At 36.9% G+C, this 115,343-nt stretch carries 118 protein-coding genes, 1 riboswitch and 1 other annotated feature (2 of these 120 only partly in view); of the genes, 79 read left to right on the top strand and 39 right to left on the bottom strand.

Annotation, left to right across the window (positions count from 1 at the left end):
• Window positions 1–1,142, bottom strand: partial view of an MFS transporter gene (locus tag QA584_RS17900; protein ID WP_278270455.1) — the 5' portion only. 49 nt of this gene lie to the left of the window's left edge; only the first 1,142 of its 1,191 coding nucleotides appear in the window; it begins with the start codon at window positions 1,140–1,142; its stop codon lies beyond the left edge, outside the window.
• A gap of 110 nt (window positions 1,143–1,252) precedes the next feature.
• Window positions 1,253–1,837 carry a class I SAM-dependent methyltransferase gene (locus QA584_RS17895; protein WP_278270454.1) on the bottom strand — a complete coding sequence of 195 codons (585 nt, stop codon included), beginning with the start codon at window positions 1,835–1,837 and terminating at the stop codon, window positions 1,253–1,255.
• Window positions 1,838–1,986: 149 nt separating this feature from the next.
• On the opposite strand from QA584_RS17895, the gene QA584_RS17890 reads away from it, so the two are divergent.
• The 5 genes from QA584_RS17890 to QA584_RS17870 all read left to right on the top strand — a co-directional run bounded on the left by QA584_RS17890 (window position 1,987) and on the right by QA584_RS17870 (window position 8,415).
• On the top strand, window positions 1,987–2,574 hold the full coding sequence (locus tag QA584_RS17890) for a manganese efflux pump (RefSeq protein WP_278270453.1): 588 nt from the start codon (window positions 1,987–1,989) through the stop codon (window positions 2,572–2,574).
• A gap of 410 nt (window positions 2,575–2,984) precedes the next feature.
• Window positions 2,985–3,170 (top strand): hypothetical protein, encoded by a 186-nt coding sequence (locus QA584_RS17885; RefSeq protein ID WP_278270452.1) that lies wholly within the window; start codon window positions 2,985–2,987, stop codon window positions 3,168–3,170.
• 215 nt (window positions 3,171–3,385) lie between these two features.
• Window positions 3,386–3,955, top strand: coding sequence for a TetR/AcrR family transcriptional regulator (locus QA584_RS17880; RefSeq protein ID WP_278270451.1), 570 nt, complete (start codon window positions 3,386–3,388; stop codon window positions 3,953–3,955).
• Window positions 3,956–4,195: 240 nt separating this feature from the next.
• Window positions 4,196–6,379 (top strand): methyl-accepting chemotaxis protein, encoded by a 2,184-nt coding sequence (locus QA584_RS17875; RefSeq protein ID WP_278270450.1) that lies wholly within the window; start codon window positions 4,196–4,198, stop codon window positions 6,377–6,379.
• A 50-nt stretch (window positions 6,380–6,429) separates the two neighbouring features.
• Window positions 6,430–8,415 carry an EAL domain-containing protein gene (locus QA584_RS17870; RefSeq protein ID WP_278270449.1) on the top strand — a complete coding sequence of 662 codons (1,986 nt, stop codon included), beginning with the start codon at window positions 6,430–6,432 and terminating at the stop codon, window positions 8,413–8,415.
• A gap of 23 nt (window positions 8,416–8,438) precedes the next feature.
• Here QA584_RS17870 and QA584_RS17865 read toward each other — a convergent pair whose 3' ends face one another.
• The gene (locus QA584_RS17865; protein ID WP_278270448.1) at window positions 8,439–10,280 is read right to left on the bottom strand and encodes a right-handed parallel beta-helix repeat-containing protein; all 1,842 of its coding nucleotides are present in this window, start codon (window positions 10,278–10,280) and stop codon (window positions 8,439–8,441) included.
• Between the two features lie 248 nt (window positions 10,281–10,528).
• Window positions 10,529–10,921: a hypothetical protein gene (locus tag QA584_RS17860; protein WP_278270447.1), complete on the bottom strand. Its 393-nt coding sequence runs from the start codon at window positions 10,919–10,921 to the stop codon at window positions 10,529–10,531.
• A gap of 340 nt (window positions 10,922–11,261) precedes the next feature.
• Here QA584_RS17860 and QA584_RS17855 point away from each other — a divergent pair, with 340 nt between their 5' ends.
• From QA584_RS17855 to QA584_RS17810, 10 genes are all read left to right on the top strand, one after another.
• Entirely contained in the window at window positions 11,262–12,440 is a 1,179-nt protein-coding gene (locus QA584_RS17855) for a helix-turn-helix domain-containing protein (RefSeq protein WP_278270446.1), read from the top strand.
• A gap of 131 nt (window positions 12,441–12,571) precedes the next feature.
• Window positions 12,572–14,371 carry an ABC transporter ATP-binding protein gene (locus QA584_RS17850; protein WP_278270445.1) on the top strand — a complete coding sequence of 600 codons (1,800 nt, stop codon included), beginning with the start codon at window positions 12,572–12,574 and terminating at the stop codon, window positions 14,369–14,371.
• Entirely contained in the window at window positions 14,361–16,133 is a 1,773-nt protein-coding gene (locus QA584_RS17845) for an ABC transporter ATP-binding protein (RefSeq protein ID WP_278270444.1), read from the top strand. Before QA584_RS17850 ends, QA584_RS17845 begins: the two co-directional genes overlap by 11 nt.
• Window positions 16,134–16,276: 143 nt before the next feature.
• Complete coding sequence (locus tag QA584_RS17840; RefSeq protein ID WP_278270443.1) at window positions 16,277–16,903, top strand: hypothetical protein; 627 nt, start codon at window positions 16,277–16,279, stop codon at window positions 16,901–16,903.
• Between the two features lie 217 nt (window positions 16,904–17,120).
• A complete protein-coding gene (locus tag QA584_RS17835; RefSeq protein WP_278270442.1) occupies window positions 17,121–18,248 on the top strand; it encodes an ROK family transcriptional regulator in 1,128 nt (375 codons plus the stop codon).
• 198 nt (window positions 18,249–18,446) lie between these two features.
• Window positions 18,447–19,073: a DUF4867 family protein gene (locus QA584_RS17830; protein ID WP_331487669.1), complete on the top strand. Its 627-nt coding sequence runs from the start codon at window positions 18,447–18,449 to the stop codon at window positions 19,071–19,073.
• 27 nt (window positions 19,074–19,100) lie between these two features.
• The gene (locus tag QA584_RS17825) at window positions 19,101–20,576 is read left to right on the top strand and encodes an L-fucose/L-arabinose isomerase family protein (protein WP_278270441.1); all 1,476 of its coding nucleotides are present in this window, start codon (window positions 19,101–19,103) and stop codon (window positions 20,574–20,576) included.
• 123 nt (window positions 20,577–20,699) lie between these two features.
• Window positions 20,700–21,506, top strand: coding sequence for a polysaccharide deacetylase family protein (locus QA584_RS17820; protein WP_278270440.1), 807 nt, complete (start codon window positions 20,700–20,702; stop codon window positions 21,504–21,506).
• A complete protein-coding gene (locus QA584_RS17815; protein WP_278270439.1) occupies window positions 21,503–22,264 on the top strand; it encodes a TIM barrel protein in 762 nt (253 codons plus the stop codon). The genes QA584_RS17820 and QA584_RS17815 overlap by 4 nt, the downstream gene beginning before the upstream one ends.
• Before the next feature lie 399 nt (window positions 22,265–22,663).
• Window positions 22,664–22,891, top strand: coding sequence for a hypothetical protein (locus QA584_RS17810; protein WP_278270438.1), 228 nt, complete (start codon window positions 22,664–22,666; stop codon window positions 22,889–22,891).
• A 281-nt stretch (window positions 22,892–23,172) separates the two neighbouring features.
• Here the strand turns inward: QA584_RS17810 and QA584_RS17805 are convergent, their stop codons facing one another.
• From QA584_RS17805 to QA584_RS17770, 8 genes are all read right to left on the bottom strand, one after another.
• Window positions 23,173–24,138 carry a DMT family transporter gene (locus QA584_RS17805; protein WP_278270437.1) on the bottom strand — a complete coding sequence of 322 codons (966 nt, stop codon included), beginning with the start codon at window positions 24,136–24,138 and terminating at the stop codon, window positions 23,173–23,175.
• Complete coding sequence (locus tag QA584_RS17800) at window positions 24,116–24,961, bottom strand: AraC family transcriptional regulator (protein ID WP_278270436.1); 846 nt, start codon at window positions 24,959–24,961, stop codon at window positions 24,116–24,118. Before QA584_RS17800 ends, QA584_RS17805 begins: the two co-directional genes overlap by 23 nt.
• A 241-nt stretch (window positions 24,962–25,202) precedes the next feature.
• Entirely contained in the window at window positions 25,203–26,480 is a 1,278-nt protein-coding gene (serS, locus tag QA584_RS17795; RefSeq protein ID WP_278270435.1) for a serine--tRNA ligase, read from the bottom strand.
• 68 nt (window positions 26,481–26,548) lie between these two features.
• Window positions 26,549–26,757: a binding site (T-box leader), on the bottom strand.
• A gap of 102 nt (window positions 26,758–26,859) precedes the next feature.
• A complete protein-coding gene (locus tag QA584_RS17790; protein WP_331487668.1) occupies window positions 26,860–27,843 on the bottom strand; it encodes a P1 family peptidase in 984 nt (327 codons plus the stop codon).
• Between the two features lie 74 nt (window positions 27,844–27,917).
• Entirely contained in the window at window positions 27,918–28,460 is a 543-nt protein-coding gene (locus QA584_RS17785; protein WP_278270434.1) for a flavoprotein, read from the bottom strand.
• Window positions 28,457–29,230 carry a phosphopantothenoylcysteine decarboxylase domain-containing protein gene (locus QA584_RS17780; RefSeq protein WP_278270433.1) on the bottom strand — a complete coding sequence of 258 codons (774 nt, stop codon included), beginning with the start codon at window positions 29,228–29,230 and terminating at the stop codon, window positions 28,457–28,459. Before QA584_RS17780 ends, QA584_RS17785 begins: the two co-directional genes overlap by 4 nt.
• A gap of 341 nt (window positions 29,231–29,571) precedes the next feature.
• Entirely contained in the window at window positions 29,572–30,381 is an 810-nt protein-coding gene (gene larE, locus QA584_RS17775; protein ID WP_278270432.1) for an ATP-dependent sacrificial sulfur transferase LarE, read from the bottom strand.
• 299 nt (window positions 30,382–30,680) lie between these two features.
• Window positions 30,681–31,106 (bottom strand): CBS domain-containing protein, encoded by a 426-nt coding sequence (locus QA584_RS17770; protein WP_278270431.1) that lies wholly within the window; start codon window positions 31,104–31,106, stop codon window positions 30,681–30,683.
• Between the two features lie 256 nt (window positions 31,107–31,362).
• Here QA584_RS17770 and QA584_RS17765 point away from each other — a divergent pair, with 256 nt between their 5' ends.
• The 3 genes from QA584_RS17765 (at window position 31,363) to QA584_RS17755 (ending at window position 34,783) form a co-directional block, all read left to right on the top strand.
• Entirely contained in the window at window positions 31,363–32,190 is an 828-nt protein-coding gene (locus tag QA584_RS17765; protein WP_278270430.1) for a sugar phosphate isomerase/epimerase family protein, read from the top strand.
• Between the two features lie 27 nt (window positions 32,191–32,217).
• Window positions 32,218–33,570: an MATE family efflux transporter gene (locus QA584_RS17760; RefSeq protein ID WP_278270429.1), complete on the top strand. Its 1,353-nt coding sequence runs from the start codon at window positions 32,218–32,220 to the stop codon at window positions 33,568–33,570.
• Between the two features lie 205 nt (window positions 33,571–33,775).
• The gene (locus QA584_RS17755) at window positions 33,776–34,783 is read left to right on the top strand and encodes an aldo/keto reductase (protein WP_278270428.1); all 1,008 of its coding nucleotides are present in this window, start codon (window positions 33,776–33,778) and stop codon (window positions 34,781–34,783) included.
• 163 nt (window positions 34,784–34,946) lie between these two features.
• Here QA584_RS17755 and QA584_RS17750 read toward each other — a convergent pair whose 3' ends face one another.
• The gene (locus QA584_RS17750) at window positions 34,947–35,852 is read right to left on the bottom strand and encodes a metallophosphoesterase (RefSeq protein ID WP_278270427.1); all 906 of its coding nucleotides are present in this window, start codon (window positions 35,850–35,852) and stop codon (window positions 34,947–34,949) included.
• Between the two features lie 278 nt (window positions 35,853–36,130).
• Here QA584_RS17750 and QA584_RS17745 point away from each other — a divergent pair, with 278 nt between their 5' ends.
• The gene (locus QA584_RS17745) at window positions 36,131–37,012 is read left to right on the top strand and encodes a radical SAM/SPASM domain-containing protein (RefSeq protein WP_278270426.1); all 882 of its coding nucleotides are present in this window, start codon (window positions 36,131–36,133) and stop codon (window positions 37,010–37,012) included.
• Window positions 37,013–37,114: 102 nt separating this feature from the next.
• Here QA584_RS17745 and QA584_RS17740 read toward each other — a convergent pair whose 3' ends face one another.
• Window positions 37,115–38,032, bottom strand: a complete 918-nt coding sequence (locus QA584_RS17740) for an aldo/keto reductase (RefSeq protein WP_278270425.1) — start codon at window positions 38,030–38,032, stop codon at window positions 37,115–37,117.
• Window positions 38,033–38,570: 538 nt separating this feature from the next.
• Between QA584_RS17740 and QA584_RS17735 the strand changes: the two genes are divergently transcribed.
• The 5 genes from QA584_RS17735 (at window position 38,571) to QA584_RS17715 (ending at window position 42,525) form a co-directional block, all read left to right on the top strand.
• Complete coding sequence (locus tag QA584_RS17735; RefSeq protein WP_278270424.1) at window positions 38,571–39,380, top strand: DUF2935 domain-containing protein; 810 nt, start codon at window positions 38,571–38,573, stop codon at window positions 39,378–39,380.
• A 266-nt stretch (window positions 39,381–39,646) separates the two neighbouring features.
• Window positions 39,647–40,240, top strand: coding sequence for a TetR/AcrR family transcriptional regulator (locus QA584_RS17730; RefSeq protein ID WP_278270423.1), 594 nt, complete (start codon window positions 39,647–39,649; stop codon window positions 40,238–40,240).
• Window positions 40,241–40,274: 34 nt separating this feature from the next.
• Window positions 40,275–41,120 (top strand): ABC transporter ATP-binding protein, encoded by an 846-nt coding sequence (locus QA584_RS17725; protein WP_278270422.1) that lies wholly within the window; start codon window positions 40,275–40,277, stop codon window positions 41,118–41,120.
• Window positions 41,117–41,800, top strand: a complete 684-nt coding sequence (locus QA584_RS17720) for a fluoroquinolone export ABC transporter permease subunit (protein WP_278270421.1) — start codon at window positions 41,117–41,119, stop codon at window positions 41,798–41,800. Before QA584_RS17725 ends, QA584_RS17720 begins: the two co-directional genes overlap by 4 nt.
• Complete coding sequence (locus tag QA584_RS17715) at window positions 41,797–42,525, top strand: ABC transporter permease (protein WP_278270420.1); 729 nt, start codon at window positions 41,797–41,799, stop codon at window positions 42,523–42,525. Before QA584_RS17720 ends, QA584_RS17715 begins: the two co-directional genes overlap by 4 nt.
• Before the next feature lie 15 nt (window positions 42,526–42,540).
• Here the strand turns inward: QA584_RS17715 and QA584_RS17710 are convergent, their stop codons facing one another.
• The 6 genes from QA584_RS17710 to QA584_RS17685 form a co-directional block, all read right to left on the bottom strand.
• Entirely contained in the window at window positions 42,541–43,455 is a 915-nt protein-coding gene (locus QA584_RS17710; RefSeq protein WP_278270419.1) for a potassium channel family protein, read from the bottom strand.
• 174 nt (window positions 43,456–43,629) lie between these two features.
• Window positions 43,630–44,868 (bottom strand): radical SAM protein, encoded by a 1,239-nt coding sequence (locus QA584_RS17705; protein WP_278270418.1) that lies wholly within the window; start codon window positions 44,866–44,868, stop codon window positions 43,630–43,632.
• A 9-nt stretch (window positions 44,869–44,877) separates the two neighbouring features.
• A complete protein-coding gene (locus tag QA584_RS17700; RefSeq protein ID WP_278270417.1) occupies window positions 44,878–46,020 on the bottom strand; it encodes a glycosyltransferase family 4 protein in 1,143 nt (380 codons plus the stop codon).
• A complete protein-coding gene (locus tag QA584_RS17695) occupies window positions 46,017–46,622 on the bottom strand; it encodes a zinc dependent phospholipase C family protein (protein ID WP_278270416.1) in 606 nt (201 codons plus the stop codon). The genes QA584_RS17700 and QA584_RS17695 overlap by 4 nt, the downstream gene beginning before the upstream one ends.
• A 303-nt stretch (window positions 46,623–46,925) precedes the next feature.
• Window positions 46,926–48,653, bottom strand: a complete 1,728-nt coding sequence (locus tag QA584_RS17690; RefSeq protein WP_278270415.1) for a WG repeat-containing protein — start codon at window positions 48,651–48,653, stop codon at window positions 46,926–46,928.
• 115 nt (window positions 48,654–48,768) lie between these two features.
• On the bottom strand, window positions 48,769–49,572 hold the full coding sequence (locus tag QA584_RS17685) for an AraC family transcriptional regulator (RefSeq protein ID WP_278270414.1): 804 nt from the start codon (window positions 49,570–49,572) through the stop codon (window positions 48,769–48,771).
• Between the two features lie 125 nt (window positions 49,573–49,697).
• Here QA584_RS17685 and QA584_RS17680 point away from each other — a divergent pair, with 125 nt between their 5' ends.
• Both QA584_RS17680 and QA584_RS17675 read left to right on the top strand, forming a co-directional pair.
• Entirely contained in the window at window positions 49,698–50,777 is a 1,080-nt protein-coding gene (locus QA584_RS17680; protein WP_278270413.1) for a Gfo/Idh/MocA family protein, read from the top strand.
• Between the two features lie 164 nt (window positions 50,778–50,941).
• Complete coding sequence (locus QA584_RS17675) at window positions 50,942–51,658, top strand: sugar phosphate isomerase/epimerase family protein (RefSeq protein ID WP_278270412.1); 717 nt, start codon at window positions 50,942–50,944, stop codon at window positions 51,656–51,658.
• Window positions 51,659–51,956: 298 nt separating this feature from the next.
• On the opposite strand, the gene QA584_RS17670 is transcribed toward QA584_RS17675, so the two are convergent.
• Window positions 51,957–52,484: a cysteine hydrolase family protein gene (locus tag QA584_RS17670; RefSeq protein ID WP_278270411.1), complete on the bottom strand. Its 528-nt coding sequence runs from the start codon at window positions 52,482–52,484 to the stop codon at window positions 51,957–51,959.
• An 829-nt stretch (window positions 52,485–53,313) separates the two neighbouring features.
• Between QA584_RS17670 and QA584_RS17665 the strand changes: the two genes are divergently transcribed.
• The 3 genes from QA584_RS17665 (at window position 53,314) to QA584_RS17655 (ending at window position 59,867) form a co-directional block, all read left to right on the top strand.
• On the top strand, window positions 53,314–56,970 hold the full coding sequence (locus QA584_RS17665) for a response regulator (RefSeq protein ID WP_278270410.1): 3,657 nt from the start codon (window positions 53,314–53,316) through the stop codon (window positions 56,968–56,970).
• On the top strand, window positions 56,945–58,363 hold the full coding sequence (locus tag QA584_RS17660; protein ID WP_278270409.1) for a diguanylate cyclase: 1,419 nt from the start codon (window positions 56,945–56,947) through the stop codon (window positions 58,361–58,363). The genes QA584_RS17665 and QA584_RS17660 overlap by 26 nt, the downstream gene beginning before the upstream one ends.
• 160 nt (window positions 58,364–58,523) lie before the next feature.
• On the top strand, window positions 58,524–59,867 hold the full coding sequence (locus tag QA584_RS17655; RefSeq protein ID WP_278270408.1) for a C45 family autoproteolytic acyltransferase/hydolase: 1,344 nt from the start codon (window positions 58,524–58,526) through the stop codon (window positions 59,865–59,867).
• 36 nt (window positions 59,868–59,903) lie between these two features.
• Here QA584_RS17655 and QA584_RS17650 read toward each other — a convergent pair whose 3' ends face one another.
• Genes QA584_RS17650 through QA584_RS17640 form a run of 3 tightly spaced genes read right to left on the bottom strand, consistent with a single transcriptional unit; the run spans window position 59,904 to window position 62,547 of the window.
• Window positions 59,904–60,596 (bottom strand): SDR family oxidoreductase, encoded by a 693-nt coding sequence (locus QA584_RS17650; protein ID WP_278270407.1) that lies wholly within the window; start codon window positions 60,594–60,596, stop codon window positions 59,904–59,906.
• Entirely contained in the window at window positions 60,597–61,622 is a 1,026-nt protein-coding gene (locus QA584_RS17645) for an SPL family radical SAM protein (protein WP_278270406.1), read from the bottom strand.
• Window positions 61,594–62,547: a hypothetical protein gene (locus QA584_RS17640; RefSeq protein ID WP_278270405.1), complete on the bottom strand. Its 954-nt coding sequence runs from the start codon at window positions 62,545–62,547 to the stop codon at window positions 61,594–61,596. The genes QA584_RS17645 and QA584_RS17640 overlap by 29 nt, the downstream gene beginning before the upstream one ends.
• Before the next feature lie 466 nt (window positions 62,548–63,013).
• Between QA584_RS17640 and QA584_RS17635 the strand changes: the two genes are divergently transcribed.
• The 6 genes from QA584_RS17635 to QA584_RS17610 all read left to right on the top strand — a co-directional run bounded on the left by QA584_RS17635 (window position 63,014) and on the right by QA584_RS17610 (window position 69,228).
• Window positions 63,014–64,039 carry an agmatine deiminase family protein gene (locus QA584_RS17635; protein WP_278270404.1) on the top strand — a complete coding sequence of 342 codons (1,026 nt, stop codon included), beginning with the start codon at window positions 63,014–63,016 and terminating at the stop codon, window positions 64,037–64,039.
• Window positions 64,040–64,071: 32 nt separating this feature from the next.
• Window positions 64,072–64,950 carry an N-carbamoylputrescine amidase gene (aguB, locus tag QA584_RS17630; RefSeq protein WP_278270403.1) on the top strand — a complete coding sequence of 293 codons (879 nt, stop codon included), beginning with the start codon at window positions 64,072–64,074 and terminating at the stop codon, window positions 64,948–64,950.
• A 138-nt stretch (window positions 64,951–65,088) separates the two neighbouring features.
• Window positions 65,089–66,312 carry a DUF5780 domain-containing protein gene (locus QA584_RS17625; RefSeq protein ID WP_278270402.1) on the top strand — a complete coding sequence of 408 codons (1,224 nt, stop codon included), beginning with the start codon at window positions 65,089–65,091 and terminating at the stop codon, window positions 66,310–66,312.
• A gap of 362 nt (window positions 66,313–66,674) precedes the next feature.
• Entirely contained in the window at window positions 66,675–67,304 is a 630-nt protein-coding gene (locus QA584_RS17620; RefSeq protein ID WP_278270401.1) for a hypothetical protein, read from the top strand.
• A gap of 543 nt (window positions 67,305–67,847) precedes the next feature.
• The gene (locus QA584_RS17615; RefSeq protein ID WP_278270400.1) at window positions 67,848–68,321 is read left to right on the top strand and encodes a glutathione peroxidase; all 474 of its coding nucleotides are present in this window, start codon (window positions 67,848–67,850) and stop codon (window positions 68,319–68,321) included.
• Between the two features lie 46 nt (window positions 68,322–68,367).
• On the top strand, window positions 68,368–69,228 hold the full coding sequence (locus QA584_RS17610; protein ID WP_278270399.1) for an NAD(P)/FAD-dependent oxidoreductase: 861 nt from the start codon (window positions 68,368–68,370) through the stop codon (window positions 69,226–69,228).
• Window positions 69,229–69,383: 155 nt separating this feature from the next.
• On the opposite strand, the gene QA584_RS17605 is transcribed toward QA584_RS17610, so the two are convergent.
• Window positions 69,384–71,114 carry an ATP-dependent metallopeptidase FtsH/Yme1/Tma family protein gene (locus tag QA584_RS17605; RefSeq protein ID WP_278270398.1) on the bottom strand — a complete coding sequence of 577 codons (1,731 nt, stop codon included), beginning with the start codon at window positions 71,112–71,114 and terminating at the stop codon, window positions 69,384–69,386.
• 389 nt (window positions 71,115–71,503) lie between these two features.
• Between QA584_RS17605 and QA584_RS17600 the strand changes: the two genes are divergently transcribed.
• The 3 genes from QA584_RS17600 to QA584_RS17590 all read left to right on the top strand — a co-directional run bounded on the left by QA584_RS17600 (window position 71,504) and on the right by QA584_RS17590 (window position 73,398).
• Complete coding sequence (locus tag QA584_RS17600; protein WP_278270397.1) at window positions 71,504–71,629, top strand: VOC family protein; 126 nt, start codon at window positions 71,504–71,506, stop codon at window positions 71,627–71,629.
• Window positions 71,630–71,717: 88 nt separating this feature from the next.
• A complete protein-coding gene (locus tag QA584_RS17595) occupies window positions 71,718–72,815 on the top strand; it encodes a hypothetical protein (protein WP_278270396.1) in 1,098 nt (365 codons plus the stop codon).
• Between the two features lie 49 nt (window positions 72,816–72,864).
• Window positions 72,865–73,398: an iron dependent repressor, metal binding and dimerization domain protein gene (locus QA584_RS17590; protein WP_331487664.1), complete on the top strand. Its 534-nt coding sequence runs from the start codon at window positions 72,865–72,867 to the stop codon at window positions 73,396–73,398.
• A gap of 143 nt (window positions 73,399–73,541) precedes the next feature.
• Here QA584_RS17590 and QA584_RS17585 read toward each other — a convergent pair whose 3' ends face one another.
• From QA584_RS17585 to QA584_RS17575, 3 genes are all read right to left on the bottom strand, one after another.
• The gene (locus tag QA584_RS17585) at window positions 73,542–74,351 is read right to left on the bottom strand and encodes a nucleoside recognition domain-containing protein (protein ID WP_331487663.1); all 810 of its coding nucleotides are present in this window, start codon (window positions 74,349–74,351) and stop codon (window positions 73,542–73,544) included.
• Window positions 74,329–75,954 (bottom strand): recombinase family protein, encoded by a 1,626-nt coding sequence (locus QA584_RS17580; RefSeq protein WP_278270395.1) that lies wholly within the window; start codon window positions 75,952–75,954, stop codon window positions 74,329–74,331. The genes QA584_RS17585 and QA584_RS17580 overlap by 23 nt, the downstream gene beginning before the upstream one ends.
• Window positions 75,955–76,035: 81 nt before the next feature.
• Entirely contained in the window at window positions 76,036–76,383 is a 348-nt protein-coding gene (locus QA584_RS17575; RefSeq protein ID WP_278270394.1) for a winged helix-turn-helix transcriptional regulator, read from the bottom strand.
• A 137-nt stretch (window positions 76,384–76,520) separates the two neighbouring features.
• Here QA584_RS17575 and QA584_RS17570 point away from each other — a divergent pair, with 137 nt between their 5' ends.
• Together QA584_RS17570 and QA584_RS17565 are read left to right on the top strand one after the other, a co-directional pair.
• Complete coding sequence (locus QA584_RS17570; RefSeq protein ID WP_278270393.1) at window positions 76,521–77,318, top strand: amidohydrolase family protein; 798 nt, start codon at window positions 76,521–76,523, stop codon at window positions 77,316–77,318.
• Window positions 77,319–77,722: 404 nt separating this feature from the next.
• A complete protein-coding gene (locus QA584_RS17565) occupies window positions 77,723–77,932 on the top strand; it encodes a hypothetical protein (protein ID WP_278270392.1) in 210 nt (69 codons plus the stop codon).
• Window positions 77,933–78,013: 81 nt separating this feature from the next.
• Here the strand turns inward: QA584_RS17565 and feoB are convergent, their stop codons facing one another.
• Together feoB and QA584_RS17555 are read right to left on the bottom strand one after the other, a co-directional pair.
• The gene (gene feoB, locus QA584_RS17560; protein ID WP_334306011.1) at window positions 78,014–79,426 is read right to left on the bottom strand and encodes a ferrous iron transport protein B; all 1,413 of its coding nucleotides are present in this window, start codon (window positions 79,424–79,426) and stop codon (window positions 78,014–78,016) included.
• Between the two features lie 41 nt (window positions 79,427–79,467).
• Window positions 79,468–79,692, bottom strand: coding sequence for a FeoA family protein (locus QA584_RS17555; RefSeq protein ID WP_278270391.1), 225 nt, complete (start codon window positions 79,690–79,692; stop codon window positions 79,468–79,470).
• A 285-nt stretch (window positions 79,693–79,977) separates the two neighbouring features.
• A riboswitch (Lysine riboswitch) is annotated at window positions 79,978–80,159 on the top strand.
• 144 nt (window positions 80,160–80,303) lie between these two features.
• Here QA584_RS17555 and QA584_RS17550 point away from each other — a divergent pair.
• The 3 genes from QA584_RS17550 to QA584_RS17540 all read left to right on the top strand — a co-directional run bounded on the left by QA584_RS17550 (window position 80,304) and on the right by QA584_RS17540 (window position 82,958).
• Window positions 80,304–81,215, top strand: a complete 912-nt coding sequence (locus QA584_RS17550) for a transporter substrate-binding domain-containing protein (protein ID WP_278270390.1) — start codon at window positions 80,304–80,306, stop codon at window positions 81,213–81,215.
• Window positions 81,216–81,367: 152 nt separating this feature from the next.
• Window positions 81,368–82,096: an amino acid ABC transporter permease gene (locus QA584_RS17545; protein ID WP_278270389.1), complete on the top strand. Its 729-nt coding sequence runs from the start codon at window positions 81,368–81,370 to the stop codon at window positions 82,094–82,096.
• 121 nt (window positions 82,097–82,217) lie between these two features.
• Complete coding sequence (locus QA584_RS17540; protein ID WP_278270388.1) at window positions 82,218–82,958, top strand: amino acid ABC transporter ATP-binding protein; 741 nt, start codon at window positions 82,218–82,220, stop codon at window positions 82,956–82,958.
• An 88-nt stretch (window positions 82,959–83,046) separates the two neighbouring features.
• Here the strand turns inward: QA584_RS17540 and QA584_RS17535 are convergent, their stop codons facing one another.
• On the bottom strand, window positions 83,047–83,460 hold the full coding sequence (locus QA584_RS17535) for a glycosyl hydrolase family 18 protein (protein ID WP_278270387.1): 414 nt from the start codon (window positions 83,458–83,460) through the stop codon (window positions 83,047–83,049).
• Window positions 83,461–83,697: 237 nt separating this feature from the next.
• Between QA584_RS17535 and QA584_RS17530 the strand changes: the two genes are divergently transcribed.
• Window positions 83,698–84,489: a hypothetical protein gene (locus QA584_RS17530; RefSeq protein ID WP_278270386.1), complete on the top strand. Its 792-nt coding sequence runs from the start codon at window positions 83,698–83,700 to the stop codon at window positions 84,487–84,489.
• A 49-nt stretch (window positions 84,490–84,538) separates the two neighbouring features.
• Window positions 84,539–85,228 carry a hypothetical protein gene (locus QA584_RS17525; RefSeq protein ID WP_278270385.1) on the top strand — a complete coding sequence of 230 codons (690 nt, stop codon included), beginning with the start codon at window positions 84,539–84,541 and terminating at the stop codon, window positions 85,226–85,228.
• Window positions 85,229–85,379: 151 nt separating this feature from the next.
• Here QA584_RS17525 and QA584_RS17520 read toward each other — a convergent pair whose 3' ends face one another.
• The 4 genes from QA584_RS17520 to QA584_RS17505 all read right to left on the bottom strand — a co-directional run bounded on the left by QA584_RS17520 (window position 85,380) and on the right by QA584_RS17505 (window position 89,226).
• A complete protein-coding gene (locus QA584_RS17520) occupies window positions 85,380–86,969 on the bottom strand; it encodes a recombinase family protein (protein WP_278270384.1) in 1,590 nt (529 codons plus the stop codon).
• 292 nt (window positions 86,970–87,261) lie between these two features.
• Window positions 87,262–87,654, bottom strand: coding sequence for a hypothetical protein (locus QA584_RS17515; RefSeq protein ID WP_278270383.1), 393 nt, complete (start codon window positions 87,652–87,654; stop codon window positions 87,262–87,264).
• Window positions 87,629–88,696 carry a GNAT family N-acetyltransferase gene (locus QA584_RS17510; RefSeq protein WP_278270382.1) on the bottom strand — a complete coding sequence of 356 codons (1,068 nt, stop codon included), beginning with the start codon at window positions 88,694–88,696 and terminating at the stop codon, window positions 87,629–87,631. The genes QA584_RS17515 and QA584_RS17510 overlap by 26 nt, the downstream gene beginning before the upstream one ends.
• On the bottom strand, window positions 88,696–89,226 hold the full coding sequence (locus QA584_RS17505) for an ATP-binding protein (protein ID WP_278270381.1): 531 nt from the start codon (window positions 89,224–89,226) through the stop codon (window positions 88,696–88,698). The genes QA584_RS17510 and QA584_RS17505 overlap by 1 nt, the downstream gene beginning before the upstream one ends.
• 316 nt (window positions 89,227–89,542) lie before the next feature.
• On the opposite strand from QA584_RS17505, the gene QA584_RS17500 reads away from it, so the two are divergent.
• Window positions 89,543–90,583 (top strand): hypothetical protein, encoded by a 1,041-nt coding sequence (locus tag QA584_RS17500; protein ID WP_278270380.1) that lies wholly within the window; start codon window positions 89,543–89,545, stop codon window positions 90,581–90,583.
• Window positions 90,584–90,616: 33 nt separating this feature from the next.
• The gene (locus tag QA584_RS17495) at window positions 90,617–91,099 is read left to right on the top strand and encodes a hypothetical protein (RefSeq protein ID WP_278270379.1); all 483 of its coding nucleotides are present in this window, start codon (window positions 90,617–90,619) and stop codon (window positions 91,097–91,099) included.
• A gap of 245 nt (window positions 91,100–91,344) precedes the next feature.
• Here QA584_RS17495 and QA584_RS17490 read toward each other — a convergent pair whose 3' ends face one another.
• Complete coding sequence (locus QA584_RS17490) at window positions 91,345–91,713, bottom strand: helix-turn-helix domain-containing protein (RefSeq protein ID WP_278270378.1); 369 nt, start codon at window positions 91,711–91,713, stop codon at window positions 91,345–91,347.
• A gap of 125 nt (window positions 91,714–91,838) precedes the next feature.
• Between QA584_RS17490 and QA584_RS17485 the strand changes: the two genes are divergently transcribed.
• From QA584_RS17485 to QA584_RS17475, 3 genes are all read left to right on the top strand, one after another.
• A complete protein-coding gene (locus tag QA584_RS17485) occupies window positions 91,839–91,985 on the top strand; it encodes a hypothetical protein (RefSeq protein WP_278270377.1) in 147 nt (48 codons plus the stop codon).
• 37 nt (window positions 91,986–92,022) lie between these two features.
• Window positions 92,023–92,241 (top strand): hypothetical protein, encoded by a 219-nt coding sequence (locus QA584_RS17480; protein ID WP_278270376.1) that lies wholly within the window; start codon window positions 92,023–92,025, stop codon window positions 92,239–92,241.
• A gap of 186 nt (window positions 92,242–92,427) precedes the next feature.
• On the top strand, window positions 92,428–92,643 hold the full coding sequence (locus tag QA584_RS17475; RefSeq protein WP_278270375.1) for a hypothetical protein: 216 nt from the start codon (window positions 92,428–92,430) through the stop codon (window positions 92,641–92,643).
• Here QA584_RS17475 and QA584_RS17470 read toward each other — a convergent pair.
• The gene (locus tag QA584_RS17470) at window positions 92,627–92,854 is read right to left on the bottom strand and encodes a hypothetical protein (protein ID WP_278270374.1); all 228 of its coding nucleotides are present in this window, start codon (window positions 92,852–92,854) and stop codon (window positions 92,627–92,629) included. The two genes, QA584_RS17475 and QA584_RS17470, sit on opposite strands and share 17 nt — an antisense overlap.
• Window positions 92,855–93,013: 159 nt before the next feature.
• Here QA584_RS17470 and QA584_RS17465 point away from each other — a divergent pair, with 159 nt between their 5' ends.
• Window positions 93,014–93,196, top strand: coding sequence for a hypothetical protein (locus QA584_RS17465; protein WP_278270373.1), 183 nt, complete (start codon window positions 93,014–93,016; stop codon window positions 93,194–93,196).
• A gap of 103 nt (window positions 93,197–93,299) precedes the next feature.
• On the opposite strand, the gene QA584_RS17460 is transcribed toward QA584_RS17465, so the two are convergent.
• The gene (locus tag QA584_RS17460; protein ID WP_278270372.1) at window positions 93,300–93,476 is read right to left on the bottom strand and encodes a hypothetical protein; all 177 of its coding nucleotides are present in this window, start codon (window positions 93,474–93,476) and stop codon (window positions 93,300–93,302) included.
• A gap of 173 nt (window positions 93,477–93,649) precedes the next feature.
• On the opposite strand from QA584_RS17460, the gene QA584_RS17455 reads away from it, so the two are divergent.
• Window positions 93,650–93,865, top strand: a complete 216-nt coding sequence (locus tag QA584_RS17455; RefSeq protein WP_278270371.1) for a hypothetical protein — start codon at window positions 93,650–93,652, stop codon at window positions 93,863–93,865.
• A 2-nt stretch (window positions 93,866–93,867) separates the two neighbouring features.
• Here the strand turns inward: QA584_RS17455 and QA584_RS17450 are convergent, their stop codons facing one another.
• A complete protein-coding gene (locus QA584_RS17450; protein ID WP_278270370.1) occupies window positions 93,868–94,095 on the bottom strand; it encodes a hypothetical protein in 228 nt (75 codons plus the stop codon).
• A gap of 151 nt (window positions 94,096–94,246) precedes the next feature.
• Here QA584_RS17450 and QA584_RS17445 point away from each other — a divergent pair, with 151 nt between their 5' ends.
• The 27 genes from QA584_RS17445 to QA584_RS17315 all read left to right on the top strand — a co-directional run.
• Complete coding sequence (locus QA584_RS17445) at window positions 94,247–94,411, top strand: hypothetical protein (protein ID WP_278270369.1); 165 nt, start codon at window positions 94,247–94,249, stop codon at window positions 94,409–94,411.
• Window positions 94,412–94,452: 41 nt separating this feature from the next.
• Window positions 94,453–94,827, top strand: a complete 375-nt coding sequence (locus QA584_RS17440) for a hypothetical protein (protein WP_278270368.1) — start codon at window positions 94,453–94,455, stop codon at window positions 94,825–94,827.
• 319 nt (window positions 94,828–95,146) lie between these two features.
• A complete protein-coding gene (locus tag QA584_RS17435) occupies window positions 95,147–95,584 on the top strand; it encodes a DUF5348 domain-containing protein (protein WP_278270367.1) in 438 nt (145 codons plus the stop codon).
• Between the two features lie 168 nt (window positions 95,585–95,752).
• Window positions 95,753–96,004, top strand: coding sequence for a hypothetical protein (locus tag QA584_RS17430; protein WP_278270366.1), 252 nt, complete (start codon window positions 95,753–95,755; stop codon window positions 96,002–96,004).
• Window positions 96,001–97,041 carry a hypothetical protein gene (locus QA584_RS17425; protein WP_278270365.1) on the top strand — a complete coding sequence of 347 codons (1,041 nt, stop codon included), beginning with the start codon at window positions 96,001–96,003 and terminating at the stop codon, window positions 97,039–97,041. Before QA584_RS17430 ends, QA584_RS17425 begins: the two co-directional genes overlap by 4 nt.
• Window positions 97,042–97,046: 5 nt before the next feature.
• A complete protein-coding gene (locus QA584_RS17420) occupies window positions 97,047–98,018 on the top strand; it encodes a phage replisome organizer N-terminal domain-containing protein (RefSeq protein WP_278270364.1) in 972 nt (323 codons plus the stop codon).
• Entirely contained in the window at window positions 97,969–98,775 is an 807-nt protein-coding gene (locus QA584_RS17415; RefSeq protein ID WP_278270363.1) for an ATP-binding protein, read from the top strand. The genes QA584_RS17420 and QA584_RS17415 overlap by 50 nt, the downstream gene beginning before the upstream one ends.
• Window positions 98,776–98,821: 46 nt before the next feature.
• On the top strand, window positions 98,822–99,256 hold the full coding sequence (locus QA584_RS17410) for a hypothetical protein (RefSeq protein WP_278270362.1): 435 nt from the start codon (window positions 98,822–98,824) through the stop codon (window positions 99,254–99,256).
• 15 nt (window positions 99,257–99,271) lie between these two features.
• Window positions 99,272–99,997 (top strand): hypothetical protein, encoded by a 726-nt coding sequence (locus QA584_RS17405; RefSeq protein WP_278270361.1) that lies wholly within the window; start codon window positions 99,272–99,274, stop codon window positions 99,995–99,997.
• A gap of 90 nt (window positions 99,998–100,087) precedes the next feature.
• Window positions 100,088–100,312, top strand: a complete 225-nt coding sequence (locus tag QA584_RS17400; RefSeq protein WP_278270360.1) for a hypothetical protein — start codon at window positions 100,088–100,090, stop codon at window positions 100,310–100,312.
• Window positions 100,313–100,421: 109 nt separating this feature from the next.
• On the top strand, window positions 100,422–102,059 hold the full coding sequence (locus tag QA584_RS17395; protein ID WP_278270359.1) for a DNA cytosine methyltransferase: 1,638 nt from the start codon (window positions 100,422–100,424) through the stop codon (window positions 102,057–102,059).
• A 132-nt stretch (window positions 102,060–102,191) separates the two neighbouring features.
• Window positions 102,192–102,587 carry a hypothetical protein gene (locus QA584_RS17390; protein ID WP_278270358.1) on the top strand — a complete coding sequence of 132 codons (396 nt, stop codon included), beginning with the start codon at window positions 102,192–102,194 and terminating at the stop codon, window positions 102,585–102,587.
• A 1-nt stretch (window position 102,588) separates the two neighbouring features.
• Entirely contained in the window at window positions 102,589–103,275 is a 687-nt protein-coding gene (locus tag QA584_RS17385) for a hypothetical protein (protein ID WP_278270357.1), read from the top strand.
• Between the two features lie 476 nt (window positions 103,276–103,751).
• A complete protein-coding gene (locus tag QA584_RS17380; protein WP_278270356.1) occupies window positions 103,752–104,246 on the top strand; it encodes a hypothetical protein in 495 nt (164 codons plus the stop codon).
• A 297-nt stretch (window positions 104,247–104,543) separates the two neighbouring features.
• Window positions 104,544–105,824, top strand: coding sequence for a deoxyguanosinetriphosphate triphosphohydrolase family protein (locus tag QA584_RS17375; protein WP_278270355.1), 1,281 nt, complete (start codon window positions 104,544–104,546; stop codon window positions 105,822–105,824).
• Window positions 105,825–105,841: 17 nt separating this feature from the next.
• On the top strand, window positions 105,842–106,429 hold the full coding sequence (locus tag QA584_RS17370; protein ID WP_278270354.1) for a hypothetical protein: 588 nt from the start codon (window positions 105,842–105,844) through the stop codon (window positions 106,427–106,429).
• Between the two features lie 67 nt (window positions 106,430–106,496).
• Window positions 106,497–107,048: a site-specific integrase gene (locus tag QA584_RS17365; RefSeq protein ID WP_278270353.1), complete on the top strand. Its 552-nt coding sequence runs from the start codon at window positions 106,497–106,499 to the stop codon at window positions 107,046–107,048.
• 378 nt (window positions 107,049–107,426) lie between these two features.
• On the top strand, window positions 107,427–107,990 hold the full coding sequence (locus QA584_RS17360; protein WP_278270352.1) for a hypothetical protein: 564 nt from the start codon (window positions 107,427–107,429) through the stop codon (window positions 107,988–107,990).
• Window positions 107,956–109,848, top strand: a complete 1,893-nt coding sequence (locus QA584_RS17355; RefSeq protein ID WP_278270351.1) for a phage terminase large subunit family protein — start codon at window positions 107,956–107,958, stop codon at window positions 109,846–109,848. Before QA584_RS17360 ends, QA584_RS17355 begins: the two co-directional genes overlap by 35 nt.
• Window positions 109,849–109,856: 8 nt before the next feature.
• Window positions 109,857–110,087: a DUF6148 family protein gene (locus QA584_RS17350; protein WP_278270350.1), complete on the top strand. Its 231-nt coding sequence runs from the start codon at window positions 109,857–109,859 to the stop codon at window positions 110,085–110,087.
• Between the two features lie 13 nt (window positions 110,088–110,100).
• Window positions 110,101–111,678, top strand: coding sequence for a phage portal protein (locus QA584_RS17345; protein WP_278270349.1), 1,578 nt, complete (start codon window positions 110,101–110,103; stop codon window positions 111,676–111,678).
• On the top strand, window positions 111,668–112,783 hold the full coding sequence (locus tag QA584_RS17340; protein ID WP_278270348.1) for a head maturation protease, ClpP-related: 1,116 nt from the start codon (window positions 111,668–111,670) through the stop codon (window positions 112,781–112,783). Before QA584_RS17345 ends, QA584_RS17340 begins: the two co-directional genes overlap by 11 nt.
• Entirely contained in the window at window positions 112,783–113,166 is a 384-nt protein-coding gene (locus tag QA584_RS17335) for a hypothetical protein (protein ID WP_278270347.1), read from the top strand. Before QA584_RS17340 ends, QA584_RS17335 begins: the two co-directional genes overlap by 1 nt.
• A 15-nt stretch (window positions 113,167–113,181) precedes the next feature.
• Window positions 113,182–114,207 (top strand): major capsid protein, encoded by a 1,026-nt coding sequence (locus tag QA584_RS17330; RefSeq protein ID WP_278270346.1) that lies wholly within the window; start codon window positions 113,182–113,184, stop codon window positions 114,205–114,207.
• An 11-nt stretch (window positions 114,208–114,218) separates the two neighbouring features.
• Window positions 114,219–114,554: a hypothetical protein gene (locus QA584_RS17325; RefSeq protein ID WP_278270345.1), complete on the top strand. Its 336-nt coding sequence runs from the start codon at window positions 114,219–114,221 to the stop codon at window positions 114,552–114,554.
• Window positions 114,555–114,562: 8 nt separating this feature from the next.
• Window positions 114,563–114,883: a hypothetical protein gene (locus QA584_RS17320; protein WP_278270344.1), complete on the top strand. Its 321-nt coding sequence runs from the start codon at window positions 114,563–114,565 to the stop codon at window positions 114,881–114,883.
• Window positions 114,880–115,343, top strand: the 5' portion of a protein-coding gene (locus QA584_RS17315; protein WP_278270343.1) for a phage tail protein. 145 nt of this gene lie beyond the right edge of the window; 464 of the gene's 609 nt are visible here — the first part of the coding sequence; its start codon is at window positions 114,880–114,882; the stop codon falls past the right edge of the window. The genes QA584_RS17320 and QA584_RS17315 overlap by 4 nt, the downstream gene beginning before the upstream one ends.

Here is a 115,343-nt window from a genome sequence, read left to right as displayed (position 1 = left end):
ATAAGGGATATGATACATCCTGCTGCTGCAAGTCCTGCCAGGTAAAAGTAGGCGGTTTTCATGGAGAACCTGCTAACGACATTACCGGTAAAGAGTGGTACCAGTGTCATGCCGATAGCATATACTGCTTGATAAAAACCCATGGCAGTTGATTTAACCTGTGGTTTTATTCCTTTCATGGCTTCTGAGGTAATATAGGAGAATAGGATACCTGTAGCTAAACCTGGAAGCAGCTGTAAACTTAATATAAGAGCATAAGGAGTTACCAAGGGAATAAGAAAACAGTAAGCCCCAAGAAGGATAAATACACCAGGAATCCAGAACGCAGGTCCTTTCTTTGTGAAACACGGAAAGGAAGCCAGAGCGGAAAAGGTGACCGCAGACAACATATATATAATCGAGGAGAGTCCGATTAATAAAGTGGAAGCTCCAAGATTCTTTAATATCTGAGTGGTAAAAGACATGGTTGAAGACATCTGTATCCCCTGTTGTATCAGCGCAAGGACAGAGAACAGCAGCAGTCTTTTATTAGAACAGATGCCAAGGGAGTCCTTAAGAGTGAATATGAAACTGCGACCCACTTTTGCCTTGACATCGGTTATAAACAGAGTAAGTATTGTTGCTGCAAAGGCGGAGGCAATACTTAGCAGACATAAAAAAGACATGCCATAGAATTTATAAAAATAGGTACTGCTGATAAAACCAAGCAGGATACCCAGGTTGTTAAATAATATGATTCTGCTGGTAGCTTTCTGCTGTTGTTCCAAAGGGAAAAATCCGGTAAACATAACCATGAAGGAAATCCACATGGATGAGGCAAAACCAGATAATAAGTTAGCGATAAAAAATCCGGTACCGCCTGGCATACTAATCCGGAGCAAAGAGGCTATGCCGGCAGCAACGGTACCTGTTAAAATGAATAGTTTATGTTTTCCTACGGAATCTGCCAATACACCAACCGGAAGGCGCATAACCAGCTGAGCTATGCCGTAAGCTCCCAGAATTCCGCCGATATAAGCTTCCGAGACCTGTCTGGCTGTCAGATAGGTGGTCTGAAATGGTATGTATACGTATTGGGCGAACCAGAATAAACACACGATGATAAGTAAAAGAGTCTGCTGCTTTTTTGTACCGTATCTCATAAAATCCTCCAAGTGGTATAATTTACAATGGAAATTATATAACCATTGGAAGTAAAAAACAAGAACTATAAAACAAGAACTATAAAACAAGAACTATAAAGTATATCATCTTATTTATATGCAGATATACAGATGCAATCTCTGCGATATTCGTAAGTTACCTTTTTAAATCCAATACAGTAAAGTAGCTCCCCCAGGGATTCCTCTGTATTGTAATCATACATATGATATTTTATTTTACTTTTTTCAGAAAAGATATACAATACACCGTTATCAATCAATACTCTGTAAAGCTCTTTCAGGGATGTTTCCAAATCCGTCCAGAAGTAATGTGTCCGTATTGCTAATATGCTGTCAAAGGAGAGTGCTTCAAAGGGGAGTTTGGTCACATCACATTGTCTGATACAAACTTGACCCTGCATAACAGAATGCCTGTTTTTTCTTTGGGATAATTTAACCGCATCCTCAGAATAATCGATTCCTTCCATTCTTATTATTTTATACTTTTTAAGTATCCTATAAATGGTTTCTCCGCCTCCGCAGCCAACCTCCAGAATATTCTTAGAATTTTCAATTTTCCGTAATACCCATATATTTAACCCGGCATCCATTATATTCATGATTTTAGCCATAAGAATACCTGGCAATCCGGTTGGTTTCCTGCATTGATCCACTAATATGTCAATCAGTTTCATACTTGCCTCCTAGTTTTTAATGTATTTAAGCAGTATAAAATAATAATCCAGAGAATGAAAGACATTTAGTAAAAATTAATTTTTATTTTATAAACAATATCGACAGCTTTCGCATATGATAAACATGACTAAACTTGGGAGGTTTTCTTATGGGAATATTAATGATTATCTTTCTGACCCTGGCGGCAACAGCCGATAGCTTTATAATTGCTTTTAACTATGGTGTTAAAAAAGTAATTATCAGTAATTCTTCCAATTTCTTTATTTCAATTCTTTGCCTGTTAGGCACCATGATTTCCATGTTTATCGGAAAAACACTCGGAGGTTTTATATCTGTACAATTGGCAGATATTATTGGTAGTTTAGTGCTTATCTGCCTGGCGGTATATATGCTTTATAATTCGCTGCATAATAATGGAGAAGATTCACCTCAGTATACGAAGGATCCTGCGGCTGTTGATAAGGATAATGACAAGGTAATTGAACTAAGGGAGTCTTTACTAATCGGCATATTTTTAAGCATCAATAATATGGGTATGGGGATCGGTGCAGGAATTGAAGGTATGCCGGTTTCTATTACACCCTTAATTTGTGCGGCTGCCAGTTTTATCTTTATCAAAGCCGGCTGTGTAACCGGCAGGCATATTACTTCAAAAGAGCTTTCCAAAACATTGGAGATTGTATCAGCAGTTCTTGTACTGCTATTGGGGTTTTTTGGATTTTTTAACGGAGCATAAAACGATTCGCTGTGAAATGCTGCTTGCTTAAACTATTTTCCTGTGATATATTGGTAATTGGTTAAATAAACATATTATAAATTCAACAAAAAGGAGGGCAATTCATGATTATTACGAAAAGCATAGATAGCATAAGAAATGTAAATCAGAACTTTTTTATAAAGCAAATAATCAAATCAATCAGGAATAGAATTTCATACCAACAGGTGCCTGTAATCTATCGTGGGTTGTATCCTTTATGGAACTTAGCAGGATAGATTAATTCTGAGGGTATGATAAAAAATCGTGCTTTCAGGGTTATGACAGAACAAGTATATCAGAAAAAAGAACCAAACAAAGCCGGTTTTATCAAGCGCGTTAGCTGCTTTTGATTTAATCGGCTAATTTTATAAATTAAGGAGAAAATCTATATGGCTAGATTAAGAGAGACCGTATGTATTCATTATATATCCGCAGGTGTATGCAAAAAAGGCAGAGAAGCAAGCCATAGCGGCTACTGTCAGAAATGTGACAAATATTACCCAAGAGCTAAGGTGCATCATATAAACTTAAAAAAGAAGAAATTAAATGAAATCAGAAAGAAAGAGAAAGATTAATTTACTATAGAGAGTGTGTCAGAACTTGTTACAGTCTGCCAGACTCTTTTTTTGTTGCATAGGAAACTTCACTATTTCGTTCTTCCTGTTAAATAAATAGTAGGTATGTTAAAAATATTGTTAAAACCTGGTATATGAAACGTGAAATTGGTTGAAAAATGGAAAAATAGGGCGTATAATGTAATTAAGGATATATCGGAATAATAAGGAGCCTTATGGAGAAAAAAAATTTAATAAGAAAAAGTGCAATAAAGGTTATTGCACGCAATGGATTTCATAACGCTAATGTTAAAAGTATTGCTGATGAGGCCGGAGTTGCGGTAGGTACGGTCTATCTTTATTTTAGAAATAAAGAAGACATATTAGACTACATATTTTGTGTCGAGAATAAGAAAAGAGCAGATTTTGTTAATGATTTATACGAAAAAGGTGAAGCATTTGAAGAGGTGTTAGAGCATTTTTTAGATTTTCATTTCGAATGTTTTAAGAATGATCTGGATTCTGTGAAAGTACTATATAAGGAAGTTATTACGGTGGATTCCTTTAAGGACCAGCAGGCGCAGTTTTATATGGACAGCGTTTATGAAGCTTTTGTAAAGATTTTAAAAAGAGATCAGTTAAAGGGGGAATTAAAAAGCGGGCAGGATATAGGTATTTTAGCTACTTCAATCATATTTTTTCTGCGCATATATTCTTATAATATTCTTTCACAGGAGGAAGCAGTGGATTATGATTATTTAAAAAGAAACTTAAGTGAGTTTATTTTGCATGGAATCAAAGGGTAAAATTTTTAGGTAATAATGAATGACGGTTCATTCATTGCAGCGGAGCATTTTGCTATTTATATAGGTAATTGCGAAACTTTGTAGTATTTAGAATATACCATACAAGGAATAAGAATTTCAAAGCTACAGTTGTACTCTGAATAAGATTAATGGCTGAGTTTTATTCCTTGTTTCGTATATAGATGCAGTAATGAAGTTTCCCAATTACCTGATTTATTATTGGGACAAGAGGAGTTATTTATGTATCGTAAATTAAAAGATAGTTTATTATTGAAACAAATTTTCTCAGTGGGCATAACTGTGATAGCAGTAGTAACTGCATTAACCCTGATCAGTTATTATATGACCAGCAGGGCAGTAACCACTGAAATAGAAAAACAGCTGGAGTTAAAATTAGAGAATATGAAAACCAGCGTAACAGATGCTGAGAAAAATGTTGAAAATGGAATCACTATATTAAGTGATCTTCAGGCATTAAAAGATTTTGATGCTGTTAACGGAGCAGATAGTATAACAAAGATCCTGACGGATTACGGAAAGCAGCAAAGTGATATAGTTGAGAATGTATTTCTGGCAGATGCCAATGGTAATGTCAGGTATGACAATATAAATAACTCAATGGCAGGCACTAATCTTTCAGACCGAGATTATTTTAAAGAGTCAATAAAAGGTAAACTAGTCTGGAGTGATGTACTTACTTCCAAATTCACAAACAATCAGGTACAGGTTATCTGCTGCCCGATTAAGAATGAGAAACAAGAAATTGTGGGAGTAGTTGCAGCCTCCATAAAGTTTGAGTTTATTACTACTATATTAGCACAGGTAAAAGTCGGAAATGATGGTTACTCTTATCTGATTGATAAGGAAGGAAAGCTTCTATATCATCCCGATGCAACACTAATTAATACTAAAATCACAGAGCTTGGAATACCGGAATTAAATGAAGCAGAGCCTGATATGGTAAAAGGTAATTCGGATAAGATTCTTTATAAGTTTAAGGGAATTGAAAAACTGAATATCTATACTCCGCTCAATAACTGGTCTTTATCTTTAAACGCAGCTAAAAAGGAATACATAATGCCGGTCATAGATTTAAAGAATGATTTGCTTTTAATCGGTGTGGTTTGTCTGCTCATTGGTGTACTAATCTCTGTATTTATCAGTTTAAACATTGTAAACAGAGTCACAAAACTTAAGAAGATAATCTTTACTGCAGCTGAAGGTGATCTTTTGGTTCGAACTAAAGAGAAGAATATGATAGAATGCTGGAAAGTCATGAAGTGTGAACAAAAAGACTGTCCGTCCTACGGCTCTGCTTATTTAAATTGTTGGGATGCTCCAGGCACCTTATGCCGAGGGGAAAAGCAGGAGAATGTTATCGCTAAGTTAGAAAAGTGTAAAGAATGCAAAGTTTATTTATTGTCACAGGGTGATGAAATAAACCAGATGGGACGAAGTATGAATACCATGTTCGCAAGCTTTAGCACTATGGTGGTGAATATAAAAAATGTAGCAGAACAGCTTTTAGATTCCAGTGATGTCTTATCTGCCAACGCCGAAGAGAACAGTGTAGCCTCAGAAGAAATCGCAAAAAGCATGAATGAGATTACGGCAGGGTCGGAAGAACAGGTAAGTTATATCACCACAACAAATTCCCTGGTTCAGGAAATGAACGAATATATGGATAAATCCGATAATGCTGCTAAAATAATGTCAGAAAAAGCGGAGGAAGTTTTTCATAATTCAGTAGCCGGACAGGAAGTAATTGATAACACTATGGTACATATGAATGAAATTAAGCAGAATTCCGAACATACAGTGGCGCTGATGAACTCCTTACATATTAAATCAGATGAAATTAACAATATTAATAAAGCCATTGAAGAAATTTCTGAACAGACCAATCTATTAGCCTTGAATGCTGCAATCGAAGCCGCCAGGGCTGGAGAACATGGCAGAGGCTTTTCTGTGGTTGCGGAAGAAATCAGGAAACTTGCCACACAGGCTCAGGAGTCAGCAAAAGGAATACAGGGTTTAATACATCAAATCCAGCAGGATATTTCAGAAGCGAATGAGCAGATCGTAGCGGAAAATAAAAAAGTAGAGGACGGTATTGTATCGGTTCTAGAGTCAAAAAATACATTTCAGCTTATTAAAGATAATATCAATGATGTAGTTCAAAATATTCAGACGGTCGTTACCGAAATGGACAAAACCCAGAAATCCAGTAACCAGGTTGCAGCATCAATAGAAAGTATTGTTGAGATTGTGCAGGAGTCCTCTGCCGGAGCCGAAGAAGTAGCTGCTACCACGCAAGAGCAGACGGCAGTGACAGAGGAAATAGCAGCCTCGGCCCAAATCCTTAAAAATATGGCAGATCAGTTGATTTCGGCTATTGCCAGTATCAAAGTTTCGGAGAAATAAAACAGCGGATATATTGGACTCGATAATCTTCATATAAGGAGAAAATGTCAATGAGTGATTTAAAAAAGAAAGAATTTATAATAAAGAATATGGACTATAATATCAATCCGAATAAAGAAGGTGCAATTATTGCCGGTGCATACGGAATCTTTGGTTTGCTCTGGATTATTCTTTCGGATGAATTACTATTGACATTTTTTCAGGATGTGAATCAATATAAACAGGCCCAGACTTATAAAGGCTGGTTTTATGTGCTGATTAATATTGTATTGATTTATTATTTGGTCTGGCAGCGGTCCGTACGCATAAAAAAAGCGCTGAGGGATTTAAATATTACTTATGGTGAGTTGCAGGCTACCTGTGAGGAACTTGTCTCTATAGAAGAAGAACTGACCGATCAAAAGAAGTTCAATGAAAAGATATTTATGGAATCCCGTGTTATTATGGGAACCTGGGGGGAAGACGGAAAGATTAAAAGAATTAATCCGTATGCTCAGGAAATTCTTGGATATACCAGTGCAGAACTGGTTAATGAGAAATGGGTAGACGTAATTCTTTCCGATGAACTCAAGGAAGTTAATAGTAATAGATATGAGGAAATCAGCGAGGGCATTCATGTAAAAAACCATGCGGGGCAGCTCTTAACAAAGGATGGAGATAAAGTCGATATTATATGGAACAGCAGTCTTCTTACCTATAATAATAAAATTTCTGAAGTTCTATCGATAGGCACAGTTATTACGGAGCAGAAGGTTTTAGAAGAAAAGTTACGAAAAGTAGCTTACTATGATCATCTGACGGGTTTACCAAACCGGATATGCTTTGAGGAGGAAGTTAAGAGGTTAATAGACAGCGGTGAGAAGTTTGCTTTAGTTTATATTGATATTGATAATTTTAAACAAATTAACGATACCCTGGGACATTCTGTCGGGGATAAGTTTTTAAAACATATGTCAGAAAAATTAATAGAAACCATAAAAACAGAAAGCAGATTATCTAGGCTCAGCGGAGATGAATTTGCAGTTATTTATCATAAAACCGAGAAAAAGGAACTTGAAGATGAACTTTATACCTTAACAGAAGGTTTGGGAAAGTCCTGGGAAATTTTAAATCATGAATTCTTCCTGACCGCCAGTATTGGTATATCGATATATCCAAAGGATTGCAAAGATCTTACAACCTTGTTTAAGAATGCGGATATTGCCATGTACAAGGCAAAAAAAGAGGGAAAAGACCGGTATGTGTTCTTTGATGAAGATATCCTGCAGGATAACACCGAGAATGCCATACTGGCCAATAAATTGAAACATGCTTTGGATAATAATGAATTATTTCTCTTTTATCAGCCCCAATACAACTTAGATTCCGGGAAAATCACCGGAGTAGAAGTGCTGGTGCGGTGGCGTCATGAGGATAAACTCATTCCCCCTTCCAGGTTCATACCAATTGCAGAAGATACCGGTCAAATCTATGAGATTGAATACTGGATAATCGAGACCGCCATTCAGCAGAAAAAGATTTTTGAAACTCTGGGTAACTATGATTTAACGATATCGATTAATTTATCCAGTAAATCCCTGTGCAGTGATACTAATTTTTATAACCTGGAAAAGTTGTTTCTATCTTATGAGGTGGATTATACCCATATTACCATTGAAATTACGGAAACCGCAATTATCTCAGACATAAATTATGCAGTCAGCCGCCTTAATAAATTAAGGGAATTGGGAATGAAAATATCATTAGATGATTTTGGCACTGGATTTTCTTCCCTGACCCACTTAAGGGAACTGCCTATTGATCAGGTTAAACTAGATCGAAGCTTCATACAAAGTGTAGAAGTAGAGGACAGTAAGGAGGTTGTGATAATAAAGGCAATCCTTTATTTGGCGCTGGACTTAAATTATGAGGTGGTTGCAGAAGGTATTGAAACCAGTGACCAGCTTGATTTTCTAAAGAAATATAAATGCCAGACCGGTCAGGGATATCTGTTTTGTAAGCCGGTTCCTATAGAAACTGTTATGGCAGGGATCTGACAATAAGAAAATAAAAGGAGAACCTAATTTGATTTATTTTTATATAAATCGGTCTGGCTGTTGGTATTGATTCCGATACCATTCTTAAGGCTTCCTAATTTACCGGCATTTGAAATATTGTTATAGAAGATTTTACTGCCGCTGCTGCCTTGTCCGATATAGATTCCATAACTTAAGGGGTTAATAATGGTGTTACCGCCTATATAACTACTTGGAACGAGATTTACATAGATACCGTTCTGAGTAGTTGTTTTTATATAGTTCTTTTTTATAGTAAACGTATTGGGAGAACTGTTATCACCGGTAATGTGAATGGCATCCTGGCTTTGCAAAGCAGTAGAACCATATACTTTATTCTCCGTTATAATTCCGGAACCAACCTGATAAGCGTATATGCCATACTGCTTATAGTCTGTAACTTTATTACCGGTTATGGCGGAGCCATTACTTTGCTGGTAGAGGGCGATACCATTTTCTCCAGCTAAAGATACGATATTACCAGTAATCTTATTTCCCTCACTTTGTTTATATAAAAAAATACCGTTTTTACCTGGTGAAGTAACGGTATTACCGGATATGACAACCTGATCGGAATCCGATAATCCAATACCTCCCTCCGTACTGCCATTGGCGCCGGTCTTAGTTAAGGTATTATCAGTAATTTCTGAATCGTCACAGCCATTAATCAGGTAAATACCGTTTTTGACGGTCTGATTTAACTTATTATTCTGAATTACAGCTTGGGTGGTTCCCTCTAAAAACATTCCATATCGTTTGGTGTCCGAAATGATATTATCTGAAATAGTAACACCGGTTAATGGACGCTCCTTATTACCTATGGTACGGATACCGTCTCCCCATAAAGTACTGGTACTGCCTGGTATTTCACGAATGGATTGAATGGTATTACCGGTTATGACGATGTTATAATTAGCTGGAAGAGGTTCCTTAGTGGTATTTTTAAGAGCCTCCAAATAGTACTGGTTACTGATATAGGTATATACTAAAATACCAATACCGGTGTTATTAATTGTATTGCCGCTAATCTCCAGATTAACGTAATTAAAAGCCTTTACAGCAGCCTCTGTCAGGTCGTGGAAGTTATTACCGGTTATCTTTATATTCTTATGAAATACTCCCTTAATAGAGGTATGGGAACCAACGGCCCTTGGATAATTGTAGATATTACAGTTTTTTACCGTGATACCATCACAGGGAAGGTCATCATATACGACGATTTTTGATTGCATAGAGGGTACTATGGTATCATCATGGACGATATCAATCTGTATGGCTTCTTTTGGTGTGGTTCCGTTATAACCATATAAGGTACAATTGTCCACAATACCATTTTTTACTCCTCCAAAAGTTATAAGATGGCTGCCCTCAGGTACATTACGGACGGTGGCATCCTTTACCGTAATATTAGAAGCATGGATAAAACGGAAATTTTCCGTACCTTTATCCTTATCTGCTATTAAATAAGAATCCCAGATGCCACCGGAAATAGTTATATTTTTGCTGGAATCATAACCACCTTTGTCTAAGCTTAGGTCATTGGCTATGATAGCACCCCGCTGATGGTTTTTAAGAAACTTAGCTGCGGGGTCAGCCAGTATCGTGGTATCACTATAAACCCGGAGTTCTTTATCAAGAACATAGGTACCTGCGGGGATATTGACGGTTAAATGGTAGGTATCATATTTATTATAATCAAACAGTCTCTGGAGATCTGAGGCGTTATCGCCTGGATTGGCGGATACGTTCCGGTCTTGACCGGCAACTGCTTTTACGCAAATCTGTCCATAGATAAAAATAAATAGCGGAAATAGTACAATTAATCCGATTATCAGCTTTTTCTTCATTCCTTACACCTTCTTCTGAATAGTCAGTTTTCCTTCTGCCAGGAACCGGTTGACAAAAAGTTAATCTTAGGATAACTCTTTGTTTCATAATAATAGTCTAACGCAGAATTAGTAACTTGTAAACAGGATGTCCTGATTTATGGGTAAGGTATATATTGGATAAAGGGGGTTATCAAATACAGATCCCTTTGCTATTACTCCCGACAAGCAGCCGGTTATCATTATGCCAATGGCTGGCGGACGGATCATTAGTTTTTATTTTCTACTTGTTTAAAGGTTACTTCATAAGTACCCATAGAAGCCATCGTTACTATAATAGAATTAAGCATAAGTAAAACTACACGCTGTGCGGTTATGTGTCCGGTAAATAATTCTACAAAGAATAAAAGGAAGAATGCGATAAAATACACCACATACCTGGTATGTATTTTCCAAACCTTATCCAGAGGGAGTTTTAAAAACTGGACAATTAATGTAGTGGCAGCAACTGCTCCAGCCATAGACCCGAGAAAATCCCAGGTAATAAATTCATTCAGCGGTGCGGCCGAAAGCACCGTTACTGTGTGAAGGGGAAACGGGACTTCCATTTTAGCAATCGATAAAAACAGAGTAATAACATTAAAATTAATAATATAACACATACCAAGGCTCCTTTCATAAACATAATTGATTAGGTAATTTACGAACCATTCAGTTTTTAGGATATGATAGTTTCGCAAATACCTAACATAAGTAATGCAGTTTCTTACATGCATTGCTAATAGTTATTTATCATATTTATTATACAACTATTCCAAATTATTACAATCCGTTTTTCCTATTCTACAATTTTTTTGTCTATTCTACATTGGGCTTAGACAACTCATATTTTGCATGAATCCTATTAAAAAAATGCTAAGGTAATTGTTATGCAGCCTGGAAAGTATTACACTATACATATATTGCAGATAATAAATTATTAGGTGTAAAAGGAGTTTTGACATGAAAAATATTTCAGGGCTGCTGATAAAAATGAACCGGGAACAGCAGGGGCTTAAGCAGGAATATCTATCCAAAGGAATCTGTGCGGTTTCCTATTTGTCTAAAATAGAAAAAGGTCTGATTGTCCCTAGTGAAGAAATTATCCGGCTGTTGTTTGAGAAATTGGCTATTACATATTATGATGACGAGGAATTTATCCGAGAAGGGAAAATATTGTTTGAAGAGATTTATAAATTCCGTTATCTGGGAATTACTCCGGAGGAGGATAACTTAGCTAAAATTAACGACAATCGGGATAAGTTTTTAAATTCACCGCTCTATCTGGATTATCAGCTATTTGTTATAGCAGAGAATCTGTTTGAATTAAAGGATATACAACTTTTGAAACTAAAGGAGTATATGGATTCGGAACAGTTATTTAAGGCATATTTTTTTACCGGAATTGTAAAAGAAGATATGAGTATGCTAAAAGAAGCATTTCAGATAAAACATGCACCGGAAATTTTATATGGTATGGGCAATATAAAATGGTGGGAGGGTAAATATTATGAAGCTATCGAGTTATATCTGGAAGCACTTAATCAGGCTTATGCAGAAGGCTATATAAAACTTCAGATGGATATTTGCCTGATGCTGGGACATGTTTATATGGATTTTCATGTAGCGACCATGCAGAAGTATTATGATAAAGCACTTTTATTATCTAGATTGCTAAATAATATTACTATGGAATGTAATATTTATTATCATATGGGGATTGCATATACCAAAGGGAATTTTAAGAAAGCGGAGGAAAATCTCCTTAAGGCATTGAAGCTTTGTCCGGTAACAGATCAGGATTATTTGGTTAAGATCTATCAGAAACTTTGTTTTCTTTACTTTAAGTACGGACAAAACGACAAAGCCCAGGAGTATTATGAGAGAGCTGCGAAGCTCAGCCAGTCTGATCTGGTTAATCAATTGCTTCAGATTATGGCAGAAACAGAGGATTATATTCATTGTAAGGAATATATAAGCCAGCTTGCTTTCGTTTATAATCAATCCAGGAGAAGCAACAAATTCTCTAATACAAAATACTACGGCGATTTTTTACTAAAAGCTTATAAAGCCAACCGCAAGTACAAAGAGGCTTTGACTGTATCAGAATACATATATTCTTATTTATCACAGGATATATAAATTTCCCATAATCAAGGAATGAAATAGGGCCAAGGCTCTATTTTTTTTGCGTTTTTTCCCAACCTGTTCTGCTATCCTTTTTTCCTCAGTACTCGTATACTAATAAAAAATGATTAGGAAAGGATAAATTCATGGCAGTACATAAAATATTAGCAAATTTATACTATATTGTGAAACATATTTATCAGTGGAAAAAATCCATCTTTTTATCAATTGGTCTTAATTCGGTTTTTTATGCAATTTCACCATTTATCTGGATTTATGTTCCCAAACTCTTAATTGATGAACTTTTAGGAAGACAGAGACCTGCCCGTATTCTTACAATTCTGTGCTGTGCTTTTGCACTTGCCGCCCTGACAGGATTTTTAACGGAATATCTCCAGGGAAATTACAGGATGAAAATGAATGAAATCAGGTATAATTTTATCCGCATGTTAAGCGATAAAACCATGTCAATGGATTATCCTTATACCGAGGATCCCGGTACATTAAACGACATTAACACAGCTCTAAAGACGATACAAAGTCCCTTAAAGGGTATTGGATTAGTAATACTTAAACTATTTAGCCTGCCTGGGAGCCTCATTGGTTTCTTTGCTTTTTCGGCAATTATTTTTAACCTTAATCCCTTTATATTAGGGGTATTGGTTGTAACTATAATTCTGTCTTTTTTTGCAATGTTACAGGCTGAGAAATTTGAGCGGAGCCAAAGAAAAGCACAATCTGAAGAGGAACGGAAGAATTATTATTGTTCTTCTGTTTTATCGGATTTTCAATACGGTAAGGATATCAGAGTTTACGGCTTAAAAAGCCTGCTGTTACCCAAAAAGCAGGCAGCAGGGGATAAGCTGCTGTGGATTATCAATGAAGTACAAAATCGTATTTTACAATCCACGGTTATCGAAGCTTTTCTTATGTTCATCCGAGAGATTGTTATCTATGGATATCTTATTTACCGAGTGTTATTTACTAGTATGGCCATTGGTGATTTTGTTATGTACTCGCTGGCTATGAATAGTTTTGTCACCTGGATGGATACGGTCCTTAAGGATTTGTCAGCCATAGGGATACAGTCCCTTTATGTAAGTGATTTCAGGGAGTTTTTAAGGAAAGAAGAACCGGAAGAGGTTTTTAATCCAATAGGTATACCGGATCATGAACAGTATGAACTGGAATTTGAGAAGGTAAGTTTTAAATATCCTGGCAGTGAGAAATATATCTTTAAAGATTTTTCGCTTTGCATGAAAGGCGGACAAAAACTTGCTTTAGTAGGCATCAATGGAGCCGGCAAAACTACCCTGGTAAAGCTTCTGACAGGATTATACCGTCCGGTAAGCGGAAGGATCCTTCTAAATGGGATCGATATTAAGGAATTTGACAGGGAGGCTTACAATAAACTGTTTTCTGTTGTGTTTCAGGATATTCATATATTTGGGTTTAATATCCAAGAGAATATTACTTTTTCTGATGAGGATGCAGAGGAGAACGTGCTTATGGATATTATTAATAAAGCAGGACTTAAGGAGAAGATTGGAACTTTGGACCAGGGGCTTAAAACCAATATGTTAAAAATACTGGATGAAAATGGGGTGGAATTTTCTGGAGGGGAAAATCAGAAACTCGCCCTGGCCAGGGCTTTATACAAAAGCGGGAAGATTATAGTTATGGATGAACCGACAGCGGCACTGGATGCGTTGGCAGAATATAATCTTTATCAAAGCTTTGACGAACTTGTGAAACAAAGGACAGCAATTTATATTTCTCATAGGCTTTCCAGTACCAGATTTTGTGATGTCATTGCGTTTATCGAAAATGGTGAATTAAAGGAGTATGGCACCCATGAAGAATTAATGGAACTTGGTAAGAGTTATGCGAAGATGTTTGAGGTTCAGGCAGTATACTATAAAGAGGAGGAACAGTATGTTTCGTAAAAACCAGAAAACCTTAGTGTATTTTTTAAAGCTGACTCATAAACTTTCTAAGACTTACTTGATAAAGTCGGTGCTGGCTTCTGTTACAAAGGCCCTGACCCCATTCTTTAATATTATTATGCCAAAGCTTATTATTGATGAATTATTGGGAGATAAAAATATTAGTAAGCTGCTGATTTATGTGGCAGTACTGACGATAGGCAATCTTAGTTTAAAATTACTGAATCAGATGTTTGTAAAAATCATGGAATCCGCTAAAATGGAACTGTTACTCTCTCTTGAGACTTATTTGGGAGAAAAATGTGTGGATATGGATTTTGAGAATATTGAAAATCCGGATATACTGGATTTAAAGGAGAAAGCCTATTTTGCAATCTACAATGAAGACGCAGTAGGAAGAACCGTAGAAAATGTTTCTAAAATTATCAATGAAGTCATAACCCTTGTTGGACTCGGATATATTTTAGCAATTTTAAATCCTGTGATTATCCTGGCAATCTTTGGCATTGTTTTCCTTAATTCTATTATATTTAAAAAAATAGAACGGCTCCGATTTGAGGACAATCAAAAGTCCATAACCGATAATCGGGCTTTTGGATATTTTTTAAGACTGACATCGGATTTCTCCATTGGGAAAGATATAAGATTATATCAGGCACGACCGTTGATTTTAAAGAAAATGAAAGGGTATATGGATAAGTTACTCGCTATCTATTCCGTACAATATACCCAGATTGGGAAGTACTCCGGCATCAGCAGTATAAACATCCAAATGCAGATGATCCTGATTTACGGATATCTGACCCTAAAGACTGCCGGTAAGAGTATCGGTATCGGAAGCTTTACCATGTATGCCGGTGCGGCGTCAGGCTTTAGTACTTCTATTATGTCTTGCATCAATGCCTTAATTGAGATAAACCAGTTATGCCTTTATTTGGAATTGTTTAAGGAATTTGACCGGATTGAATCGAAAGGTAAGCAGGGAAGCCAGACCATAATGGGTATTACGGATTATACCATAGAATTTAAAAAGGTAAGTTTTAAATATCCCAGGAAAGAGGAATATGCTCTGAAAAATATATCAATTCGAATTACTCCCGGAGAAAAGTTATCTGTGGTAGGACTTAACGGTGCAGGGAAAACCACCTTTATAAAACTTCTGTCCGGTCTTTATGAACCTACTAAAGGGGTAATTTTACTGGGTGGTGTGGATATCAGGGAATACCGATATGAGGAGTATCAGAAATTATTGTCGGTTGTTTTTCAGGATTTTAAATTGTTATCCTTTAGCATACGGGAAAATCTTTCTATAAGTTCTGGAATGACGGAAGAACAGATGCGAACCGGTCTTGATAAAGCAGGATTTAGCCAGGATCTTAATAAGTTACTCAAAGGACTGGATACCAGTATCTATAAAAACTTTGACGAAGAAGGAATTGAGTTCTCCGGTGGGCAGGCACAAAAATTAGCTATAGCCAGGGCATTATGCAAAAATTCCCCAATCGTAATCCTGGATGAACCGACCTCAGCGCTGGATCCTCTGGCAGAGTATGAAGTTTATCATAGCTTTGATATGTTGGTGGAAGGTAAGACGGCCATATACATATCCCATAGATTATCAAGCACCAGATTCTCTGATAAGATTGCCGTGTTTAAGAACGGGGAAATCCTGGAATACGGAACCCATGAGGAACTGCTGGAACTTAAGGATTCCTTGTATGCAGCTATGTTTCAGACACAGGCGAAATACTATATTAATTAATTTTTTATAAGATATAACATTTACAAATAGTGGACAACGACGTAGGAAATGAAATTGTTCTATTATTATCTGGTTTAAGGTATTTGAAAACAATTTTCTGTCCGATAATCCTTATAAATACTTAATGATTTTAGGGTGGTAGGATGGTTATTGATATTGATATTAAAATTGCAAACAGCAATGGACAGCTGATACACCGTTTTTCGAAACGGTTTGATGAAAAAGCAGAGTCAGCTGAAAAAATAAATAAGGAAGGGTTAAGCAAGGATTTTGAAGATTTTCTAGCGGAATATCTTTCAGACAGTGGAAGATCTATCCGGGATAGATTAATGAATGATCCTGAGGCTCACCTGGCGGGTCAGAGAATGGTAGAAAAGGATGAGGCTATGGAGCTTTATGAGGAAGAATCCACAGCGGATGACTGCCCAGACAGCGAAATGGAATATAAAATCCGTATTGGTAAGGATAAAGTAATTGCCGGAAAGATTCCATTCCATAGGCTGGCCAGGTTAAATACGGTGAAGGATGCCCTGGAACGAGAGGAATTATCTGATAAGGCAATGGAAGAACCACATAGAGACTCAGCCCATTCTTCGGACCCTTTCAATGGTACTGCAGGTTCCCGTACCAAGCATAGTACAGACACCAGGATAAAGAATAGGAAGAAAGATACCATAGGTGATTTAGAGATGAATCTTAAGAATCTCATGATTCAGGCGGTAGAAAAATATGAATCAAGTTTTTATCACATGGGGGAAGAACCCACCTGATTCTTGAGATTACTTATGTTGTAAGTATCTATGCAGCAATCCATGATACGATTATTTGTACTATAATCATTTATTTGAGAATATTTTTTACTACAATAATTTTGTGCAATAAACATCTGTGTTAAAATTGTCTGTGATTCAGACAGCGGTACAATATATCCTTGCCATACCTTATGCGAAAGGCTATAATACATATAAAAACATGGGTGGTGATAGTATGACGGGAAAAAAAATTACTTCCATTGAAGTAAAGAAAATGAATAAAAACCGCATCTTTAAATTGATCTATAATAGCAGGGAAATTGCAAGACAAGAGATTGCCGCACAGCTTTCCTTAAGCCTTCCCACTGTTAACCAGAATTTAAAAGAACTGACAGAAGAGGGACTGATTGAATACGGCGGGAATTTTCAGTCCACCGGCGGGAGAAAAGCCCAGGCAATTACACCGGTAGGAGAGGCTGTAATAACTATAGGTCTGGAGATAAGAAGACATCATGTCAGTATATTAGCAATAGATTTATATGGTACGGTTTTAGATTATGAAAAATATTTAAAAACCTTTTCAGAAGAAGAGGAGTACAGCAGATATCTTGGATATCTGGTTCATAATATCGTTGAACACAATCATTTTGATAAAGATAAGATTCTTGGAGTTGGTATTGCAGTTCCGGGGGTCTTTGATCAGAATAAGGAATATATAATTAAAGCACCATCCCTTGGAATAAGCTGTTATCCTTTAAGTAAACTGACTCAGGCCATTGAATATCCCTGTATCGTGGATAATGATGCCAATGCTGGCGCCTTTACGGAATTATGGAGTAATCCGATGGGTGAGGACAAGGCTTATTTATCGGTAGGTAAAGGAGTCGGCGGCTGCATTATAAAAAAGGATGAATTATATAAGGGACATCATCACAGGGCAGGAGAATTTGGACACATGACTGTATCCCCGGGGGGAAAACTATGTAACTGCGGGCAAAGGGGCTGTCTGGAAGCTTACATCTCCACTGCCAGAATTTCGGATGACTTAGGCTGTCAGATTGAAGATTTCTTTTCCGAACTGGATGCAGGAAATATTGAATATTTAAAAATCTGGGACGAATATCTTAAATACCTGTGCATTGGTATTAATAATATTTATATGGTATATGACAGTGATGTGGTACTTGGCGGTGTATTAGCCCAGTATCTGGATCCTTATCTGGAGGAGATACAAAAGCGTCTGGCAGAACGTAATTTCTTTGAAAAAAGCGGAGAATATTTTAAACTCACCCAATATCAGAGCAGGGCAACAGCAATCGGCGCGGCACTACAGCTAGTTAGTAAATTTATCGAAGGAATCTAAAAGTATGTCAGGGGGCTTTGCCTGTACTTTTTGCGCGGTCAAAGCAGAAGTGACTAAAATTTACATGAATTCCTATAAATATATTGACAGATTAGATAAGATAAATTAAAATAATAATATACTTTTAGAAAAGCATTTTATAAAAGTTTTTCGCCTGATATACCAGGTTGATTCTTAAAGGAAAGAAGGGTATGAAACATGAGCGTGGATATTAAACACGTTACAGATCCGGCCTTTGGAAAATACGGACGTATCTTAACCAAAGACTATGATTTGACAGACTTTTTAAAAGTCATGGATGGAATGGAGATTCCAGCGGGAGTTGTTTATGAACCATCTGTAGCAGCTTTGGAGAGCCTTCCTATTATGAAGACTTTCACAGACAGTGTATACGGAGGACTTCCCATACAGATTGGTTACTGCAATGGTCATAACCACCTGTTAAATGCAGTGGAATATCACAGATCTTCAGAGATTAATGTTGCAGCAACAGATTTGATTTTATTAATCGGTATTCAAAAAGATATTACTCCGGAATATACGTATCCAACCGATCAGATTGAAGCATTCTTAGTACCTGCCGGAACTATGATTGAAGTTTATGCCACTACGCTTCATTATGCGCCTTGCGGTGTTAAGGGAGCAGGATTTCGATGCGGTGTAGTATTACCAAAAGACACCAACCTGGATTTAGAAGTAAAACCCATGGGAGCGAAAGAGGATTCCCTGTTATTTGCAAGAAATAAGTGGTTAATCGCCCATTCCGAAGCTAAAATTGAAGGAGCTTTTGTAGGATTAACCGGAGAAAATATATCTGTTTTATAAATTAAAACATATGGAGGATTAATTAAGATGAAAAATATGCCTGAATTAAAAATAGGTATCGTAGCGGTAAGCCGTGACTGTTTCCCAATGACTTTGTCTGTATCCAGAAGACAGGCAGTAGTTAAGGAATTTACAGAAAAATACGGAGATATTTATGAATGTCCCACTTGTGTGGAGAACGAAATCCACATGAGAACAGCACTGAGCGAAGTGAAAGCAGCCGGCTGTAATGCATTAGTAGTATACCTGGGTAACTTTGGACCGGAATCTGCTGAAACTTTATTAGCAAAAGAATTCGGTGGTCCGGTTATGTTTGTAGCTGCAGCAGAAGAAACCGGAGATAACTTAATCGGCGGCCGCGGCGATGCTTACTGTGGTATGTTAAATGCCAGCTATAACTTAAAACTTCGTAATATTAAAGCATACATACCGGAATATCCGGTTGGCACAGCCAGTGAATGTGCAGATATGATTGGAGAATTCTTACCAATCGCCCGTGCTATCATAGGACTTAACAGCTTAAAGATCATCTCCTTCGGACCACGTCCTCAGGACTTCTTAGCCTGCAACGCACCAATCAAACAGCTTTATAACCTGGGAGTTGAGATTGAAGAAAACTCTGAACTTGATTTATTTGAAGCCTTTAATAAACATGCAGGAGATGCCAGAATTCCTGAAGTTATTAAGAGCATGGAAGAAGAACTTGGCAAAGGTAATTTAAAACCTGAAATCCTTCCTAAACTTGCACAGTATGAAATCACTTTACTTGACTGGGTAGAAGGACATAAAGGTTCCAGAGAATATGTAGCTATCGCTGGAAAGTGCTGGCCTGCATTCCAGACTCAGTTCGGATTTGTTCCCTGCTATGTTAACAGCCGTTTAACTGCTATGGGTATCCCGGTATCCTGTGAAGTTGATATTTATGGTGCTTTAAGCGAATTTATCGGAACTGTTGTCAGTGAAGACACAGTTACTTTACTTGATATTAACAACACTGTTCCTGCCGATATGTATGAGGCTGATATTAAGGGTAAACATAACTATACCCATAAAGACACCTTCATGGGCTTCCATTGCGGAAATACAGCAGCTGGCAAATTATCCTTCTGTGCTATGAAATACCAGATGATTATGGCTAGAAACCTTCCGGAAGAAGTAACTCAGGGAACCTTAGAAGGAGATATCGTACCTGGAGATATCACATTCTTCCGTTTACAGAGTACTGCAGATGCAAAATTAAGAGGATACATTGCACAAGGTGAAGTTCTTCCAGTAGCAACCCGTTCCTTTGGTGCTATCGGTATTTTTGCAATTCCTGAAATGGGAAGATTCTACCGTCATGTATTGGTAGAAGGAAATTATCCTCATCATGGCGCAGTTGCTTTTGGTCACTTTGGAAAAGCTATTTATGAAGTATATAAATATCTTGGTGTGGAGGTTGAAGAAATCGGCTTTAACCAGCCTAAGGGAATGTTATACAAGACAGAGAATCCATTTGCTTAATAAGCAGTTATACTAAATAAGATAAGATGCCTTGATGATTTTACCATCTTCAATGGCATCTTATTCTTATTTCAAAAGAGTTTATAGAGGTAAAGGTAATTATATTTATTGGGAGGTTTTTATATGGAGATTCATTTTTTATATCCAAATAGTAAAACGAAAGCACTTACCCTTAGCTATGATGACGGTCAGATTTATGACAGAAGATTGGTAGATATATTAAATAAGTATGGAATGAAGGGTACCTTTCATTTAAATTCTGGCTTACTGGATCAGGAGGGATTTGTGACCGCCAAAGAGATAAAGGAATTGTACCGTGGTCATGAAATTGCCTGTCATGGTGTACGCCATAACTATTTACATCATTTGCCGAAAGAGTTATTGATGCATGAACTGTGGGATGACAGGAAAAGACTGGAGGAGTTAGCAGAGAGCATTGTAGTTGGAATGTCATACGCTTTTGGGGAATACTCAGGCGAGGTAGTAGACTGCCTTAGCCAGATTGGCATAAGTTACGCCAGAACAGTAAATTCGAATAACCGTTTTAGTATACCTGTTGACTTTTTAAGATGGGAACCAACCTGTCATCATAACGGAGGTCTCCTTGATAAAGCAGAAAAATTTTTAAATATACCTGGCTATATGAAACTGCCTTTGTTTTATATATGGGGACACAGTTTTGAATTCGAACGTGAAAACAATTGGGATTTAATAGAGAACTTTTGTAAGACAGTCTCGAATCAGGAGGATGTATGGTATGTTACTAATTTAGATTATTATAATTATATAATGGCAATGAAGAGGCTTGTTTTTAGTCTGGACAGTACGCTGGTGTATAATCCTTCCGGCTTGGCTGTTTGGTTTATGTGTGGGGAAAAAGTTGTTACGGTGCAGCCTGGAGAAACCAAAAGATTGGAGGCTAGCCTATGAAATTAGATATTTGTATTGATATGGTTTTTGGCGGAGAAAGTTTTACCCAGTCTCTGGAAAAGGTCCATGCCGCAGGAATTGCTGGGTATGAATTCTGGAGCTGGTGGGATAAGGATGTAGAGTCCATACTGGATAAGCAGAAAGAATTAAATATGCAGTGTGTTACATTTTGTACAAAATTCGTAACCCTGTTAGACCCTTTAAAGAGGCAGGAATACATAATGGGCTTAAAGGATAGCATTGCCATGGCGAAACGTTTTGGTACAAAGCTTCTAATTACTCAGACAGGCCAAATCATAACTGGAAAAACATATGTAGAGCAGTGGGACAGTCTGGTAGCAGGCTTAAAGGAATGCGGACCGATATTAAAAGACAATGATATTACTTTATTAGTGGAACCCTTAAACCTTTCTGACCATCCCGGTTATTTCCTAACGAAATCTACGGAGGCTTTTCGTTTGATCGAAGAAGTAGGCTGCAGCAATGTCAAAATCTTATATGATATATATCATTTTCAGGTGTCGGAGGGGAATCTGATTCCTACCATTACGAAAAATATTAATGCAATCAGTCATTTTCACTGTGCCGGTAATCCAGGCAGAGGAAATATTACTTCAGGTGAAATTAATTACCGTGAAGTTTTCCGTGCAATCAATCAGTTGCCCTATCAGGGGTTTGCCGGACTTGAAGGTAAAGTATCAGGTGAGAAGGAAGCAGGGATTATAGAGGCTAAAGCTCTCAGCGAATTACTGGAATAAATCATGTTTGTTAACAGATAGGTAGTTATGTGTTCGGTATTTCTTTTTGCAGTGCTATAGCAGGGCAGTCCTGCCTGACAAACAGCAGCTTCAAGGCGGTTTTAAGTGTCTTGGAATTTTAGGGAATTACGGTTGAAATGCGGTAGGTGTAGTGATTTCATCCACGCAGATATCTTTTTAATTAGAGATTTAATTAAAGATTTACATTGACATAACGATTCTGAAACCTTGTTTGTTTATAATGAATTTAACTTGAAACAGTATGGAAAATATAACATACAGCAGAAAATGACAGCAGTCAGACATTATAGACCAGAAAATGACAGGCAGGCAAACAAAAATTTATAACAGACAAATAAGGAAAAAATATGACAGATAAACCGGAAAGGGGTCTTAGTTATGGCAGATGAAATCATGAAACTTTCAGAACAAACTTTTGTACCTGATAGTGTACAAGAGGATTATGATATGCTGTTTGGATCAGCAGATGAATTTCAATATGACGCATCTTATGTAGATGAAATTATAAGCGAATTTAACTTTATATCAGAACAACTTTTAACCTCTATTCGAGACATACTTATGACAATTGACGGATCTGTAACTGTGACAGACGAAGGAATTTAAATATATTAATAGAAAGGTATTTCGTACATAAATTATAGATAATAATTAGGGAGTTATGTTTTCGTGTATGAAGTCTTACGTTATAAAAGATAGAGTAGGTTACTGCGGTATTTAAAACAGTAAAAATATAGACAAATTTGTAATTGTAAATTAGACAAAAGAGAATATAAAAAGGGGACAAAAAAGGATATAAAAAATGGTATCTCAGAAAATCTCATACAGGCAGGGATTTTGAGATGCCATTTTTATGTATTATGTAAATATAGTATGCTTGCCTTATGTCAATTCGGTAGATCGCTGTTAGTAGTATTACCATTACTTAATTTACTTAAGAAAGGAATCTGCCATCTACGGGATTTTGGATTACGCTCTGATAATATCAGACCTAACAGGGTAAGTAATATACCAAAAGCAGCCACACCGGTAATTTTCTCATGTAGGACAAGAGAGGATACTACAACGGTAATAACCGGAACGAAATAGATATATAAACTGCATTTGACAGCTCCCAGTAATTTGGTTGCCAGATTCCAGGTTGCAAAGCATACAGCAGAAGCACCCAGTCCAAGATATAAAATATTAAGCAGGTTAACCGGTTTTGTCAGTTGTGAGATACCAATATCGATCTTAAAATAAAAGACTGCAGGAATCATAAATACCAGACCGTAAAAAAAGATTTTTCTGGTGGAGGTTATGGTTGGATATCCGTGATCGCTTATTTTTTTGGAAAAGACGGAATATACACCCCATACCAGGGCGGCCAGAACAGCCAGTATATCACCTAGTGGGTTCAGTTTCATAACGGTACTTCCATTATAACTGATGAGGATAATACCCGCCATGGCAGTTATGAACCCAATAAAGAAAGAAGGTTTGAGCTTTTCCCCATGTAAAAACATATGGGCAAACAGGGCAGTAAAAATTGGGGCAACCGATACAACAATTCCTACATTAGAGGCATAGGTGTAGGTCAGTGCAATATTTTCAAACAGGAAATATAACGTTACGCCGCTTAATCCTGCACCCAGGAATAATAATTCATGCTTCCTGTCCTTAACCTTAAGTTTGTGCGGAGACATGAGAAACAGAGCCAGGTACCCGATTATAAACCGGATAAACAGTATTTCAACAGGAGTGAAGGATTTTAATAAGACTTTTGTTGAAATAAAGGTAGTTCCCCAGACCACTACGGTGAAAAAGGCAGTGATGTGACCTTTCAATTGATTATTGCTTGTTAATTGATTCATTAATGTTATCCTCTTTAAAAATATTTTGGTATTGCTTTGGTGTCAGGCCGATAAACTTCTTAAAAAAATTGGTAAAATGACTTTGATCCGTAAAACCGGTACTAAGTGCAGCCTCCATAGGTTCAATGCCCTGTTCCAATAACTGCTTGGCCTTGTTAATACGGATGGTTACTAAATACTGATATGGGGTGATCCCTTTATATTTGGTAAAGGAGCGAAGCAGCGAATATTTATTTATATTGGCAGCATGGCTTAAATCGTCAAGGGTTATATTCTCATTATAATTTTTCTCTATGTATTCACAGACGGAACGTATCTCAGGGTTCGTATCGCTTGGTAATTCCTGTGAAAAAGTACCGGTATATTCTGCAATTACCTGTTCCATTAAAAAGAAGAAGATTTCCTCCTTTTCAAAATCCTTTCTTTGTTCCATAATCATCTGGTGCAATTCGCGAAGTAGGGAAACAAGTTCGCTTTTGTAAGCCACCGGCTCTAAAAAGCGGGGCAGGTATTCTTTGCCGGTTAACTCTTTTGTTAGACGTTTCATCACTTCGGGTTTAATGTTTAAACACCTGTAATCCATGGTACTGTTATCTATCCGGGCACAGGCATGATTATCAAATGGATTGAATAGTATAATATCCCCGGTTTTTATATTATATTCCATATTCCTGCAGGACAAGTATCTTTGACCGCTTTCAATAAAACCAATAACATAGTATTCATGGAAATGATTTGGAAAGTTCTGAATGATTCCTTTAAGGCGGTAGGCTTCAATCCCTAATTCAAAATCATAAGTAACGGTGCGTTCTTCCTGATCCAATCTAAAACCTCCTTATCTATGTTACCAGTTTACCAGATAGCAACTATATTTTCTTGTATGATATTGACTATATGATAAAACACCCCTGTCTGTATATCTAAGTAGGAGAGGGGTGTTTATCTGTTTATAATAAATTAAGTTAAAGAACTGTTATTATGAGAGGAGTTATAGCCTGAACGGCTCTGCTCATACTGGGAGTACTTATAGATTCTAGAAATAAAAATTGATGTCTTAAATTATATTATTTAATAACAGTCTTTCCGCCCATATATGGCTGTAATGCCTTAGGAATATTAATGGAACCGTCCTCGTTTAAGTTATTTTCAAGGAATGCAATTAACATTCTGGGAGGAGCCACTACAGTGTTGTTTAAGGTGTGTGCAAAGTACTTGCCGCCTTCTCCTACGACACGGATTTTAAGACGACGTGCCTGTGCATCACCTAAGTTAGAGCAGCTGCCTACTTCAAAATATTTTTTCTGTCTTGGAGACCAGGCTTCCACATCGATGGATTTTACTTTTAAATCCGCCAGGTCACCGGAACAGCATTCTAAGGTTCTTACCGGAATATCCAGGGAACGGAAAAGGTCTACGGTATTCTCCCATAATTTATCAAACCAGAACATGCTGTCTTCCGGTTTACATACCACGATCATTTCCTGTTTTTCGAATTGGTGGATACGGTATACACCTCTTTCCTCCAGACCATGTGCTCCTTTTTCCTTTCTAAAGCAGGGAGAGTAGCTGGTTAAGGTCTGTGGCAGGGAAGTTTCAGGAACGATAGTATCGATAAATTTACCGATCATGGAATGTTCGCTGGTTCCGATCAAATATAAATCTTCCCCTTCGATTTTATACATCATGGCATCCATTTCGGCAAAGCTCATAACACCAGTGACCACATCGCTGCGGATCATATAGGGAGGGATACAGTAGGTAAAACCCCGGTCAATCATAAAATCTCTGGCATAAGATATGACAGCGGAATGAAGTCTTGCAATATCACCCATCAGATAATAAAAACCGTTACCGGCTACTTTTCTGGCACTGTCTAAATCAATACCGTTTAATTTCTCCATGATTTCTGTGTGATAGGGAATATCAAAATCCGGAACGGCAGGTTCACCATAACGTTTTACTTCCACGTTCTCACTATCATCTTTACCAATGGGAACGGAAGGATCAATAATATTTGGAATGGTCATCATAATTTTTTTGATTTTTTCTTCCAGTTCACTTTCCTTTACTTCCAGTTCTGCCAAATGTTCTGTATCCAGGGTAATCTGTTTTTTCAAAGCTTCGGCTTCTTCTTTTTTACCCTGAGCCATTAGGCCGCCGATTTGTTTTGATACTTTATTACGTTCGGAACGAAGCGTATCGGCTTCCTGCTTTGCATTCCTGCTGTCTACATCCAGTGCGATAACTTCGTCCACCAGAGCAAGTTTGCTATCCTGAAATTTATTACGGATATTTTGTTTTACAAGTTCGGGATTTTCCCTTACAAATTTTAAATCTAACATAATTTTTTCCTCCTGAAAATATTTGGCGGTAAAGGAGTCAAAAAAAAATCCTTTCACCGCATATAAAAATATGGGACGAAAGAATTCCGCGTTGCCACCCAAATTGCTGATTAAAAAATGAAATCAGCCACTCGATAATAGTAGGATAGAGGGTACTAACCTTCCGGTTTATCACCGGCAGCTCCAAAAGTGGAAAGATTTAACCTTTCACCGGTTCACACCAACCACCGGCTCTCTGAAGAAAATTATAAATCGCAGCTTTTATCAACACTGTTTTCACATTATTTAATTATTATATACTATTTTCTATAAATTAACAAGATTTTATTTTTTCAAATTTATTGGTTTTATTTTTTCATATTTATTGGTTTATATTTTTTCAAATGTTTAAATCCTTTGAAGACGGATAACCATCAAAGGATTCCGCATTTTTGATTCCGTTCAATATAGCTTGTTCCACGGCTTTGCAGGCCAGGATTCCCACCGCATCCAGGGAAGCGTTAACTTCTCCGGTACACATGGCAAACAGGGTATCTCCGTCAAAAATAGTATGAGTCGGTCTTACTGTTCTTGCGATACCATTCTGTCCAAGAGCGGCAAGCTTTGTAGCCTGGTCTTTATTTAATCTGGCATTGGTCAGAATTGTTCCAATTATGGTGTTTCCGCTGAATAAATCCTCTTTACTTTTATAGCGTTCAAGAATTACCGATTCACTGCCTGCAAACCGGCTGCCATCTGGAGTTCTTATTCCGGCCAAAGTTTCACCTGTATCAGGCGCACAAACATCACCTACACAATTTACTGCAATGACAGCCCCCACGACCAGATCGTTATAGTGAAAAGCAGAACTGCCGATTCCGCCTTTCATTGCCCGTTCTTTGCCGCAGGTAGTTCCCACCGTCGCACCAGTTCCAGCACCATAATTACCGCTTTGAAAAACTGTGCCTGAAAATGCATCCATGCAGGCACAGTAACCCATCTGTGCATCAGGACGTATTTTATAATCGCCAATTTTTAAGTCAAACAGGATAGCAGCGCATACATTGGGAACAACAGTTAGTCCCACATCCCGCCCGATTTTCCGCTCCTCCAGAAAACGCATGACACCGCCTGCCGCATCCAGACCAAAGGTACTGCCACCGGCCAGAGTTATGGCGTGTACTTCTTTTCTGTTGTTAACAGGATTTAATGCATCCGTATCTCTTGTTCCCGGAGAGCCGCCCCTGACATCCACACCGCATACGGCTCTTTTTTCGCAAATAATAACTGTACACCCGGTTGCGGCTTTAACATCCTGTACCTGACCAATTTTAAAACCGTTTATTTCATTAATATTGATAGGTTCAATACTGATGGCATCCATTTTACGTCTATCTCCAATCTCTTTTGTAAGTTTTATCCGGAGTATCATCCGGCAGGAAAGTTGAATATTAGTCCCTATTCGATTTGCAGTATTTTTTTAATATAAGAAACTATGGTTTCCACATCAGCAAGAGCACCTTTACCTAAGTCACCACAGGCTAACAGAGCTTCTTTCGGTTCTACGAATAAATAGCCGTAGGATTTTAGTTTTTCTATATTATTCTGGGTTATGGGATTTTCATACATTGCCGTATTCATAGCAGGGCAGATAATAACCGGTTTATTCCGTACAGCCATGACAACTGTGGAAAGCATATCATCTGCAATTCCCGAAGCTAGTTTTCCAATTATATTAGCTGTGGCCGGTGCGATAACGCAGCAGTCTGCCTTTTGGGCCAGGGAAATGTGGCGGACATCCGGATAAAAGATTTCCTCAAACATATCGGTATATACTTTGTTTTTCGTCAGGGTTTGCAGGGTCAGAGGTGTTATAAATTTAGCTCCGGAGACTGTCATAATAGTATGGACCAAGACCTTGCTCTTAGTAAGCTGATTAGCAATATCTGCTGCTTTGTATGCAGCAATACTGCCGGTGATACCTAACATAATTTCTTTCATCGGATTTTTCTCCTTTTTTGAAGGGCAGCGGCGGCAATGGCATCCGCTATTTCTGCCTTGGTTGTAAACCGGGTATAGTTTTTGTTCTCATCTACCAGATATCCGATATGCTGTTCCCCGGTAATATCGCGTAAATCATTAGCAAGGACAAAGCTGCATTTGTTACACTGCAAAAGGGTATAGGCGGTATCAATCAAAGTTTCAGCACTTACATGATCCAGCAATTTAAAGCCTACCAGTGTTGAAGCTGGTGTAAGCGTTTGGAACAGAGATATAATTTTCGGCGTTTTTTCCATGTATAATATTAAATCATTTATACTGGAGCTGATTTTACCATCCTCCTGCATAAGTGTCTCAGGATTTGCAACCAGAGAAAGAGCAGATTCCTCTGTCAATGGTTGAGCGAAATCGGGTCCTGAATTGATTTTAGATTTTATGGAGTCAGCAAGGAGGGAAGCACTTGTGACTGATTTAACACGGTAATCGCTTACCGCCATGCTATGCACAATAATATCAAAGGAAATTTCTCGGATTAATTTTTTTATGGCAGTTTCAAGGCTTGCCACCGTATCAACATAGATAATTTCTGCTTTTTCAATTTGTGGTAATATGGCTTTTTTTCCACAGATATAGTATATTTTATCTATCCCTTCTAAATTAGCAAAGGCTCTTGCGATAAGACTCCCAAGCATTCCGGTGGAGGTATTGGTTATACTTCTGACCCTGTCAATGTGCTCTGTTGTACCTCCGGCGGTAATTAGTATATTCATAAAAATCCATCCTTTATAGTGATTATTCAATTAATCTGTTATATCAAAAAGCTTTTTGTTATCTTATCAAGTTATTCTAGACTATATACAACGGAAAGTAAATGAATTTTATTAATAGAATAAAAGGAGGATTAAAATAATTGAAATAAAGAAAAAACAGAACTATAATAAGTGCAAAATGAGTAAGGCGTATAAAGTTAGTAGGATATTATACGAGGTGATTTAGTAAGGAAGTCTAAAAATAGATCTCTACTAAAAACGTTCCCTAATCAAAAACCCCTCCTGAGGAAAAATGAACCTCGGAGGGTAGGATAAACTGTTAAAAATACATACTCTTTTTATTACAATTTTAAGGTTTCATTCATGCTGCCAGTGCGGTATCCTTTTAAGTCAAGAGCGGTATAGGCAAAGCCAAAAGACTTAAAAGAATCACTGATATGTTTCATATAATCCAAATCAAAGAATTTATTAATTTCTGCAGGGGACACTTCGATTCGTGCAATATCGCCATGGTGTCTTACACGTACCTGCCGAAACCCTTCATCTATTAAGAGTTGTTCGGCTTTATCAACCATTTCAAGCTTTTCTTTTGTAATTTTCTGTCCGTAAGGGAATCTGGAGGAAAGACAGGCAAAGGACTGTTTATTCCAGGTGGGAAGACCTAAATCCTTGGATAAGCTGCGGATCTCATCTTTTGTTAGCTCGACTGCTCTTAAAGGACTAATAACACCATGTTCAGAGATAGCCTGAAGACCTGGACGGTAATCCCCTAGGTCGTCATGGTTGGAGCCTTCCGCCACATAGTGAATTCCGTGCTTTGCTGCTATATCTCCGATTTTATCAAAGAGTTCGTTTTTACATAAATAACAGCGGTTTTTTGGGTTATCGGAGAAACCTTCTACCTCAAGTTCTTCGGATACGATTATTTCATGTATAATTCCATATTTATCTGTAAAATCTTTTGCTTCTTTATACTCTCTTTCCGGATATGTAGAGGAACGGGCTGTCACAGCAAGAACATTATGTCCTAAAACATCATATGCTGTTTTTAAGAGAAATGTTGAATCTACACCCCCTGAAAATGCAACAGCAACACTTCCCAGTTTTTTTAAGTTTTCCTTTAGTAAATCATATTTTTCTTGTATATCCATTGATATCCACCTTTCTGCCTTATGATGACGGGATGTTTCTGTCATAATTATTATCATAGTAATTCTATATGATTGATATTATAACATAACAGGTGTTCTGTCAACATCAAACAAACGAAAGTTCTATAGCACATCAAACAAACAAAGGTTCTATAGCCGAAGATATGTAACTGGTATACCTTAGAGTTTAAATCGGTATCAGTTGATTAACTGTTATCCTGCCTTTGTAATACAGTAAAGTAGAGGCTGGTTATAAATTGACTGATTACAACAGCAGGATAGTAGTCTTTTTAATATAGCTAAAAAGTATTATTTGGCTTAGAAATATCCTTTAATGCTTCTTCCGCATTATCTGATAGTTTAGGCTCAAGGGAGATATCACCAAGTGCTACTATTCCAACCAGACTATTGTTCTCTACAATTGGAAGCCTGCGGATTTGTCTTTCACTCATAATTCTGGCAGCGTCATCCACATTCATATCGGGGCTTCCCAAAGCCGGATCCATAGTCATAATATCACTTACTTTCTGATGTTTTGTATCCTGGCCGGATGCTACGGATCTTAAGGTAATATCTCTGTCGGTAACAATACCAATTACTTTATCCTGGCTGCAGACCGGAATGGAACCTACATCATACTGTTTCATTAATTGGGCGGCTCGTTCAATAGAATCTTCTGAACTTACACTTGCAATGTCTTTTGACATAATTTCTTTTACTTTCATCTTGTTCACCTCCTATTTTATGTTGCCCACAGGAAAAGTTTTTTATCATAATAATGAAAAGTTAATACTAACATTTTTAGTATATTAAAAAAAAACAAGGAGTGGTCAATAAGAAAACAAGGTATATGGAAAAGTTAAGCTTTGTAATGTATTATATTATATAGTTTCCCTGTACTTATTGACTTGTACTTTCGATACGTATATGCTTGTTACATTGGATAGAATAACAAATCTCTGTAAAAGGCGGTACGTTTTTATGAAAAATATTAAGATTGCAGCACCCTTATATATTCTCAGGGAAGAATGTAAAAAAGATCTTTTCTCTGTATTGGAGAAATTAAAGAGTTTGGGTTTTGAAGGGATTGAATTTCTGGGGTTCTTTGGGAAAAAACCGGAGGATATCCGTAATAAGATGGATGAGCTTGGACTAATAGCTATCGGTAATCATGTAGATTATTATGATTTTAAAAAGGATATAAAAGGTACGATTCAGGTTCATAAAGTAATTGGTTGTAACTATATCACGATTGGCGGACTTCCCAAAGAAAAATTCCCGGACAAAGCCTTGACAGAGCAATATATTGCAGATGTAAACTATATTGGAAGGTGTTGCCTGGAGCAGGGAATTACTCTTTTATATCACAATCATGACAAAGAGTTAGTATATAAAACAAACGGAACGTATTTTCTCGAAGAGATTTTAGATCAGGTTCCGGCAGAGAATCTGGCTTTTGAACCGGATTTAGGCTGGATGGCAATCGGCGGTGCAAAGCCTGAGTATTTTCTCGATAAATACAGTGAGCGGTGTAAGATTATTCATCTGAAAGATTACTATGCAAAGGATACTCTTAAGATTGGTAATGTATTGGAATTAGAAGACAGGAAAGGGGATAAAGAGCATAGCTTCTTTGAATTCCGTCCGGTAGGCTATGGCATTCTTAATATACCGGCGCTGATGAAATCAATCCTTAACTGCAAACCCCAGTGGCTGCTGGCGGACCATGACCTGGCTTATGAGCGGGACAGCTATTATGATCTTAAAATAAGTCTTGAGTATATTAAGAATCTTTTGTTACAGGAATAAGAATAATGAGGGAAGGTCTAAGTTTGTATGGCTGATCGAGCTTTTTATAAGGGTTTGTTTATTCTAGCCGTACCGATTGCATTACAAAATATTATCACTTATGCGGTCGGTCTAACGGATAATGTCATGGTAGGTTCTTTAGGAGAACTGGCTATTTCAGGGGTTTATCTGTGTAATCAGATACAGATAATATTACAGATGTTAGTATCCGGTATTGGGACTGCACTTATTGTGTTAGCCGCCCAGTATTGGGGAAAGAAGGATAAGGAAAGTGTAAAGAGTATCATTGGAATTGCATTAAAGATTGCAGTAGTATGTTCCTTTCTATTTTTTATCCTGGTGTACTTTTTTACCAATCAGTTATTAAGTTTATTTACAAATGATACAGAGGTAATAAAGGAAGCAGTCAGTTATGCCAGAATAATCTGTTTTACCTACTTCTTATTCTGTATCAGTAATGTTTTAAATGCATCCCTTCGATGTGTTGGCACGGTAAAGGTAGGGCTATATCTTTCCCTGGTTTCTTTTTTTCTAAATGTTACCTTAAACTGGGTATTTATTTTTGGAAACCTTGGGGCACCGGCAATGGGGATAAAAGGAGCGGCTGTAGCGACGTTAATAGCAAGGATTGTGGAATTCTGCTGTTTTATTATATATATCAGATTCAAGGATAAGAAACTATCCATAGGTTTGGCCGATATTCTTAATACCAACTTTGTATTGGTAAAAGATTTTTTTCGGTATGGATTTCCTATTATTTTAGGGGACATCTTATGGGGAATCAATTTAGCAGTCCAGGGCGGGATTGTCGGCAGGCTAGGAGCTGACTCCATAGCTGCCGTAAGTATTGCTAATACCATATTTTCCGTTGTTAGCGTAGGTGTTTATGGTATCGCCTGTGCATCTGGCGTTATTGTGGGGAATGCAGTCGGAGAGGGAGACATTTCTAAAATCAAAGAGTATTCGCATAAGCTTCAGGCTGTTTTTCTGGCAGGAGGTGTTATTACCGGAATTGTGTTATTTGTAATAAAGGATTATGTTTTATTGCTCTATAATGTATCTGGAGAAACGATTGAAACAGCCAGAGCCCTCATGACTGTACTAGCCGTAACAGTAGTCGGAACGGCTTATCAGATGTCAACCCTTACCGGAATTGTAAGAGCCGGAGGGGCGACCCATTTTGTACTTATTAATGATATCATATTCGTATGGTTAATCGTAATACCACTTTCCATGTTTATGGCGTTTGTAATTGGAGCACCAACCTGGGTTGTATTCCTTTGCCTTAAATGCGATCAGATATTAAAATGTGCGGTAGCAGTTGTTAAGGTAAACCGTTATGATTGGATTAAGAAACTGACGAAAGAATTCAGTACATAGATAAAAGCATCCTGGCAAGTGCTAAGGATTTTTAACACAGGTTTTGATGCCTTAGAAGTGGCATCGTTACGGGAATAAATAAAAGAGTATATAAATAAAAGAAAATGTAAAAAAAGGAAATGTATAAAAAGAAAATATAAATAATAGAAAGGGTACCACATAAGATTTTTCGCAAGCAAAACTTGTGATATGCGGTGGTGTATATATGAGTCAAATTATATTGGGAAATACAGGTCTGACTGTTAATAAGAATGGATTTGGTGCCTTGCCGATTCAGCGGATTTCCAAAGAAGAAGCAAAGGAATTATTAGTAAAGGCATATAATAATGGTATCAATTTTTATGATACCGCCAGATTTTATACCGATAGTGAAGAGAAAATCGGCTATGCGCTAAACGGAGTTCGGGATAATATTATTATTGCCTCCAAAACCATGTCGGAAACGGCAGAAGGGTTCTGGGAACAGCTTACTATCTCTCTTGGTAAATTAAATACGGATTATCTGGATATTTACCAGTTCCACAACCCATCGTTTTGTCCAAAGCCTTCTGATGGTACTGGTTTATATGAAGCTATGGTTGAAGCAAAAGAAAAAGGGCTGATACGGCATATTGGAATTACAAACCACAGACTGGCTGTTGCCATGGAAGCCGCAGAGTCAGGATTATATGAAACGATCCAATTTCCCTTTAGTTATCTGGCAACTGAAAAGGAGATAGAACTGGTCAACCTATGCAAGACAAAGGGCATTGGATTTATCGCCATGAAAGCTTTATCCGGTGGATTAATCACCAATTCCTCAGCTGCCTATGCATATCTAGAAAAATTTGACAATGTACTTCCTATCTGGGGCATCCAAAGAGAGAGGGAACTGGATGAATTTATTGCTTATGACAAAAATCCTCCGGTTTTAAACGAGTCCTTACAATCTGTCATAAAAAAAGATACTGCCGAGTTAGGAAAAGATTTCTGCCGTGGCTGCGGTTACTGCCTGCCATGTCCCGCAGATATTGACATACCCACCTCTGCCAGAATGAGTCTTATGATAAGACGTGCTCCGACTTCGGTTTATTTAAATGATTCCTGGAAAGAAAAAATGAAGAAGATAAAAGACTGTATCCATTGTGATCACTGCAAGAATCACTGTCCCTATGGACTTGATACTCCAAGGCTGTTAGCAGATAATTTTGAAGATTATAAAAATTTTATGTAGAGGGAAACTTTACAGCTTGACATCTCTGAGAACCTGATTGGAACATTGCTGAAATCAGTAATCTACGCTGTGAAGGAGTCTTGGTTTAGATATCCTTCACAGCGTAGTATACTTCGTTTTGCTTAATGCAAGGTTGTGTTCTGCGAAGTCCCTCAATCTTTCATCAATAAGGATAATTTTTAAGCGTATATTTTTCAATATCTTCAGGACCTCTCATAACTGTTCGTACAATTTCTAGGCCCCCATTATCATCAGTCCGAATCCGCCAGTCTACCATTAAAATTTTGCCGCCGATTATTTCGATGCCGGTTATGCCTTTGGTGTGAATACTGCAGCCGGTGTTAAAGTAGGGAAGTTCTGCAGATTTAGGAAATCTGGGGCGGTGGGTGTGGCCGCAGATGAGCATCCGTTTGTGATTTCTGATCCAGCGTTTATAGGTTTTTTCTATCTTGTGTCTTTTATAAAGATTCTTGGCAGGGCTTGCCGGGTTATGGAAGCCTACTACATGGAGATAGCGCCAGAAGTATCGCAGCATGAACATGGATATTACCCATAACTGGTCATTCATAAGATCGCCCTGGTGTCCGTGGACAATAAAAATTTCCTGACCGGTTGCTTTATTTTTAAGTACCATGGCTTCGTGTGGAATAATACCTTTAAAAAGGTCCTGTTTATTTTGATTATACTCGTCATAATAATTATAATAATTATTTTTTACATAATGTTTATTTTTTAAGTAAATATTATGGTTACCATAAATAATACGCATCCGGTTATCATCGGCAAATTTCTTAAGACCTAAAAAAACATCGCTGTGGGCTAAACGGATTACCTTAAAATCCGGATATTCCCAAAGCTCGTCTCCGTCCCCTACTTCTACATAAGTATATTTATTCCGGTTATAATATTCCAAAGCACGCAGGAATAGAATCTGATTTCTTGCAAATTCATCGGAGACACTATCATCACCTCTGTGACAGTCACTGAAAAATATATATTTGGAATTCTCGTCGAAGTATTCGACTTTTGCATGTTTGTAAGCTTCAGTCAATCTTTTATCCGTAAACATATCAATCACCCCGTAGTTGAAATATACTAAGGCTTGCAATACAATAAACAAGTCATCAGGTAATATACCCCAATTTAGCTTTCTTTATGACATAGATTTCTGAATTAATATGAATCTGAAGGTTTTAGTAAATAAACCTAAGTTAGTAATAGCTGAATTAGAGTAAAGAAATCTTTGGAAGCTGAGTCAGGATGGAACTTAAAATCTTATCAGTTGATATTCCTGTCCAGATTTGTTACTCTAATCTCATAACAGTGTAAGAATATAAGGAGAGCAGTTTGAGAAAATTTAAAAAGTTTTATATTGAAATAACCAATGTATGTAATCTGGCCTGCAGTTTTTGTCCGGTAACCGGGCGTGAGGCTGAGTTTATGAAGATAGATGACTTTCATAAAATATTAGATCAAATAAAGCCATATGCAGAGTTTCTGTATTTTCATGTAAAGGGTGAGCCGCTACTGCATCCGGAACTGGATAAATTTTTGGATATCAGTTATCAAAAAGGGTTTAAAGTTAATATTACAACCAATGGAACCCTTATCTCTAAAGTAAAGGATCTGTTACTGGATAAACCTTCTTTAAGACAGATTAATATTTCCCTTCACAGTTTTGATGGTAACCAGAACATGAATCATAAAGCTGCTTATATGGAAAATATAATTTCTTTCATAAAAGAAGCAAGAAAGAAGACAAATATTATTATATCTTTAAGACTTTGGAATTTGGAGAGGGATAACCAGATTAATTTAACCAATAACAAAAACCGGGAAATACTGACTGTCCTAGAGCAGGAATTTAACCTTCCATATCAGATTCAGGATGTGGTTATTTCAGCAAGAGGAATTAAACTTGGGGAAAGATTATATCTTAACCAGGACCATGAATTTACCTGGCCTGGTCTGGGGGAACCGGAAGATGAGGGTATAGGTTTTTGTCATGGATTACGAAATCAGGCAGCCATCTTAGTTGACGGTACGGTCATTCCCTGTTGTCTTGATGGGGAAGGCATAATCGAATTAGGTAATATTCATGAAACTGAGTTTTCAAAAATTATAGAAAGTAATAGGGCAGCAGCTCTTTATAACGGATTTACCAATCGACAGGCGGTTGAGGAACTATGCAGGAAATGCGGTTATCGTAAAAAATTCGGAACCAGATAAGGAAATCGAAGCATAAAAAAGCAATACCCGTTCCTAGCTATCATTTCATCAGGGCATTGCTTTTTTATAGATATATAGTGTACTGTTTTAGGTTTGGAGGAGTTACGGCAGTTTATTCCCTGCGGCTCTGTATACTTCGTACCATTCCTGTCTGGTTAATTCAATATCGGAAGCCTTGCAGATATCTTTCAAACGTCCGGCATTGGTGGTACCGGCTATGGTCTGGATTTTTGCCGGATGCCTTAAAATCCAGGCAACAGCAATGGCAGAATTAGTTACGCCCTTAGCTTCTGCAAGTTCATCTATTTTTTTATTAAGTTCCGGGAATTTATCATTATTTAAGAAAACCCCTTCAAAGAAACCGTATTGGAAAGGTGACCAGGCCTGAATGGTAATATTCTTTAAACGGCAGTAATCAAGAACACTACCATCTCTGACGATAGAAGGATCAATCTGCATATTAACATTAAAACCTGCATCAATCATGCCTGTATTGGTAATACTTAGTTGCAGCTGGTTAGCAATTATTTTTTGATTCAAATAGTGACTCAGTAATTCCATCTGCATGGGATTTTGATTGCTTACTCCGAAGTTTCGGACTTTTCCGCTGCTAAGTAAACGGTCAAAAGCTTCAGCAACTTCTTCGGGTTCTACTAAAGTATCCGGTCTATGGAGAAGTAAAACATCGATATAATCTGTATTCAAGCGTTTTAAGCTGTTATCAACAGATTCTAATATATGTTCTTTTGAAAAATCAAAAAAACCCGGACGAATACCGCATTTGGTTTGGATAATCAGATCTTCACGCTTGATTTTATTAAGTTTTACTGCCCTACTAAATACCTCCTCTGATTTACCTCCGCCATAGATATCAGCGTGGTCAAAGAAATTGATGCCTTCATCTAATGCTGTCTGGATTAAAGTAGCTGCGTCTTTGTCAGACATATCTGATATTCTCATACAACCTAAGGATATTTCTGAAGCAAGGACTGCTCCATTTGACATACTAATTGTTTTCATAATAATCTTCATTCCTTTCGTTTTGCTCAGTCACAATTGTTATATGAGTGTTGAGCTTCATTTAATTATTCTGTTATAGTTACCAATGTGACAATGGATATACTATAGATTACCGTGGGAGGTGTTGAGGTCTCTCCTTTGCCAAATCAAACCTGCATAATAACCACTGATACCTTTTCTACAGTGAATAGAGTTTTAAAGAAATGGCAATCCGATGGAATCCCATATCTGATTATATATCCTAGAGATAACTCTAGGTCAAGGGAATGTTTGAAAGTTTGTTTGAAAGTTTGTGTAAAAGTTTGTGTGAAAGTTTGAAAAGTTTGATGAAAGACTTGATGAAAGAAGTTTGTGTTGAAGTTTGTGTTGAAAGTTTGAAAAGTTTGATGAAAGACTTGACGAAAGTTTGAAAGTTTGATGTTTGAAAATTTGCGGTTGAAGGTTGAAGATTGTTTTTCGTATATTATTTCAAATAATAATTATATTCTGTCATAGCCGGCCATATACTATTACAAAAAAATTAAGTGTGGGGTATGAAGTGGTAAATATTTTATTTACAAAAGAAGTTATATTTGAACACCGGTTCTGGCTTCAGATCATGGGAGATCATGCAAGGTTTATATATTATAGTCTTGGACCGAATGAAACAGATGCGATAAAGCAGGCAAGGCAGTTTATAGATATTTTTGATGATTTACTGGATAAAGTAAACGAGCAGCTTTCCCAATCAGAACTGGATCAGTTGAACCAGAAGGCTTATGAGGTTACATATGAGTTCAGGAAGTTTAAATTAAAATTACTGTCACTTACTTTAACAGCTGAATTAATAACACATTTAACGACCTCTTTTTTTAATCATATGGTAAACGAACTGGAAGAATATCTACTGATACTTGCAGCGGTTTCCGAAGGAAAAAATCCGCTGTTCCATCCCATACATTATCATCTTCTGTGGCTCAATGATGCAGTTGGGCATGCGGCCGGTGTAGCAGCTAGTCTGGATGAAGTTGAAAAAGATATGATTACAGAGACCAACTGGTATGAAAAAGAGTTCACGGATTTATTTATGAAATCTGTCCAGATAGATGGTTATTTGCGTTCAGGGACAGATGATTTCCCAGCCCTAGAGCGTTTAAATGAACAGGTTAATAAGACGATGATTCCCTTTAAAGAACTTTTGGAAGAGATTCTTTATATGCGCTTGACCGGCCGATTATTGGGTACGTTAATGCCTTTGATGGCAGACCATATGGCAAGGGAAGAGTGCTACTATTTACTAAAACTTGCACAACTTGCCAAGACGGATTTGCCAGATTGTAATCCGGATAAAAAAAGGATTGAAAAATAAGGATGTCTTTGCATCGTAATTCTATACTTGATAAAATCAGTTTTCAAACAGGAATCAAGGCTGATTTTATCAAGTGTTTTTAATATAAATATATTTATTTATTGTAAAGATCACAGTTATGTTAGTGTAGAAGATTTAATAAAATCAGCTTGGTAGGTAATTTTGGAAAGCTTGATTTTATTATTTTGATACTTGACATCGGACATATAAAAGCCTATAATGACTAAAAAGATAAATATAGTCAAATAGTATCGAAGGAGATCATAATGCCAAAAATGTATTCCGATAAAGAAAAAGAACAAATAACAAAGCAATTAAAGGAAGCGGCCAACGAATGCCTGATGATCTACGGTGTGAAAAAGACCACCGTAGATGAACTGGTTAAAAGGGTGAATATACCAAAAGGAACTTTTTATCTTTTTTATGAATCCAAAGAGCTGCTGCTGTTTGATGCAATTAAAGATTTGCACAATGAGCTGCAATCTCAATTATTAAAAGAGATATCCAGTCTGTCAGGCGATATAGGCAAAGATCAGCTGACGGATTTAATATTCAGGATTATTAAAAGAATTGATCAGACATATCTTTTGCAGATTATGACCAATGGAGATATGGAGTTAATCATGAGAAAATTACCGGATGAGATAGTTTTAGAACACCTTAAGCAGGATGATTTTAGCATGGAACAGTTCATAGCCCTTATCCCACAAGCAAGATATAAGAATGTAGAAACCTTCAGCGGGGCCTTAAGAGGGATATTTCTCACATTATTATATAAACGTGAGATTGGTAAAGAAGTATTCGAAGAATCGCTGCGGCTGATGATCCGCGGCATTGTCATTCAGCTGATGGAAGATTAAAAAGCCTTGCAGAAGAGGCGGACAGGAGCAAGTAATGATTCAGGTAGAGAATTTGTATTTCAGTTATAGCAATAAGCCGTTTCTTGAAAATATTAATTTTCAAGTGGGCAAAGGAGAAATCTTCGGGTTTTTGGGGCCATCCGGTGCTGGGAAAAGTACACTGCAGAAGATTTTAACCGGATTAATCACAAATTATCAAGGTAAGGCCTTAGTTAATGGGACTGAAAGCAGGCATCATAAGGACAACTTTTATGAGAATATCGGAGTTGATTTCGAATTTCCGAGTTTATATGAAAAACTAACTGCAAAGCAAAATATGATGTTTTTTGGTTCTTTGTATGCTAAGAAATTGAGAAATCTGGAGGAACTATTTGAGTTAGTAGGTTTATCACAGGATAGTGATAAAAAGGTATCCGATTATTCCAAAGGAATGAAATCGCGTTTGAATTTTATCAAGGCCCTCCTACATGACCCGGATATTTTATTTTTAGATGAACCGACCAGCGGGCTTGATCCCTCTAATGCAAGAGATATGAAAAATATCATTTTGAATGAAAAAAAGAGAGGAAAAACCATTATATTGACTACCCACAATATGGCCGATGCCACTGAACTTTGTGACAGGGTTGCTTTCATTACCGATGGAAAAGTTAAGGCACTGGATACTCCTCATAACTTAATAATGAGAAAAGGTGCTGCAAAGATCCAGTACACATATTATGACGGATTAGAAAAAAGCGGAGAGTGCTATTTAAGTAAGACCGGTTCAGATAAGGTTCTGTCCGAACTGCTTTTGAATAATAGGATACTATCAATACACAGCAGTGAACCGACTTTAAATGACATTTTTATGGAAGTGACAGGGAGAGTGCTGCAATGAGAATAAAAAATCTGATACTGGGAGATGTGAACTTTCAGTTTAAATATGGGTTCTATTTTGTTTATGCTGTATTAACAGTATTTTATATCTGCCTGCTCCAGATAATCCCTGTGGCATTTAGAGAAACTGCTGCATCCGTTATGATATTTTCCGATCCGGCTGCAATGGGGTTATTCTTTATGGGAGCAATCATCCTGCTTGAGAAGAGTCAAAGAGTAATGGAGTCCCTGGCTGTATCGCCGGTTAAAGTTTCGGAATATATAATTTCTAAGGTGCTGTCCCTGGGAATTATCTCAACGATAGTAGGAATTTTGATAACAGCTGCTACTGGTGGTAAAGAAATTGCTGTAACAGCAGCAGGGACATTTTTGGGTTCTGTAATATTTTCTTTAACCGGGCTGATGGCAGCAGCAAAAATATCCAGTCTGAATCAGTTTTTACTGGCAACCATACCCATTGAACTGGTTGTATTTATTCCGGCTATGGCATACCTGGCTGGGTTTGACAACAAGATAGTATTGCTTCATCCAGGATGTATTATAATCCGTTTGCTGGAAGGAAATCGTCAGGAGCTGCTGCCCTTATTTCTAATACTATTGGTCTGGATAGGAATCTTGTATTATTTCACAAACCGAATTATTAAGAAGATGTTTTTGGAAGCTGGAGGTGTAAAGTTATGACCTTTATAAAAAGTAAGATATTACTTATAACATTTAAGCAATTCCTAACCCAGATAACCAAGGATGCCATGCTCTTTATGGCTGTATTGGCCCCCCTCCTCATAGGGTTTTTCATCCGTTTTGGTATTCCATATGCCGAAAAATTACTAACCGTACAATTTAACCAACCTGCCATTTTAGCCCCGTATTACCTTATCTTTGACTTATTTCTGGCTGTGATGACTCCCCTTATGTATTGCTTTATATCCGCTATGGTTATACTGGGAGAAATAGATGACCGTATATCAAGATATCTTGCAGTAACTCCTTTAGGCAAAACCGGCTACCTTATATCCCGTATGGGAATCCCAATGATGATAGCCTTGTGCATCACTTTAATAAGTCAGAAATTATTTTCCCTGACTACAATTCCAGCCAGTATGCAAATTGGTATATCTATCCTGGCATCTCTGTCCGGACTCATAACAGCCTTAATGACCATAGCCTTATCAACCAATAAGGTAGAGGGCATGGCAGTAACCAAATTAACAGGAATCCTAACCCTTGGAATCCCTGCCCCTTTCTTTCTAACTGGTAAATCCCAATACCTGTTAACCCCATTACCCTCCTTTTGGATAGCCAGATACGCAATCAGCCAGTCACGGAGTAATATAATCCTTGGAATAGTGGTATCCATACTCTGGATCTATCTATTATGGAAAAAATTCGAGCGAAAGCTGCAGTAATTCCTGTAACTCCTCTCACGTAACCCTCCTGGTTTTAATCCTGTCATATAAAAAACAAATGGAAATAGCAAGAATTATAGCCCCAATAATCGACTCAGACATAACCAACCCCCGAACCAAAGAAGAATTAGGCAGAATATCCCCATAGCCCAGAGTAGTGATGGTAACCGCACTAAAATACAAAAAATCCACCAGAGGATATTTAAACCGGCTTTGGGTTTCATAAGAATAAATGATATCAATGGCATTGTCGAGAAAATTAATGGAATTGGATAGAAAGAATTTACCGTAATCCAGAGAAGCAAATTTATTGTCATTACCCGTAAAATTCCAGTGTTTGTTTAATAAATTGAATTCATTTTCACTAACCCAAATATAAAAATCACGCTGCCTCTTAATTAACATGGAATAAATTCCGGGAAGATAAAAGGGTTCTTTGTTTGCAGTACTGCTAAGGGTATCCGCCTGGATATTGTAAACACTGAACAGGATTTTGGCATACCTGGTATTATTTAGAATTACTTGATGTTTAGCCAGTATATCTGCACTGCAATAATTAAATCCTTCGGCCCTCCATTTTGCAATATAATAATCTGCCCAGGCGACTCCGATGGGTTTTATACCGGAGGGGGATAAGTTAAAGGTAATAAAGGGACTGTCTTTATTTTTCATTTTCATAAGAATGAAGCTTTTGTCGTAGTTTTTAAATAATTCCTTGGTAATATTACTGTTAATGCGAATATTTAGTATTCTCTGAAATTCCGTGTTTTTGGTCTGCAGCAGGATATCCTCCTGAAAGACAAAGGCTTCACCACCTGAAATATTGGCAATATAACAGTAATAATAGCCAAAGAGAAACCAGGTCAAAAGATAGGCAATGAGACAGACAATTCCTCCGTGATGCTTAATCAATTTACAAAGTGCTTTCATATGGTCTCCTAATTGGGGATAATCCTGGGACTAGCAGATAGTTCCCATAGATTATCCCTGGCTTTATATACCATATGAATTGCAGATACTGTATTATGATTCGTAAATTCACAAGAAGATAAAAATAATATATGGCTATCGATTGTTCAAAAGAAGACAAAATAACATATGGTTTTAGGTTGTTTTCATAGCCTTTCTACCATCAAAATACTCACATAATTCATAATATTTAATGTCTTCTTTCCATAAATGGCGGTATAAGGAATCTTTGCTCCCATTGGTCAGGTAACGGATAGGATTATGTAAGGAATGAATTACATAGCCAATCAGCTCGGATGGGTCACGGAAGCACTCCCAGTCGCAGGCTTTGCAAAAAGGTTTACTCCTTAAAGCTGCTACATCCAGATCAATGAACTTTCCCATAGTTTCATCACCGCGGTAACCACAGGGATAGGTGTTGCCGTCTTTGGCATTAATATAGAAAAAATCAATGCCGCCTCTGCAGGGATAAGAAAAGTTATCCTTACCCCCAAACTGTTGGATTAAGGAATACAAGGATACTAAAGGAGTGAAAATACGTATTTTACTCCGGTATGTCGGAATGGTGTCCATTAACGCCCGAAACAACTGTATCTTTTCCTCCTTGGTAAAGGTAATGAGGTCACTATCTGAGACAGCACCGTAAACAGCCTTCATTGAAGAACTTCCATCACCGCCAAAACTCATGGGATAGCAGGCATTCACCATGGTAAATCCTAAATTTATTACAAACTCATAAAAACCCTCAAAGGCTGTTTTAAAAGCATCATAGAATTCATCCTTATCCGCCATGGCATAAGGAATTTTATCCTTGCCGCCGGTATATCGGTTGATACCTAAATTCGCAGCAGGATAGATGCCGTACTGGTGAAAGATGGGCAGCGCCTTTTCAATTCCGCTGATAACACCCTTTAATCCCCTCATTTCTTCGTGGGTCTTTGGGTCGGAGGAATCTATGCTGATCCAGAAATTGCGCAGATTCGTCCTGGATAGCCGTTCTGCAAAACGTTCTATTTTATCAACATAATTGTTGCTTTCCGTATTAGCAAACATAAATCCGTTGGTACCTGTTCGTATATAAGGAATTCCAAGGTCGGAGGCGTACTGGATTAAGGAAATAAGCTGTTCCTGATAGAGAAAGGGTTCTCCTCCGGTAAAGGATAGGGCTTGTATTTTCTGCCTGGCAGCGGATTCAATGATTTTACGGACTTCTGTTTCCTCTAATTTAACCCGGTTAAGGGGCTCTGTCTTTCTCATACTGCATTGGGGGCAGGTCGCATTGCAGCTATTGGTATATTGTATAATGACCTGCCCGGGAATTCTGCCTTTTAAGATTGTGCGTATGTTGCTACTGTTTGCTATTTTGGGTATCATAAGGTAACCTTAAGCACTTTGGATGCTTATCCCTCTCTTACTTAATATATTGTGATAGATTTCCATAAGGCCGTCAAAAATCTTATTCCAGGACTGGTTCATTCCATAACTGCGGCCATTTTTACGTAGGATATTCTGTAAATCCCTATTTGTTAAAAGTTCACTCATAGCTTTTGTAAGTTCAACCTGATTGCGGGGAGGGAATTTTAGCCCAGTAACCTGGTGGGTAATGATTTCACCTACACCTCCGGCATCAGCACCGATTACGCAGAGTCCGGAAGCCATCGCTTCCAATACAACATTTCCAAAGGTTTCGGTAGAAGAAGGGCAGATAAAGATATCACTGGAGGCATAAATCTCCGCCAGTTCCCTTCCTTTTTTAAAGCCAGTGTAAATGGTATCCTCAGGAAATAAACTTTTGCACTTTTTCATAAAGGGGCCATCGCCTGTAATAATCAGAGCAGTCTGTTCCGGATAAAGACTCTGTATCTTTTTATAGCTTTCACTTAATATATCAAGATCTTTTTCTACGGAAATCCTGCCAACATACAGGAATACGGTTTTATTATCAATTCCTAAGCTTTTTCTGAATTCTGGATTCCGGTACATAGGATTAAAGTTTTCAAAATCAATGCCTCTGGAAAAGATATCTGTATTATAAATGCCATGGTCTCTTAGTAATTCCTGTGTGGCAGCGGAGGGGCAGAGAGTAATATCATTCTGGGTGTGAAACCATTTCATATAATTCCAGATGGCCTGTTCTAAGAAGTTAAGTTTATAATAATTGGTATATTGGGAGAAGTTCGTCGTATAATTTGAGATGGTTGGAATTCCATGTTTTTTGCCATAATGTAAACCTGCAATGCCCATGTTGCATTCTGTCATAAGATGTATCAGATCCGGTTTGAATTCCTCCAGTGAACCGGTGAGCCGGAACAGATTGGGAAACGTAATTCTTGATTCCGGATATAAAAAGAATTTTAAACTGTAGTACCGTTCGATATTTTCATCCATTTGTTCCGTATCATATTTCGGTGCAAATATTTTATAATCGACACCAGAGGATTCGTAGTAGGCTGTAAGCCTGCCCAGGGTATTTGTTACACCATTGATCTGTGGTAAATAGGTATCGGCAAATAACGCAACTTTCATATTCGGCCTCCTTCAACCGGTAATAAAGACTGAGTGGTAAGTTCCGGCTCCTTTATTAATACAGAAGGATAATTCATATAAAACAGAATGGATTCACAGGTCCAGATTGCTGCCTGCAGTGCAAAATCAATATCCCGCTTATAGCTTTTTGGTTCCATAAAATACTCCTTCCTCATTTCCAGAACAATAGAAGAGATATTTTTACGGGGTTCTTTCCTGGTAGAAGAGAGCGTAAGCTTGTGTCTTAAAAGTATTTTATAAAGCTCATAATGAAGACGCAGTTCATAGAAAAAGTGACGGAGCATCTTATTATAAATTTCCTCATTGAGATGATAATAACAGAAGAAGTCGCATACATAGTGGCAGATTTCCCCTAAATTAACGGAAAATTCTTTTACGGGCAAATCCTTTTCAATTAACTGGTTTGCCCTTTCATTTACCGCAAATAAGTAATTTTCAAGGGTATGGGAACTGTGAACACAGCCCTGTGAAATATCGGGTTTAATATTGCCGTAGGCAAAGGCCTTTTTATCCAGGGATAATTCTCCTAAGAAATGTTTATAAAGCTTTTTTGATAGGAAAAGATGTGTAAAAAAGTACATAGATATGCCTCCTTTTCTATTCTGGAAATCTCTTCGATATCATTTTAAGTTATATTAATCAGGAGAATTTTAAAGAAGGGTAAAATTTACATAAAATATCAGTCAAATTTTGGTTTTCGATAATGCATCAATTGTTTTCCATTTAAAAAATGATTCGAGTGTCATAGGTCAATTTTGTGTCTTGATATATGAGCGAATATAAAAAATACATGTGAAGAGACTTTTTTTTGATACTCGAATCAAATTAATATAATAAAAAAACCATATATCCGCCTTAATGGTGATACATGGTTTATTATTTATTTATTTATTTGGTTTTGTCGGAGTTGTTTCAGTATCCCCAAAACTGTTCCATAAGCTGCCGTCATAATCAATAAAACTTGTTAACTGTTCAAAAGGTATCTTGAATTCCGGGTAACCACCTCCATAGCCTTTTAGTTCATAAGGGGAAAAGTATACAATTAAATCGTCATTGGTCAGTTTAAAAGCTTGATCTTCCTTAATGCCTTTAAATGAAGACTGGGGTGAATCCAAACCTTCTTTTTTATTATGATTTTCTATCATAGCCCCTATTATTTTATTAAGCTCAGCTTCATAGTTGCTTTTCATTAGGAATAAATCGCTGAGGTCGTAAAATTCTCCGGTCTTTATGTCAATATGATAGGTTTCTTCTACCGGTATACCATGAGAGGCACCCAAGGGGGCGTCATAGCCTTTTTTGTTAATTATCAGCAGATTATTAATCAGTTCTGCATCAAAGGTATCGGTTACGGATAAGCCGCTTGATTCTTTTAACTCGGCCCTGCCTTCGGTAAAAAGCTTATATAACTTGCCGTTAACGGAAGCCTGAATGGAGTTTGGGATACCTTCAATATAGGGATAGTAGACATAGGCAAATTTATTAGGTTTAAACTTTAACTCTTTTACCAGAAGTTCTGTTTTAGATGACTTAAGATAATGGGTTCTGTCATTCTGCCAGATTACGGTTCCCTCTTTGGTCATATAAATAAGATCATCGTCAATTTCTGCTTTTATGATATCCCCCATCAGTGTCAGAGTGCCCCTGCCCTCTATCTTTGGAAACTCTTGTGCTTCCTTGCCCTCAGTATCTATAAAATAAGTATATTGACTGTTCGTTGCCGAGGCATAGCCGTCATGAAAACTGCTTAAATCATAGAGAATATAATCCGTAAGCTGTCCGCCCTTATTATCATACAGGGCGAAGGGATCTAACATACCAGGTTCGTCAAGTGCAGGGTCTTTTATTGCAAATAAATCATCACCCAGATAGGTAATAAATTTAAATTCAGGTTTATATATCTCGTCACCCTTATAATTAATTACGCCCTCCAGTTTGGTTTTATCATCCTTATAGATAATATATCCATCTTTAAAAGTGATGACATTATCATACTTTTTATTCAGTTGGTATTTCCCAATTACGGTACCTTTTTTATTGATAAGCGCATAAGTTCCCTTTGAAAGAGAAACAAAAGCAGTATTATCTTTTTTAAAACTGTCTGCTTTGTAATAAACAGGTTTTAGCATAACCTTTCCTTTGGTGTCAAGATAACCATATTTTGAATGACCCTCTGAATATACAGCAGCTCCATTGCTGTAAGAAGATACATACTTTTTGTGTTCATAAACAATAATACCATGTTTATCAATTACTTTATAATCTTTAGAACCGGTAATAATGGCATAGCCGTCACTAAAGTCAGTAACACTTGAATAGCCGGGTAGTATAATAAAAGTTCCTTTTCTATCAATAAACCCATATTGTTTCTCTCCATTAATATATTGGTAAGCGGAATATAAATTACTAATGTTGGAAGGAGAGGAAGTTTCTTTCGCTGTTGGTGTTATTACTGTCTTGTTATTTTCTTTGGCAGTTTCAGTAGTTTTATCTGACATTTCTATTTTATCCAAAACACTATCAACGGAGGTGCTCTTATTGGCACAACCGCCGGATACTGTGAGTATTGCCGCAAGGGTCATAGCTGCAAGGGTAATTCCAACGTGTTTCATCAATGATCCTCCATTTAATTAAGACTCTCCAAAGGAGGTTATTCCTTCTGCATAATCCATTATAGCATATAGTTTTTGCAATACACATATATTAACGAAATTTAAGGAATTTGTATTACTTTATTAAAGATTCGTTGGGAGTGCAGCCAAAACACTTCTGGAAGGCCCGGTAAAAGGTACGGGTGCTGTCAAAACCGGAAGCCAGAGCGATATCCGTTATGGTGGTGTTTTTCTCACGGAGCATCGTCAAGGCATGCCGGCAGCGGAGTCCATTAATATATTCAATCAGTTTGCAATCGAAAAACTCATTGAATATATGGGAAAAGCGGCTTTTGCTGTAACCAAAATGTTGTGAGATTTCTTCCAGTTTTAGAGGAAGGAGGTAGTTTTCCTGAAGGTATATAAGGATTTCCTGAGCCAGGGAGATCATTTTAGTATCGGCTATATCCACCAGTCCGACCTGATTAATGAAGAGTCCCAAAAACACATATACGTATCCCTTTAAAACAGTTTCCTGGGTAGAAAGCTTTGTGTTTTTAGTCATATTACAGATAGCTTCCAGGCAATAGCTTAATTCCTCTTCACAAGGTGGCTTTTCTAATAATAAAGAGGCAAAGGTCTTCTTTGAGAAAGTGTTTTTATAGGAAGGAATAGCTTCTAAGGGAATAATTAATATATATGCACTGGAATAGGTATCCGTAGCATAGCTGTGGATATAATAACTGGGGATGATTAAAAAATTATTCTCCCTCACAACATAGAGCTGACCATTAAGAGTAAGCTTAAGTTCCCCGGCAGTTACGTATATAATTTCAATGCTGCTGTGAAAATGTGGCCAGTAATGGTTATCGTCAACTTTCCAGCACACGATCTGGTTAAAATTATCGCGGATATATTCATAGGTAAAATTATTTTTCATAGTATCTCCCAATATGCAGCTATATTTGTCACTAGAATACCATTAAGTGACATGACAGAATATCATAGAATCATTATAATCAATATAGATTCAAATTACAATCGAAAAGGTATGGAGGTAATATAATGAGTAAATTAAGAGTAGGAATCATCGGCTGTGGCGGGATTGCAAACGGCAAGCATATGCCGGCAATTAAAAGCGCAGGATATGCTGATATAGTAGCATTTTGTGACATAATTGAAGAAAAGGCAGTAAAAGCTTCCAAAGAATTTGGTACAGAAACTGCTAAAGTTTATGTCGATTATAATGAATTATTAAAAGAAGAGCTGGATGCGGTATATGTATGTACTCCAAACCGTTCCCATGCGGTAATTACCGTAGCTGCACTCAAGGCCGGTAAGCATGTAATGTGTGAAAAACCGATGGCATTAAATTATGCAGAAGCCTGTACTATGCTAGAAGCTGCCAAAGAAACCGGTAAAATCCTTACCATCGGTTATCAGAACCGCTACCGCAGTGACAGTCAGTATTTAAAACAGGAATGTGAAGACGGTGTATTGGGTGAAATCTATTATGCCAAGGCAAAAGCAATCCGCCGCCGTGCTGTTCCTACCTGGGGTGTATTTTTAAATGAATATGAACAAGGTGGAGGACCCTTAATTGATATCGGAACTCATGCTCTTGATTTAACCCTCTGGACTATGGACAACTATAAGCCCAAATATGCAGTAGGTACAACATATCATAAACTGAATCAGGATTCCGACCAGGGTAATGCCTTTGGTCCCTGGAAGCCGGAAGAATTCAGCGTGGAAGACAGCGCCTTTGGTTTTGTTGTTATGGAAAATGGTGCAACAATAACCCTGGAAGCCAGCTGGGCGTTAAATACCCTGGATGTTATGGAAGCTAAGACCGTATTGTGCGGTACCAAAGCCGGCGCCGATATGCAGGATGGTCTTCGCATCAACGGTGTAAAACATGACAGGCAGTATGTAACAACACCGAATCTGGATGCAGGTGGAGTGGCTTTCTTTGAAGGCAAGGATTCATCTCCTCAGGTGATAGAACAGACGGTATTTGCCAATGCCATTTTAGGCAAAGGAGAATTAACTGTATTACCAGAACAAGCAGCTGTAGTGACAAGAATTCTGGATGCAATCTATGAATCTGCCAAAACAGGTGAACCGGTATATTTTAATAAATAAGAAGATAGTTTTCATGTACTATGGAATCAGAAGAAATGCAATGGGTGCTGCTTAGTACCTCCTTTATTCATGTTTTGAAGGAGCAGTACCCTTAATATAGGGTTTCATACTTATAAAAATCAGCAGTCAGGACCTGCGCCGTAGCGCATAGAAGGGAGCCAGTTATGAAGATAGGTTTACAACTGTACACAATCAGAGATAGTTATGAGAATGCGATGGAGTTTAAGGCAGCAATTAAAAAAGTGAAAGAATTAGGATATGAAGGTGTGGAATTTGCCGGCTATGCAGGAATGGAGGCAGAAGAATTAAAGGCATTTATAGACGAAACAGGAATCACTGCCATCTCCGCACATCACAGCCTGCAGGATCTGGAATTCAAACTGGAAGAAACCATACAATATGATAAAATCTTAGGGTGCAAGTATATTGTATGCGCTTATGCCCAGACGACAAGCAAAGAAGAAGTAGACCATGTTGTCCGTGTAATGAGCAATGCAAAGAAAGTAGCTGCGGAGTATGGAATGGAAGCATTATACCATAATCATTCCAATGAATTTGTAGTTTTGGAAGACGGAAGTTTACCACTTGCCTTGATTGGAGAAAGCTGCAATTTGGAACTGGACACTTTCTGGGTATTCCATGCTGGTGTTGAACCTTGTTCTTTCCTGAAGAACAATGCAGAAAAGATTTCCCTGGTTCACTTAAAGGACGGCAATTTTGAAGGAACTCCTTGTGCCATTGGGGAAGGTTTTAATAATATAAAAGGTATCAGGGAAATGTCTGAGAGAATTGATTCACCTTGGCTGATTGTTGAAAATGATAAACCGGTTCCGGACGGGATCAGTGATGTGAGCAGAAGCATAAGCTACTTAAAGGGTTAAGATACTATAAAAGTACGCTATACAAAATACGCCATATAAAAGTACACCATACAAAAGTACACCATACAAAAGTACAGTACATAGGAAAGGAAATTTACAGCAGCTAAAACTTTGTAAATTCCTTTCCTATAATTTGCGTATAGAAAGTATATAGAGATAAGTAATTGTGTACCAGGTTATTTATAGAATATACCTTGCAATTAATTCAAAATCATAGCTAACGATGCCAGGCAAGATCCTAAAGAGATAAACTCCTTTCGTAAATCATAATCCTGGCAAAGAGCCTTTAACAACTCTCTTAAAGAGAACGAATAATATCCCCGGAACTCATAACTTTTCCAAATCGATTATTCCAGATTCGGTAAAGGTAATAACGGCAGAGTTCTTCTCCTGTCATATCAGATTGGTCAAAAGTAGATACGCCATCTTCCGGTATTAGTAGATTAAAACCATATTCAAAAGCTACCTTAATAGAGGTATCAATACAGTATTCGGTCTGCATTCCACCCAGGATCAGGGTGTCGTAACCTTTGCCGTCTAAATAATCCTTTAATCCGGTATTACGGAAGGCACTGTTGTAATTCTTATGAAATACCTTCTCAGATTCCATAGGCCTAATTTCATCATAGATCTGCCAGCCAAATGAACCACGGGACAAACTTTCATCGTCCTCATCATTATGCTGTACATAGATAACTTCAATTCCTTTATCCCGGCAGGAGGAGATTAAATTAACCAGTGAGTTAATTAAGGTAACTTCCTGGTAGGGATGTTCACTTACCAGAGCATTTTGAACATCGATAACTAAAAGGGCAGTTTTATTCATTGTTTTTACACCCATTATATATCGCAAGTTCCCTTGCGGTACAGCCACAGAAAAATAAAACAAACATCACCGGTTGAAAGAATCACAACGTGGCATCCTTTCAAAACAAAAATTTTCTTTCAACCTTTGAAAGAATCACAGCGTGGCATCCTTTCAAAACAAAAATTTTCTTTCAACCTTTGAAAGAATCACAGCGTGGCATCCTTTCAAAACAAAAATTTTCTTTCAACCTTTGAAAGAATCACAACGTGGCATCCTTTCAATACTTTCTTATCATTCTTCGAATTACAGTATCTAAATTTTATGTCCATTATTATAGCATATCATTTGATATAAAACATCAATAGTTTATAAAAAAATTTCAGCACAAAAATTGTCTTAAAAGGATGAGAAAACAAAGTAAAAAACTGGGATAAACTGGGAAAATAAGTTTGACAATGAGTGGTATAAGCGATACAATATTTTTAAATCACTTAATAATTTAAAAAAGGTGGTGAAAGAAATGGGAGATAAAAATCCGAAAAAAGCTCCGAAGAAGAAACAGGGTTCTGAAAAATCTGCACCTCAGGCTTCAGCCTCTAATTCTTCTGCATCAAACAAAAAAACAAAATAGTAAACATAAAAAATTCCCTCACAAACTCAGGGAATTTTTTATTGCAAACTTTTCATCAGCTATTGGAAAATATTGCTTAAAATTACATTACTTGACAAAATAATGCTTATTCTGATAAACTGAACTCATAGGTCTATATTACTATAATACTATCAGGTAAGCTGGTTTCTTAAGCATACGGGTGGTTGATATTTGAAAGGAACAAGTGGTTGCAGCATGAGCAGAAAATCATATTCCATGCGTATAGTTATCAGCATTTCTTTTATCGTACTTATGATTAGTACGGTTTTCATTATAGCTTACATAGTCTTTGGCAACTGGAAGAGATCCATCGACAATACAATAGAAAAAATGCAGGAACAGGCCTGCAGTGATATTTATAATAAAATAGAAGCACTTGTAAACACTCCTTTGAATATTAACAACATCAACCATATCCTGATTGAAAAAGGTATGATTGACATTAGGGATAAAAAAGAGCGGGAAGCATATTTTGCAGGTGTCATTCAGTCAAACAGCGAAGAAATTTACAGTTTCAGTTATGGCACTGAGAACGGGGAATATTATGGTGCCCGGAGAAATAAAGATAATCAAATTGAAATCTACAGAAGCGATGCTTCTACAGGCGGAAATTCATTCTATTATACGGTAACCAAGGATCTGACAGAAGGAAGTTTCGTACAGGATTTTGGTAAGTTCGACCCACGTACCAGGGATTGGTATAGTTTGGCCAAAGAAAAAGGCAAACCAATATTCTCCCCTATTTACAAACATTTTGTAAAAAATGACTTAGCAATTTCAGCCGCATATCCCATCTATTCAGATGGCAAGTTACAAGGTGTCATGGGTACTCATATTACCTTATCAAGTCTGAACAACTGTCTGGTCGATATTGTACGCGACAAGGAAGCGGTAGCCTGTATTCTGGATAAAGATACCGGAGAGCTGGTCGCTAATTCATTCGGGGACTTGAACTTTACGGTACAAAAAGACGGTAAGATTAAACGAACCGGTATTGAAGGAATTAACAGCAAATATATGGAAGAAGCCTATATTAATTATATAAAAAACAACAAAGATGAGAGCATGATTGCCACGGACTCTGACAAGTATCATATTAAATTAACAGAATACAAAACAGAAGGGCTTAACTGGCTGATTATGATCGCCCAGCCAGAAAGTGTATTTACAAAAGGAATTAATAATACTTTAAAAATATCGGTATCTTTATCGGTACTTGCTTTGTTTATATCTATTCTTATATATTTAAAGTTCACGGATATTATTTTAAAACCCATTAATAGCTTAATGTCTGCAACAGAAAAATTTTCCGAAGGTGATTTGTCACAGCGGGCAAAGATTTTTAGAAACGATGAAATTGGAAGGCTTGCCTTTGCTTTTAATCATATGGCAGAGGAATTAAATAAGCATATTAATAAACTGGAGGAGAATGTCAAGGGTAGGACCTCGGAGTTGGAAGAAACCAATTCTGCATTAAAAAAGAGTGAAGATGAAATACGTCTACTGCTGGATTCAACTGCGGAAGGGATATATGGGCTTAATTTAGCCGGTAATTGTACTTTTTGCAACCAAAGCTGTCTAAAAATTTTAGGTTATAACAGCCAGGAGGAATTAATTGGTAAAAACATGCATTGGCAGATCCATTCCAAACATCCGGATGGGTCCCATTTCCCAATGGAGGAATGTAAAGTAAACAATGCCTTTGATAACGGAGCAAAAACCCATGTGGATGATGAAGTATTCTGGAGGGCAGACGGTACCGGCATACCGGTTGAGTATTATTCCTATCCCCAATACCGGGATGGTGAAATTGTTGGCGCAGTGGTAACCTTTATGGATATCACGGATAGAAGAAATAATCAGCAGGAATTAATTATAGCCAAGGAAAATGCGGAGGCAGCTAACATAGCAAAAAGCCAGTTTCTAGCAAATATGAGCCATGAAATCCGGACCCCGATGAACGGTATTGTAGGATTTTTACAACTCCTTGAAGGTACGGAACTTAATCATGACCAGTCAGATTATATTCATATGATAAAGACCTCCATAGATACTCTGATGTCAGTTCTTAATGATGTTTTGGATATTTCAAAAATCGAAGCCGGAAAGATGGATCTGGAATGTATACCATTTGACATCCGTTCCACCATTGAAACCACCGTAGTTACCTTTGATGCAAAAGCGAAGGAAAAAGGATTGGAAATGAATATGCTGATTCATTCGGCAATCCCCCAGTGTGTTATCGGAGATCCAACAAAGTTAAGACAGATTATAACAAATATCATAAGTAATGCAGTGAAATTTACGGACAGGGGTGAGGTGTTTTTAGAAGTCTCTTTAAATAAGCAGGAAGCAGATTTCATAGAATTATTATTTATCATAAAGGATACCGGAATTGGTATGACGGAATTAGAAACCGACAAATTGTTTAAACCCTTCAGCCAGGTGGACGCCTCTTCAACCAGAAAATACGGCGGAACCGGGTTAGGGCTTGCCATCTGCAAACGGTATGTGGATATGATGGGAGGAACCATAAACGTTATCAGTGAAAAGGGGAAGGGTACGATTTTTCAGTTTACCATAACCTTAAGTAAAGCAGAAGATAAGGTAATTGTTCAGCCGCCCGATTACTCCGTGGTCAGGGGAAAGCGAATTCTGGTAATTGACGATCACGCCATGAACCGTTATATAGCAAAGGTCTATCTTGAAGAGTTAGGTGGTATTGTATATGAAGCTGAAAGTGCTGACCGGGCTCTGATTGATCTAATCAACACCGGTAAGGAGAATTCTCCTAATTTGATACTGGTGGATTATCAGATGGAAGGAATGACAGGCATGGAATTTTCTTCTGCAGTTAAAGGTATTGTTACTGCGAAAGATATTCCCCTGATACTGGTAACCTCCGTTACTGCAGGATCAGAAGCAAAGCAGGCGAAAAACAGTGGGTTTGAGGGGTATTTGTCAAAGCCTTATAAACGTAATGAACTCTTAGATTGTATTGCCATGATTTTTGGTAAAAATCATCAGGCCAAGGAGGGACAGACTATTTTTGTAACGAAACATATGGCTCAGGAGGCCAACTTTAATACCAAATTAAAGATTTTGTTGGTGGAAGATAACGAGATTAACAGAAAGTTCTTTATAAAGCTTTTGAAAGTAAAGGGTATTACCTGCGATATATCGGTGAATGGATTGGAAGCGGTTAATGCATGTCTGGATAACAAGTATGACATTGTATTTATGGATTGCCAGATGCCTGTTATGGACGGATACGAAGCCACAAGGCAGATCCGTGTGGCGGAGGGTGACAGCAAGCATACTACGATTATCGCTATGACTGCATATGCCCTGGAAGGGGATGCGGCTAAGTGCAGGGAAGCCGGTATGGATGATTATTTAAGCAAACCGGTCAATTTAAATGATGTACTAACTATTCTTAAAAAGTATGATACTAGTTTTGAACCAGGCGAGAGTACAAAAAGTAAAAATTATTACCTGGAAGCACTGCATAGCTTAACCCAGGAATCAGGTCTTGATGAGGAATCTTGTAAGGAAATAATAATTGAATTCAGTGACCATGCAAATAAGCTTCTTCTGGAGATAAAAGAACAGATATCAAAATCAGAACTGGAGCAAGCGAAAGCCCTGCTGCATCAGTTAAAAGGCTCTGCCGGTAATGTAAGGACCAGAGAACTTGCAGAATGTGCCTTGGAGACGGAAAGTGAGATTAAGAACGGTAACTTTGAAAAAGTGGCAGTAGATTTGGAAAAACTGGAATTCTTGGTCAATGCATTGATAATGGACTGCAAAGAAGCGGAGTGTGATAATGATGGGAAATGTAATGATTATTGATGATTCTACAGTAGACAGAAAAATTATTAAACAGGTTCTGGAAAAAAATCTGACGGATGTCAGACTGTTTGAAATGGAAAATGGAAGTAATCTAAGTGAAGAGTTAAGGGGAAAAGATATTGAATTATGTATACTCGATATACTAATGCCTGAGAAAAACGGTTTTGAGATACTAAAGGAAATGAAAATGGAACCTACCTTAAGTGATATCCCGGTAATTGTCTGCACCGGAATCAATGACAAGGAGGCGGTTGAAAAAGCTCTGGCTCTGGGGGCGTTTGATTACTTTTCCAAACCTTTAAGTGAAGAAGTATTAAAGATCTCTCTGCCTCTTAAGACCAAAAATGCCTTAGCCCTTATGAAAAGGAATAAAGAAATTATTTTCCTAAGCTGTCACGATACGTTAACCGGACTATGCAACCGCAGGGGGTGTGAAGAAGAAATGAAACGCCTGGATATAGAAAGTAACCTGCCCATATCTATTATTATTGGTGATGTCAATGGTCTAAAGCTGACCAATGATGCTTTCGGTCATGATGCCGGAGATAAACTCCTTTATAAAATAGCATCCATTATGAAGAATGAATGCAGAAAAGAGGATATTGTCTGTAGGTATGGTGGTGACGAATTCGTGATATTATTGCCAGGTACCAGCTGTGCGGAGGCACAGCAAATATCAGAGCGGATTATAACAAGGTGTAAAAAGGAAAAAGGGAATCCCATAAAACCCAGTATATCTTTGGGATTTGCAGCCAAAGAAGAAATGGATCAGCGGTTGCAGGATGTTTTTGGAGCAGCAGAAGATATCATGTATAATAATAAATTAGCAGAAAGCAAAAGTATAAGGAGCACCATACTAACTTCCTTGCAAAATGACTTATATGAGCGTTCCATTGAAACAAAAGAACAAAGCAGCCGACTGGTGGAGCTAACCCAGAAACTCGGTGAGGCCCTAGGTTTGGCAGAAGATAAAATCAGAAATATAAAATTATTAGCAGTGTTGCATGATATTGGAATTACCGGAATTCCAGACCATATAATATCCCAAAACAGTAAGCCAGGAACCGAAGAATGGAATGTCATGAAAAATCATTGTGAAATCGGTTACCGTATAGCCAGTTCTTCCTCTGACCTGGCTCATATTGCAGGAGATATCTTAAGCCATCATGAACATTGGGATGGATCTGGTTACCCTCAGGGACTAGCCGGGGAAAGCATACCCTACAACGCACGGATTATTGCCATTTTGGATACCTATGATACTCTGATGAATGAAAAGAATAATCAGAACAGTGAAACCACAGAAGCGGTAGTGGAATATTTCAGACAAGAAGCAGGGAAGTGTTTTGATCCGGTTTTAACTGAGAGGTTTCTGGAAATACTGGAATACTGATTCATATACTTTTAAAACTATAGGAGTGCAAATATTAACCAGTACGAATTTATGAATAAAAATAGGAATATATTATCAGTATAAAAAACATGTGAAATACCGGAACAGGTTATAGCTTCTGGTTATATTACCTGTTGTTACGGTATTGTCGGAGAGAATCATGGAGTATGATAATTATTTGATGAATTCGTACAGTTACTGTGAAAACGGCTGGATCTTTTTACATATCGAGGGTAATCCCTATGAAAGAGGATTTCAGCATGGATATTATCTTTCGAAAGAGATAGCTAATGTTTTCAAAAATCTTTCACAAATCACATTCTTAATAACCGGAAAAAATATTGAGTTTTTTATGGAAGCAGCTCATCGGATTTTTGTTCCTGGTATTGACAGTGAATATATGGAGGAACTGCGGGGGATTAAAGAGGGAACCCAAGCAGCAGGCGGGGGGATACCCTTTGATGCCTTGCTGGTAATGAACGGTTATATCGAACTCATTTATTATTGGTGGCCAAGTGTAAAGTCTGATTATACAGGACCCGGGAAAAATAAGACAGGAGGCTGCAGTGCGTTTATTGCCACAGGTAAAGCCACATTGGATCATGGCATTGTCATGGGCCATAATACCTGGTGGGATTTTTTTCTGGCACAATACTTCTATGTAATTCTTGACATCAAACCTGCCACCGGATACCGGATAATGATGCAATGCATACCTGGGTTCATCCACAGTATGTCGGATTTTTTTATAACTGGTGCAGGCATCATTGGTACAGCGACTACAATAAATGGGTTTAGCAAATATAAAGAAGGCGGATCTCCAGAGTTCTCTCGTGTAAGAAAAGCCAAACAATATGCAGCAACCATTGATGATTGGACCATGATAATGGAAAAAGGAAACAATGGCGGAATCGCGAACAGCTGGCTCCTTGGAGATACGAATACCAATGAAATTGCCTGTTTTGAACTGGGGTTAGAGTACAGCAGTCTGAATAAGTTAAAGAATGGATATTTTTCTGGTTTTAACGAAGCAGAAGATCCAAGGATCAGGAATCTGGAATGTGAAAATACAGAATATAATGATATCCGGGGTAACGGAGCAAGAAGAGTAAGATGGAAGCAATTAATGGATATGAATTATGGCAGTATTGATACGGAAAAAGGGTTTCAAATGCTGAGCGACCACTATGATATCTATTTGCATATTAATAAACCCAGCAACCGTACCATATGCGGGCACTCGGATTCCGATCCTTTTGAATTTACAGGATTAACCGGGGATAAACCCTTTAATCCCGGAGGTGCCATGGACGGTATGGTAGTGTCCAGTGCATTAGCAAAAGATTTTTCTTTTTGGGGAAGGTATGGCCGGTCCTGCTGTGAACCCTTTTATGTGGATGCATTCTTACAGGAACACCCGCAGTGGGAATGGCAGAGAGAATTTTTAAGAGATCGCATATCACAGCCCTGGACCTTTTTTAAGGGATGGAATAAAGAGCAGTAAACAGGTTGTACACCTCAGTTAATCGTACTCGTCGATTTATAATTTCCTTAACTGATGCTTCTGAGGTTTGATTGTGAGTTCCGATATCAACATTCCGTCCCGCTGGTTTAAAATCATATCTACGGCTCCGGCAATTTCTTCTGGGTATAGAAAACTGTCTTCCTGGCTGCCTTCGCAGAAGTTTGCATGGCGGTAGAAGTTTGAACGGGTCATATCGGGATGAAGGGTAATTACTTTTACTCCATATTTTCTTACCTCATCAAATAAGCTGTTAGAAAAACTGGTAAGACCGGCTTTTGTAGCACCGTAGGCACAGCCGTAGGTATTGGATTTCGAAGCGGTAACGGAGGAAACATTAATAATAAACCCAGTATGTTTTTTCAGATCCCTTAAGAGCAGCTGACTGAGTATCAAAGGGGCTTCCAAATTAACGGCTACCATTTCATGGATTTTACCAGGATTTAATTCTTCATGGGGACCAAAATAACCGACACCTGCATTGTTGACCAAAAGATGGATCTCATTGCTTTTCCTGATTTCCGTGATCTGCTTTACAAGAGCAGAAGTATCTGTAATATCACAGATTATTTGGAGAAAGTTCTCAGAAATCAGGGAAGTATCGGTAAAATTCCTTCCGATACCATATACTTTATAATTTTTATCCAGTAATACTTTTGATATTGCATGCCCGATTCCGGAGGAAGCTCCGGTGACAATTGCTGCTTTCATTTAAATTGTTTCCTTCCATATATAAATTTTTGATTCGGATATATATTCTTTTATCAGATTTCTGACATAGGAAATCATGGCATTGGATAAGGTCCTGCCATAATGACATATGCCGTGGTCATTTTCATAAGGATACTGTATGATAACGGAATCCGGGCGCTGTTTTCTCATCTGCTTTAAGTAGTCATGGGAGACTCTAAATACTCCAAGGCTGACATCCCTTATTTTATCAGCAGGCAAGGTAAGAAAAGTTCTCCTTACCAGTTCGTTATATAAGGTCTGCCAATCCTCCTGATAAATTAGAGGATCAAAACACAGCCGCAGGGTGTAACCTTTATTCATGACCTTATTGATACAAGCTAGCCGCTCTTGTAAGGATGGGGTATGATGCTCATACTTGCTTTGGATAGTCTCAGGAGTCAGGGTCCAGGCTAGAATAAAATTATCCTGTGGCATCAAGTTATCAAGGACTTGTGAAGCAGCACATTTGGTACGCAGTTCAATAGTCAAGCCCGGTTGCTTCCCAGCAAAAGCAAGCCACTGTCCTACGTAGCCTAAAATGTTCTCAAATGCCAGTAAATCCGTATCATAGGAAATACACAGATAGACCGGATAAGCTTCTAAAAGTTTTACAATCTCCTTAAAATAATCCTCCAGATTTACATAAATAACAATATTGGCAGAAGGATACATGCCCTGCAGGTAACAGTATTCACAGTCATAAATGCAGTTCATAACCAGTGAGGTATAGTAAAAATGCTGGTTTCCAAAACTCTGGCAGACAGGAGCTCCTTCATAGACAAAAGAAGTTTTTTTAATAGCCAGTATCAGTTTTGGAGATTGTTTTTGAAGTCCATAGCTTTGATGACCTCTGCAAAATACATCTTTATAGTGTTTAATCGGGATATATTCCGCATTCGGGTACCGGGATAGGATTTTTGCCGTATTTGGGTGCTTTAGAGCTTCCTGTTCAATATAGATATGGGAGAAAAAAGGGTTAAATAAATAACTGTCTGAGTTGTTCAAAATACATCTTCCCTTCTGATTTCGTGTTACAGGGCAAAACCTTATCTGTTAAATAATCGTTTAGCCTGTCGGTAAAATTCCCTGTCTTTAACTTGTAATACTTAAGGAGCTGTCGCAGCTTTAATTCCATAGAGGCAGAGAATAGGAGAGAACGGGTTACTTCTTTAATATATTCTTCCTCTGCTTCGGTAAATACGGAAGGACTATTTCGTAAAGCTTCCTGTATTTTACTGATCCATGTATGGATTTCTGGCAGGCGGGGCTGTATGAATGCCGTTACACAGTCAGCAGTTATCGCGTTTAATTCTAGATAATCGGATACTATTTTCAGAAAAAACATCTGATGGGGTTTGAAAAAGCAGGCAGCAGCCGGGTATAGTCCGGCAGCCTCCATATCAACGAGAAATCCTTTCCCGGAATTAATATCTTCTTTTTGCATTGAACTAAAACTGGCAGTATCCAGATTAGTTATGTGGTTTTTAGAACTTTGCCAGGCATCAATAGGTTCACCAAATGATGGATGAAACCTGTCAGTGTCGCCAGTTTTACCTAGAAGGATTGTAGGACTTGTGACTAAGCATCCTTCCTTAAAGGGATGACTAAAGAGAATATCCGGATAATAACTTCGATTGGTTATCAAATCCACAATCTTATTACATAAATAAACCGTTCCAATAGGTGCCTCCACTTTATTCAATCCGCAGATACCCAGATTCAGGAATATATCTTTTGAAGTTGGGGAAAGTAAGGAACATATGGCTGAGGTGCTGATTGCAGCCGCCATGGCACCGGTGCCAGTTAGGAGTAGTAGAATTTCCTCATTTTTAAATACCTGGAATCTGGTTACGGTGGTATCTTTTTTAAGATGATAGTATTGGATTAAGGGCTGAGCTTCACAATAAAGGGCCGTAGTGATAATAATCATAAACTTACCTTCTTATAAAATAGTATCAGGATAAAGAGATATAGCTGTTAAGGAGAGTACAGGAATCTCCTTTAATCTTCTTATAAAATAGTAACAGGATAATGAAGTATAGTTGTTAAGGAGGGAAATAGTAAACTTCTTCCTCTTTAAGATAATTATGTTAAATTAACCTCCATCTGTCAATAATAAAACTCCAAATAATTAATTCAGACAGTAAATGCAAAATAGTAAATGCAAAATAGTAAATGCAAAATAGTAATACTAAATAGTAAATATAAACTAGGCATGTGCAATAAAAAGATAAAGAAATTGGAATCAAATTAGTAATTTAGATATGTCAATTTAAACAATAAACGCATATAAATAATCAAAACAATAAAACGCATCAAAAACTGGGATTGTCATATGCTTTCGTTACAGGTATAATAAATAGGACAAAAAGTAAGAGTTTCACATGGAGGTTGGAATGTTAAAGGAACATGAATTTTTCATGCCCGGTGAATGGGAGAAGCATGAAAGAACGATAATTGAATGGCCGGTGAAAGACTCCTTAGTCTGGCCGGATAATTATAAAGAAGTATGTAATGGGTATGCGGCTGTAGTGAAAGCCATATCCGAATTTGAACCGGTTACCCTGATTGTTAATCCTTCTGATAAGGAAACTGCAAAAAATCTGTGCGGACAAGCTGCCACACTGCTTGAATTGCCTCATAATGATGCCTGGTGCAGGGATAATGGACCTACCTTTCTTAGAAACAACAAGAAAGAATTAAAAGGGATAAACTGGAAGTTTAATGCCTGGGGGGAAAAGTATAAACCTTATAATCTGGACAATGAAGTGGCGCCCAGGGTATTAAACCACTTAAATGTGCCGGTTATAGATATACCAATTGTCTTAGAGGGCGGTTCCATTCATGTGGACGGAGAGGGTACGCTGCTGACAACAAAGCAATGTCTTCTGAATCCAAACCGAAATCCAGAGCTTACTCGTGAGCAGATTGAAGAGGAAGTCATGAAGGCATTAAAGGTAAATAAAATAATCTGGCTGAATAACGGTTTATATGGAGATGAGACCGATGGACATGTGGATAATATAGCCTGTTTTGCAAGACCAGGCGTAGTACTGCTTCAGACCTGCAGGGAAAAGGGTGATCCTAATTATGAAATAACTCTTGAGAATCTGGAGATTTTAAAAAACACAGAAGATGGGAAGGGAAGAAAACTTACCATTATAGAGATTCCCCAGCCACCGGTACGGTTTTATAAAGATATTAGATTAACACTAAGCTATCTGAATTTCTATTTTGTGAATAATGGAATAATTCTGCCGGTATTTGGCGGGGATGCGAAAGAGACTGATAAAAAAGCGGAGGCTGTATTACAGGAAGTATTTCCGGAACGAAAAATTGTAACGGTAGATGGTATGCCGCTAATAAAAGAGGGGGGGAATGTTCATTGCATTACCCAGCAGATGCCCCTCGGCATCCATTAAGGCCTGAGTATATCATTTAAGGAGGATTCCCAGTGAGAATTGTTAAAATTGCAGCAACACAGATGAGTTGTACGGATGTAATAGAGGATAATATAAAAAAAGCAGAAGGACTAGTCCGCGATGCCGCCGGAAAAGGTGCTCAGATTATACTGATTCAGGAACTGTTTGAAACCCTTTACTTCTGCCAGAAAGAAAAACCGGAATATTATAATTATGCTCTGGAGCTTTCAGAAAATAAAGCAATCAATCACTTTAAAGCGGTAGCTAAAGAACTCGGTGTTGTTTTGCCCATCAGTTTTTACGAGAAAAAGAATAATGCCAGATATAATGCCCTGGCAGTCATTGATGCAGACGGTGAAGTTTTAGGCGTATATCGAAAAAGCCATATACCGGATGGACCAGGCTATGAGGAAAAGTACTATTTTAACCCAGGTGATACTGGTTTTAAAGTCTGGGATACCAGGTACGGAAAAATCGGCGTTGGAATCTGCTGGGACCAGTGGTTTCCGGAAGCCGCCAGATGTATGGCCTTAATGGGGGCTGAGATCTTATTCTATCCAACGGCCATAGGCTCTGAGCCGGAAAGTCCGGAAGTTGATTCTAAGGATCATTGGCAAAGATGTATGATTGGACATTCTGCCTGCAACTTAATGCCGGTGGTGGCTTCTAACCGGGTTGGAAGTGAAGTGATAGAAGATTCCACTATCAATTTTTACGGTTCTTCTTTTATTACCAACGCGGTAGGGGAAAAAATAGCGGAAGCCGGAAGGTCGGAAGAAACCTTTTTGGTGGCGGAATTTGACTTGGATGCAATAGCCGAACAGCGTATCGAATGGGGTATTTTCAGAGATAGAAGACCAGAGCTGTATAAGGCGATCCTGACTCAGGATGGTGTTGAAAGAGGAATTTAATGTTGAAATCTATATAAAAGTTATAATCTGGTTAAAACTTAATTACAGATTTCATAAAAAGGTTTAATTCTACCTTAATTGACTTAATATCAGTTTTTGGATAACATTGACTGTATAATAATGGTAGGAGGATAACAAATGAAAAAGAAATTATTTTTAACCGGTATTGTACTTGCGATGTTTATCTTGGGGGCATGTGCCAAGACTGAGACAAAAGAAACCACCAGTGAACCGGAGTCAAGAACAGAGGACCAGTCAAAGGATACCAACAACACAGATACTAAAACTGAACCAGTGAAGGAAACACAGGATGGGAAAACAGATACAGAAGAAACGCCTGCCACGGTAACTGAGGTAGAGGAGAAAGAACCTGCTGTAAAGACAATGAGTTCTAAAGAGTTTGACAAATTACTTTTAGATTTACCGGTAAGTGTTGTTAATACGAAATACACAATTCAGGATGAAAAATATAAATCCCTATATCCGGATCTGCTCCAGGCGATCATACAAAACAATACGGAAGAGGATATTAAAAGTGCGGTAGTAGCCTTTGCAGCCTGGGATAAAAATGGCCTTCCGGTAAAAATTGTTGGATATTTAAGCTTTAACAACGGTGGTTATATCAGTGAAGTAAATTATGATGATATTAACCTGGCCGCAGGCGGAAAATATGGAGAAGACAGCGGCTTACAGCTCTCAGAGGAAACCCTGAATATAGATTCCGTGAAGGCTATTGTAAAATCTTATGAAACCTTTGAGGGTAAGACCTGGGAGAATCCGTATTATGATGAGTTCTGTGATATATATGAAGAAAAGAAACTGTCTAAGGAGGCAACGGTTGATGTAAAAATTGAAGATCTCCAGACTGATTCTGTAAAAGAAACTGCTAAAACAGATAGTAAGGATGATGAAGATTTACCATCGGCTAAAGAGTTGGACGAATTGTTAAAAGCAGAACAGGTATTTATTAAAACTACAAAGTATACGGTACAGGATGAAACCTACAAATCCCTATACCCGGATATGCTCCAGGCAATTGTTCAAAATGACACAAAAGATGATATAAAAAGTGCTGTAATTGCCTTTGCAGCCTGGGATAAAAATGGTCTGCCTGTTAAGATCAAAGGCTCCCTAAGTTTTGCAGACGGGTCATATATTACAAAAGTTGATTATAGTGATATTAACCTGGCTGCCGGTTCCAGCTATGGAGAAGAGAGCGGATATAATCTGGAGGATGGATTAAATATTAAAACCTTTAAAGCAATAGTAGTATCTTATGAAACATATGACGGAACTTCATGGGAAAACCCTTATTTTAAAACCTTTTGTACTTTATATGAAGGAAAGAAAATGAAAAAATAATAGGTATACAAAAAAACGTTTCCTATAAACATATGTGAGTACATATAGTACACCGGCAGTCATTAAATTTGCATCAGGATGCATTTCTTGACAGCCGGTTTTTTGCGGATTAAAACCGTGAAAATATATAGGACTAAATTCAATAAACAATGAGTAAAAAGGGTTACTATGGACTTAAAGAGTGAATTCGGTAACTGGAACCATAAATTAATTATTGCATACTGATAAGATATTGATTATAATAGGAGAACAAAGATTTGATATGTAAGAGATTGGATATATCAAAGATTTGATGTCAGTATTTCGATGTGACAGCCGGACAAGCTAATTGCATGAGTCTTTGACAGAAAGAAGGTTGGTGTATGACTGTTTCTATTAAAAAACCAGAACTATTAACTATTACGGATAGTCTTGAACATAAAACATATTTTGGCGCAGATCAGGAGTGGTATGAAAAAAACTGGAACAGACAGGCTGGATGCGGACCTACCTGTGCGTCTAATATAACTGCTTATCTGGCACAGACCAGAGAAGAATATAAGGATTTATTTAAAACTGATAGTATGGAGCGTAAGAATTTTGTTGGTCATATGGACGAGTTATTCCGCTATATAACACCAGGGGCAATGGGAGTCAATCATGTTGATAAATTTACGGATGGTATAACCCGTTTTGCCAGGGACAATGGAGTGGAGATTAAGACCAGAGTTTTTGCTGTTGAGAATTGTTTTACAAAAAAACGGTATCCAGATCAACTTAAAGATTTTGTCAGTCAGGGTCTTTTATCTGACAGTCCTTTAGCTTTTTTAAATCTGTCCAGAGGAGATGAAATCAGTCTCCAGGCCTGGCACTGGATTACAGTAACGGCTGTTGATATACGGGAAGACAGCTTAATTGCGACTGCCTCGGATGAAGGGAAAGCTATCCAATTCGACCTGCAAAAGTGGTACCTTACTACCAAGATGCACGGCGGGCTGATTTATATAAGTTAGTAAGGGTTAGTGTTGATTTAACCTGTCATGAAAGCAAAGTACACATGAATGATTATAAAGGATAGATAGGTAATAGCAAATTGAAAGATACGAAGTAACGAATTAATAAAATGGATATCTCAAGAAAAAGAAATCTAAGTGCATAATAGCAGATTTCTTTTTTTTGTGGGTTTTAAGTAGTAATTACTAATTCAAGGCTAACAAAAACATAGAAATAAAAGAAATGGTAACGATATAACTATTGACAAAAAAGATTACGAATACTATAATAAATTGCATACAATTAAATAGAACAAAATATAAAACGCTTTTATTATTTACTCAAAGTTCGCAGTTAATAAACTTAAAAACACTTGATAAAATCAGCCCAAAAGCTAAATTGAAAGCATAATTAATACTTTCTTAATCACGTTCATTACTGATTTTATCAAGTATACCAAGACAAAAATAACTGCGATATATGAATTATTTATCTTTAAGTTTTATTAAATAGATAATACAGCATAGTACAAGTGAGTTTTTTCATATGAAAGGAAGGTCAAAATGAAATTTTATGATTTTACAGCAAAAAAAATGAGTGGTGACGAAGTTAAAATGGAGAAATATAAAGGAAAAGTAGTATTGGTTGTGAATACGGCCAGTAAATGTGGTTTAACTCCCCAATTTAAAGAACTGGAAGAGCTGTATGAGAAGTATAAAGAGAAAGGGCTGGTTATATTAGGGTTCCCCTGTAATCAGTTTGCTAAACAGGATCCGGCAGGTAATGATGAAATCCACTCTTTCTGCCAGATGAATTACGGTGTTACCTTTGACATGTTCGAAAAAATAGATGTGAACGGCGAACAGGCTCACCCGTTATATCAATTTTTAAGAAGAGAAAAAAAAGGAGCTTTGGGCAATAATATTAAATGGAATTTTACAAAATTTCTAATTGATAAAGAAGGAAATGTTGTACAACGATTTGCTCCTGTTGTAAATCCTATAAAACTCGAGGATAAAATAACAGATTTATTATAACATACATTAAACTTAAGGTTAGGCTTTATATAGGGAGTGTAAGAAGATGGAAGAGAGATATGATTTAGCTATCATAGGAACAGGCCCGGCAGGGTTATCTGCCGCCTTAAATGCAAAAATAAGAAATAAAAGATTCATTATCTTTGGAAGCATTCAGTTATCCGGGAAAATCGAAAAAGCCCACCTGATAGGAAACTATCTGGGTTTTCCAAAGATTCAGGGAAAGGAATTACAGACAGAATTTCAGAAGCATCTGAGGCAAATGGAGATTGAGATAGCAGAGAAAAAAGTAACGAATATATATCCAATGGATGGATATTTCTCCTTGTTGGCAAATAATGAAATTTATGAAGCAAAATCAATTATTTTAGCTACAGGGATACAGATAGGAAAAGGTTTTCCAGGTGAAGAAGCTTATCTGGGAAAAGGGGTAAGTTATTGTGTTACCTGTGATGGAAATTTTTACAGAGATAAAATAGTCGCAGTAGTTGCTTACAGCAGTCAGGAGGAAAAAGAGGCAGAGTATCTGGCTGATATGGCAGCAAAGGTCTATTATATCCCTATGTATAAAGAGGAGCTTCATTTGAGTGATAAAATAGAAGTGATTCGGGACAGACCCGTGGAAATTGCCGGTGGTGAAGTGGTGAATAAGTTGATACTTAAAGACAGGGTATTAGATACGGATGGTGTATTTATTTTAAGGGATACGATTAGTCCGGGTACCTTGATACCAGGCATAGAAACTGAGGAAAACCATATCAAGGTAGACCGTACTATGAAAACCAATATTCCAGGCTGTTATGCTGCGGGAGATGTAACAGGAAAGCCTTACCAATATATTAAAGCAGCAGGAGAAGGTAATGTAGCTGCTTTATCAGCGGTAAACTATGTGGAAACAGTAAAATAAGATGGCAATAGGCTTACTGGAATTGATATAATAAGAAAACCGGAAATACCATAAAGCCAGGAGGGTATCCTGATTATGGTATTTCCGGTTTTCTATCTGTTTTCCCCTTGGGCGGGCTAATAGTATCTTTTAAAGCCAATTAGCTTTTACAGCAGCTAACCGCAGATTCGTTCAATATCCTCACCATTTAAGGATTCCTTTTCTAAAAGTTCGGAGGAAATGGTTTCTAGTTGTTTTAAGTTGGATTCGATTAGTTTTCTTGTTTCGCCATAAAGCAGGTTCATTTGGTTACGGCACTTATTAACCAAATCACGGTCGTAACCTTCTGCCAGGACTGCAGTACTGAATAGTCCCATATCCTGATCCATTCCGTATTTATTTATATAATCCACAATAATGGAGGAGGCCTTCTGAATATCATTGCTGGCACCGGTTGTTATTTCAGTTTCTCCGAAGATGAGTTCTTCGGCAGCTCTTCCGGCAAGCAGCATCTGAATACTTGCTTTAATCTGCTTTTGTGTCTGAAACATAGTATCCTTTGGAATACTCAAGTTAAAGCCACCGGCTCCGCGGACACTGGGTATAATAGTTACTTTGGAGATATAATGGTCTGGTTGAAGTAGTCTGGTAACCAGCGCATGACCGGCTTCATGGTATGCCGTAATTTTCCGGTCACGATCGGAGATAAAACTTCGGTCAAGCATTGGTGCTCCGGCAATTACCGTATAAAAAGCTTTTTCTATATGCTCACTTGATATCACGGGCTGTTCCTCGTTGGCGGCATTGATGGCGGCTTCATTTAGCAGGTTTTCAAGCATGGCACCGCTGAAATATACGGTGGATTTTGAAAGAGCCTCCAAATCCACATCATCGGATAGTGGCTTTTTACCGGCATAAAGTGATAGTATCTTTTTTCTGGCGTTGACGTCCGGCAGACCAATTTCAATCTGTCTGTCAAAACGGCCGGGTCTTAACAGGGCTTCATCCAGAGTATCCAGGCGGTTGGTGGCACCGATAACGACAATGCCTTTATTTTCGTGAAAGCCGGACATTTCGGTAAGGAGTGCATTCAGGGTCTGGTCACGTTCGTCATTGCTGGCAGAAGTATTTCTGGCACGTTTTTTACCGATTGCATCAATTTCATCAATAAAGATAACCGCTTTTTCACTCTTTTTGGCTTTATTAAACAGATTACGGATACGGCTTGCACCGACGCCTACATACATTTGAACGAAATCAGATCCGCTCATGGCATAAAAAGGGACGCCGGCTTCTCCGGCTATGGCTTTTGCCATTAAGGTTTTACCGGTGCCGGGAGGCCCGTATAGCAAAAGACCTTTTGGCATTCTGGCACCTACTGCCGCATATTTATCCGGCTGTTTTATAAACTCGATGATATCCTCTACCATTAATTTTGCTTCTGTATTACCGGCAATTTGATTCAAGGTAATTGCAGCATCATTCCCTGACTTTTTATTGGAATCTGCAATCATAGGCTTATTACTGCCATTGCCTTTTCTTACGAAGAGAAATACCCCCGCACCGATTACAATAAGCAGGGCAAATTGAAGTAATTTGGTTAACAGGCTGTCCTGACCGTAATTTACCGTAACATTATTTGTTAATAAAAATTCGATAAAATCTTCAGTCTTAGGATTGGGTACCGTATATGTCGTATCAGGTTCGCTATATAAATTGGCTTTAAAGGTATTACTTCCTTTCTCACTGTACTCTACGGATTTTACCTGATTTTGATCCACAGCGCTTATGAATGAGGGGTAGGACATTTTGAGTTCTTTATTATTTTTGCTCAGATATTGATAACCGGCTGCACCTGCTAGTATAAGAATCAGACATGACAGGAGAAGCAAATAAATTTTTTTCATGAAATAACCTCCCAAGGGTTAAAAATGGTTTACATAAATCTCATTCCTATATTGTAACGGTTTCAATTCCAAATTTCTACAAAATATTACTGGAAAGTATGTTTGAATATACCAGGTTTATAGAATACCAGCATATAAACACACAGGATTATAAGTCAGGTCCTGTAACGGCAAAGGGAAACCCCTGACTGTAAAAGGAATTAAGGCTGATACTTTTCTTTCATGAAAGAGGAGAGGATTATAGTTCACATTACGTACTTTTACTTTTGGCAGGGGTGTAAACTATAAGAAGAGATATAGTTTAATAAGTTATCATGATAAATCTGACAGACTGATGTCAGGTTTATGTGTTATAATAGTGCGAAAGATATACTTTAAGGAGGGTTTAGATGGATTTGGCATTCGAGATTAATTCATTATATATCTGTGTAAAAGATATGGAACGTGCAATTGGTTTTTACGAAAAACTGCTGGGGCAAAAAGTGAAAGCAACAACAAAGTACTGGAGTTTGTAGACAGTGAGGGTAATGCGATTGAGGTTACTTCCCCAGTGAGAACTGAAATTTAAGAGTCCAAGAAAAATTTAAATGAAAGGATGATACTATGTCGGATCGTTTGAAGGATATGTATAATCAAGAGTTCTTAAAAGAATTCGGAGAACGGATAAATGCAGTGTATTCAGCCTTCCCGGTGCAAAAGTTTATCTCAGAGGTTATGGATGAGACCTGGGAAGACCTTGAATTAAAGGCACGTATGCGAAAAATCAGTGAAGGTATGGGTAAATTTCTTCCGGAGGATTATGAAGCGGCCTTAATGATTTTATTTACTATCAATGAAGAATGTATGGGATTTCCTTATATGGTTCTGCCGGATTTTGTAGAAGTATTTGGACAAGGGGAGGAACACTGGGAATTATCTATGAAAGCACTGGAGCGTTTTACCAAACAATCCTCGTCGGAATTTGCCATAAGACCCTTTTTGCTAAAAGATCCGGTCCGTGGAATAGAGCAAATGGAAATCTGGTCCAAGCACGATAATGAACATGTGAGAAGACTTTCCAGTGAGGGATGCAGACCTCGCCTGCCCTGGGGAGTCAGCCTTCCGGTATTTAAAGCAGATCCGGCACCTGTACTGGGGGTCCTAATGAATTTAATGGAGGATACCTCCCTCTATGTTCGCAAAAGTGTAGCAAATAATATTAATGATATTACAAAGGATAATAAAACCTTGGTTTTGGATCTTGCAGAACGTTTAAAAGGAGTTAATCCGTTTACAGACTGGATACTCCGTCAAGGCTTGCGTACGTTAATACGTAAGGCAGAGCCTAAAGCTCTGGAACTTTTTGGGTATGCAGACAATGTTAGGGAGAGCATAAAAGACGCTGTTATTGCGGTTACGCCCTCAGTATTAAGCATTGGTGATACCTGTGAGATAAAGTATGTAATTACACTTATGGAGACGGCACCGGTCCATTTACGGATTGAATACGGAGTAGATTTTATCAAGGCAAATGGTAAGACTTCCCGTAAATTATTCCTGTTGTCAGATAAGACAGTAAAGGGCGGCACAAAGTTAACCGGAGTAAAGTCCCACAGTTTTGCTGAATTAACCACCAGGCGGCACTATCCGGGGCAGCATAGGATATCACTGCTAATCAACGGGCAGGAGCTGGCAGCAGCTGAGGTGACTTTAAATCCGTAACAAATGCATGGAAGCGTTACAGATTATCATTCTAGTGTATTTACTATATTTGATAAAGCTGACATATAATGAATTAAGAAAGACCAAAGTTGAGGTAGGCATGCCGGAACAGGAGTTTTTTACCTTTCGGGAATATATGAGAAAGGATCAGGAGATTTTATCTGCATCTGCAGAAGATTATATGGAGATGATATACAGACTTTCGGAAGAAACCGGATTTACCAGAGTCAATGACCTTGCCGCAGCACTCAATGTACAGCCGCCTTCTGTAACAAAAATGATCCAGAAACTAGCGGATGTCCATTTACTCAAATATGAAAAATACGGGGTAATCATGCTGGAACCCGGTGGTGTAAAGTTGGGAAAGACATTATTGAACCGACATAATCTAATCGAGCGTTTTTTGTCTGTTCTGGACATAAAAGACGGATTGCTTGAAAGTACGGAAAAAATGGAACATACCATTAGTAATGAAATCTTGCTTGGTCTAAGGGATCTGACCGATTTTTTTGATGAATATCCTGAAATAAAGGAACAATTTCTTGCTTTCAGAAGAGGAAAAATCAAATGGACCGAACCGTGACACAGTGACAAACGGTATATGATTCTCGTTTATTACGGCTGCTGTAAAATTAAGGATATGTTTCGCTCAGTCAAAAGCATATTAACTTATCATAATTATCATAAAGATAAATTAAGATAATAATTTTACAGCAACCATATCAATTATACCCACTTCAATATTCGGAACAGGGTGGTAGTAAGAAGGCATACAAGGACTGCAATACCAGTTGGCAGGACGGCACCTATTATCGTCCATTTTATACTTCCAGTTTCCTTTTTGATGGTCAGTAAAGTAGTAGCACAAGGCCAGTGAAGCAGGCTAAAAAGCATAACATTTAAAGCGGTAAGATAGGTCCAGCCATTGTTTAGCAGTATGGTGCGTAAGGATTCCAGGCTATCATATTGCATCATGGATCCAGTGGACAGATAACTCATAATCAAGATTGGGAGTACAATCTCATTGGCCGGGAGTCCTAAAAGAAAGGCCAGCAGGATATATCCGTCGAGACCAATCAGTTTAGCAAAGGGATTAAGAAAAGCAGCCGCATGACCGATGATGCTTAAATCTCCCAACCGGATATTGGCAAGAATCCAAATTACAACACCGGCAGGAGCTGCTACTGCTACAGCTCTCCAAAGGACAAAGAGAGTCCGGTCTATAATCGAGGTATAAAGTACCCTGCCAATTTGAGGAACCCGGTAAGGCGGCAGTTCAAGGGTAAAGGTGGAAGGTATGCCCTTAAGCAGGGTTTTGGATAACCCGTAGGAAACCAGCAGAGTAATCAGGATACCAAGCAGGATTAATCCGGTTACCGTTAAGGCCGGCAGTATGCCAAACTTAATACCAGCATTTGCGGCCAGAAATACTGAGGAAACAGCAATAAGGGTAGGAAATGCGCCACCACACAAAGGGAAATTTTGATCCATATAACGAGTAAATGGATGACAGTTATTCACCATATATATAAACATGAAGGTCGTTTCCGTCCCATACTATTTTTTGTACCATCAGTTTGATTAAGGTCCTTTTTTCTTCAACCGACAGCGTATAAAAATTGCCTTTGAAGTTTGATAATGCTGAAGACAGTATATTCATCAGAAGTTCTTTGTCAGATATAATAGTAGTGTCTTTTTGCAGACGGATCTTTTCTTCTTTTAAGGAAGCCAGTTCCTTGTCAAGCTCATTTATTTTGATGTTTATATGTTCAATGAAAGCTGATCCTATGTTTCCATGGGACAGTGTATTGATTAAATTTTTAATCTCACTGTTACATTTTTTTATTTTATCATCAATTATTACAAGTGGATTTTTCTGTGTCTGTCCTTGTAAGTCTCGTTTCAGCTTATTAAGCAGCTTATAGATAACTGAGTTTTCATTCGTATAAAGCATAAGATGCTCACAGACTAAATCATCTGCCTGCTGACCATTGATGTTTTGACAATCACATAAATCCATGCCGCCACGCAATTTATTGTTGCAAATATAATCATATAACCCATTATTTGCACCTTTACCGCTTCTATGTTTTGCAAACATACGGCTTTTGCATTTATCACAATAGATTAAACCGGATAGCAGCGAATAGTCATTGTGCATGAGGGCAGGTTTTGTACCTGTTGCCACGTTGTCCTTTAAGATGTTTTGAATCGCTACCCACTTTTTACCGGATACACGCCCCTTGTGCTTACCAATCGCAATGATCCACTTGTCTATTTCCTGACGTGGGGCATTCTTCTTTCTATAATCACGCTTATTGTAGGCTAGTAATGCATATTTGTTAGAGCATTCAGACTTGTCAAAGCAAATATCTGCATGATGTTCCGAAAAATAGTTCCATACATCTTCATCAGCAATGCAATAGACTGGGTTTTGAAGAATTTCTTTGATTCCAAGCAGAGAGAACATTTTGCCAGTTCGTGACCGGATTCCCTGCTTAATTAAATATTTGCTGACACCTGATATACTGCGAAACTCTAAGAATTTTTCGTAAATACAATCAATTATTTTTAATTCATCCGGATTGTCCTTTAATTTGCAGGCAGTTTTAATCTTACCGTCAATAACGATTTCTTGTACCTTTTCAGAAGTGAAGCCTGTGGGAGTAGTGCCCCCCAGCCACCGTCCGGTTCTTGCCAGCATGAGCATATTATCGCGGACACGTTCTGCAATGGTTTCCCGTTCCAATTGTGCGAAAACAGAAGCTATGTACATCATGGCTTTGCCCATAGGTTTTGATGTGTCAAATTCTTCTTTGATACAGATAAAAGAAATATTATGATTGTTCAGATATTCAATCAAAGAAGAAAAATCGCTTACATTGCGGCTGATACGGTCAAGGCGATAGCATACAATATATTCCGGCTTGTTTAATTTGATGTCGCGGATCATTTGCTGAAATTGCGGTCTGTCTGTGTTCTTTGCAGAGAACCCCTCATCCTCATAAACGGTTATCACTGCTTTATCGGTTGACGAAAGCTTTGCTGTAATATATTCTTTACACATTTCAATTTGGTTCTCAACACTTTCACCCTTGCCGGTATAAACCGATTTACGGCTGTAAATAAAGATTTTCAAAGACGATTCACCATCCTTTTCAGATTGCAAGGTCAGATAAGGTTTAGCACAGAGGCTAATGAATGTGATGGTTCTTAACGGTTACTGATTTTCTTCCATACTAATTTTATGCAGGTATTGGGAACCCCATTCACAAAGCGTTTTAAAAACAGGTTCCAAAGTTTGTCCTATTTCAGTAAAAGAATACTCAACCTTTGGAGGAACCTCTGGAAAAATAGTTCTTTTTATGATTCGTTGTTCTTCCAGTTCTCGTAACTGTTCGGTTAGTGTTTTCGTAGTAATGTTTCCCAAGGTGCGCTGCAATTCATTAAAACGCAGAGTTTTTTTGTGGTAGATATTCCACAAGATTTGTATCTTCCACCTACCACTTAGTACATTAATCCCTAACGACATAGGACAGGCAGTATCTGATGAAATTGATTTAGCCATAATTAATCCTTCCTAAAATATGATATGTATCAAAAAAGGTACCTTATATTAAAAATGTGCGTACTTGTTCTTCTTATTAAGCCATGATACCTTTTTATTATAGCAAGAATAACACGATATAGAAAGGAAGATTTATTATGATTATTGATAGCCATGAACATGTAATGTTACCTACTAAAATGCAATTAGAAAACTTAGAAAAGGCAGATATTGACAAAGCAATTCTGTTTTGCACGGCTCCACATCCAGAGAGAGCTGCTACATTAGAAGAGTTAAAAAAGGAAATGGGTGCTTTATATAAGATATTAGCAGGTACTAATAGCAGAGAAGACGATTTGAATCGAATGAGGAATAACATACAGGACCTGACAGAGATTATTGAAAAATATCCGGATAAATTCTATGGCTTTGGTTCCGTTCCACTTGATTTATCTTTGGAAGAGACAAAAAATTGGATTAATACCTATATTATTTCTAACAATTTAAAAGGCGTGGGGGAATTTACTCCTGGTTCAGATAAGCAAATCAGTCAATTAGAGACTGTTTTTCAAGCCTTGGAAAAATATCCTGAATTGCCTATATGGATTCATACATTTAATCCTGTTTCACTAAGCGGAATTAACATTCTTATGGATATCACAAAAAGGCATCCCAAGATTTCTGTTATCTTTGGGCACATGGGCGGCTATCATTGGATGGATGTGATAGAGTTTGCCAGAACTGTTTCTAACGTATATTTAGATTTGTCGGCGGCATTTTCTACCCTTGCTGTTCGTATGGCTGTGACAGAACTCCCGGATAAATGCCTGTTTAGTTCAGATGCTCCATATGGAGATCCTTTGTTAAGTAAACAACTTGTAGAGTATCTTAGCCCATCTGAGGAGATAAAAAACAAAATTTTAGGTGAGAATATTTTAAAGTTATTAAAGGAATGAATTTTATGTTTTAATGAAAGAAATAATGGCTTTATATGTACAGGAAATGAGTTAGCAGCTGTTATATAAATTAAACCGCTGTCCGGTAATATGTATTTTCATTGGGTGCAAAAACTAATATTATTAGCAGACGACGGTTACACAAAGCCGCCGTCTTTTATTTTGGCAGGACTTAAGATGGATAGGATAACAAAGATGTAACTATACATTTTACAGCAGTGAAAGGAGCTGGTCGTTATGAATGTTGTAGTTTTTATTACAACTGAATCAGGTTGAGCAAAATGCATTTTTTACCTATAGACATTTAAAAAATATTTATTATAATACCTCTTCTTATAATGTAATAGGACATACCGATGTTTTCATAACATAAAATATCTATTAATTATCGGTGGAGAGAGTAAATGAAAAAAAATTGTGTTCAGAATGTAATAATCCATTTTTCTGACAATATGGACTTTCAAGTACTCTCGGATAAAATAAATGAATTTCATTGCGAAGTGATAAAACGGAGACTAACTAGTTCTGATTTAACCACAGAAGAAAAGATAACTGTCATTGACAAAATACTGGAAAAACTAAAATTATGCGAACTTGATGGAAGCATCAAATAAATGCTTGTAAAATCGCCATCTAGGGGGACTTAGGTACGATTAATTTGATGGATTTTTCATTGCCTGAATGGAGGGATAATTTTATTTCTCTTTGTATGGTTGTGGAAATCTTCCGTTGCAGGGAACAAAATTATTCGTTAAAATCGCAATCAGACGTTCTCTTGGAGATTCTATAATACGGCAGGATACAATGCCGGCGGCATTGCAGCCAAATCCCATGCACATACTTAAGCATTGCTTACCGTGAGCGCAGGCTTTCTTAAACAAATGGTCCATATTAAAAGCAACTCTTGGCAGATATCCCAAATCCTCCAATATTGTAAACAAAGGAAAGAAGATAGCCATTGGGGGCAGCATAACAGAGATTACCCACGCCATAGTCCGAAACAGACCAAGAATTAAAATACCATGAAGCCAGGTGGGAGCATCTAGATACTGAAATAAAAGGGTGAGCTTTTCTTCCAGATAAGAGAAGCCGTCGGATAATATGGCAGAAGGTATATTAGCACCGGATATGGTTATCCAAAACACAACAGCCAGCACCAGAAGCATAAGAGGAAGACCGAAAATCCTTGAGGTGATATAGTTATCAATAATTCTGTCCCGATTAATTTTTGTGTTATCTGTTTTTACATAGCTGGCAGTAATCTGTTCCGCCCTTTTATATAGTTCTTTTGTAATTTCTTCACGTACTTTCTCTTTTTTTAAAGTCGTATCATCTGAACGAAGACCCGATAGAATTTCATCTTTTACAGAATGTTCCAGATTGTTAAATATGGATTCTGTAAGTTTGGTATCCCCGTCAAGGATTCTTAAAGCAAGCCATCTTGGATTTATACCATGAATCCTCGATGTTAATAAAGGAATAATAGAGTTAAGTTTGTTTTCGATTTCCTCATCATATAGGAGCTGACGTGGCTTCGGATTTATTTTACCAGTTGTTACGTTATAAACAGTTTCCCTTAATTCCTTCATGCCGGTACCGTTTCTCGCTGCGCATAAGATAACCGGAATACCTAATTCCTCTTCGATGCCCTTTCCGTCAATTATGATATTTTTCTTTCGTGCTTCATCAATTAGATTAATGCATAATATTACATGTTCTGTAAGCTCCATGACCTGAAAGACCAGGTTTAAATTTCTTTCCAGACAAGTTGCATCACTTACTACAACAACTGCATTGGCATTGCCAAAACACAGGAAATCTCTGGCCACTTCTTCCTCGGCAGAAGAAGCAAACAGGGAATACGTTCCCGGTAAGTCAACTAAAATATGCTCAAGGTCTTTATGCCTATATTCGCCTCTGGCATTGACAACAGTTTTGCCGGGCCAGTTTCCTGTATGCTGATGAAGTCCGGTCAATGCATTAAAAACTGTACTTTTTCCTGTATTGGGATTACCCGCCAGTGCAATAACTTGCTGGTTATCCTTTTTTTCGATCTGAAATAGATCTGTCAGAGAACAGGACTGAGCCGATTGAAATGTTAACCCCATTACGAGCCTCCTAACCTTTTCTATTTAAACAATTAATTATTTTAATCTGTTACCGTGATTAAAGTTGCCTCTTCTTTTCGTAAGGCTATCATTGCACCGCGGATATTATAGATGGTGGGATCACCGGAAGGCCCTTTTCTGATTACTTCAATCCTTGCTCCTTTTGTTAAACCCAGGGCAAGCATTCTCTCCCGTAATAATTCTGTAGCTGAAAGTTCTTCCACTGTGACCTGTTTTCCGACAGATACAGCATCAAGTTTTGACATAGTATACCTCCAATAAATTAATTCCAATTAATAAACTTAATTAGAGCTAATTTTATAGTATGATGAAAATAAGGGATGGTTCCTCAATATTACCTATTTTCAAAAAAAATTTAACTTCGTTTAAAATAGTTTCCTTAAACTAAATCCAGGGCAGAATTAGGTAAAATATGCAAGAAAAAAGGAAAACTACCTCTAAAATCAAAAGAAAAGTAAATTGCCAGATTGACAGATATAACTTGATGTTGTAAGATATATAACATAATTTAATAGTGACCTCACTTTTACAGGTGAGGTAGAGGCGCGGTATTTAACAGTCTTTAGAGGAGTTTGAGAAGCAAAGATGCTATTGAGAAGGAAATATCGCCGAAGCAGGTAATAATCTCAGGATTATCTGCTGGGTCTGCAGTTAAGAGCTGCAGGACTGTCTCAATGAACTTCCCAGTTTATTGAGTTGTGCTATCTCGTTTGGGAAAGAAGGGGATTTTAGGACAATGCACATATTGGACCTGAGTTTACCTCAGGTCTTTTTTTTCGCTCGAAAGGAACGTAACTGTTGTTATTAGAACAGCGAAAGAATACCTAATAAAATCTATAAAAAGGAGAGAATATTTATGAAGAAAAAATTGGTTGCATTATTAGCAATGTCATTATCCGCAGTTATGTTATTAGCAGGATGCGGAACTAAGACAGATTCTACGAATCCGGGGGCAGCATCAACAGCTGAAAGCAGTACCGCTGATACTGCATCAGGAGATAACAGTACATCAGGGGATAGCAGTGAAGCAACGCAAGATACCTTTAAGGTAGGTATGGAAGCCGGTTATGCTCCATTTAACTGGACACAGACAGGAGATGCGAACGGCGGTGTAGCTATTGAAGACAGTGCGGACTTTGCCGGCGGCTACGATGTTGAAATTGCTAAAAAAATAGCAGATGGTTTAGGAAAGAAATTAGTAATTGTTAAAACCGAATGGGACGGACTGGTTCCGGCTTTAACCTCCGGTAAGATAGATGCAATTATTGCTGGTATGTCTCCGACTGCCGAAAGAAAAGAAACCATTGATTTCTCAGATAATTATTATAGATCAAACCTGGTTATGGTTGTAAAAAAAGGTGGTAAATATGAAACTGCCAAATCCATTCAGGATTTTAAAGGAGCTAAAATCACAGCCCAGTTAAATACCTTCCACTACTCAGTAATTGACCAGATTGAAGGTGTGAAAAAGGAAACTGCCATGGACAACTTCCCTGCAATGAGAGTTGCCCTTGAATCTGGAATAATTGATGGTTATGTATCAGAAAGACCTGAGGGCGTCAGTGCTTCCGCAGCCAATGAAAACTTTGCAATGGTAGAATTTACGGACGGTTTTAAAACTTCGGATGATGATACAGCTATTGCAGTAGGTATTGCTAAAGGCAGTGAATTAACACCTAAAATCAATGAGATTTTAGCAGGAATCTCTGAGGAGGAACGTACTAGCATTATGGATGCTGCTATAGCTAACCAGCCAGCAGCGCAATAATGACTGATACCAGGAAACCGGTTGTAGCTGATGCAGCCGGTTTCCTTTTCAAGGTAATTAAGTCGTTGGATGCCGGTTGATATATTGACTAATCAATCAAGATCAATTTGAAACCAATAAAAATAGAGAATTAATTTAAGGAGGAAAATATTATGAGCCTCGAATGGCTTATTAAAATAGTAACAAACAACTGGCCGATGTTTTTACGTGGAGCCGGTGCTACACTATATATATCCATGATTGGTACTTCCCTTGGCTGGCTCATTGGTTTACTGGTGGGTATTGTCCGGACCGTACCCATGCCGGAGCGCGGCATTAAGAAAATCTTATTTAAAATAGTTAATCTGATTCTATCCATCTATATTGAGTTCTTCCGTGGTACGCCGATGATTGTACAAGCCATGGTAATTTATTATGGTTCCGCTCAGGCCTTTCACATTGATATGAATAAATCCGTGGCGGCTATCTTCATTGTATCCATTAATACCGGAGCTTATATGTCAGAAATCGTCCGGGGTGGTATTGTATCCATTGACAAGGGTCAGTTTGAAGCGGCTGCGGCAGTCGGAATGAATCATATTAAAACTATGATACATGTAGTATTGCCACAGGTTATCCGTAATATCTTACCTGCCACCGGCAATGAATTTGTAATTAACATCAAAGATACTTCAGTACTTAATGTTATCGCAGTTTCGGAATTATTCTTCCAGACGAAGTCAGTAGCCGGTAATAATTTCAGATATTTTGAGTCCTTCGCAGTAGCCTGTGTGCTTTACTTTATTATGACCTTTACGGTAACCAGAATATTACGAGCGGTGGAACGAAAGTTAGATGGACCTGATAATTATATTATGATGGGAAATCAGATGCAGGTGTAAAAAGCTGAATCAATGTTTTAAAATAAGTCAAAATCGTTAAAAAGCAAATTAGCTAAAAACACAAATTTAAGTGTCGGAAACTTACTTTCGATAGATAGGAAAAGAGGTTAAGAGCAAAACTATGGAAAAAGTGATTGATATTCAACATCTGAGTAAGTCCTTTGGCTCTCATGAAGTGTTAAAAGATATTGATTTCTCCGTAAATAAAGGCGAAGTAGTATGTATTATCGGTTCCTCCGGTTCCGGAAAATCAACCCTCCTTCGCTGCGTTAATCTCCTGGAGAAACCCTCCGGCGGGCAGATTATATATAATGGGGAAAACATACTGGATAATAAACATAATATATATGCATACCGTACGAAGCTTGGTATGGTGTTCCAGCAGTTTAATTTATTTAATAACCATAATGTTCTCAGTAACTGTATGGTAGGTCAGTTAAAAGTACTTGGCCGTTCCAAGGAAGAAGCAAAAGAAGTTGCTATGAAATACTTAAAAATAGTAGGTATGGAACAGTACATTAATGCTAAGCCAAGACAGTTATCCGGTGGTCAGAAACAACGTGTTGCCATTGCCAGGGCACTCTCTATGGAACCGGACGTTATGCTGTTTGATGAGCCAACATCAGCCCTTGACCCGGAAATGGTTGGAGAAGTACTAAAAGTCATGAAAGAACTGGCGGAATCAGGACTTACCATGCTGGTAGTTACTCATGAGATGGGTTTTGCTAAAGAAGTAGCAGGTCGCGTAGTATTTATGGATAAAGGAGTCATAGCAGAAGAGGGAACTCCGGAACAGATTTTTAACAGTCCTACAGAAGAACGTACCAGGGAATTTTTACACAGAGTATTAAACGCAGTATAAAACACGTTTCTAAGACTAATATTAGAATTTAAAAAGGTATTTTAACCTCCTGATTGTGATTATGAATCTAATCAGGAGGTTTTATTATTTAAACTTTGTTTACTGTAAAAAGGGAATTAACTACCAACCAGCTTTGGGGAAAGAAGTTCATAATCTGCCACACACCATCGCCATGAAGATTAAATTCCGGAATTAACCGGTATTTGGCATTCATGCTTCTGACATCTTCAAACCAGACAACATGGGCGGCTCCCTTATCATCCGTATAGTAATAAAAAGGAGATTGGGCCTGTTCATCGAATTGGATGGTGGTATTATGCTCTACCGCACGCTCTATAGCCTGAACATTGCTGATGGATTCAGCTTGTGTCTGATTTCTTATAAAGGGCAGTTGCCAGTCATATGCATAATTTGGCATACCCATCAATATTTTATCCGGGTCAATTACCGAAACACCATATTGCAATACTCTTTTTACGTTGGCTAGAGGAGCCGTTGCCATGGGCGGACCAAATGTATATGCGCGTGCAGGATATAGGTGATATTATATAAATTATTTAATACAGATAATATCATAAATTCACTTATAAATCAAATATATGAAAAATAAGGCAATGTGTACTATTGATAAAATTTGGTAATAGGGTATAATAAAAGATGTAACTGGTAAAGGTAGTAATTAAATTTGAATCTACAAAATGATTATTAATTACTACAATATTTAAACAAAGGAGATAAAATGAGGAATAAGTGGTTATTATTATTTATGGTAATGGTTATGGTTTGTTCACCTGTTAAAGTTAGTAAAGCAGCTTTATCAGAGGGAGCAAGTAATGAAAGTAAATCCGAATTACAAGAACGGGTGTTTTCTGAAGTATTAAGTGGAAATATAAGTAATGATGCGGATGTTCTTGGCGTTGCATTGACTCAATATGAAGAGAGAAATTATGGGGCTAGGATATCAGGCTATGGAATTAATCAGGAGAGAAACGATGATAGTTTATCCATAACTCAAATGATTGAAACGCGTGTTGATACAGATAACCACATTTTAAAAGATTTAGTTTCAACAAATCTAGCTGTAGTAGATAAAAATCAAAATTTTGTTACAGCTTCTGATATAGTAATATCAGTGGAAAATGGTTCTGCTCAATTAAGTGATTATAGTATATATGCAACCATGAGCGTAAGTGTTACTAACGATATAACTGGTTATAAGGTTAGATTTAACTGGTTTGATACAAAATTAATTTATGGTACGGCATTAAAGGCTGCAAGTCTTGTTCAGGCTTCAACATATCAGACTGACGCAGTTTTTGGATATGATGATGTAACAATAGCGACTTATAATCCAAAAGCAAATATTGCTTATCATTACTCACCCCAAAATTTAGATATGATACCATATAGTGTTATGGGGGCTGGAAGAGCTTGTAGGTCAGAAATTAAAGCAGGTACAAGTACTGTAATATTTGGATACACATTAAATTATAGGGATCAAATGGGTATTTGGGAAACTGAATTTAACTAAGCTTCTTATAGTTTTTAATAACTATTCATATTCATATAAAGGAGATAAGATGAAAAAAATTTTCATTATAATAGTGACATCAATAATATTACTATGTTCCTGTAGTAATAAGTCTACTTCTGATAATTTAGAATTTCATAAAACTACTTGGGGTATGAGTATGGTTGATGTACTAAAAGCATATGGGATATCTAAAGAAGATACAATTAATTATGATCAAGATAATGCTTTCGGTATAAAAGGATATAAATTATTTGGTGAAGAAACAGATGTAATCATGTTTAGCTTTTTGAATTTTGAAAAAGGAAAACCCAAGCTTGTTGCTGTTAAGGTAACTTACCCAGAGGGTTCTGATATGAATAAGGTGTTGAAAGAAATGAAAAAGCTATATGGAGAAACTGTTTCAGATATAAGTATATTTGACACCTTTTTAATGACCGACGAGCTAAAAGAACGTAAATTTACTGAATCCGAACATTTGGCATTATGGGTCAGCGAAAAATCTATTCTGCAGACGATACCAGGAAAAAATTCAGAAGATTATAAGGAATTATGGAAAAAGTATAAATATGGATTAAAAGATGATACTTGGGATATATTTTCTAAAAATTCTAAGTTGGTTACTGTGGCTTGGACTGATGATGGAGAATACCCATCAAAAAGCAAATATGCTTTGGATTTTGATGCATTTAACCTAGTTGCTAGTAATGAGATAAAAAATCAATTGTCTGATCAATAATATTTATAGCAATGAATAATTAAAGCATCCTGATTGTTTTCATAAATCAATCAGGATGCTTTAAATTTCTCATCTAAATGAACATATAACGCAGTTTTTAAATTGGATATACCGTTTAGTGTGAGTATTTATTTAAAATTACAATTTATTATTACACTTGAGATGTTTTCGGAAAGATATCTACAGTAAAATTGCGGTTTTCACGCTTTCCTTTTTTGTTTGGCTCTGTCTTGGTATAGTCCGCTTTTTCTAAGACTTCTTTCAGAAGTTCATTCCGGGAAGTAGCATCCTCCAGATCATTATATACTTCCAGCAGATGTTCGATTTTAGGGATTAGGATATCATTATTATTATATTGTTCTTTTAAGGCATTTAATTCCTTTACCAGGGAAAGTTTAGTATCTTCCAGACTATTAAGTTGTTCTGTTATTTTCTTTCGTCTATTCTGAAATTCTTCAGTCGAATATACTTCCTGTTCCAACAATTCGAAGGTCTTATCAAGTTGATTCCGTAATTTGGTTATTTGGGAAGAGATATCACTTATGACCGCCTCTTTATCTTTAATGGACTGCTCATAAGGCAGGTCTGATTTTTTACTGCTCCATTGGAACTTAAAATTAATCAGCCAGTCTCCAAGTGCATCTATTATGGAATTCTCAACGACATAAAGCGGAGAGGAGATATTATCACAATATGTATTCGGACACTTCATTGAATCGTAAGCAGTATGGCTGTTAGGACCAAGTCTGGTCATCATAGTACCACACTTACCGCAGTATACGATTCCGGCTAACGGATTCTTTAATACCTTGCTTCCAGATACCGGAGGCTTACCACGCTTTTTCATAATTTCCTGTGCTTTCGTCCACAACTCATCCTCAATAATTGCATCGTGGATCCCATCAGCCAGGATATATTCGTCTGCGTTAGGTCTGGTTGTTGTAATGATATTGTTCTTAATCTGTTTAACTTCTTTTCGATGCTGCCAGCGAATCTTGCCTATGTAAACTGGATTTTCTAAGATATCTTTTATAGATGATCTGGACCAGGTTGCTTTAAGCATGGGTTTTATTGACATGGAATCTAATTTCTTGGCTATCCGTGAGCATCCTAACGTTTCTTTACTGCCATCGGGCTGCAAGTCACCATTGACATACCAATTATATATCATCCGGACAACTTTAGCCTGTTCTTCATTTACTTTTAGACTATAACCTTTTTCGCTTTTTAACTTTATCCGTTCATAACCGTAGGGTGCAACGGAGGAGATGTATTTACCTTCTTTTACAGAAGCAATACGACCGCGCTGAATACGCCGGTTAATTGTTTTAAACTCCCTGCGGCTCATGAAGAGACCAAATTCGAAATATTCTTCATCAAATTCGTTGGAGGGGTCATAGGTTTTAACAGGGGTGATAATCTTAGTGTTCGAGAATTTAAAGGCCTGAGATACAATTCCCTGATCTATGGTATCACCTCTGGCCAGACGTTCCACTTCCATGACGAGGACACCTTTCCATTTGCCTTGTTCCACTTCGGAGAGCAGCAGTTGCATAACTGGTCTGGCAGCAATCGTTTCACCGGATACGATTTCTCTATATATTTCAGTGACATTTAGATTTAGCTTTCTGGCTAAATCAAGTAGCGTCTTTTCGTGACGTAGAAGAGTTTCTCCCTCTCCATGAGATTCGGCTTCAATGTCTGCTCTGGACTTTCTTAGGTATATTGCATATGCTTCCATCAATTCACCTCTTTTCGTCTTTGTTGATGAGCTTCAATTCTATTTATACAATCCTGTCTGATTCAAGAAGCTGAGCGAAGTTAACATGGTGACTTCTACTATTATTAAAAGTTATCTATCACTACATGTTGTTTTGTAGTCCTATTTTACTAAGATGTGGAGTGAATTGTAAATAGATTGTACATATACAATACAAGTTAATAGCTACTGCATAATGCTATCAGCAGCTATTAACTTGTGATTTTTATAGATTACTTTATTGGTATAAAGAATAGCTATAAAGAATTTTTATCTAATTAGCTAATATTAGATTTTCTGAAATATACATATAGGATTGTGGAGCCATCTTAATACCGATATCACTTAAAGAATGTGGTTCATCATATTTTATGACTTCACCCAATTTATAAGCAACGGCAGTATCTTTTCCCTCATAATACTTGTCATAAAACTCTTTTGTTATTCCTGATTTCTTTTCAGTGATTTTCCAGAGTTTTTCTTTATCCATCTCAATTGCTTCTAATACTTCGACTTCACCAACAATTTTTTGTACTGGACAAGTAGCATATATCACAATAGTATCTACTTTTCTTTTACATAAGATTTTCCTATACTCGTAAGTCTTATTGCCTTGTAGAATATTTATAACATGTTCTGGATTAATCGATAATAACATTTTGCACATTTGTATCACCCATTTCTAGTATTCTGATAAATTCGTTTTTTGTGTACTCGATATTATAAGGATATGTTTCAAACAAACCATTACTTTGTAATTCATTGTGAGTTATATTATGTCCTTTTCCGAAATAACCATTATATACCATCTCCAAAACTACTACCGTTTTATTTTGCATATATATGTCGGTTAATTCTTTTTGAGAATATATAGTTTTATTGCCTGAAAGGTCAATGTAGCTGTCTAATGGATAGTAACAGTAATTATTACTTTTTACAGTTATAACTTTAGTAATAGTAGCGTAAGAGGTTATTACTGATTTATATGTTTTAGGAGGAATTTGGGATATTCTATATATTCCAACAGGTTCTCCAACATTATAGTGCATTAAGGAAGATGGTGTAGCAATAAAAATTTTGGTTATTCCATTACCAGCTACTTCTTCCTCAACTTCTTTGGAATTTCCTTTTAATTCAGAATATGGGAAGAGTTTATCATGGTAATCTTCATAAATAGGAATAATGCCAGCTACTGTAAAATTGGAACTGATAAAAGGAAAGGATTTGTAAGAATCAGAATAATCTAAATTCTTTCGGGACTTTATGTATACACGTTCGCCTCTATTATTAAGACCAACACATGTAAAACCAAAACGTTCGAATAATCGTATTAAAGTAACATGTGAATCAAATACGGTTACATAAATTTCATCTACTTGTTTCTCCTGCCATTTCCATAAAGCTACACCAAGAGCACCTTCCCCCAAACGGATACCCCTTTGCCTCTCCGATAATCTCAAGGTTCCTATCTTAACTCGCTTGATTGAAGGAAGAATTTGATTATTTAATTCTAGGGGTTCTTCTTCATCTTTAAGATATAAAAATGCTCCTATTCCATAATCATCTTTAAATACTAAAGTTTCTTCACCGTTTATACTTTTTCGATTAAACCAATCTACAAATTCAGGATAATCTTTCTTCAATGAATCGAAAAAAGTATCATTCAAATTTAAATTACTAAATTTTTCCCATTGAAATTTACCAGCCATTATTCCTCCTTAGTTATACTGAATAAAAAATTAATAGCATTGTTTATATCTGCAGAACCTTTGCTTATAAACAATGGAATCTTTAAAATATTTGCCACCTCTTTTGCACATGCTATTTCCTCATTTTGAAATTGCATAGTAGTCTCAATATTTACTCTAACATTATCACGAGTTTTTCTGCGTTCGACTATTATTTCTGGTAGTTCAGTTATCAATATAATTGCATTTGGAGATAATTCAATAAATGTATCCAATCCTATCCTGGTAATTTCATTATTCTTATTGAGTAAGCAAAAATGACCGTCCAAAAGAAATTCTTCTTTGTCAGTTATACGTTTTTCTTTAATTACTGTAGACAATATCTGCTGATTACTTGAAATATTATCAACTTTTTTATCTGATTTAAATGTATACCCCTTATAATTTGCAATCAAAGTACTAGCTGAATATGTTACAATATTGCATTGTTCTTTTATTCTCTCAGTAAAATAAGACTTTCCTGCGCCATGTATTCCGCTAATAAAAATCAATTTATCCTCCTTAGTGTAACAAACATTTGTTCTTGTGTCAATTATATAATTATTAATTGGTAAATTAGTAAGTCTGTTAGAGTATCATTAATATTTCTTTGCATAATTACCATTATATAATAGAGCTATTGGGAAAAAAATGCAATATAAATTTGTAATAATAAGGAACAAAATTTTACATATTATACTATATTTTTGAGTATTAGTTTGTTATAATATATCTATAAATGTATAATTATGGATTTTATAATTAAGGAAACAGAAAAAAGAATATAATGGTGTGTTAATCCAAATAATTTAACAAGGGGGAATTAATATGTTTTCTGGATATAATTTAAAACTAGATAGAAGTTTCTTTTACGACAAAGAATTAAGTTTTGAAGAATATGAGCAGATGGGAAATGAACATTTAGAAAATGAAAAACAGAATTACAAAAAGGATTTGATGGAATACATTACCCAAAATACAATAAATGGGAGTAAACTACAAGATGACTGGTTTCCGACAATAGAAGCTGATATTTTTATTTCACATTCCCGTATGGATCAGGATTTAGCAAATGCCTTAGCTGGTTGGATTTATTATACATTTGAAATTAGTGTATTCATAGATTCAAACGTATGGAGTTACTCTGCGGATTTACTTGAAGAAATAAATAGTAAATATAGTAATAAGAGAAGAAATGCTACGGGAGGATATTTATATAATCATGAAAGCTGTAATCAAGCATCTCAGCATGTAAACATTATGCTTTCAGTAGCGTTACAAAATATGATTGATAATGTTGAATGTGTAATGTTATTAAATACGGATAATTCGATAAGTGTATTTGATAAGGAAAAGGAAAAAATCAACACTACATATTCTCCATGGATTTATACAGAGATTATATGTACTAAAATTGTAAGAAAAAAACCGTTGATTATGTATAGAGATTACCCTATATCTTGTAATGAAAGTGCTACATTTGATAAATCCTTTATGTATTTTAGTAAGTTAATGATATCTTACAATGTTTCACTGAATCATCTGAAAGATATTAGTGATAACGAATTAAATGAATGGGCTAATGAATTTTATAAATATTATGAAGATATTAATTATAATAGAGATTATATGGACTATCCATTAGATGCGTTATATAATTTTACTCACAGAATTGAATTAAATAATACTTACTTAGTATATAATAAAAATTCGCAAAGTCAAATTAAGAATTTTAAATTTGCTTTGGGTGGAAATGAAGACATATACCAAAATATGAACAATAAATATTTAATTGAAAGTAATAGTGACTTTAATTGTGAAATTTGTGATGGATATAGATTTTGCCTAATATGTTGCAGAGAAGGGTAATAATGGAAATTCTACTTTATGGTGAGGTATAATATGAACTATGATAATAAAAAAGATATTTTGAATAAAGAAATTGATTTAATTCAGTCTTGTATTAATAGAATGGCTCAAAATTCATTTATAGTCAAAGGGTGGTTATTTACAATAATAACTGTTGTTTTAGCATTATTACCAGAGAAAATCAATGTTAAAATTTTATGTATTATTGGATTTGTTATAACTTTCTGCTTTTGGTATTTGGACGCTTTTTTTATAAAAATGGAAAAGATATATAGGTGGAAATATGAATGGGTTATCTGTAATCGTATTTCATCCAATGATTATTATTATGATTTAAATCCTACAAACTCTAAAATGTGGTTACAAAAAGAGGATAAAAAAACGAAACAATTTATAGATAAAAAAGAACCTTATATTATCCGTATAATGGTAACTAAAACATTGTCACCAATATATGTTCCTGTAATATTAGCCATTATATTTATCTTTATTAATCAGTATACTAAATGGCTTTAAAGGTAAGTGTACGTTGATATTTTTGTATATATTTGAATTTTGAAAATTCATGAATTAAAAACTAAAAAATACAAACATGTGTTCTGTAATTTTGTTAGCAGCTGAGTTTAACAACGGGGGTACTAATAAATGTATGAGAACGATTACAAAGAAGCAATACATAAAATGGTTGATAAAATTTATGGAAACTTAAATATAAAAAGAATCTATAAACTGGTTCTATATATTTACACAAAAAAAGCCGATTAATTGTCGGCTTTTTTTATTTCTATGAATTTGTCAATAATTCTTTCCAAAGCCAGTAAATCCTCATCATCCAAACTTGCAAATGTTTTAAATAAATCTTTATGGAATTTATTTTCTCCAGTCATAATACGGTCTATTGTTTCCATAGCATCTATATCTGGTTCAATAAACATTTCACCTTTTCCTGTTGTGAGCCATATGTAATCTACATTAAACTCTTTACTAATAAGTTTAATCATCGAATCTGTAAGGTTATTTTCACCTTTTTCTAATTTAGATATAGCAGTTTTTCCGACTCCTAATCTCTTACCAAAATCCTCTTGGTTTAAATTAAGATTTTTTCTTATTTCTTTTAATCTATCATTCAATATCGATTCACCTCCAAAAATAAATATATCAAAAAAAATCCCTTAAGTCAACAAAAACGTATTGACAAAATTGTTAAAAGGGACTAATGTGTACCTGTAAGGGACATTTGAAATGAGGTGATAATTTGAATCGAAAGAAAATTGAAATCTTAGAAAGAGTTACCGAAAAATTTATTCAGCTTGATGAAGAGACAAAAGATAAGGTTGCCTGGTATATGCTGGGTAAGGAAGAGGAAAGAGCGAAGTGGGAAAAGAAGTTACAAACTGCCTGACAGGGAAACAGTAATAAATTATAGGAGGTTATAAACATTGTTTGATTTAAAGAAGATTATGAAAGAAACAGCAAACTGGGATTTGATAAAATTAGAAAATACACAGCGGGTTCGTATGGATTTGGTTATGGAACAGGTACCAGATGATATTCAGAAAGAAATCGAAAAAGAGTTTATCACATTTTTTAATAAAGTTGAACGCCTTGTACCGGATACACCAAGACCACAAGGAGCCAAATCAATTTCTTATCTATAAAAAAGAATTTGCTTTTTTAAAAGATTGAACGCCTTGTAATGGCTACTACATAAAAGACTACAAGGCGATCAATCAATCAGTTATCAGGCAGTAAATACAGTTGTCGAGCCACATGGACATGGTTCGATTGTTCCTTTAAATTATAAGATAAAACAGAAAGAAATGACAGGAGGTGATTAAATTTCAATGACAGAAAGAAGAAAGCAACAATTAAGACTAGAAGGTATAAACATAGAAAAAATTTTGGAAATGACAGAAAACATTATTAGAGAGATGCAAATGCACAAGGTCACTGTTAAGGAAAGTAAACTGATTATTAATGAACTGAGCTGCGTTATTGCGAATATAGAAAAGCGCAGCTCAGATACACCATTGAGTGAGATAGTTACTTTGGATTATTAATCAAATCATCATTGCATTTTGAAAAATAATCATAGGCTTCATCATAAGAGATGGTATATAGTTCAGCAGCTTTTTTGGAAGCATTGCATATTTCCATACCATCAGGTGATAAAATTTGAGGTTCATTTAAGCTATTTATAAACTTATTGCTAATAGCAGAAGCAATCTGGTGAGCTGCGATCACTGGATCGATATGTTGTGATTTAGCCATTGTCAGTCCCCTTTCATTTGTACTTGGCTTGGTAGAGCCTGTAAGAATATTATAACACAATTTACATAATATAACAAAAAAACAATGTAACTGGAAGGATAGTAGTGAGGTAGGATAAGGGGTAAGTGGAATGGATATAAAAGGGATGATTAATGATGTTTGGACAAAAGAAATAAGAAACAACAGATAGAAATGATAGGAGATGAGAGAGTGCAAAATTATTATATTAGAATCGAAGTTCCAGAGGGTGAAGTTAAGAATATATTAGATGAGCTGGCTCAAGCGCAGAATAAGATTTATGAATGTTATAACCGTTTAGAAGATTTAGGCGTATCGTTGTAAAAGAACAAACCACCAGTGAAAACTGATGGTTTGTATATAACAATTAGCTATATTCTAATATTCTAGTTCTTCAAAGAATATATGAATAATTAATTTGGGAATGTTAATAATCCGGAATTTTAGCCAGCTTTTTAGTTAAATCAGCTACTTGTTCCGCCATTTCATCATTGCTAGGGATTTTAACGATTCCTGTATTATTAGGATTTGATGAAAAAGCACCGGAGCATTGAAGATAAGCAGAATAAAGTTCTATTGCAAGTTCTTTATTTGTTTTAGGCATGGTACTTGTCCTTTCATATGTATTTGGTATAGCCGCACGTAATTATATTATAGGAGATATATGGAAGAATTTCAAGGAAAGTAGCAAAAGTATTTATAGTTTTTCCTGTCGAGCTGTCATAAACACAGAAAAAGAATTATGAACAATATAAACCGTTATAAGGAGAGATAAATATGGATGAAGCTTTGAAAGAAAAGGTTGAGAAAACAGCAATTAAATATGCTGATCTTATAGAAAAGCGTATCTGTAATGCACTTGATGATAATGTTGATGAAAGTAAAGTCATACCAGATATTGAGAATGGAATTAAGATGCTTGGATATCTAATATCAGCCATTGACCGCATGGGCCGCCCTTATGTTGGAAATGGCGAGAACGGCCCATCATAAAATTATGTATTAATTTTTATCCAATAGGATAAGTCACTTGGAACATCAATATTTGAGGTGTCATAATCGTCCCAATCGAAACAGCCGGTAACCTGCATATACACATTATCAGCTTCCGCTTCTGGGGTATTACATGATTCCCAAACAACACCGTTAAACAGCATTCCGTAACGACCATCAGTTAATCGTTTGATATAGATGTTTCCAATAGGGCTTTTATATAGCCACACGAAATCATCTCCTTACTAATTTACTAGGCTTGGTGGAGCCGGTAAGGAGATTATAGCATGTCTTACAAAATATAACAAATTATTACGAAAGATGTACAAACAATAGCGCATACATATATCACAGGGGGTGAATTGAGTGGTAGTGAAAGAAATGATGATTAAAGGTGGCTTAGTACGTATCCATGATGATTATATGAGAAGTCCGGAAGAAAGTTTGGAAATCATGAAACGGGTAGAGGAAATCGCCTATAGACACTTATCAGTGAAATACGCTAAGAAAGCAATGGAAAAGTCAGAAAAGGATAGCCCTACATAGAAGAAAAACGGAAAATTTCATCAAGTAACGGAGGAGTAACCATGGTATTAGTAAGAAATACATCTACTTCAATCAATTCTAAACCTATAGGGAAAGACTTGCATATAATCCTTGCCTATAAGAATGAAGTAGAATCAGATACGGTTAATCAAGATATTATTGAATTTCTACAGAAGATACATGATACGACAAAAGTGCAGTTGGAATATTGTTATTCAGTTAAACCTATTATGGACAAGCGACCCGCTATACATATTTTACTAAGACCAAGTCAAAAGCTTGATGGACAAGAACTGATAACTTACTGGAAGAAAGGAATAGCGAAAGCCGCTGAGGTGACTGCCGCTGATAAAAGAGCAATGGAGTATTACCTTTCAAAATGGGGAGGTCATAAAATTAATGAAGACAGCTATTAGAGAGTCATTAAAAATTTCTGTCATGAAAATAAAAAAGGCTCCTGGTACCGCAAATACCAAAGAGCCAAATAACAAAACAACTATAGTTTTATTATAACTTAATCTGTATAAATGTCAACAGTTAGGAGAATTATGGAGGGTTTTTATTCGGATAGTATAACAAAATATACAGATCCTTTATGGGTAGCAAACTGCCCTGATTGTGGTCGCAGTCATTGGGCTGTTATGAAGATACATATCTGCCCAAATTGCGGCAGTATTAACCTGACATGTACCAATCCTACTGTTGAGTGCAGATTAAATGAGAGGAAGGTTTCAGATGGACGATTTACAAAAAGTATTACATAGTTGCAAGGTAATAGGCAATGATATAAAAGCTGTATTACAAGCTTCTACCTATTCCGAATATGATGATATGAGTGGGTTGCAGATTAACTATGATGATCCGGAGCAGTTGTTTTTATTAGATGAGTTAAAGGGAATTATGGAATCTTTGGACAGAGCAAGGGATCGCATATACTATTTAAATAAGCCGGTAAAGAATACGGAATATTTACATAAGAATTCAAGAGGACGTTATGAAACTAGTTTTCAGGAGTTTACTTGCGGTAGCGGTATAGAAGTCTATCTTTATGATGACTTCTGGGAACGGTATCGGTGGGTTAGAACATATGTTGAACATGATGGTAATGACTATTATCTTGTAGGTCATAATAATGTAAGCCTGGAGAATCTAAAGGTAAGGATTAGGGGATAGTCAGAGGAAATCCGAAATAATCAGAGCAAATCAGAGCAAATCAGAGACTATCAGAGGAAATCAGAGACTATCAGAGGAAATCAGAGACTATCAGAGAAAATCAGAGGTTATCTGAAAAAAATCAGAATAGTTCAAAATCAAGGTAAATCATAGACGGAAGGTGATGGTGTGAACCGGATACAATTATTAATCTTATCCATTCTTGAAAGTAATAAAGCACTCAGCCGGTACAATGGTATGACCGTGAATGAGATTATTACTTTAGAGGAGTTTGGATATAAGGGTAATACATATTATAAATATTTAAAAGAGTTTGAGAACAAAGGCTATGTAAGTCCTGGGGTGAAAGAAGGTAATGCTATGACTTTTTACATAACACCTCAGGGGTTAGAAGCCCTTAAGGAGGAAAAGAGCGGATGAAAGAGAGAATAGGCTTTGTTGCGATTGGACAAGCTGGAGGTAATATTGGCAGACTATTCGAACAGAAAGGTTTCTCTGTCTTATATGTGAACACATCCCAGGAAGATCTGGATACCCTGGCTGACGTAAAATTTATGTATCACATAACTGGCGGCGAGGGTTGTAATAAAGACCGCCATAAAGCAAAGCAGTTGGTAGTAGAGGACTTTGATAATATTGCACAGCAGATTGATTTAAAACTGAATACGGATATTGTTTTCGTTATATTTGCTTCTGGCGGCGGTACCGGAAGTGGTGCAGGACCTATGTTGATGGATTTACTCATAGATGAAAAAAAGACCGTCGGAGCAATCACAATTCTACCGAGCAGGCAAGAAAGTATTAAGTCACAGATCAATAGCTATGAATGTTTTACGGAATTAATTGATATTAGGAGAAGTGCTGCCGTTTTTGTCCTTGATAATGACAAAGGGGACAAGCTTACTCTGAATCAAGAATTGGCGGAAATCTTTCAGCAATTTATTGATATACCGGATAAGCATAAAAGTATACTGGGCAATATTGATAAAGCGGAAATGGAAGAGACAATGAAAGCTCACGGTATGGCTGTTATAACTCAATCGAAAGAGGAGGGAGCAGCCGGTTTGATTAAAGCACTTAATGAGAATTCCTTTGCACCTATAGAGAATGACGGAATTATTAAATACATAGCTATATCTTCTTGCGGTGACTTTCATATGACCGACATTACAAAAGTTGTAGGTATTCCCTTGGATACCTTCCAGACCTATAACGAGGATGCTACCGTGTGCATGATTTCAGGTTTGTCATATCCCAAAACCAGACTTGATGGCATCTATCAGACCATTAAAGATAGCCAGGATATGATTATAAAAAACCTGAGGGCAACCTCAGAGCTTAAACTGAATTCAGATGTGAATTTCTTAAATGAGTTTGCAGAACATGGTGTGAAGCAGCAAAAAGATGAGAAGCCGAAATCAAAAAGAGACATAATGAGTAAATATTTTAAGGGGTGAACAAGTTGGCAGAGGTTTCATGGATTAAATTAAAAATAGACATGTTTGATGATGAGAAAATCAAACTGATTCAGGCTCTTCCAGAAGGAGATTCTTTGCTTGTTATCTGGATCCGGCTGATAGCGTTAGCTGGGAAATGCAATGCTGGTGGTTTCGTGCTGATTGAAGAGGACTTCCCTTACAATGACGAAATGCTCTCGACTATCTTTAATAAACCTTTGAATACGATTAAACTTGCACTTTCAACATTTGAACGGTTTAACATGGTTGAGCGTACCATGAAAGGAATTTATATTACTAATTTTGATAAACACCAGAACATTGACGGCATGGAAAAAATCAGGGAACAGAACCGGATCAGGAAACAAAGGCAGCGGGAAAAGCAACAGGAAATTGAGTTAATTGAGGATAGTCACTTTGAGGATAGTCGCGTGACATGTCACGCTGATGTCACACCAAGTCACGCAATAGAAGAAGAAATAGAGAAAGAGAAAGAAATAAATAATATATATTCTTCTAACGAAGAATATTCCCCGCCTTTACCTGAACAGTCTACGGATTGCAGTCAGGAAAAAATTGATTATGCCAGGATAGTGGAGTCCTTTAACCATATCTGTACAGATTTGCCCAAGGTAAGAGCTCTATCGGAAGAGCGAAAGCGGAAGGTTAGAACGCTTATTAAAGCACTTGGTAAGGTAAAAGTATTGAAAGATAAAGATATCTATGAATTGCTTGAGACTATTTTTACGCTTGCGGAGCAGAGTGATTTCCTTGCCGGTCGTAATAAACCAAACAATTGGTGCAGTTTTGACTGGCTGATTAATACAACCAATGCAATTAAAGTAATCGAAGGCAACTACAGCAACAATAAAGGGGGTACGCCAGATGGAAGAGCTCAACCAACTGACCGAGGAATGGATGCAAGCGATGAAGCAGAAAAGGCAGCCCTCGAAGCCTTCCGGAATCGAGGTAATTAATTGTCAATGCCCAATCTGTAAAGATACAGGGTGGGAAACCTACATAAAGGGCGGTTATGAGTATAGCAGAGAATGCTCCAACGGCTGCCGGACTAAGAAAATTAAAAGCAATAAGCTGCAATTTGCTGAGATTCCGAAAGAGTTTGAAAGTCTTACGGTAGAATCTTTTGAGACAGACTGTTACAGCCAGATCGAGGCCAGGGAAAGGGCAGAGATGGTTAAAACCATGTGCCGGAATTATATTACAGAGTTTAGCAAAATTAAGGAAAGCGGAAAAGGACTGTATCTGTATAGCAAGGAAAAGGGAAGCGGTAAGACCCGCATGGCGGTATCCATAGCGAATGAGATAATTAATCGCTATATGATATCAGCTAAATTTACTACAGCAATCCGCATTCTGGATGAAATCAAAAGTACCTGGAGCGGTAATCGGGATTCGGACATGCAGCCACTCTCAGAGATGCAGTTGTTGAATGAGATTAAGCGGGTGCCGGTACTGGTTATTGATGATATCGGGGTTGAGAAGTCATCCCCATGGGTGGATGAGAAATTTTACAGTATTCTTGACAGTCGTTTAATCTCTAAAATGATTACGATTTTTACAAGCAATGTGAAGATTGAGGATTTAAAGCTGGATGAACGGGTCAGGAGTCGTATTAGTAAGATGGCTCTGCCGGTGCAATTTCCGGATGAATCCATACGGAATACATTAGCCAGGAAAGAAAATAATGATTTTCTTAGGCTGTTAATTGGTTAGATTGATATGCGGGCAGCATTCAAAATACCTGAAAGGAAGGTTAAAGATGCAAAAAGTAGATTTAGAACAATTTGCCGGAGGAGTATTAAGCGAGAAGTTCACAAGGGCATTTTATCAAGTTTTACATAACATGCAGGATGTGAATACCGGATCGAAAGAGAAAAGGGGTATCACCATTAACATATCTTTTTCTCAGAATGAAAACAGGGATGATGTAAAAGCGGATATTGCAGTTAAGACAAAGCTTGCGCCAGTGCTTCCGGCAAAAACCCAATTCTTTGTTGGTAAGGATTTGGATACAGGTGAAATTGCCTTTGAGGAATACGGCAACCGCAGTACGATACGTGGACAGATGAGTCTGCCTCTGAATAATTCAAAAGTAGTGTCAGATGAGGTTCAGGAACCAGATGAGGAAGATATAACGCAAACGTCACAAAAATCAGGTGTTGTAACTGATTTTAGAAAAGCATTTACCAAATAACAGGAGGAATGAAAGATGATTAAAGAAGCATTGATGTACATTGTTGGTTTGAAGGAAGCTAAAATTTATGACATTAACGAGGATAAGTTCACAGATAAGGATTTAAAGAGGCTTGATAAGTCTATCCGGGCTGACAGTATCACCATGTCAACCCTGACCAGCCTGCTCGACTACATAAAAAGCGATACTGACTCTATGGCTCAGAAGATGATTGTTCACGTACTGGCACCGGACAAGGTTCAACTGATCAGTATGTTGGATGCTGATCGAGAACGGGAAGTCCTGGTGAGTGTACAGGCTAATCTGCCCAAAATCCGGCTGAATGAATTTATTAATCAGGAAGAATTTATTATCATGATGCAGGCTCAGTTTGTAAGTGATGAGGAAAGAAAGGTTGTTACAGCCTTTGCCGGAAATGTGGAAGATAGGACAATTGCAAACTACGGTGATGATGGAGTTACACAGAAAGCTACGGTTAAAACCGGTCTTGCTAGTAAAGAAGAATTCGAAGTACCGAACCCAGTCACCCTGGCCCCTTATCGGACATTCCAGGAGGTACAACAGATACCCAGTGAATTTGTATTCCGTATGAAGAGTACAGATAGAGGAGTTAGTTGCGCTTTGTTTGAAGCAGATGGCGGCGCGTGGAGGAATGCAGCGGTTGAGGCTGTAGCGGAGTTTTTGAAAAATCAGCTTGCAGATATGGGTGGATCACAGACTGAATATACTGTGATTGCTTAGGGTAACTGATGGAAATTTATGATAGTTAAGTAGTGGAATATTGACAACTGAATATTGATTAGTAGATAATATCTCTACGGAGGTGTTATTGTGAAATTTGATAATTATTTTAAAGAGTTCTGTGATAAATATAATTATACCGGAAAAATAGAGTATGATAAGGCAAAGAATGAAAATAGTATCGTAATATCAAAGGATGGCGATAACGCAGGATTGTTTTTGAGTAAAGAAGAACTTATGGGGTTGAGTAATCGGCAAATAGAAAATTTGCTGAATATGCTGCATATTGGTTTTATAGATCAATTTCATAAATGAGTATGGAAGCTACTAATCAATGTTTGGTTGGTGGCTTTTTTTTATTAGAATTATTAAGAAGGGAGATTAGTTCCGGCCGGATAAAGGGTACCCTTTCTTATAAACAGAAATGAGAGAATTAATTATAGATTGCTTTGCCGGCGGTGGTGGTGCAAGCGTTGGGATTGAGATGGCATTGGGCAGAGCAGTGGACTACGCGATTAATCATGATCCGTTTGCCATTAAAATGCATTTACGTAACCATCCTGGTACATATCACTATACGGAAGATATTATGAAAGTTAAGCTGAAAAATAAGCTGAAACACGGTGATATTGTAAGGTTTATGTGGGCAAGCCCAGATTGTACGCAGCACAGCAGGGCAAAGGGTGGTAAGCCGGTAGAAAAAGGGTTAAGAATACTTCCGTATGGAGTTCGCCGGTTATGTGTCCAGATTCAGGATATCACGGGGAATTTACCAGAAGTAATCATAATGGAAAATGTGGCTGAAATACAGGAGTGGGGACCACTGGATGAAAATAATAAGCCGATTAAAGAACGAAAAGGCGAGGATTACAAGAAATTTATCAATTCCATGAAGGCTCTCGGATATGAATTTGAGTGCAGGGAATTAGTGGCTGCCGATTATGGTGTTCCCACAACAAGAAAAAGGTGGTTTGCTATATTCCGGTGTGACGGAAAGCCAATTGTATGGCCGGAACCGACTCATAATAAGGATGGCAGCAACAGGCTTAAAAAATGGGTTCCTGTTAGTACAGTTCTGAATTTTAATGACTTGGGTAAATCGATTTTTGGCAGAAAGAAGCCCCTGGCAGATAAAACTATGAAGCGTATTGGCGGTGGGATGGATAAGTTCGTATTCAATGATCCACAGCCGTTTATGGTTACTGTTAATCATGGGGGCGATAATTTTCGGGGGCAGAGCATTAATAGTCCAATGCCAACTATAACTCAGAAAAATGGTGTTGGCATGGTTACACCTTATGTAATACAGATTGGGCAAACTGGATTCACTAAATACAGAAATAGAAAAATGGATGAACCTCTATCTACCATTGTGACTAAGAATGAACATTGTATGATTAGTCCTTATATCATACAGTATCACTCAGAAACCAGTAGTCAGCCGAGAGGGCAGTCGGTTAAAGAACCAATACAGACTATAGATACCAGCAATAGATATGCATTATTAAGTGCCTTTTTAACGAAGTTTTATAAAACAGGAACCGGACAAAGCTTATTTTCTCCATTACATACCATAACAACTAGTCCTGGTCATTTTGGACAGGTCACAATTAAAGCAATTGAGTGGGAAAAACTAAAAGAAGCCGGTATATCGGATGAAGTAGCACAGAAATGTACCTGGGTATCACAATTTATTATGGAGTATTATGGCTGCGGTACCGGACAGAGTCTTAACGATCCGTTGCATACTATAGTTACAAAAGATAGATTTGCTTTGATTACAGTGCTAGGCAATGAATATTGTATTTTAGATATTTATTTACGGATGTTGACACCAGAAGAATTAAAGTTAGCACAGGGATTTCCCATTGATTACTTAATAGACACATATGCTGATGGCACTCAGGTGACTATATCGGAACAGGTAAAAAGAATTGGTAACAGTGTTTGCCCTGGTTTATCAAGAGTGTTAACAAAAGTTAATGTGCCTTACCTTATTATTGGTGAAAGAATACCAAATATGCATATTGATGAAAGTCACCCACAACTTAGATTCGCATAAAGTGTAAAATTTTATCGTACATTGATAACTGAATATTGATAGTTGGTTAAAAGAAAAAAGTTTGTAATATATTGTAATAATTTCCATTTTTGCTATAATATAATTATAAGGAGCCAGGAGGATTATACAAGAGTGGAGATACGGATAATAATAGATGAAGATAAAATTGTTAACTTTTCTGGAAAGGCAAAGGAAAAGCTAAAGGAAAATCTTGAAAAATTTGCTATGGAAGTAATCAATGAATCTGAAAGAGTTGAACAATTATATGGGGAAGATGATATAAAGCCAGAGATTACTGCGAGTATGTTAGAACAAGCAGTTCGTCAAACGAAAAGGTCTCCTCGTAGGCGTAAAAAAAAATATATAACAATTATCAAAGTTATATCACATACTACAACATTTATTACTGGTTTAATGTTTGACAAAAATAGTTTGACAAATAATGGATTTTACTTTATGTTTTTTTCAGTGATTTTTTTTACTGCTGGTATTACTTCCTTAATGGTTATATTAAAGGATGGTGAATAATATGAGATATCAAATTTCAAATAAAAATTTAGCATCGGCAATTGATGAAATCGGTGAAGAGTATAAGGATATAGTAATAGAGAAGCTATTAAGTACTTCATCATTTGATATTGAAAATATGCAAGTTTCTGATTTATTAAAAATAGATTCTCAAATAAAACAAAATATAGTAAACGAAAAGAGAATAGATAGAAGAAATTCGATATTTACTATATTAACAGCATTAGGATTAATGTATAATATATTAGGATTTGTCTTAGTTTGGAATAGAGATAAATTTACTGTTATTAAAGATAGATCATTAGTATTAGCTATAATCATTGTTATTATTGTAATATTTGCATTAATGGTTGCTATTTTATTTAAAATTTATCCATTAAAGAGCTATGCACGTAAAAGTGAAAGTGCTAATATAAAGTTTTTGATATTAGATCAATGGAAACGCTTAGAAAGTTATGCACGTAGTTACTCCGAAGATAATTTAACATTGTCTAAAATATTATATAACTTAAAAGATTTAAAAGTTATTGACAACAATGATATGGAAAATATCAGGAGACTATTAAATTTAAGAAATAATGTGATATACAGTAAAAACCCGTTAGCATCATTTAAAAACCCGTATATTCTTAAGGTTTTATCTGATACGGATGATATTATAAAAAAGCTTGAAAAACTAGAAAAATAATAATGCTTACACTACCAACTCTTAACATCAGTTGGTAGTTTTTTTTTACAGAAAGAGTTATCTACTCAGAAACCACCTGTAAAGTTTTAGGTCTTTTCATTTTATTAACTCCTATTTTGGGGTATAGGAAAATAATAATAGATTATGGTATTTATTTCAATTAAGGAATATGGACTAACAGAGGATTGACCAGCAGGTTATCCTACTGGTCATTTATGAAAAAATTTTATGTAAGCTAGGACGGAGAACCTTGTTTTGAACTATAAATTAAGTATAACGTTCATATATGTACAATATATAGTTGGTAACATTGTGAACTGTTAATTTTCAAAGGAGGAGATTTATTGACAGATAATAAGGTATTAAGGAGGCCTAGTCCGCCAGAGTACGAAAGTATAGCGAATGTGAGCATGTTAGTGAAAAAGGTTTTTGTAGTTTCTAAATGCTTTATGCAGGATTGAGAGGGGAGTGCTTAATTGAACCAACAGACAGCAGACGAATTAATTGAAAAGGCTGTTAAATCAGCTATTAAGGAATATAGTAAAGAACAGAAGATGGAGAAGAAAAGAAAAGCATTACATAATACAAAGCTTCTGCTTAAGAATTACCGTAAGATACAAAAAAGTATTGAGGAAGGTGTATCCGAGGTTATGCAGCTTGAAAAGGAATACATTGTGTTAAATGAATCAGATGAACTGTATATCGAAAGTATTAAAAGGAGTAAGTTAAGGAGCCTTATAGTTGTTACGCATATTGATAAGGCCTTGGCTTTAGCACAGGAGGAATGCAAGCGTAAAGGGATACCGGAAAAATATGATGCTTTCATTAGCTGCATGTTGGACGGTATGACTTATGACGATGCCGCTCAGAAGTATTTATCCAGCAAGCCGTCAATAAGCAGGTGGATTAATGATATTACAAAAGAAGTCAGCATTCAGCTTTTTGGGGTAGAAGGTATGGATTTGATTTGAAATATTAATGAAATAAAAACGGAATTTACACGATATTTTATCCTGTGGTATTATTATAGTGGAAGGTTAAAAGAAAAAATCCAGATGGCTACCCGCTATCGAAGTCGGGTAGTTGGTTTCCTCTTTCCTGGAGAAAGTTTTATTAATTATTTCTGCTCCCCTCATCAAAAAGGCATCATTGGAAAATGGTGTCTTTTTATTGCATAAAATATTATTTTAATGTAATATAAAAGTACTAAAATAATGTATAAGGTGAATTTTTAACTTTAAGTTACCTTAATAAGGGGGGCTTTTGTCGTGGAGGACAATATTAAAAAAGAAATTGAAGAAAATTATTTAAAACCTTTAAGGGAAAGTTCTGTTTTAAAAGAAAGAAGATTTAAGGAGAACATGAGATCTCGCGCTGATGGTGAATTTCAAAGGGATTATACAAGGATCATATATTCATCATCTTTTAGAAGATTACAAGGGAAAATGCAACTTTTTGGTATAAAGCCAGATCAATTTTTTCGAAACAGATTAACTCATAGTCTTGAGGTTGCACAAATAGCAAATTCAATAGCTTTTGAAGTTGGATATGATCGAGATGAATGTTATATCGTAGAAGCTGGATCATTAGCCCATGATATCGGCAACCCTCCATTTGGACATGCTGGTGAAAGATATTTAAATATACTTTGTAAAAGTATTGGCGGATTTGAGGGAAATGCTCAGACATTAAGAACTCTTACAACTGTAGAACAAAAAAGGCCAGAATTTCAAGGGCTTAACTTAACTCACAGAACAATGCTAAGTGTTGTGAAATACTTTAATAAGTTTGATGGAACATTAAAAGGTGAAAGTTACAATAAACAAAAATTCATATATGATGATGATTATAGATATTTAGAGAAACTCATAATAAAAAATGGATTGATTATTAGGACTTTAGATGTTCAGATCGTTGATCTTGCTGATGAAATAGCTTATGCTGCTCACGACTTAGAAGATGGGCTAAGACAAAGGATATTTGATATAGATGAAGTTTTACATGATTATCAAAGTAGAAATGGCAAGACAACTTCTTACAATAAGCTGAATGAGATAGTGAAAAAAAGTAGAATAAAAGCAAAATTTGGAAAAAAACACATAGATTCTTCTGAATATTCTAAGTTATTTAGGAAAGAGATAACATCTGCATTAATTAATACTTTAATTAATGATATTACTCTAGTATCAAGTAGAAATATTAATAAAACAAAAACTATGTATAATAAAGAATTGGGATTTAGTATGTATGGGGAATTAGCTAGGGAATTAAAAGATATAACTTTTCAATGTATTAATCATAACGATGAAGTGTTTTTATACGAACATAATGGAAATAAAATTTTGAGGACTTTATATAAGCTTTATTCAACGGCGCCAGAATATTTGCCACCAGAATATCGAGCAAAAGGTGTCATACAACAATATAAATTAAAGGGGGATCCAAAGGAATTGCAAAAAAGGTTAATTATTGATTATATTTCAGGAATGATGGATTCATATGCAATATCAACTTATAATAAATTTAAGAATAATAATGACATTACATAATATGAAAGGGGAATATGATGAACAAATTAATGGGTTTTTTTGAATTACAAAAATCATCGTTACCAACAATACCATGGAAAGAATATGATAATAATATTCAATTAGACTCAGTTTTGTTGTGGACTATAAGATCAGCAGTTTTTAATGGACCAGATTTAAATCTTCCTAGATTAGTTGGAGTAAATTCTAATGAAGCTAAAGTGTTTGCAGATGAGCTTGTAAAGAAATTAAAAAATAAGGGAATTGTAATTTATTATCCGTATTTTATTGCTGAAAAGAGTGGTATAATAAATGTTTTTAATGATCGAACTGTAATTGAAGCTGTAAAGGCGGATTTATGGAATTTAGTTACATTGTCTGATAGAGACGTGACTATCCAAGTTAATGAAGGAAAAATTGAATACAATGGCGACAGTAATTTTTTAAAAGAAGAAGAATTAAAGAAATTATTAGATCAAGTACCAAGAATTAAAGCTGAATTTAGAAATTATCTAATTGAAGGGAAAAGTATACTTTTGGAGTGGAGTTTTGCTTTTAATTGTGATCTCAATAAAAATCCTATTGGTGAGCAGTATTTAGTTTTTTATGAAGCTAGAACAGTATAATTTATTAATTATAAAAGGGGGGTATCTTTATTAGGTACTCCTCTTTTTATGAAAGCCAGGTGATTTGATGAATACAGTAGAACCTATCAGAGATAAGGAATTGGTTAAAGACTTACATGACTATCTGAAATCAAAAAATCCAAGAAACGCTTTAATGTTTGCTTTCGGAATCTATACAGGATTAAGGATATCAGACATATTGAATTTTCGTGTACGGGATGTGCGTAACAAAGAATTTATCAGCATCCGAGAGAAAAAAACCAAGAAAGAAAAACTTATCCTGATTAACAAATATTTACGTAGTCAAATAGATGAATATATTAACGGCATGAAGGATTTTGAATATTTATTTAAATCGCCACATGAATTAAACAAACCAATATCTAGGCAGCAAGCCTACAATATTCTAAAAGATGCGGCGAAACAATTTAGTATAGAATCCATGGGTTGTCACACTCCAAGGAAAACATTTGGCTATATGACTTATAAGAAAACGAAAGATGTAGCACAGCTGATGGATATCTATAACCATACTAACCCTAACATTACACTCCGGTATATCGGAGTGAACCAAGATACAAAGAATAAAATCTATAATGAAATAGATATATTAGAATAATTAAAGTCTTTATGAAAAGGCTTTATTTTTTTATCTTTTTTTATAGAATAATCGGAAATGAAATATAACTATGAATATCATTTGACATAAAAAACGATTGTCAAATCGAACATACATAAAATTAGCGACTTACTATAAGAAGAAACTAAAATGAAAAGTACTTTACAGAATTATAGATATGTCAAATGAATTGGGATGAACTGGAAACGGATTCATATGAGCCAAGACAGCTCCAAAATATCGCAAGAACAGGCGTTTGGAAAAAGGTACTTCCAGCGCTTTTTTTAAGCCTTGAGGGTCGACGATCCCGAGATTTGCCTAGTTAATGATAAAAAATATTTTAAATTGCCGTTTCCGATAATGGCAGAAAGGATATATATGGAAAAGAATACATTTGATTTAATGAAAACAAAAGATATTAGTTCTGTTACAGTTTCTGCCTCAGTTCTCTCGGACATTATTGGAGTAGGTGACAGGCGCATACGGCAGTTGGCGGATGAAGGAATCCTGGTGAGAGCTGCCAAGGGAAGATATAATCTCAATTCCAGTGTTAAGAATTATATCTTAACTTTAAGAATAGCAGCTGATAATGGCGAGGATCCTGACTCGGTACTTAATCTTGATGAAGTAAAGGCACAACATGAAAAAGTAAAAATGCATATTACTCAATTAAAGCTTGCCTTAATGCAGGGTGAAGTTCATAAATCCTCTGATGTAGAACATGTAATGAATGATATGCTTTCTTCTTTCCGAGCAAGGCTGCTAAATGTACCGGCTAAACTTGCACCCCTGCTGACGATGAGGGATAGCCCAGATTGGATCAGAGAAGTAATAACGAAGGAAATAATCGAAGTACTGGGACAATTAAAAGAATACAATCCAAAAGATTTCTATAGCGAGGATTATCTTGGTACCGATAGTGAGGAGGCAGATTATCAGTAAAAGAAAAGAAGTTCAGATTGAATATAAAACAGTTAAGCTCTTTCGGAACATATCACAAATTATGGCACCGCCTCCTCTCATTAAAGTAAGCGAATGGGCAGATATGTATCGAGTTTTATCAGCTGGATCCAGTGCGGAGCCTGGACGGTGGATTACTGCAAGAGCGGAATACCAAAGAGAGATTATGGATGCCTTAAATGATAGTGAATGTGTTGAAATCATCATCATGAGTTCTGCCCAGGTTGGTAAGACAGAGATCATTTTAAATATCATTGGTTATTATATTGATTATGATCCATCTCCGATACTAGTAATTCAACCAACAGAATCTATGGCAGAAACCTTTTCCAAAGACAGGCTTGCTAAGATGATTAGGGACACCCCGAATTTATCAGCCAAGATATCATCTGCGAAATCAAGGGATAGTGAAAATACTATTTTGCATAAGACCTTTCCGGGTGGGCATATTACCATGATTGGTGCAAATGCTCCTTCCGGACTGGCATCACGTCCGATAAAGATACTCTTATGTGATGAGGTAGATAGATATCCGGCTTCTGCCGGTACGGAAGGTGATCCGGTTGACCTTGCTGAAAAACGTACAACGACTTTCTGGAATAAGAAAATTATTAAAGTCTCAACACCAACGATTAGAAACGGATCCAGAATTGAGATTGATTACAATAAAAGCAGCAAAGAAAAATGGAATGTTGCCTGTCCTTGTTGTGGAAGGTACCAGCCTTATGAATGGCCCAGATTAAGATTTTCGGATGCAAAGATGAAATGCAAATACTGTGAAGAATATTTCTCCGAAGTCGAATGGAAGCAGCAGCCGGGTAAGTGGATAGCAGAAAATGAAAATATAAAGGTCAGAGGATTTCACTTAAATGAGATGGCATCACCTTGGAAGAGCTGGCGGGATATCATTAAAGATTATAAGGATGCATGGGATACATATAAAAAGACCGGTAATCCACAAATGCTGAAAGTTTGGGTAAATACTTCTCTGGGAGAGACCTGGGAAGAAAAAGGACAAGCCGCAGATGAAAACACCTTAATGAGTCGAAGAGAAAAATATATTGCTGATCTTCCAGAGGGTGTTCTTGTTGTAACTGCCGGGATTGATGTTCAGGATGACCGTTTTGAAATTGAAATAACCGGCTGGGGTAATGGTTATGAAAACTGGGGTATTCAGACTGATAAAATATACGGTGATCTTGAGAATTCAGAGGAACCATGGAAAAGGCTTGAAGAATATCTGGATAAAGAACTTTACTTTGATAATGGTAATGGTCTACTAATAGCAGCAGCGTGTATTGATACAGGCGGGCATCATACCACCAAAACATATAAGTGGTTGAAAAAGATGATTGCCAGAGGAAAAAGAGTATATGGTATTAAAGGGATGGGAGGCGCAGGTCTCCCATTTGTTTATAAAACAAGTGTTAATAATAGTGAAAAGGTAAAGATCTTCTTACTTGGCGTTGATGCTGGTAAGGATACACTTATAGCAAGGTTAACGCTGAAAGAACCTGGTCCCGGCTTCTGCCATTTTCCAGTCAATCCGGAAAGAGGATATGATGAGGATTTCTTAAAAGGTTTTACCAGTGAGCAGAAAATTACAAGGATTAATAAAAAAGGGAAACCGGAAGTAGCATGGGTAAAACGTTCAGGGATTAGAAATGAGCCTTTAGATATGAGAAATTATGCAACGGCTGCTTTGGAAATTCTAAATCCGAATTGGAAACTTCTTGAACAGAAAGTGAAAGAAGGAATCAATTATATGAAAAAAGTAACTAAGGTCAATAAGAACACAGATAGAAGAACCGGTGTTGTTAACAAAGGGATTGAAGTATAGGAGGGAATATGGCAAACAGAGAAGAACAGCTGTCCATAGCTAAAGACAGATTAACTGCATATCTAAAAGCGGAAGAAACTATCCTTATAAATCAGGAATATTGGATGGGTTCTAAAAGGTTTAGAAGGGCTGACTTAGAAGATGTGCAAAGCAAAATTAAGGAGCTTCAGAATGAAATAGCCAGATTGGAAGCCGGTGGTAAAAACAAGATGGTGCGAGTGGTTCCAATAGATTTATAAGGCAGGTGAAAGCGTGAATATAATTGATAAAGCGGTTGAATATATAAGTCCTGGTGCCGCACTGAAAAGACATAATGACAGGTATAAACTTGACATTGTCCGTAGTTTTAAAAATAGCGGATACGATGAGGGTGGAGCATCCAGAAGAAAAAATTCTCTAAAGGGATGGAATGCAGACAGCAGGACACCACAAGAAGACATTGACCTCAACCTTCCATTACTTCGTAAAAGATCAAGAAGCTTAATTATGACTGCCCCCATAGCGAAATCTGCCATAAGGAGAAATGTAATTAATGTTGTAGGTTCCGGACTCCGGCCGAAACCTTCCATTGAATTTGAAAGGCTGAATCTTACTTCAGAGGCAGCAGATGAATGGAAAAAGAAAACAGAGTTAGAGTTTTCGTTATGGGCTGAATCGAAATACTGTGATACAACAAAAGTCCATGATTTTTATGACCTGCAGCAGATTGCATTAATTTCTGCTCTATCCAATGGAGATGCATGCGGATTACTGGAATACGATAAACCCACCTCATTTCTGCCGTATGGACTGAGAATACATATGGTTGAGTCGGACAGAATTTGCTCCCCCAATTCAAATGGTACCTCTGTTAATATGAATATAAAAGCTGAGAATGGTAACCGGATTTATAATGGCGTTGAAATTGATAATAAGGGGGCTGTTGTTGCTTATCATATCTGCACCACATATCCTTCGACAAGATTACAGGTTGAAAAAAAGTGGTACAGAGTTAAGGCTTTTGGAGAGAAAACAGGAAGTCCAAATGTTTTAATGATTTTTGAAACGGAAAGAGCAGATCAGTACCGAGGGGTCCCATATCTGGCACCGGTTATTGAAAGCTTAAAGCAATTGACCCGTTACTCAGAAGCAGAGTTAATGGCAGCTGTTATTAATGGATTTTTTACTGTATTTATAAAAACGGATAGTAACAAGGGGGACATGCCTTTTGGAGGCATTGAGGATGATGGCGGTAATGTTTCGGTATCGGCCGGTGATTATAAATTGGGTCCAGGCACCATAAATGTATTAGGTGAAAATGAAAGCATTGAAATAGCTGACAGTAGAAGACCAAGTCAGAATTTTGATGCTTTTGTTACGTCTATGGCTAAGTTTATAGGCGCTGCCTTGGATATTCCAGAAGAGGTATTATCACTTCGGTTTAATAGCAGTTACAGTGCTGCCCGTGCCGGTCTCCTTGAAGCCTGGAAAGCGTTCCGGATGAAACGCACCTGGCTGGTTAAAGATTTTTGCCAGCCGGTATATGAAATTTGGCTTACAGAAGCAGTGGCCTCGGGCAGGATAAAGGCTCCTGGATTTTTCTTAGACCCAGCAATTAAAAAAGCTTGGTGTGGCTGTGAATGGAACGGACCATCTCCTGGCATGATTGATCCAGTCAAAGAAATAAATGCGGCTGAAAAAAGAATTGAATTATGTGTATCAACCGGAGAACGTGAGGCTATGGAACTTACGGGTACCGACTTTGATAGAAATGTAGCTCAGTTAATCAAAGAAAAGAAGAAAATGCAGCAAATACAAGTGAAAGGAAGTGGAGATAACAATGCCGAATAAGTTTTGGAATTTTATAACCAATAATGATAATACTGCTGACTTAAATCTTTATGGAGAAATAATGTCAGAGGAACCATGGTTTAGTGAAGATTATGTAACCTATAAACAGTTTGTTACTGAACTAAACAACTTGGGGTCGGTTGATATGATAACGGTACATATTAACAGCGGAGGCGGTGATGTATTCGCGGCACATGCCATTTTTACTAATTTAAAGATGAATACAGCTAAGATCATAGCTCACATTGAAGGTATCTGCGCAAGTGCAGCAACCATTGTGGCAGCAGCTGCTGATGTTATTAAAAGCGCACCGAATGCCCTGATTATGTATCACAACAATTCAGTTGGACTCTATGGATACTATAACAGTGATGAGCTAGAAAAATTTGCTGAAATGAACCGAACAGTAAAACAATCTATTATTGAATCCTACAAAACAAAATATGACAAAACAGAGGAAGAACTCACCACTTTAATGGATGAGGAAACATGGATGACTGGAAAAGAGGCCGTAGAGTCAGGATATGTGGATGAACTTCTTTTTCAAGATATCTCTTTTGAGATGAAAAAGGGGGCTGTCTTTGTAAATAATATCACCACAAAACAAGTCACGGTATGTAATAAAAAGGAGTATAAGAATTTTCCTACTAATTTACTGGATAAAACCGCTCCTGCGGATTTTATAAATAAAAATAACAAGAAAGGAATTAGTGAAGAAATGGAGATTAAAAGTGTAGATGATTTAAAACAGGCATATCCGGATTATGTGAATCTGATTATTACAGATGCCATGAGTAAGGCTGTGACAGAAGAAAGAACCAGGTTACAGGAAATCGACAAGTTATCAGGAGGCGTTTCGGAAGATATGCTTAATAAGGCTAAATATACAGAGCCTATTTCATCGAAAGATTTAGCTTATCAGGTGATGGTGGCAAATTCTTCTGCAGGGCAGCAGTTCTTTAATGGAATGAAAGATGATCTGAACGGATCCGGTACAGCCGCTATTGGAGCAGATGCTCCGCCTGCAACAGAAGAAGATAAGAAAAAGACCAAGGTTAATAATCTAACCGGTTTTCTTATAAAAGACAAAAGGAGGAAGAACTAATGGGTGAAGTATTGTTTAAGAATGAGGGTGAATTCACACCGGATTCCCTTATTGCATCAGCTCAAGTTGGGCTGATAGTAAAAGGCGCTAAGCTTGCACCAAAGCAAGGTTTTTTAAAGCGAGGGACGCTGATTGGACAGGCTGATGATAATTTGTTTTACATAACAGGTAAAGATGTAGCCGAAGCTGCCGTAGGTGTAACCGGTATTCTTACGGATGATACGTATACGGGTGATGCATCCGCAACGGAACCTATAATTGTTACCCAGTATGTTACCGGAGTATTTAATAAAAATGCTCTTTACGCAGATGCAGCAGTTAACATTACTGATTACGAAGCTGAGTTAAGAAAGCTCGGAATCTTTTTAGAAAATACAATTTAACAGGAGGTATTAGAGATGCCAGATTATACAACGAGAGAGATGCTTGATGCATTGGAACAGACACCGCCGGTACGTACATTTTTATCACGTACTTTTTTCCCAGGAAGCAATACACATGTAGCTGAGACAATTGAAATTGATGTAAAAAAGGGTAAAAGGAAAATGGCCCCGTTTGTTTCTCCGAGAAAAGGCGGGAAAGTAATGGTTAGAGATGGATTCAAAACGAATACCATCAAAACGCCCAAAATCGCCCCAGAGAGAGCCATTACGGTAGATGACATTACAAAAAGAAGTATTGGTGAGAATGTCTATACCAGAAGAACTCCTGAGGAAAGGGAAGATGAGTTATTGGCACAGGACATGACAGACCTTCAGGAAGCGATTGAAAGACGTAAGGAATGGGAAGCCAGGGAAGTTCTTTTGTCTGGTAATTTTCGTGTAGTTGATGAAGAAGAAGGCTTGGACGTACAGGTCGATTATAACTTTACCAATAAGGAAATTCTGGCCGGAGAGGAAACCTGGGATAAGGAATCCTCTGAGCCAATTGATTTATTGTCTGAAAAAAGAAGATACATCATTCAGAAAACAGGTATATCCCCTGATATCATAATCATGGCAGCAGATGCTGCAAAAGCATTTATGAAACATCCAAAAGTAAGAGAAGCCATGGATATCAGGAACCTTAAGAATGTGGTGATTGAGCCGTTAATTATTGATCCGGCGTTAACCTTTATTGGGAAAATTTCAGAAATTGGCTGTGAGATTTATACCTATGATGAGTGGTACCTTGACGATGATGGAGATGAACAGCCAATAATCCCGGAAGGAACTGTTATTATAGCAAGTTCAAAAGGAATCGGTTCCTTTGAATATGGAGCAGTTACGCAGATGGAAGAAGGTAAATTCATTACCTATGAAGCAGAGGTTGTACCAAAAATGTGGCCCGATAACGAAAATGAAGTTAAGAAGTTAAGGATGACCTCCCGACCTGTTCCAAGACCCTATGATGTGGACAGTTGGTATGTCCTTACTGTACTGTAGGAGGAATGACTATGATAGCATTAGTAAAAATTACATCTCACGTAAAAACTTATAAGCCCGGCGAAAAGCTGGGCTCTGAATTTTCAGACAAAGATATGAAAAGATTAATGAGATTAAAAGCGGTGGAAGGTGCTGAGGAGTATGAAGATTCAGATGATCCCATATTTGGTAACGGAGAACCGGCTGAATTTCTGTCTGAAAAGGAACTTAATAAACTTACCAAGCCCAAAATCGTAGAATATGCAAAGAGCATAGGACTGAATGGACTTACAGCTGATCAGTCAAAAGAAGATCTGGTTAAGGCTGCCTTAAATTATACTGAGGAAATCGAAAACTCAGCAGAATAGGAGAACTCATGACGTTCAAAGAAATGTTAAATGATGATCTAAAAGTATTCTTTAACCTGGCTGAGTTTGCAGAGATACATAGGATAGATGGAACAGAGATGGCCATTATAATTGATGAGGATGCCCTGGAAGAGCTTAAGAAAACCCATGATACTGATTATGATGGAATATATAAGTCTGTTCTGCTTTTCTACGTTAAGAAAAGTGATATCGGAGGTAAACCTGCTTTGAATTCTTTGATTGAAGTAGATGATGAAACTTATCAGGTAATTGGTGCGTCTGGCAATGATGATGTAATTAAAATCATTTTAGGACGGTATGAAGATTGATCGAAATTAATATAGATGCTCCTGATATTGCTGATATCAAAGCCAGACTTGGTCAGTTTTCTAAAAGAGCGCATGTAGTACGGTATAGGGCTATTAACCGTACCTTAAACAGCACCAAAACCGATATAGCAAAACAGGTAAACCTCCGTTATCTGATTAATCAAAAAACAGTTAAGGAATCACTTACAACAATAAAAGCTACGAGTAAAAATCCAACCGCTTTTATTAAATCAAAAGGAACTCCCATTGCTTTAACTAACTTTGGTGATGGCAGGGCTAAGGCAGTTACTCCAATGAAGATAAGAAAGAAATTAAAGAATGGGAAATATAGTCCTGCTATTTATGAAGCCAGAGTGTTAAGGAATAGTTCTTTTATAGGAATAAAGAGAATGTTTTATGCAAAAGGTCAGATGTTGCAGCGTCCGGAAAATGCAACGAGAGAGGAAAATAACAATATAAG

This window comes from Anaerocolumna sp. AGMB13025, assembly GCF_029689925.1.
Taxonomy (GTDB): domain Bacteria; phylum Bacillota; class Clostridia; order Lachnospirales; family Lachnospiraceae; genus Anaerocolumna.
Note: the sequence above shows the minus strand (reverse complement) of the source record. Positions and strands in the feature narration are given on the sequence as shown.

What these genes read in the sequence shown, in the direction of transcription:
- QA584_RS17705 (WP_278270418.1), bottom strand. Translation starts at nt 44,868, where the DNA reads ATGATACCCAAAATAGCAAACAGTAGCAACATACGCACAATCTTAAAA.
- QA584_RS17460 (WP_278270372.1), bottom strand. Translation starts at nt 93,476, where the DNA reads ATGCCTAAAACAAATAAAGAACTTGCAATAGAACTTTATTCTGCTTAT.
- QA584_RS17710 (WP_278270419.1), bottom strand. Translation starts at nt 43,455, where the DNA reads ATGAAAGCACTTTGTAAATTGATTAAGCATCACGGAGGAATTGTCTGT.
- QA584_RS17360 (WP_278270352.1), top strand. Translation starts at nt 107,427, where the DNA reads ATGGAAAAGAATACATTTGATTTAATGAAAACAAAAGATATTAGTTCT.
- QA584_RS17840 (WP_278270443.1), top strand. Translation starts at nt 16,277, where the DNA reads ATGGTTATTGATATTGATATTAAAATTGCAAACAGCAATGGACAGCTG.
- QA584_RS17765 (WP_278270430.1), top strand. Translation starts at nt 31,363, where the DNA reads ATGAAAAATATTAAGATTGCAGCACCCTTATATATTCTCAGGGAAGAA.
- QA584_RS17610 (WP_278270399.1), top strand. Translation starts at nt 68,368, where the DNA reads ATGGAAGAGAGATATGATTTAGCTATCATAGGAACAGGCCCGGCAGGG.
- QA584_RS17880 (WP_278270451.1), top strand. Translation starts at nt 3,386, where the DNA reads ATGGAGAAAAAAAATTTAATAAGAAAAAGTGCAATAAAGGTTATTGCA.
- QA584_RS17530 (WP_278270386.1), top strand. Translation starts at nt 83,698, where the DNA reads ATGAGGAATAAGTGGTTATTATTATTTATGGTAATGGTTATGGTTTGT.
- QA584_RS17810 (WP_278270438.1), top strand. Translation starts at nt 22,664, where the DNA reads ATGGCAGATGAAATCATGAAACTTTCAGAACAAACTTTTGTACCTGAT.
- QA584_RS17415 (WP_278270363.1), top strand. Translation starts at nt 97,969, where the DNA reads ATGAAGCAGAAAAGGCAGCCCTCGAAGCCTTCCGGAATCGAGGTAATT.
- QA584_RS17740 (WP_278270425.1), bottom strand. Translation starts at nt 38,032, where the DNA reads ATGAAAACAATTAGTATGTCAAATGGAGCAGTCCTTGCTTCAGAAATA.
- QA584_RS17565 (WP_278270392.1), top strand. Translation starts at nt 77,723, where the DNA reads ATGAAAAAAAATTGTGTTCAGAATGTAATAATCCATTTTTCTGACAAT.
- QA584_RS17815 (WP_278270439.1), top strand. Translation starts at nt 21,503, where the DNA reads ATGAAATTAGATATTTGTATTGATATGGTTTTTGGCGGAGAAAGTTTT.
- QA584_RS17655 (WP_278270408.1), top strand. Translation starts at nt 58,524, where the DNA reads ATGGAGTATGATAATTATTTGATGAATTCGTACAGTTACTGTGAAAAC.
- QA584_RS17520 (WP_278270384.1), bottom strand. Translation starts at nt 86,969, where the DNA reads ATGGAAGCATATGCAATATACCTAAGAAAGTCCAGAGCAGACATTGAA.
- QA584_RS17330 (WP_278270346.1), top strand. Translation starts at nt 113,182, where the DNA reads ATGCCAGATTATACAACGAGAGAGATGCTTGATGCATTGGAACAGACA.
- QA584_RS17865 (WP_278270448.1), bottom strand. Translation starts at nt 10,280, where the DNA reads ATGAAGAAAAAGCTGATAATCGGATTAATTGTACTATTTCCGCTATTT.
- QA584_RS17510 (WP_278270382.1), bottom strand. Translation starts at nt 88,696, where the DNA reads ATGGCTGGTAAATTTCAATGGGAAAAATTTAGTAATTTAAATTTGAAT.
- QA584_RS17410 (WP_278270362.1), top strand. Translation starts at nt 98,822, where the DNA reads ATGCAAAAAGTAGATTTAGAACAATTTGCCGGAGGAGTATTAAGCGAG.
- QA584_RS17525 (WP_278270385.1), top strand. Translation starts at nt 84,539, where the DNA reads ATGAAAAAAATTTTCATTATAATAGTGACATCAATAATATTACTATGT.
- QA584_RS17825 (WP_278270441.1), top strand. Translation starts at nt 19,101, where the DNA reads ATGAAAAATATGCCTGAATTAAAAATAGGTATCGTAGCGGTAAGCCGT.
- QA584_RS17680 (WP_278270413.1), top strand. Translation starts at nt 49,698, where the DNA reads ATGAGTAAATTAAGAGTAGGAATCATCGGCTGTGGCGGGATTGCAAAC.
- QA584_RS17635 (WP_278270404.1), top strand. Translation starts at nt 63,014, where the DNA reads ATGTTAAAGGAACATGAATTTTTCATGCCCGGTGAATGGGAGAAGCAT.
- QA584_RS17545 (WP_278270389.1), top strand. Translation starts at nt 81,368, where the DNA reads ATGAGCCTCGAATGGCTTATTAAAATAGTAACAAACAACTGGCCGATG.
- QA584_RS17695 (WP_278270416.1), bottom strand. Translation starts at nt 46,622, where the DNA reads ATGTACTTTTTTACACATCTTTTCCTATCAAAAAAGCTTTATAAACAT.
- QA584_RS17665 (WP_278270410.1), top strand. Translation starts at nt 53,314, where the DNA reads ATGAGCAGAAAATCATATTCCATGCGTATAGTTATCAGCATTTCTTTT.
- QA584_RS17470 (WP_278270374.1), bottom strand. Translation starts at nt 92,854, where the DNA reads ATGGCTAAATCACAACATATCGATCCAGTGATCGCAGCTCACCAGATT.
- QA584_RS17885 (WP_278270452.1), top strand. Translation starts at nt 2,985, where the DNA reads ATGGCTAGATTAAGAGAGACCGTATGTATTCATTATATATCCGCAGGT.
- QA584_RS17790 (WP_331487668.1), bottom strand. Translation starts at nt 27,843, where the DNA reads ATGGATGCCATCAGTATTGAACCTATCAATATTAATGAAATAAACGGT.
- QA584_RS17370 (WP_278270354.1), top strand. Translation starts at nt 105,842, where the DNA reads ATGAACAAATTAATGGGTTTTTTTGAATTACAAAAATCATCGTTACCA.
- QA584_RS17595 (WP_278270396.1), top strand. Translation starts at nt 71,718, where the DNA reads ATGTCGGATCGTTTGAAGGATATGTATAATCAAGAGTTCTTAAAAGAA.
- QA584_RS17785 (WP_278270434.1), bottom strand. Translation starts at nt 28,460, where the DNA reads ATGAAAGAAATTATGTTAGGTATCACCGGCAGTATTGCTGCATACAAA.
- serS (WP_278270435.1), bottom strand. Translation starts at nt 26,480, where the DNA reads ATGTTAGATTTAAAATTTGTAAGGGAAAATCCCGAACTTGTAAAACAA.
- QA584_RS17620 (WP_278270401.1), top strand. Translation starts at nt 66,675, where the DNA reads ATGACTGTTTCTATTAAAAAACCAGAACTATTAACTATTACGGATAGT.
- QA584_RS17320 (WP_278270344.1), top strand. Translation starts at nt 114,563, where the DNA reads ATGACGTTCAAAGAAATGTTAAATGATGATCTAAAAGTATTCTTTAAC.
- QA584_RS17615 (WP_278270400.1), top strand. Translation starts at nt 67,848, where the DNA reads ATGAAATTTTATGATTTTACAGCAAAAAAAATGAGTGGTGACGAAGTT.
- QA584_RS17720 (WP_278270421.1), top strand. Translation starts at nt 41,117, where the DNA reads ATGAGAATAAAAAATCTGATACTGGGAGATGTGAACTTTCAGTTTAAA.
- QA584_RS17830 (WP_331487669.1), top strand. Translation starts at nt 18,447, where the DNA reads ATGAGCGTGGATATTAAACACGTTACAGATCCGGCCTTTGGAAAATAC.
- QA584_RS17475 (WP_278270375.1), top strand. Translation starts at nt 92,428, where the DNA reads ATGACAGAAAGAAGAAAGCAACAATTAAGACTAGAAGGTATAAACATA.
- larE (WP_278270432.1), bottom strand. Translation starts at nt 30,381, where the DNA reads ATGGATATACAAGAAAAATATGATTTACTAAAGGAAAACTTAAAAAAA.
- QA584_RS17780 (WP_278270433.1), bottom strand. Translation starts at nt 29,230, where the DNA reads ATGAATATACTAATTACCGCCGGAGGTACAACAGAGCACATTGACAGG.
- QA584_RS17650 (WP_278270407.1), bottom strand. Translation starts at nt 60,596, where the DNA reads ATGAAAGCAGCAATTGTCACCGGAGCTTCCTCCGGAATCGGGCATGCA.
- QA584_RS17670 (WP_278270411.1), bottom strand. Translation starts at nt 52,484, where the DNA reads ATGAATAAAACTGCCCTTTTAGTTATCGATGTTCAAAATGCTCTGGTA.
- QA584_RS17755 (WP_278270428.1), top strand. Translation starts at nt 33,776, where the DNA reads ATGAGTCAAATTATATTGGGAAATACAGGTCTGACTGTTAATAAGAAT.
- QA584_RS17845 (WP_278270444.1), top strand. Translation starts at nt 14,361, where the DNA reads ATGTTTCGTAAAAACCAGAAAACCTTAGTGTATTTTTTAAAGCTGACT.
- QA584_RS17860 (WP_278270447.1), bottom strand. Translation starts at nt 10,921, where the DNA reads ATGTGTTATATTATTAATTTTAATGTTATTACTCTGTTTTTATCGATT.
- QA584_RS17535 (WP_278270387.1), bottom strand. Translation starts at nt 83,460, where the DNA reads ATGGCAACGGCTCCTCTAGCCAACGTAAAAAGAGTATTGCAATATGGT.
- QA584_RS17385 (WP_278270357.1), top strand. Translation starts at nt 102,589, where the DNA reads ATGAGATATCAAATTTCAAATAAAAATTTAGCATCGGCAATTGATGAA.
- QA584_RS17365 (WP_278270353.1), top strand. Translation starts at nt 106,497, where the DNA reads ATGAATACAGTAGAACCTATCAGAGATAAGGAATTGGTTAAAGACTTA.
- QA584_RS17575 (WP_278270394.1), bottom strand. Translation starts at nt 76,383, where the DNA reads ATGGCTAAATCAATTTCATCAGATACTGCCTGTCCTATGTCGTTAGGG.
- QA584_RS17895 (WP_278270454.1), bottom strand. Translation starts at nt 1,837, where the DNA reads ATGAAACTGATTGACATATTAGTGGATCAATGCAGGAAACCAACCGGA.
- QA584_RS17325 (WP_278270345.1), top strand. Translation starts at nt 114,219, where the DNA reads ATGATAGCATTAGTAAAAATTACATCTCACGTAAAAACTTATAAGCCC.
- QA584_RS17515 (WP_278270383.1), bottom strand. Translation starts at nt 87,654, where the DNA reads ATGTGCAAAATGTTATTATCGATTAATCCAGAACATGTTATAAATATT.
- QA584_RS17605 (WP_278270398.1), bottom strand. Translation starts at nt 71,114, where the DNA reads ATGAAAAAAATTTATTTGCTTCTCCTGTCATGTCTGATTCTTATACTA.
- QA584_RS17835 (WP_278270442.1), top strand. Translation starts at nt 17,121, where the DNA reads ATGACGGGAAAAAAAATTACTTCCATTGAAGTAAAGAAAATGAATAAA.
- QA584_RS17685 (WP_278270414.1), bottom strand. Translation starts at nt 49,572, where the DNA reads ATGAAAAATAATTTTACCTATGAATATATCCGCGATAATTTTAACCAG.
- QA584_RS17715 (WP_278270420.1), top strand. Translation starts at nt 41,797, where the DNA reads ATGACCTTTATAAAAAGTAAGATATTACTTATAACATTTAAGCAATTC.
- QA584_RS17550 (WP_278270390.1), top strand. Translation starts at nt 80,304, where the DNA reads ATGAAGAAAAAATTGGTTGCATTATTAGCAATGTCATTATCCGCAGTT.
- QA584_RS17875 (WP_278270450.1), top strand. Translation starts at nt 4,196, where the DNA reads ATGTATCGTAAATTAAAAGATAGTTTATTATTGAAACAAATTTTCTCA.
- feoB (WP_334306011.1), bottom strand. Translation starts at nt 79,426, where the DNA reads ATGGGGTTAACATTTCAATCGGCTCAGTCCTGTTCTCTGACAGATCTA.
- QA584_RS17870 (WP_278270449.1), top strand. Translation starts at nt 6,430, where the DNA reads ATGAGTGATTTAAAAAAGAAAGAATTTATAATAAAGAATATGGACTAT.
- QA584_RS17855 (WP_278270446.1), top strand. Translation starts at nt 11,262, where the DNA reads ATGAAAAATATTTCAGGGCTGCTGATAAAAATGAACCGGGAACAGCAG.
- QA584_RS17675 (WP_278270412.1), top strand. Translation starts at nt 50,942, where the DNA reads ATGAAGATAGGTTTACAACTGTACACAATCAGAGATAGTTATGAGAAT.
- QA584_RS17500 (WP_278270380.1), top strand. Translation starts at nt 89,543, where the DNA reads ATGTTTTCTGGATATAATTTAAAACTAGATAGAAGTTTCTTTTACGAC.
- QA584_RS17690 (WP_278270415.1), bottom strand. Translation starts at nt 48,653, where the DNA reads ATGAAACACGTTGGAATTACCCTTGCAGCTATGACCCTTGCGGCAATA.
- QA584_RS17625 (WP_278270402.1), top strand. Translation starts at nt 65,089, where the DNA reads ATGAAAAAGAAATTATTTTTAACCGGTATTGTACTTGCGATGTTTATC.
- QA584_RS17600 (WP_278270397.1), top strand. Translation starts at nt 71,504, where the DNA reads ATGGATTTGGCATTCGAGATTAATTCATTATATATCTGTGTAAAAGAT.
- QA584_RS17555 (WP_278270391.1), bottom strand. Translation starts at nt 79,692, where the DNA reads ATGTCAAAACTTGATGCTGTATCTGTCGGAAAACAGGTCACAGTGGAA.
- QA584_RS17640 (WP_278270405.1), bottom strand. Translation starts at nt 62,547, where the DNA reads ATGATTATTATCACTACGGCCCTTTATTGTGAAGCTCAGCCCTTAATC.
- QA584_RS17725 (WP_278270422.1), top strand. Translation starts at nt 40,275, where the DNA reads ATGATTCAGGTAGAGAATTTGTATTTCAGTTATAGCAATAAGCCGTTT.
- QA584_RS17395 (WP_278270359.1), top strand. Translation starts at nt 100,422, where the DNA reads ATGAGAGAATTAATTATAGATTGCTTTGCCGGCGGTGGTGGTGCAAGC.
- QA584_RS17570 (WP_278270393.1), top strand. Translation starts at nt 76,521, where the DNA reads ATGATTATTGATAGCCATGAACATGTAATGTTACCTACTAAAATGCAA.
- QA584_RS17700 (WP_278270417.1), bottom strand. Translation starts at nt 46,020, where the DNA reads ATGAAAGTTGCGTTATTTGCCGATACCTATTTACCACAGATCAATGGT.
- QA584_RS17445 (WP_278270369.1), top strand. Translation starts at nt 94,247, where the DNA reads ATGATGATTAAAGGTGGCTTAGTACGTATCCATGATGATTATATGAGA.
- QA584_RS17660 (WP_278270409.1), top strand. Translation starts at nt 56,945, where the DNA reads ATGATGGGAAATGTAATGATTATTGATGATTCTACAGTAGACAGAAAA.
- QA584_RS17750 (WP_278270427.1), bottom strand. Translation starts at nt 35,852, where the DNA reads ATGTTTACGGATAAAAGATTGACTGAAGCTTACAAACATGCAAAAGTC.
- QA584_RS17805 (WP_278270437.1), bottom strand. Translation starts at nt 24,138, where the DNA reads ATGAATCAATTAACAAGCAATAATCAATTGAAAGGTCACATCACTGCC.
- QA584_RS17455 (WP_278270371.1), top strand. Translation starts at nt 93,650, where the DNA reads ATGGATGAAGCTTTGAAAGAAAAGGTTGAGAAAACAGCAATTAAATAT.
- QA584_RS17890 (WP_278270453.1), top strand. Translation starts at nt 1,987, where the DNA reads ATGGGAATATTAATGATTATCTTTCTGACCCTGGCGGCAACAGCCGAT.
- QA584_RS17770 (WP_278270431.1), bottom strand. Translation starts at nt 31,106, where the DNA reads ATGAAAGTAAAAGAAATTATGTCAAAAGACATTGCAAGTGTAAGTTCA.
- QA584_RS17820 (WP_278270440.1), top strand. Translation starts at nt 20,700, where the DNA reads ATGGAGATTCATTTTTTATATCCAAATAGTAAAACGAAAGCACTTACC.
- QA584_RS17425 (WP_278270365.1), top strand. Translation starts at nt 96,001, where the DNA reads ATGAAAGAGAGAATAGGCTTTGTTGCGATTGGACAAGCTGGAGGTAAT.
- QA584_RS17435 (WP_278270367.1), top strand. Translation starts at nt 95,147, where the DNA reads ATGGACGATTTACAAAAAGTATTACATAGTTGCAAGGTAATAGGCAAT.
- QA584_RS17730 (WP_278270423.1), top strand. Translation starts at nt 39,647, where the DNA reads ATGCCAAAAATGTATTCCGATAAAGAAAAAGAACAAATAACAAAGCAA.
- QA584_RS17540 (WP_278270388.1), top strand. Translation starts at nt 82,218, where the DNA reads ATGGAAAAAGTGATTGATATTCAACATCTGAGTAAGTCCTTTGGCTCT.
- QA584_RS17440 (WP_278270368.1), top strand. Translation starts at nt 94,453, where the DNA reads ATGGTATTAGTAAGAAATACATCTACTTCAATCAATTCTAAACCTATA.
- QA584_RS17405 (WP_278270361.1), top strand. Translation starts at nt 99,272, where the DNA reads ATGATTAAAGAAGCATTGATGTACATTGTTGGTTTGAAGGAAGCTAAA.
- QA584_RS17350 (WP_278270350.1), top strand. Translation starts at nt 109,857, where the DNA reads ATGGCAAACAGAGAAGAACAGCTGTCCATAGCTAAAGACAGATTAACT.
- QA584_RS17760 (WP_278270429.1), top strand. Translation starts at nt 32,218, where the DNA reads ATGGCTGATCGAGCTTTTTATAAGGGTTTGTTTATTCTAGCCGTACCG.
- QA584_RS17585 (WP_331487663.1), bottom strand. Translation starts at nt 74,351, where the DNA reads ATGTTTATATATATGGTGAATAACTGTCATCCATTTACTCGTTATATG.
- QA584_RS17850 (WP_278270445.1), top strand. Translation starts at nt 12,572, where the DNA reads ATGGCAGTACATAAAATATTAGCAAATTTATACTATATTGTGAAACAT.
- QA584_RS17340 (WP_278270348.1), top strand. Translation starts at nt 111,668, where the DNA reads ATGCCGAATAAGTTTTGGAATTTTATAACCAATAATGATAATACTGCT.
- QA584_RS17335 (WP_278270347.1), top strand. Translation starts at nt 112,783, where the DNA reads ATGGGTGAAGTATTGTTTAAGAATGAGGGTGAATTCACACCGGATTCC.
- QA584_RS17495 (WP_278270379.1), top strand. Translation starts at nt 90,617, where the DNA reads ATGAACTATGATAATAAAAAAGATATTTTGAATAAAGAAATTGATTTA.